This window comes from Burkholderia lata (genome assembly GCF_902499025.1).
Classification (GTDB): Bacteria; Pseudomonadota; Gammaproteobacteria; order Burkholderiales; family Burkholderiaceae; genus Burkholderia; species Burkholderia lata_C.
The window spans coordinates 113945-218909 of sequence record NZ_CABVPW010000010.1 but is presented as its reverse complement, the minus strand read 5'-3'; the positions used below and the strand labels follow the sequence as shown (position 1 = coordinate 218909).

The following is a 104965-nucleotide window of genomic DNA, read 5'->3' as shown; positions in this document are numbered from 1 at the left end:
CCGCCGCCGAGGGCGCCGCCGATGATCGCGCCGGTGCGCTCGCGACGGTTCGACGTCACCGCGCCACCCGCGCCGCCGCCGATGGCGCCGCCGATCACCGAGCCCGTGCTGCCGCCGAGCGCACCGCCGACCGCTGCGCCGGCTACCCCGCCGAGCGCGCCGCCAAGCGCGTTGTTCATGTCACCTGCCATGGCCGGCAGTGCAGTCGCGCCGGTCAGCGCGGCGACGACGAGAGCGGGGGCGATTTTCTTCCACATTCCCGTATTTCCTTGTTCGCAATCTGGTTATTGAAGGTCCGCTCGGTATGACGATCTGAATCGATCGACGTCGGGTCAGGCATTGTGCCGAACCGCGGACCAATTCATTTCAATGAGCTTGCGGCGAAGAATAGCACCGGTCCCACACCCTTGCCGTGGACATTCTGGTAACAAGTTGTTTACGAATAAGCGACCTCGAACGCACGCACCTGAATGCCCGCAAACCCGCGCCGGCATTGGCTCCGACGAGGGTCCGGCCCTGCGGAAAAACAGGCCGGCCATGCGCGGCGTCGCACGTTTGAGACACACGTGGCAACACATCGGGAACGAATCGTGGGCGGGGCCCGAAATGACGGCCGGGAAGAAATGAAGAGGGTCAGTACACGCCGGGCAGCAGACGCCAGGTTCGCGCGCAATACGCATCGTATTCGGCGCCGAATTGCGCACGCAGCAGCGCCTCTTCGGAGCGGATGCGCGCGATGAGCGGCACCATCGTCAGCACGACCAGCAGCAAGCCGACACTCGAGCGGAATGCCAGCGCCCAGCCGACCGAATTGACGACCAGGCCGAGATAGCTCGGATTGCGGATGCGGCTGTAGATGCCGTCGGTCACGAGCGTATGGCCCGGCTGGATCGCGACGAGCCCGCTGAAGCGCTTGCCGAGCACGAATACGGGCCAGATGCGCAGCACGCCGCCCGCGATGTACAGCACGACGCCGATCCAGCGCACCGCATCGCCGCCGAAGGTCCAGAAATCGAGCCGGTCGGTCAGCGCCGGCAGGTACGCGAGCAGGAACCCGCTTACCCCGAACGCCGCGAGCACCCAGCGGTTGTCGCGGTTCTCGCGCTCGCCGCTGCTCAGGTTGCCTTCGGTGAACATCGCGACGACGGCCATCGCGAGCGTCGCGACGACGACGACGGTCAGTGGCGGATGCGAGAAGAAGGCCGCGAACCCGCCGCTGCCGAGCACCGCGAGCCCGAGATAGACGAGCGTGGAGACGCCCGACACGACTGCGACCTTGCGTGTGACTGTCATGACTGCCTCGCCGGAGTGCGCTTTCCTGTGAAGTATAGGAACCGCGCGCACGCCGCGCAGCGCACCGCCGTCAGGCGATACGCGAATCCGCGCGAGTCATCCGGCGCAACGCGGTGGCGCTGACCTGCGCGGCCAGCATCCGCGCCCGGTGCCGGATCAGCGGATGCGGAAGTTGCCGCCGATCCCGACGCTGACGGGCGGCGCGTAATACGCCGGCGCATAGCCGTAGTAGGCCGGCGCGGGCGCGTAGCCGTACGGCGGCGCAACGTAGCAGCCGGACAGGCCGCCGATCAGGGCAAGCGTGATGAGAAGTCTGGTCATGGCTCGATTCCCGGCGCGAAAGACGAATGGCACCTCGCGAAAGCCGCGCCGCCGCGGGGGGGCGGCGGACGGCACGAAGAGGCGATCCGCCCTTCCTGTCGCTCGATGAAGCAATGCGCGGAGTCTAGCGCCGGGTGGGCCGGGCCGAGTTTCGCCGGCGGTTACACGTGTTACCTCGCATGACCGCTGAAACAGGCGATGGCGCGGCGGCCGGCCAGCGGGCCGTGCCGTGCCACGCCGGGTGCAATCGATGTGTTACACGAAACGCGCACGAATGCGCTGCGCGAGCGCTTCGAGCGTCGCCGCGTCGGCAATCTCGCGCGCATGCATCCGCAGCTCGGCGCCTTCCCAGCGCGGAATCACGTGGAAGTGCACATGCGGCACCGTCTGGCCGGCTGCCGCGCCGTTGAACTGGCCGATGAACACGCCGTCCGGCTCGAGCGCCGCGCGCACCGCCGCCGCGACGCGCTGCGTCATGCGGATGCCGGCCGCGGCTGCATCGCCGGACAACTCGAAGATCTGCGCGGCCGGCTCCTTCGGGATCACGAGCACGTGGCCGTCGGCCTGCGGCATCAGATCCATGATCGCGAGGGTCGCGTCGTCTTCCGCGACTTTCACGCACGGCAATTCACCGCGCAGGATTTTGGCGAACGGGTTGTTGTTGTCATAGGACATGGCGTTTTCCGATAACGGTTGGACTGGGAAAGTGGGAAAGCAATGCCGGACGATTATCGGCCGATGGCGGGTCGGATTTCAACTTGTCAGGCTGCGTTGCCGTTACGGCGAACAATGACCGCCGGCGCGCATGCAACCGGCGTAACGGACTGGAATATCCGGCCGTCGCCATCCGTTTATTTCAAGCGCGTGTTCGCGCGGCAACAGCACGATCGCGAACCCGCGCCGGACACCCGTCGGCTGCGCAGGCCGGCAGCCGGGATGACTGCTCGCGATCATCAACCGGAGTCATGCCATGGACCCTCTCCCCTCCTGTCGTTCCCCCGCCGCGCCCGTCCTTGCGGTTGATCCGCCGGTCGTCGCGCGCGTCCGACGCACGCTCGCGCACTCGCTACGCCGCGCGGCTTGCGGCGCCGGGCTGCTCGCGTTGTCGTCGGCTTTCGCATGGGCCGGCGGCAACGACATCATCTTGCCGATTCCCTCGTTCACGGCATCGACCGTGCCCGCCAACGGCGATCTCAATCCGTACGGCATCGCGTTCGTGCCGCGCGGCGTGCCGAGCTGGAGCACGCTGAAACCCGGTGACGTCGTCGTGTCGAACTTCAACGCGGCGTCGAACGCGCAAGGCACCGGCACGACGATCGTGAAGCTGACACCCGGCAAGACGCCGGCGACGACCTTCTTCCAGGGCACCAATCTCGGCCTGACGACCGCGCTCGTGGTGCTGCGCAGCGGCTTCGTGCTGGTCGGCAACGTCCCGACGCCGGACGGCAAGACCATCGAGCCGCCGGGTTCGCTGCTCGTCATCGGTCCACAAGGCAATCTCGTCACGCAACTCAGCAGCGCGGCGCTGCTCGACGGGCCGTGGGACATGACCGTGATCGATCGCGGCCAGCGCGTGACCGCGTTCGTGTCGAACGTGCTGAACGGGACGGTCTCGCGCATCGAACTCGCGATCGGCGACAACGGCGTCACGATGCTGCCGGGCTCGCGCGTCATCGCGTCGGGCTACGTGAATCGACCCGATCCGAATGCACTCGTCGTCGGCCCGACCGGCCTCGCGTACGACCCGAACATCGACGTGCTTTACGTTGCCTCCACCGGCGACAACGCGGTGTTCGCGATCCAGAACGCCGCGTCGACGAATCGCAACGGCGGCGTCGGACGGATGATCTACTTCGACGCGGCGCACCTGCACGGCCCGCTCGCGCTGGCGCTCGCACCGAACGGCCATCTCGTGACCGCGAACGGCGACGCGGTCAACGTCGATCCGCTGCAGTCGAGCGAGATCGTCGAATTCACGGTGGACGGGCGCTTCGTCGCGCAGATGCAGGTCGACACCGTTGCGGGGGCGGCATTCGGCCTGGCGTTCGGGCGCGGCAGCAAAGGCCAGCTGGAATTCGCAGCCGTCGACGACAACACGAATACCGCGACGGTCTGGACCCTGCGGTCCGACAACAACAACAACGCGCAGTAACGCGCGACCTGGACGGGCCGCACGCGGCCCGTTCGACCCGAGCGATCGACACACACGCGTCACACACGCCGGGCACCTTGCGCGCTGCCGACGCCGCCCGGTGTCGCGCGCACCCGCGATTGCCACCGCCGGCCCGAACCTGCGACACTGCCGGTTCATGTTCTGCCTGCAGACAACCGAGGATGCTCGCGCATGACGATCCCCTTCAAGAAGCTGATCCTGCGCGGCGTCGCGCTCGCGGTCGTCGCCGCGGTCGGCTACACGGGCTACATGCTGTCCCGGCTCGCGCCGATCGCGACCGGCTATGCGGCGAAGGCGCTGTGTTCCGGCGTGTACGTATCGGGCCGCCCGGCCGCGTCCGTGATCGACGTCGACATCATGGCCGGCGTGCATCCGCTGCTGAAACTGGTGCACCCGTCGATCGATCCCGACCATCATCGCGCGACGGCGACCTTCGCCGGCTTCGCCGAACGCGAAGCGGACTTCCGGCCCGGGCTCGGCTGCACGCTCGCGATCGGGCCGTCGCCCGGCGCGTTGCCGGCCGCGCTGCCGCCCCTCCCCGATCCGCCGCCCGCCCAACCGGTACCGGCCACGCTGCCGGCCGGCATCGACGCGCAGAAGCTGCAGACCGCGCTCGACCGCGCGTTCGACGAGCCCGATCCGGCACGGCCGCGGCGCACACGCGCGGTCGTCGTGATGTGGCGTGGCCAGGTGATCGCCGAACGCTATGCGTCCGGCTTCACGGCCGACACGCCGCTGCCCGGCTGGTCGATGACGAAGACCGTGACGGCCGCGCTGGTCGGCATGCTCGTCGCGCGGCACAAGCTGTCGCCCGATACGTCGGCGCTGCTGCCCGAATGGCGCGGCAGCGGCGATCCGCGCGCGGCCATCACGCTCGACGAGCTGCTGCGGATGACAAGCGGCCTGCAGTTCAACGAGGACTACGACGATCCGCTGTCCGACGTCGCATTGATGCTGTACGCGCAGCCCGATACCGCGCGGTTCGCGTCGGCGAAGCCGCTCGCCGCGACACCCGGCACGCGGTGGTCCTACTCGAGCGGCACGAGCGCGATCGTCGCGCGCGTGATGCGCGAAGCGCTGGGCGGCAGCGAGGACGACTACCTCGCGTATCCGCGCCGCGCGCTGTTCGCGCCGCTCGGAATGCGCAGCGCGGTGTTCGAGCCCGATGCGTCCGGCACGCTCGTCAGCCCGTCGTACATGTATGCAAGCGCACGCGACTGGGCTCGCTTCGGGCAGCTGCTGTTGCAGGACGGCGTATGGGACGGGCAGCGGCTGCTGCCGGAAGGCTGGGTGCGCTACCTGACGCGCACGACGCCGCAGTCGGAGCGCCAGGAGTACGGCGCGCAGCTGTGGGTCAAGGTGCCGGAGCCGTTCAACGATCGCGATCCGCATGCGGTCGCGATGCCGGCCGACGCGTTTCATGCGGTCGGCCATGAAGGCCAGTTCGTGAGCGTGGTGCCGAGCCGGCAACTGGTGGTCGTGCGGCTCGGGCTGTCGCGGCCGGAATCCGCGTGGAATCACGAGGCGTTTCTCGCGCGCGTGCTCGACGCGGTGCCGGCGCCCGGCGCATGAAAACGGGCCCGCGGGCCCGTGCATACCGGTCGTGACGCGAGCGCGGCGGCGCTTGCAATGCCGCCGCGCCGCGCGCTACCCGCGTGGCATCACGGGTTCGCGCTGCCCGCGTACTTCTGGAAGCCTTCGCGCGTCGCGAGACGTTCGATATAGCGCGACACCGCCGGGAAATCCGGATGCTCGAACGGCGTGCCGAACCAGCGGTTCACCGACAGGCCGATCGGAATGTCCGCGAGCGTGAAGCCGTTGCCGGCCACGTACGCGCCGGTCGCTTCGAGCTGCGCGTTCAGCACCTGCATGTGCTTCGTCCAGCCCGCGATCGACTGCGCGATGCCGGCCGGATCCTGGTGATCGGGCGATTTGCGCACGAGGCCGAGGAACGCGCCGACCCACGAGCGGTTCAGGTCGGCGCCCTGCCAGTCGATCCATTGATCGACCCGCGCGCGCGCCTGCGGCTCGGCCGGATACAGCGCGTCGCCGCCGTAGCGGTTCGCGAGGTAGCGGACGATCGTGTTCGATTCCCAGAGCACGAAATCGTCGTCCTTGATGACGGGCACGAGACCGTTCGGATTCAGCGCGAGATAGGCCGGATCGTTGGTCGTGCGGAAGCCCGCGCCCCAGTCTTCCTGTTCGAACGGCAGGTTCAACTCGGTGCACAGCCACAGCACCTTGCGGACGTTGATGGACGGGATCTTGCCGAGGATGTGCAGCATGCAGTCTCCTTGTGAGGTCGGATGCGGAGCGCCCGGGACGCAGGACACGTCCCGAGCGCGTTCACGCCGAATTTATACACGACCGCGGGGCAAACGACAGGCCGTCCGCGGAAAATCCGCATGCGGACGATTCGTCAGGTCACGCAGCGCATGCTCGGCCGTCGGGAACCGGAACATGAATCCGTCCTGATGCAGACGCGCCGGCATCACGCGCTGGCCGTCCAGCAGCAGCTCGGCCATCTCGCCCATCGCGATGCGCAACGGCGCGGCCGGCACGTGCAGCCAGGCCGGGCGGTGCAGCACCTTCGACACGGCCTGCACGAACTCGCGCTGAGTCAACGGCGCGGGTGCGACCGCGTTGTAGACGCCGTGCATGCCCGGGTTCGCCATCGCACGCGCGACGATCCGCAGCACGTCGTCCCGGTGGATCCAGCTCATTACCTGCGCGCCGTCGCCGAATCGTCCGCCCATCCCGAAGTAATGCGGCAGCAGCATCGGGCGCAGCGCGCCGCCGGGGCCGAACACGACGCCCAGCCGCAGCACCACCGAGCGCACGCCGTGGCGCTCGAGCGGCTGCGCGGACTGCTCCCACTGCCGGCACAGTTCGGACATGAAGCCGGTGCCGGCGCTGCTGCCCTCGTCGAGCCGCTCGTCCGAAGGACGCACGCCGTAGTAACCGATCGCCGATGCCTGGATCCACGTGCGCGGCTTGACCTCGGCGGCCTCGACCCAGCGCATCAGCGATTCCGTCACGCCGACGCGGCTGGCGAGCAGCACCGCCTGCCGGCGCTTGCTCCAGCGCGCGCCCAGCACCGGCGCCCCCGCGAGATTGATGACCGTGTCGAAACGCTCGTGCGGCTGCAACTGTTCGACGGACGTCACGCTGCGCACGCGGCCGTGAAACAGGTAGGCCGCGCGCAGCGGATCGCGTGCCAGCAACGTGACCGCATGCCCTGCGTCGAGCAACTGGTTCACGAGGGTTTCGCCGATGAAGCCGGTCCCGCCGGTGACGAGCACGTTCCCCGGCGGCTGCCCTGCGAACGGATTGGCGACCGGCTCGCGTCGCGCGATGCGGCAGGCCGCGATTCCGTCGCGGATTCCCGATATCGTCACGCCGACGGCAAACAGGCTCAGCACCCAGCCTCGCCAGCCGAGATCGATTGACTGCAGCGCGGTCGGCTCGTGCACCCACGCGGCCAGCTGCATCGCGATCATCCCGAACAGCGCGCCGCCGTTGACGGCCAGCAGCGTGTGCAGCACGCGCTCGGTCGCAGGCAGCTTGCGGCTCTGGTCCTCGACGACGAAATCCCACAACGTCAGCACCACCTCGACGACCACCACCGCCGCGAGGGCCGCGACCCACGCGCCGTGAAAGGCGACGTTCGCGATCGATGCGAACACGAGACCGTAAAGCACCGAACGCACCGCATGAATTCCGAGCTCGAGCCGCGCGCGCGGGCTGTGCGGGAGATCCTGCGTGAGTTCATGGTGATAGAGCGTATCGAATGCACCCATCGCGCCCTGCACGATCAGCAGGTTGAGCGCCCAGTCGTAAGCAGGCAAGGTGTTCATACTGCGTCCCTCCTCCAAAGCCAGACAAGCGGCGGCACCATCGCGACGAGTGCCGCCGCGTCGATCGCCACGTGGCCCGATACATGGGCCTGCAATGAAAACAGCATGTCCTGCGGGGCCCAGATCAACAGGCCGGCCAGCAGCCAACCCCACACTTCCCGTTTCTGCAAGCGGTTGCCGAGGTGGACGAGCGCCAGCATCCAGACCGACGCGCATTGCACCGTCGCGCCGATCAGCGACATCCACCAGATCTGCTGCGCACGCGCCGGGTCGGGCGCCGCTCCCGCCCAGAAATGCAGCTCGATGACGCGGTGATATGCGTCGAGCCATGGCGCGCCGGCAACCCACGGCACGGCAATGCCGACGAGCAGGTGTGCGATCGCCGCGCCATACACCCAGGTCACCACGAGACGGCGAACGTTGTCGCGCGCCGGACGATCCGGCGGGTGTTCAGCGGCACGTTCGCCACCGCTACCGCACGCCGCCCCATCGCAAGGCGCTTCGGTGCAATAGCCGAGCCAGCGCGATACCGCATGCCGGTTGCGCGCGAAGCGGCGATACAGCGGCGCCAGCGCACGGCGCACGGCCGGCACGCGAAGCAGCCGGACGAGCCGGCGGCGCCCGGTCAGCGCATGGGCGGCCAGGAGGCTGTCCACGCCGGTCAGCATGCGTCCGTCGGGCAGACGCGCGTGCAATTCGCGATTCAGCGCGGGCAGGTCGACGCCCAGCGGCGCGGGATCGAAGCCCGGCGCGGCGATATCGACGAAGGCCAGCCGGCGTCGCGCGTCACGGGCCCCGAGACGCTTGATCTCCGCCACGCATAACGGACATCGTCCGTCGAAGTACAGCACCAGTTCACTTGAGTACATGATTCGCATTCCTTCTTTTTGTCTGTCGCATGCTTCATGAATCGATCGACTGCTTTCCGCTATGCCGCATCACCGCTCCCGTGCGGCGGCGGCGCACTTACATCGGCTTGAGCACCATCAGGAAGTAGACGGTCAGCATCGCGAAGAACGCCGGATAGCCGAGCAGTTCCCAGCGCTTCGCATAGCGCCAGTAGCGTTCCGGCAGCGCGGCATCGCCGCTCGCATGAGCGAGCTTCGCCATCGCGGCCAGCTCGACCTGCAGCCACACGACCGGCAGCCAGCACACGCCGGCGATCGCATACAGCACGATCGACGCGACGAGCCACGGCGTATCCCACGGCCAGCCGGCCGTGTGCGCGAGCCAGAGCCCCGATGCCGGCTGGAAGATCACGGCCGGCGTCGTGAACCACCAGTCCGCGCGCACCACGAGGCGCGACACGGCCGCGATCGCGGGCACCGAGCGCGTGCGGTTCGCGAAGAACAGGTAGAACGCGGTGCCGAACCCCGTGCCGACCAGCAGCACCGAGGACAGGATGTGAAGCGCCTTGATGACGAGATAGGTATTCATGCTTGTTCTTCTTCTGAAAAAAGGATCAACAGGATGGCGAGAATCGGTACGTTCTTGAGCACGGGGCCGAACGGTTCGGCGAGAAGGCCCGGCATCGTGACCGCGATGACCGCCGAATACGCGACGATCAGCGCGGCTTGCGCGACCCACAGGCGGCGCGACGGCGCGACGACCGTTGCGATACCGAACGCGAAGTCCAGCGCGCTGGCCGCATAGAGCGCGATCAGCGCGGGCAGCCCCGTCAGATGCGCATGTGCGAGCAGCGCGAGGCTCGCGTGCAGCGGATGGATGAACGCGCTGGCGATGGCCGTCCAGATCCACACGATCGCAAGCGCGCCGCGCAGCAGCGGAAGGCGCCACATCGCGAGCGCGTCGCGACGCAGCGCGGCCGCTTCCGCGCCGATAAAGCCGTCGATCCCGCGCGGCGGCCGGCCGAGCAGCGCCGTGGCGGCTGCCGGATCGCCGGTGTTCCCGCCGCGCAGCATCGTCCACGTGTCGCGCGTGAACAGCGCGCCCGGCAGCATGCCGAACAACGTGGCGGCCGCGCCGGCCAGCGGGCCCGGCAATGCAACGCGTGCGGCCGGCGAAAACCCCAGCGCCGCGCGGTAGCGGGCCAGCATCTCGCGGTATTCGACTTCGTCGCTGCCGACCACGTCGATCACCGGGCGGCCGTCCGCCGGCGCCTCAACGCACCGCGCGACGACTTCGGCGAGATCGTCGACGTGTACGGGGCGCAGCCGCTGATGGCCGCCCGCCGGCAGCACCTGCACGGGCAGGCTCGCGAGCATCCGGAAGAACCGCGCGGACGCACCGTCCGTGCCGTAGACGAGCGCGGGACGCACGATCCGGAAGTCGATCGGCAGCGTCTGCAGGAAGCGGTCGGCTGCGTATTTGCTCGCGAAGTAGCGCGTATCGCCCCGCTCGACGCCGAGCGCCGAGATCTGGATCACGCGCCGCACGCCGGCGCGGCAGCACGCAGTGAAGAGCGCGCACGGCGCGGCGCGATGCACGGCGTCGAGCGTCGCGCCGCGTCGATCGGCGAGGATGCCGACCGCGTTGATCACCACGTCGACGTCTTCCAGCCGCGCGAGCCACACGTCGGGGTCGACGTCCTTCGCGAAATCGATTGCGATGTCGCACGGGCCGGCCACCTGGCGCACACCGCGCAGCACGCGATGGCCACCGGCTTCGAGTTGCGCACACAGTGCCCGCCCGATGAAGCCGTTCGCACCGCACACGAGGACGGTCATGCTGCGCGCCCCGGTGCGGCCATGCGGGCGGGTCGACGGCAGGACAGTGTTCATTTTCATCCTCTATTTACAGTTATTTCTGTACAAACAGAAATAACAGCCCCAAAAAAAGCGGGCTGGCTGCCCGCACTGCGCTTACCGCTTACTTCGACGGCTTGCGCCTGACCGTCTGGCTGATCTTCGCGCCGATGCCGAGCGCCTTCATCAACGTATCGGGCTTGAGCCGCAGCATCTCGTCCGACCAGGTCGTGAGCGTCTCGACGAACTGCAGCGTGTCGCGGATGCGCTGCTCGGTCTCGCGACTCTCGTTCGCGATCTCGGGATTCGTCAGGCAGTCGCGCAGCACCGTGAGCGTCGGTTCGATCTCGCGCTGCCGCCGCCCTTCGACGATCAGCTTGAACAGTTCCCAGATGTCGGTCGACGTCTCGAAGTGGTCGCGGCGGTCGCCCAGCACATGCACGACCTTCGCAAGCCGCCACGCCTGCAGTTCCTTCAGGCTCGTGCTGACGTTGGAGCGCGCCACGTTCAGCGTCTCGGCGATCTCGTCGGCCGCGATCGGCCGGCCGGCCAGATAGAGCAGCGCGTGGATCTGCGAGACGGTGCGGTTGACGCCCCACCGCGAGCCCATTTCGCCCCAGTGGAGAATGAATCGTTCGGCAATCGGTGTGAGTTCCATGACGTGAAATTTAGACATTTCAGTTATTTCTGTCAAGAGAGAAATAACCGGTCGATCCGCCAGGTTCCGGCGGCGCCCGCCCGCGATCTGCCGCATCCTTTACAATGCGCGGGATTTTCCCGAATTCAGGCCGTTTCCGCCTTTCTGACTAGAGGTTTCCATGATCATCAAACCGCGCGTGCGTGGCTTCATCTGCGTGACGACTCATCCGGTCGGCTGCGAAGCCAACGTCAAGGAACAGATCGACTACGTGACTTCGCACGGCCCGATCGCCAACGGCCCGAAAAAGGTGCTCGTGATCGGCGCGTCGACCGGCTACGGCCTCGCCGCCCGGATCTCGGCCGCCTTCGGCTCCGACGCGGACACGCTCGGCGTGTTCTTCGAGCGCGCCGGCAGCGAAACGAAGCCGGGCACGGCCGGCTGGTACAACAGCGCCGCGTTCGAGAAATTCGCCGCCGAAAAGGGGCGCTATGCGCGCAGCATCAACGGCGACGCATTCTCCGACAAGGTCAAGCAGGTCACGATCGACACCATCAAGCAGGATCTCGGCAAGGTCGATCTCGTCGTCTACAGCCTCGCGGCACCGCGCCGCACGCATCCGAAGACGGGCGAGACCATCAGCTCGACGCTCAAGCCGATCGGCAAGACGGTCACGTTCCGCGGCCTCGACACCGACAAGGAAGTGATCCGCGACGTCACGCTGGAACCGGCGACGCAGGAAGAGATCGACGGTACCGTCGCCGTGATGGGCGGCGAGGACTGGCAGATGTGGATCGACGCGCTCGATGAAGCCGGCGTGCTGGCCGATGGCGCGAAGACCACCGCGTTCACGTATCTCGGCGAACAGATCACGCACGACATCTACTGGAACGGCTCGATCGGCGAAGCGAAGAAGGATCTCGACAAGAAGGTGCTGTCGATCCGCGACAAGCTGGCCGCGCACGGCGGCGACGCGCGCGTGTCGGTGCTGAAGGCCGTCGTCACGCAGGCGAGCTCGGCGATCCCGATGATGCCGCTGTACCTGTCGCTGCTGTTCAAGACGATGAAGGAAACCGGCACGCACGAAGGCTGCATCGAGCAGGTGTACGGCCTGTTCAAGGACAGCCTGTACGGCGCGACGCCGCACGTCGACGAAGAAGGCCGCCTGCGCGCGGACTACAAGGAGCTCGATCCGCAGGTGCAGGCGAAGGTCGTCGCGCAGTGGAACCACGTGACGAACGACAACCTGTACGAACTGACCGACTTCACCGGCTACAAGACCGAGTTCCTGCGTTTGTTCGGCTTCGAGATCGCCGGCGTCGACTACGACGCGGACGTGAACCCGGACGTGAAGATCCCGGGCATCATCGACACCACCGTCTGACGGTACGGCCCGCCGCCCATGCCGCCCATGCCGCCCGCTCTGCGCGAGCAGCGCGGGCGGCGGGTGCGGAATTCCGGCGGCGTCAACGCGGCGCCGGTTCTTCCAGATAGACGCCCGACGACAGCGCGGCCTTCACCTGCCGCGTGAACTCGTCGGTCGACACTTCCTCCTCCCCCGCTTCGATCGCTTCGTACGCCTGGCGCACGACATCGGCCGGCGTCGCCTTCGGCACGTCGAGGCCGGCCGTCAGGTCGGTATCGATGAAGCCGGCATGCAGCCCGACGACCTGCGTGTGCTGCTCGCGCAGCGAATGCCGCAGCCCGTTGGTCAGCGCCCATGCGGCCGATTTCGACACGCCGTAGCCCGCCAGGATCGGCCGGTTCACCCAGCTCGCGACCGACAGGATGTTCAGGATCGCGCCGCCGCCATGGCCGGCGAGAATGCCCGCGAACGCGCGCGACATCGCCAGCATCCCGAACACGTTGGTTTCGAAGTGATCGCGCAACGCGTCGGGCGCGCCGTCGTCCGTCAGGCTGCCGAGCCGCGCGATACCCGCGTTGTTGATCAGCAGCGTGACGTCGCGTGCGGCATCGGCCGCCGCGGCGACAGCCGCGGGATCGGTCACGTCGAGCTTCACCGGCACGACACCCGGCAGCGTCACGGTGGCCGGATCGCGTGCCGCCGCATAAACCTTGCGCGCCCCTCTGGCGAGCGCCTGCTTCGCAAACTCGAGCCCGAGCCCGCGGTTTGCGCCCGTGATGAAAACGACTGCACCTTCGATCTTCATGTTCGTTCCTTTCGCATGATGAATCGCATGCGCGCCGGCTCGCCGCGCGTGAGATCCGGTGGAAAACCAGCCTGCCATCGCTTGTCGAACCGTTGCGCCGCCAGGTGGCAGACGGTGAGCCTTCCGCTGCCCTTCCTGCCCCTGCGGCGCCAAAGACTCCGACCGATTGCCATCCGGTGTCCCGGCAGCGGCTTTGCTCCATCCGCCAAGTCGGCTACACTCGATGTCAATGTCGATCACCATTGTCTTTGCGGTGCATTGTGTTCGTGCAACTCGGGCATGTCAATGGTGATCGCCATTGTGTTTTCCAATCGGCGCGATCGATAAAATCAGGGAGGGATCGATGGGTGTGTCAAGACAGCAGGCTGCCGAGAACCGGAGCGCGATCGTCGCGGCCGCCGAGCGGCTGTTCCGCGTGCGCGGCGTCGACGCGGTCGGGCTCACGGAATTGATGAAGGAAGCGGGCTTCACGCAGGGCGGCTTCTACAACCACTTCAAGTCGAAGGACGCGCTGGTCGCCGAGGTGATGGACAAGGCGATGCAGGACCGCGCGGATTCGCCGAACGCCGGCAGCCTCGACGCGCAGGTGGCGCTGTATCTGTCGGCCGCGCATCGCGACAACGTCGAGGCCGGATGCCCGCTGTCCGGTTTCGCGGGCGATGCACCGCGACTGACCGATGCGGCGCGCGCGTGCTATGCGCACGGCCTCGCCACGTATCTCGATCGGCTGGAACGGATGGTGGCCGCGGAAGGCGCGACGCCGGCACAGACGCGTCGCGATGCGGTCGCGGTCTTCAGCCAGATGGTCGGCGCGCTCGTGCTGTCGCGCGCGATCGCCGGTACGGATCCGGCGCTCGCGGACGAAATCCTTGCGGCAGGGCGGGACACGCTCACCGTTGGGCGGGACGATCCGGGTGCACCGGCGTAGTCGCGCAAAACGTCATGGCGCGTCGGCCGGTGCGGTGAATTGGCGTGCCGACGTGCGCAGCGGTATTTCAGCGTCCTGCCGCGCTATTCGACCGCGCGCGCGGCATCCCACAGCGGCTGCGCACCGCGCGCCGCATTCCAGGCGGCAAAACGCGTGCGCCACGCTTCGAACGGCTCCGCCAGCGGATGGCGCGGATCGTCGCTGAGCGAATACGCCATGCCTTCGATCAGCCAGCGCGGCTTGGTCGCGACGGCCAGGTTGCCGAGCACTTCCGCCTGGCGGTGATGGATCAGCTCGTGCGCGAGAAAGTAGGTCTGCCAGCCGCGCGGCGCGACGACCACGCCGAAATTCCCGAGCGTCAGCGCCGCGCGTTGGCCGACGCCGAATGCATCGGCGCACGCGCGCGTCGAACAGAACACCACGCGCGGCGCCTCCTGAAATGCACCGACGGCTGCCGCCGCGCGCGCATAGCCGTCGCGATAGAGCTGCCGCGCATCGCCGAGCTTCGCGGCATCGTCCGTGCAGATATCCGCGCTCGGGCACGACACGCCCGGGACCAGCGCGGGCGCGACGACACGCAGCGGCTTGACGAGCGCATACGCGGCAATCGGCAGCGCGACGAGCAGGCCCGTGAGGGCGAAAGCGACATGGGAGCGTTTCATCGAGGCGGTGGTTCCGGGGTGTTCTGCTGAAGTTTTCCTGCGTGAATATATCGGACTGGAGGCGTCTCCGGCCCTGCTTCATTCCCGGACGAAGCCCGGCCGCCAGCCTGCGCTCGCCGCGACCGGGGAGATATGCCGGCGCTGACCATTGCGACCTGCCGCTTCGTCCAAATAAAGACTTTTTACGACCTAATAGCGCCTGAATAATATATTGGACGCATTACCGGTCGCACCGCATCCTTGCTCCCTACCGGCTCGCCACGGCCGCACGACAAGGACGGCACATGAACCGAAACGAACAGCTCGCCGGCATCGGCTACGGATTGCTCGCGGCGCTCATCTGGGGCGGTTTTCCGGTCGTCACGCGCCTCGGCGTCACGCACTCGGCCCTCGACGCGTACGACATCGCGTTCATCCGCTTCGTCGTCTCCGGCACGCTGCTGCTGCCCGTCCTGCTGCGCCGCGGCCTCGGCACGCTGCGGCCGGCGTCGGTCGCGCTGATGGTGACCGGTGCCGGCGCGCCCTACATCCTGACTGTCGCGGCGGCGTTGAGCCGCGCGCCGGTCGGCTACTTCGCGCTGACGCCGGGCAGCATGATCGCGTTCACCGCGATCCTCGGCTCGCAGGTCGCGCACGAGCGGCTAAGCGCCGCGCAAGTGGCGGGCATCGTCGCGATCCTGGCCGGCATCGCGCTGGCTGCGTCGGATGCGCGGCGCGGCGCGATCGGGCTGCCGGCCCTCGTGCTGTTCATGCTCGGCGGCCTGCTGTGGGCCGTCTATAACGTCACGACGAAACGCGCCGCCGCCGGCGCGCTGCACGCGACGGCCATCGTGTCGGTCGGCTCCGCGGTGCTGTACTGCCCGCTCTATCTGGCCGTGCGCGGCGGCGCGGTGCTGCATGCGCCGGTCGCGGCCATCGCGACGCAGGCGATCTACCAGGGCGTGCTGATGTCGGTACTGGCGCTCTACTGCTTCAGCCGGGCCGTCGTCGCGCTCGGCCCGGCGGTCGGTGCGACCTTCGCCGCGCTGATGCCGCTGCTCGCCACGCTCGAGGCCATGCTGCTGCTCGGCGAACGCCCGCACGCGCCGGCGCTGGCCGGCATCGCGATCGTCACGGCCGGCATGGCCCTGAGTCTCGCGAGCCGATGGCGAACGGGAAATGCGCCGGCCGGCCAGCGGCCGAACGCCGCCGCAAACGGCTGAACCGAGCCCTGCTCGTCAGGCGACGTGCCCCGCGCTCGCGCCGCCGGCCCCCGTCGCCCGGCGGCTCCAGCGAATGCCCAGCAACAGGAGCGCGACACTGGACACGAACAGGATCGCCTCGATCAACACCGTATCGACATGCCAGTACCGCGTCGCCAGCACGACGACGAGGTCGAACATGAAATGGAGCGCAATCGCATACGCCAGCCAGCGTTTCGTCCCGCGCACGAACGTCTGCAGCACGATCAACGACAGCCCCACATGCGCGGCCATCGCGCTTGCGCGCTCGAGCAGCGCGAGAAACGGCGACGCGAGCGTCATGCCCGCGAACTGCGACCCGATCAGCGACTGCACACCCTCGGGCACCACGACACCCGCGTGCGCGAGCAGATAGCCCGTGCCGAGCGCGAGAAACCCGACGCCGACCAGCAGCATCGCCTCCAGCCCGCCGTGCCCGAGCCCGAGCATCACGGCCGTCGGCGTGTCATGCCGCTTCGGCAGCAGATACCGGAAGGCGACCCAGCGCCCGCACTCCTCGAAGAGCCCGGCCGTCAGCGCCGCGAACACGAGCATCGGCACGTGCCAGCGCGGATCGTGCGCGAGCCAGCGGAACAGCGGAATCTGCCACGACATGCGCAATACCGGCTGGAACACGAAGAAGGTCAGCATGCCGTAGAAAAACACGCGAAGCGGCACCTGCGTGCGGCGTCGCCACACGGTGGCCAGCCACGCAGGCGCGAGCAGCGCGACGAGACCGGCCGCAAGCGTGACGAACACGAGCGCCGGGGCGACCGGATGCATGGCGCGCCCCGTTACGCGAGCTGCTTGTGGAAATACGTCGTCGCGCAGAGCGTGCCGTCAGGCATCAGCGCATAGTTCGGCACGACGCCGACGCGCTGCCAGCCGGCCCGCTCGTACAGCCGCTCGGCGTCGCTGCCCGTCACGGTGTCGAGCACGAGCACGGTCTTGCCGGCATCGCGCGCGGCGACGTCGGCCGCTGCCATCAGCCGGGCGGCGATGCCCTGCCGGCGCGCATGCCGCGACACCAGCATCTTCGAGATATCCGCGCGATGCGGCTGGTTCTCGGGCTGCGCGGTCACGACCTGCACGGTGCCGACGATCCGGCCGGCCGTGTCCTCGGCAACGAGCAGGATGCGCTCGCCGTTCGCGACGCCGTCGGCGACATTGGTCCAGAACGCGACGGCGGTCGGCCGCGCGATCGGCAACATGAAGCTGACGGACGCGCCGCCCTCGACGCAATCGATCAGCACGTCGGCCAGCGCTTCAACACGGCTCGTCGCTTCGTCCGCGTCGACGCGGCGGACGGTAACGGATTCGGTCATGCCCACTCCGGTAGTCAGTTGGGTCGCACGCGCGGGTTCGGCGTGCATCCGGATCGGAAGGAACACCGGCCGGCCGTCGCGGCTCGCGCAACGGCGGCAGGCGCACGGCAACGCCGCACCCGGTCGGCACGCGTTACCGCCCCATCATCCTACGCGACGAAAAATTCCGTTGCATCGCCGTTCGTCTCCCCTATACTTAGCCACATGGCTAACTTTAAACCCGGCATCAGCGACGTCTTCCACGCCCTCGCCGATCCGACGCGCTGCGCGATCGTCAGTGCGCTCGGCCGCGGCGAGCGGACCGTCTCCGCGCTGGCCGCGCCGTTCGACATGGCGCTGCCGTCGTTCATGAAGCACGTCGCGGTGCTCGAGCGCAGCGGCCTCGTGCAGACGCGGAAAGCCGGCCGCTCGCGCACCTGCACGCTGGTCGGCAGCCGGCTGACCGAAGCCGAGGCATGGCTCGCCGAGCAGCGCGCGCTGTGGGAAGCACGATCCGATCGTCTCGTCGAATTCGTCGAACGCCGTCACCAGGAGGAACAAGATGTCAGCAAGCCCCGTCGAACCCGTTGAAACCCACGATCTCGTCATCACGCGCACGCTGCGTGCGCCGCGCCACGCGCTGTGGCGGGCATGGACCGACCCCGAACTGCTGAAGGAATGGTGGTGCCCGAAGCCGTGGACCACCGAGGTGCGCGCATTCGACCTGCGCCCGGGCGGCGCCTTCCACACGCTCATGCGCGGCCCCGACGGCGGCAGCAGCGACAATCCCGGCTGCTTCCTCGAAATCGTGCCGGAATCGCGCATCGCGTTCACGTCGATGCTCGCGGGCGGCTGGCGGCCGCAGGCGCCGTGGATGGGCTTCACGGCGATCATCACGATGGCCGACGACGATGCGGGCAGCCGCTACGAGGCGCGCGTGATGCATCCCGACGCCGCCACGCGCGAGCGCCACGAAGCGCTCGGCTTCTTCGAGGGCTGGAACACCTGCATCACGCAGCTCGACGCCTTCGCGGCCGCGCTGCGCTAAGCGCGGCCGGCCGTGTGCGCGGTCGTTGCATGCCGCCTCTCGCGCGCCTAGGATTCCTGAAGGAAGCATGACGACACGCCGGCCTCCGGCGTGCACCGTCGCGCGCGCTCCGCGGGAGGCAACATGTTGCACACGCACACGCATTCGACCCGGGTCAGCCGGCACCTGAACGCCCCGCGCGGGCGCGTCTACCGCGCGCTGCTCGATCCGCACGCGGTCGAGCAATGGAAAGTGCCCGACGGCATGACCTGCCGCGTGCATGCATACGACGCGCGCGAAGGCGGCGCGCTGCGCGTGTCGCTGAGCTACGACGCGCCGTCGGCCGGCACCGGCAAGACCACCGCGCGCACCGATACCTATCACGGCCGCTTCGTCACGCTCGTGCCGGACGAGCAGATCGTCGAGATCGACGTGTTCGAAACCGACGATCCGATGCTGCGCGGCGCGATGACGATCACGATCACGCTGTCCGACGAAGCGGGCGGCACGCGCGTGGATGCCGTGCACGACGGGGTACCGCCCGGCGTGCCGGCCGCCGACAACGAGACCGGCTGGCAAATGGCACTGGCGCGGCTGGCGGCGCTGGTGGAGGCCGGGTAAGCAAACGCCGGGCCCGTCGCGGCGCGCGTCAGCCGAGCCGGTAGGCGCGCGTGACCGTGCCGCGGAACAGCGCATCGCGCTCGTCCGGGCTCGCCTGCGCGGTCAGCCGCTTGAATGCATTCCAGCCGTTCACGAACGAATACGAACCCTTGTCGACCGGGAAATTGCTCTCGAACATGCAGCGCTCGGGCCCGAACGCGTCGATGCAGGTCATCATCCACGGCTTCCACGTGTCCGCGAGCTGCACGGACGACGGCGGCCGTTCGCCCTTCTCGAAATCGAAACCGTTGATGCGCATCCCGAGGCCGCCGACCTTCACGTACACGTTCGGCAGTTGCGCGAGCCTGCGCATCGACGCCGACCAGCGCTCGAACACCTCCGGCCGCTTGTCTGCATAACTGGCGATCCGCACGACACCGCCGCAGTGATTGACGATAACGCGCGTATCGGGGTTCGCCTTCGCGAGCTCGAACAATTCGGGCAGTTGCGGAAAAAACAGCCACGCATCATACGAAAGCCCGAGCGGCGCGAGCTGCGCGACGCCTGCGCGGTACGCGGGATCGAGCAGCAGCCCGCGCGGCACCGCCGACAGCGGATTGGCGAGTGTCGGATCGGCATCCCATGTCGTCAGGTGACGAACCCCGCGGAAGCGCCCGCGACCGGCTTCGAGGTGCGTTTCGAGCACCTCGCGCACGCGTTCGCCGAGACGCAGGTCCGCGTGGCCGACGATGCCTTTCGCGACCGCCACCGGGCCGTGCTGCAGCGGCTCGGTCACGCCCGCGACGTAGGCCGTCTCGCCCACCGGTTTCAGTTCGGCCGGGCCCGATTCGCGATAGCGCGTCTGCGCCTGCATGTAGACGGACGCCTGGATGTTGTGGCCCGAGCGCGCATCCTGCAGATAGTCGTCGAGCATGTAGATCCAGCCCGGCCGTTCATAGAAATGATGATGCGCGTCGACGATCGGCAGGTCGGGCTCGAGCGCGGGTTCGAGTGCCGACGCGAGCCAGTCGGGGCGGACCGCGAGATAGTTGCTTTGCGTCGTCATGCGGGAAACTCCTTCCTGGGTCGCCGCGCGCGTCCCGGTGAACGCGGGCAGCGCGAGCGATGCGGCGGCCGCGCCGAGCAGCCGGCGTCGCTTGATCGAAATCGTCGTGTCCATGTCACTCGCTCCGGTCGAACGCATACAGCGACAGCGTGAGCAGCGTCGTGATCGCGAGCACGATCGCGAGGCCGAGCATGCCGGCGGTAAAGGTGCCGAAGCTGTCCTTCAGGTAGCCGACGAGATAAGGGCCCGCGAAGCCGCCGAGCGCGCCGATCGAGTTGATCAGCGCGAGCCCGCCGGCCGCGGCCTGGCCGGACAGGAAGCGCGAGGGCAGCGTGTAGAAGATCGTGCGGCCGGCGATCGTGCCGATCAGCGCGAGCGTGATGCCGACGAGTGCCGGCCCGAGCGTCAGGAAGTGCGTCGACACGCCGAGCGCCACCGCACCGATGAACAGCCCGATCGCCAGGTTCGCGACCGGGCCGCCGCGCCGGTCCACGCGCTTCGCCCACCACAGCAGCGCGACGGTCGCGAAGAAGTACGGCACCGCGGACAGCCAGCCCGTCTGCATCGTCGACATGCCGTGCGCCTTCAGCATCTGCGGCAGCCAGATGCCGATCCCGTAGGACCCCATCGTGAAGCCGAACGAGATCAGCGCGAGCACATACACGCGCACGTCGCGCAGCGCGACACCGAAGCGCTTCTTGCGGCCGGCGGCCGCGCCGTCGCGCTCGAACGCACGCTGCAGCGCCGCACGCTCATCGTCCGACAGCCACGCGGCATGCGCAGGCGAATCGGACAGCAGCTTCAGCACGAAAAAGCCGAGCGCGCACGCCGGCAGCCCTTCGACGATGAACATCCACTTCCAGCCGGCGAGCCCGAGCACACCGTCGAGCTGCAGCAGCCACGTCGACAACGGACCGCCGATCAACGACGACAGCGGCGTCGACACGGTGAACCACGCGAGCACACGCGTGCGGTAGCTCGCCGGAAACCACACCGCGAGGAAGAAGATCACGCCCGGAAAGAATCCGGCCTCGCCGATGCCGAGCAGCAGCCGGATCGCGTAGAAACTCGTCGGCCCGGTCGCGAGCGCGGTCGCGGCCGCCATCACGCCCCACGTGATCATGATGCGGGCGAGCCAGCGGCGCGCGCCGAAGCGGTACAGCGCGAGATTGCTCGGCACCTCGAACACGCAGTAGCCGGCGAACATGATTCCCGCGCCCCAGCCGAACTGCGTTGCGGTCAGCCCGAGATCGCGGTTCATCGTGAGCGCCGCGAACCCGACGCTCGTGCGGTCCAGGTAGTTGAAGAAGTACGCGAGCGCGAGCAGCGGGATGAAGCGCCACGCGGCCTTGCGCACGGCCCGTTGCTCGATCGACGCGTCGGTCTCGCGATCGGCGGCCAGTGCCGGGGAAGCGGATGTCATGGTTGTCTCCGTGGATGGGGCGGTCCGCGCCCGCGCGTGGCACGGCCGGGCCGCCTTTGTTCGTTCGATGAATCCCGGCCGCGCTACGCGCTCGCCAGTTCGTTCGGCGACGGCGCGCCGCCCGGTGCCGCGTCGTCCGCGCCATGCTGCCCCGCGACGACACCGGCTTCGATCAGCGCACGCGCATCGTCCGGCGTGTAGCCGAGCTCGCCGAGCAGCGCGCGCGTGTCCTGGCCGAGTGCGGGGGGTGCCGTGCGCAGCCGCAGACGTTCACCGGCAAGCGTCAGCGGCAGCAGCGCGGTGCGTGTGTCGACCGGCCGCCCGGCGCTACTCGCATCGGCCGGCAGCGTCACGGCCTCGAGACCGCCCGTGGCGAGCAGGTGCGGGTCGTCGAACAGGTCCTGCGGTTTCGTGATCGGCGCGTACGGCAGGCCGTTCGATTCGAAGATCGCGCCGATCTCCGCGGCCGAATGCGGCGCGAGCCGCGCGCGCAACTCGGGCAGCAGCCAGTCGCGCGCCTGCACGCGCAGGTTGTTGGTCGCGAGGCGCGGATCGTCCTTCAGCGCAGTCAGGCCGAATGCATCGCAGAACAGCGCCCACTGCGTGTCCGACACGACCGCGAGAAAAATCTGCTCGCCATCCCTGACGGCAAACACGTCGTAGACGGCCCACGCGGAAATCCGGCTCGGCATCGGCGACGCGGCGTGCCCCGTCACTGCGAACTGCATCATGTGCTGCGCGACGAGGAACACGTTGTTCTCGAACAGCGAACTCTGTACCTGCTGGCCGCGGCCGGTGCGCTCGCGCTGCGCGAGCGCGGCCATCGCGCCGATCGCGCCGAACATGCCGCCCATGATGTCGTTCACGCTCGCGCCCGCGCGCAGCGGCCGCCCTTCCGGGCCCGTCATGTACGCGAGGCCGCCCATCATCTGCACGACTTCGTCGAGCGCGGTGCGATGCTCGTACGGCCCCGGCAGGAAGCCCTTGTGCGACACGTACACGAGGCTCGGATTCAGCGAATTCAGCGCCGGATAGCCGAGGCCGAGCCGATCCATCGTGCCGCTCTTGAAGTTCTCGCTGAAGACATCCGCCGTCGCGACGAGCCGCAGCACGATCTCCAGCCCGCGCGGATCTTTCACGTCGACGGCAAGGCTCCTCTTGTTGCGATTGAACATCCCGAAGAAGCCCGCGCCCGAACCGCGCAGCGCACGCGTGCTGTCGCCCGCGATCGGTTCGATCTTGATGACGTCCGCGCCGAGATCGGCGAGCAGCATCCCGCAGGTCGGGCCCATCACCATGTGCGTCATCTCGATCACGCGCGTGCCTGCGTACGGCAGCGCCGAAGCCGGTTGGTGTTCGTTCATTGCGCGACTCCCGTCAGGCATCCTTCCGGTTGCGCCGCGGTCGGAGAACGGCCGTCCGCGTAACGGAAGCCCTTCGGCAACCCGGCGTCCGGCACGTGGCCGTACAACGCCTCGGCCGGCAGCACCGCGTGCAGGATCGCGCGCGCGGCAAGCAGCGCGTCGACGTCGATACCCGTGTCGAATCCCATCGACTCGAGCAGGAACACGAGATCCTCGGTGACGATGTTGCCGGTCGCACCCGGCGCATAGGGACAACCGCCGAGGCCGCCCTGGCTCGCGTCGATCGTCGTCACGCCCGCGTCGAGCGCCGCGACGACGTTCGCGAGCCCCTGCCCGCGCGTATTGTGGAAATGCGCGCCGCCCGCCTTGTCGCCGACTTCGCGGTGCAGCCGGGCGAACAGCCGGCGCACCTGCGCCGGGTTCGCATAACCGCTCGTGTCGGACAGCCCGATCTCGTCGACACCGCATTCGGCCATCGCCACCGCCATCGCGATCGTCTCGTCGTCGCTGACGGCGCCCGCGATCGTGCAGCCGAATGCGACCGACACGCCCGCCTCGATCTGCACCGACGGAAACCGCGCATCGCGCAGCGCGACGATCGCGCGCACCTCGTCGATCATCTGCGCGGGCGTCTTGCGGATGTTCGCCAGCGAATGCGCCTCCGTCACCGATACCGGCAGCGTCAGCTTGTGCACGCCTGCCTCGAATGCGCCCTCGGCGCCGCGCAGGTTCGGCGCGAGCGCGGCGACGTGCAGCCCGGGAATCGCCAGCGCGTGCGCGACGACTTCTCGCACATCGGCCATCTGCGGCAACAGCCTGGCCGGCACGAACGACCCGACCTCGATCTCGCGCAGGCCGGCCGCGGCCAGCGCGGTAATCCAGCTCAGCTTGCCGGCCGTCGGCATCACGGCCTTGATGCTCTGCAGGCCGTCGCGCGGCCCGACCTCGCTGACCAGCACCTTCGGGTATTCGGAAACGCTCATTTGACACTCCATCGTTCTATCTGAAAGAACATCGTTCTGTTTGATAGAACTCTAAGCGTGCGTCGAATGGGCGGTAAGCGGGGTATACCCGTGAAATTGCGATTTTCTGGAACTTGAGTTCTGTCAGGCAGAACGATATAGTCGACCGATCATCCTCAGAAGGAAGCAGGCAGTGGCCAAGACTCAAACCGATCACGCCGGCAGCGAGCCCGATTCGCCGGCCGAAGAAGCATCCAGCGGCGTCGCTGTTCTCGATCGCGCGTTCGCGATCCTCCGTGCGTTCGGGCAAAGCGACGACCGGCTGTCGCTCGCGGAGCTGTCGCGCCGCACCGGGCTGTACAAGAGCACGATCCTGCGCCTGCTCGCGGCGCTCGAACATGGCGGCTTCATGCGCAAGCTCGATGACGGCCAGTACGCGATCGGGCACGAGCCGCTGCGGCTCGCCGCGCTGTATCAGCGTTCGTTCCGGGTGGGCCCGGTGGTCGAGCCGCTACTCGAGACGCTGAGCCGCGAACTTGGCGAAACGGCGTCGTTCTATGTGCGCCAGGGCGACATGCGCTCGGTGCTGTACCGGGTCGAGCCCGCCCGTGCGGTGCGCGTGTCGATTCGTGTCGGTGAGGAATTTCCGGTTCGCCAGGGCGCGTCCGGGAAGGTGCTGCTGGCCTTCACCGACATGCAGGATGCGCAATGGAACGATGTGCGCGAACAGCTCTGGGCCGCGTCGTACGGCGAGCGCGACCCGGAGACGGCTTCGGCATCCGCGCCCGTGTTCGGTGCAGCCGGCGAGTGTGTCGGCGCGCTGACCGTATCGGGCCCGAAATCGCGGCTCGCCGACGCGCCGGCCATGGCGGCGGCGCTCGCGATGCTGTTGCCGCTCGCGCAGAAGGCGACCGTGGCGCTCGGCGGCACAGGCGCACGCTACGACGCAGTGGCCGTGCGTGACAGCCTCGCGCGGCTCGCGTCGGCAGCGGGCCACGGCGACGCAGCGTCATAAGCGGTCGTAAGCGCCGGTCACAAGCGGCTGCGCACCCCTGGCCACGCAACAGCGCAAAAGGCGGCCGCGTGCGACACTGGCCGCCGATGCACGTATCGCGCCGCCTGCGGGCGTGCCGCGCGTGCCACCGCCAACCGGACACGCTTGAGGGCAGCCACCATGAACGCCGCGCGCACCGCCACCTGGTATTTCGATTTCGTTTCGCCGTTCGCCTACCTGCAGCAGGAACAATTCGACCGGTTGCCGGCCGCCGCCGCGTTCGAGCCGCGGCCCATCGTGCTCGGCGCACTGCTCGCGCACTGGGGCCAGAAAGCGCCGGCCGAGATCGCGGCGAAACGCGTCTTCACCTATCGCCACGCGCAATATCGCGCGGACAAGCTCGGCATCCCGTTCCGGATGCCGCCCGCACACCCGTTCAATCCGATCAAGCCGCTGCGCCTCGCGATCGCGATGGGCAATTCGCTCGACGCGATCCAGCGGATCTTCCGGCATATCTGGCGCGACGGCCAGGACGTGTCGACGCCGGAAGGCTTCGCCGCGCTGTGCGAAGCGGTCGGCTTTCCGGAAGGCGTGACCGCCGTCGAAGCCCAGCCGGTGAAGGACGCGCTGCGCGCGAACACCGACGATGCGATCGCGCACGGCGTATTCGGCGTGCCGACCTTCGCACTCGACGGCGACCTGTTCTGGGGCGAGGATGCGACCGACATGTTCGCCGACTGCGCGACGTCGCGTGCGTGGCTCGATTCGCCGGAGGTACGCCGCATCAGCGCGCTGCCCGAAGGAATCCGGCGCGGCTGAAGCCGCTGCGGCCGCCCGCCGCCCTCCGCTCGCGGCCCATCCCGTATTCCGCGTCAGGCTTCGCGCCCTTCGACGAGCCCCGGCACGGCCTCGCGCATCATCGCGGCGAACCGCACGAGCCGCGACGGATAGAACTGCGCATGCGGGTAGGTCAGGTAGACGGGCAACGGCGCGGCCTGCCACTCGGGCGCGAGATGGACGAGTTCGCCGCGCGCGAGGTGGTCGGCCAGCATCCATGACGAACCGACACACGCACCCACCCCCAGCAGCGCCGCGCTGCGCAGCGCGTACAGGTTCGCGGTCGTGATGCGCGGGCGGATCGCAATGCGCCGCGTTTCGCCCGTGACCGAATGCGTGAGCGCCAGCTCGGTACGGTAGTACGTGCGCAGCGCGAGCCACGGCAACGCGGCGAGCGCGTCGGGGTCGGCCGGCACCTCCGCGCCGTTCAGCACGGACGGTGCGGCGACCACGAAGCGCGGTACCTTCGAGAGCCGGATCGCGACCACGGCCGGATCGGTCGGCTCACCCACCTGGATCGCGCAATCGATGCCGCTGCCGACGAAATCCCGCACTTCGTCCTGCAGCAGCCACTCGACCGACACGCGCGGATAGTCGCGCAGGAACCGCGCGAGCGGCTCGACGAAACGCTCCTGCCCGAACGCGTGCGGCACCGCGACCCGCAGCAGCCCGTCGGGCTCCTCCTGCGCACCGCGCAGATCGGCTTCGAACGCCGCCCAGTTCGCGAGCAGTTCCTTCGCGCGCTTGAAGCAGCGCTCGCCGTCGACGGTCAGCCGCATCGTGTGCGTGGTCCGCTGCAGCAGGCGCATGCCGAGCGAGCGTTCGAGCGCCTGCAGCCGCCGGCTGATCGTCGGCTGTGTCGTATGCAGTTGCGCGGCCGCGGCCGACAGGCTGCCGGCCTCGACTATGCGCACGAAGGTTTCCATCAGCTCGAAACGATAGCCGGCACCGTCCACCGGCACGGCCTGAATGCGCGCAGACCCGCCAGCAGCGGGAGAGAAAGGAGATTTTTCGGTCATTCGTGGAGCGTATAACAAATCTGCGCAGAGCGGCACTACCGTGGCCGACCGCGTGCCGCCACACTCGCGTCCATTCCTTCATCGCACCCAGGATGCACGCCATGTCCACCCCGTCCCGTCTCGACGCCGCACCCCGCGCAGCGCACGCCCCGGCCCATCCGGCCGCCCATTCGATGCCCGATCGCCGGCTCGTGCTGCTGCTCGCCGCCGCCGCCGGCCTCGGCGTCGCCCCGCTCTACTATTCGCAGCCGATGCTCGGCGCGCTCGGGCCCGATCTCGGCGCGTCGGCACGCGCGATCGGCTTCGTGCCGACGCTCACGCAGCTCGGCTATGCGCTCGGCATCCTGCTGCTCGCGCCGCTCGGCGACCGCTTCGACCGCCGCCGCGTGATCGTGACCAAGGCCGCGACGCTGGTCGTCGCGCTGCTGCTCGCCGCCATCGCACCGTCGCTCGGGCTGCTGCTCGCGGCAAGCTTCGCGATCGGCCTCGCCGCGACGATGGCGCAGGACGTCGTGCCGGCCGCCGCGACGCTCGCGCACGACGCGCATCGCGGCCGCATCGTCGGCACGGTGATGACGGGGCTGCTGCTCGGCATCCTGCTGTCGCGGGTCGTGGCCGGGTTCGTCGCCGAGACGGCCGGCTGGCGCGCGATGTTCGCGCTCGCGGCCGCCAGCGTTGCTGCGATCGGCGTCGTGGCCGCGCGCGGGTTGCCGCACTTCGAGCCGACCACGCGCCTGCCGTATCGCGCGCTGATCGGGTCGCTCGGCGCGCTGTGGCGCCAGCATCCGGCGCTGCGCCGCGCCGCGCTCGCGCAGGGGCTGCTGGCCATCGGATTCAGCGCGTTCTGGTCGACGCTCGCGGTGATGCTGCACGGCGCACCGTTCCACCTCGGCAGCGCAGCCGCGGGCGCGTTCGGCCTCGCAGGTGCGGCCGGTGCGCTCGCCGCGCCGATCGCCGGGCGTCTGGCCGACCATCACGGCCCCGAGCGCGTCACGCGCATCGGCATCGGCATCGCGACGGTGTCGTTCGCGTCGATGGCCGCCGCACCGCTGATGTCGCCGCATGCGCAACTCGTGCTGCTCGCGATCGCGACGATCGGCTTCGATCTCGGCGTGCAGGCCACGCTGATCGCGCACCAGGCGATCGTCTACCGGATCGACCCCGCGTCGCGCAGTCGCCTCAACGCCGTGCTGTTCGTCGGCATGTTCATCGGGATGGCGGCCGGTGCCGCGATCGGCAGTTTGTTGCTCGCGCAACTGGGCTGGAATGCGGTGACCGCGCTGGCCGTCGTGACGTCGCTGGCCGCGCTCGCCGTGCGGATCTGGCGCAACTGAATGCCGCATCGCACCCGCAAGGCGGGCAGGCCCACAGGGCTTGCCCGCCTTTTCTTTTATTTTCGACCGGCGCACGCATGACGCTGCGCGGCCTGGCAGATTCGTGCGCATTCGGCACGAAAAGCGTCCATTCCGTGCAAGGTCCGCACCGGCTCGAACGAATGTCCAGTTCAACCAATTATTTTTCCGGCGGCCGTGCGCGTCGATGCAAAACGTCGGACAAATCGGAGGCAGCCCGCCACGCGGCGCTCGCCCATCCGGCCCCACCGCCCGGACCCGTTTTATCAGGGGATTCCCGGTATTTTTTCGCATTTTCTTCGAAATAACGGGTGACATACTTGCCCCCCGTTGCGCTCCGGTACGAGCGCGCTTTCCGATCCTGCCGGCCGCATGTCATGCGCTGAGCGTCCGCCCGGGTCGCACAGAACATGAACGATTTCGACACTACGATCCAGCTCTTCCTCACCCACATCACGTTCGCTCCGCTGATGAATCACGCGATTCGCGTAATCGCCGGCCTGTATACGTTCAAGGGCTTCGTGCTCATTCCCGTGCTGTGCTGGCTGTGGTTCCAGCCAGGCCCGAACCGCGACCGGCAGCGCGAACTGGTCGTCGCGACGATCGCGAGCGGGCTCATCGCACTCGCGTTCGGCCGGCTGCTCGCCCAGGTGCTGCCGTTCCGCGTGCGGCCGATCTACAACCCCGACCTGCACCTGCACTTCCCGTCGGCAGGACTGCGCGCGGCCACGCTGCAGTCATGGAGTTCGTTTCCGAGCGATCACGCGATGCTGTGGATGGCGATCGCCACCGGCATCTTCATCATCGCGCGCCGCGTCGGCGTGTTCGCGCTGCTGTATGCAGTGGTGTTCATCTGCCTGCCGCGCGCGTATCTCGGCTTTCACTACCCGACCGACCTGATCGCGGGCGCCGCGATCGGCATCGCGATCGCGTGGCTGCTGACACGCGACGCGATCCGCTCGCGCTTCGCGCCGCAGGTGCTCGCAATGATCAGGCGTTTCCCTGCGCCAGCCTATACGTTCGCGTTCCTGCTGTGCTTCGAGTTGATCACGCAGTTCGACGAATTGCTGACGCTCGCGCAGTCGGCCACCCACACGATGTAACGGAGAGACGCCGCGATGCTGCCGCTGCTTACGTTCCGCCGCCCCGGCTCACGCTGCCGGCCATGCGCGGCAACGTCGCGCCGCGCGACGGCCGCGCCGATCAGTCGCGATCAGGCGCGCCCAGCGGAAAGAACGGGCGATACGGCCGCGCCTCGTCGACCGCGCGCGCAAACGACGGCCGCGCCAGCAGACGCTGGCGGTATGCAACCACGTTCGCGAACGACGGATCGATCCGGTGCGTCCAGTCCGCGTAGAACAGGAACGGCGCCGCGCCGCAGTCGGCGAGGCTGAAGCGGTCGCCGGCCGCCCATTCGCGATCGGCCATCTTCTTGTCCAGCCACGCATACGACGTCTCCAGCATCGCCCGTGCATCGGCGACACCGCGCGCATCGCGCTCGGCCTCCGGCCGCAGCGCGTCGAACACGACCTTCTGCTGCGGCGTCGACACGTAGTTGTCGAAGAAGCGATCCATCGTCCGCACCTCGAGCGCCGCGTGCGGATCGTCCGGCAGCAATCGCACCGGGCCCGGATGGTTCAGGCCGAGATACTCGATGATGATCGACGCCTCGATCACCGTGCGGCCCGCATCGACGAGTACCGGAAAGCGCTTCAGCGGCCACAGTGCGGCCAGCTCCTGCATCGGCTTCGGATCGTCGTGCGCGAGCACGCGATACGCGAACGGCGTGCCGTTCTCGTACAGCGCGGTCAGCACCTTCTGGCAGTAAGACGAAAAGGGATGGGCGTATAGCGTCGGCATCATCGTGCGGTCTCTCAGGGTTTCGGCACCGCGTGATGCGGCGCCACGTGATCGGATACCTTGACGACGAACGGCTCGCGGCCGTTTCGACAGCGATCCGGAAATTTTTTTGTACTGCGGTTCCGCCCGTTACGACCGGCCGTCCATCACGACGCGCCCTTCGGCACGCCAGCGCAGCATCCCGCCGCCGAGATTCGCCACCGTGTCGAAGCCGGCCTTCAGCAGGATCACGGTTGCCTGCGCGGATCGCCCGCCGGCCCGGCACACGGTCACGACCGGCCGGTCGCGCGCGATCTCGCCGGCGCGCGCGGCCAGTTCGCCGAGCGGAATCGGCGTCGCGCCGGGCAGGTGGCCGAGCGGGCCGGTGAATTCGTCAGGCTCGCGCACGTCGACGACCTGCACCGCCGGCAGATGATCCTCGAGCCACTGCGGATCGATTTCCCAGAACCCGGCGAACGTATAGACGAGCGGCGCCCAGTCGGGCGCGGCCTGCACATCGGGCGCGTTCGCGGCGACGCCGCACTGCAGGTTCGCCGGCACCGCGACGTCGATCTGGCGCGGATGCGCGAGCCCGAGGTTGCGCATGTAGCCCGCGAAATCGTCTTCGCTCAGGTCGCCGCCGAGACGTGGATTGAAGCGCCGCTCCTCGCCGACGCTCGTCACCGTGAGCCCGCGATAGTCGTGCGCCGGATACAGCAGGCACGCGGCCGGCAGCGTGAAGAGCCGGCCGTGCACCGCGCGATACAGCGCGCGCGGGTCGCCCTGCTGGAAGTCGGTGCGGCCCGTGCCGCGGATCAGCAGGCAATCGCCGGTGAACGCCATCGATTCGTCGTCGAGCACGAGGCTGATGCAGCCGCTCGTGTGGCCGGGCGTCGCGCGCACGGTCAGGTAGCGCGCGCCGAACGCGCAGCGATCGCCGTCGTTCAGGTAGCGGTCGGCGCCCTGCGCACCGCTCGCGGCCGAGATCGCGATCGTGCTGCCCGTGCGCTGCTTCAGCAGCCACGCGCCCGTCACATGATCGGCGTGCACGTGCGTGTCGACGGTCGCGACGAGCCGCAGCCCGAGCTCGTCGAGCAGCGCCGCGTCGCGACGCACCTGCTCGAACACGGGATCGATCAGCACCGCTTCGCGCGACGCGCGGTCGGCGAGCAGGTATGTATACGTCGACGATTGCGGGTCGAAGAGTTGCCGGAAGATCATCGCGAAGTCGCTCCGTCGGTGGTTGATGCATGTTCGATGCGTGTTGTCCGGCCCGCGCAGTTGCTGCCGCGCGGGCCGCCCCGTCGTGGTCCTGCATGGCCGGCATCCAGCCGGCACGGTGTGTCAGCCGGGCTGCGTCACGTAGCGCAGGTACGGTTTCAGCGTCCGGAAGCCGTCCGGATACTTCTGCTTCGCCGCATCGTCCGACACCGACGTCGGAATGATGACATCGTCGCCGGGTTTCCAGTTCACAGGTGTCGCCACCGTATGCTTCGCGTTGAGCTGCAGCGCGTCGAGCAAGCGCAGCACCTCGTCGAAGTTGCGCCCTGCGCTCATCGGATACACGAGCATCGCCTTGACCTTCTTGTCCGGCCCGATGATGAATACCGAGCGCACGGTCGCGTTGTCGACCGCCGTGCGCGGGCCGCCGCTCGCATTCGGATGAATCATGTCGTACAGCTTCGCGACCTTCAGTTCGTCGTCGCCGATCAGCGGATAGTTGACCGCGTGCCCCTGTGTTTCAGCGATATCCGCCACCCACTTCTGGTGATCGCTGACCGGATCGATCGACAGCCCGATGATCCTCGTATTGCGCTTGTCGAATTCCGGCTTGAGCCCGGCCATGTAGCCGAGTTCGGTCGTGCATACCGGCGTGAAATCCTTCGGATGGGAAAACAGGATCGCCCAGTGGTCGCCGATCCATTCATGAAAGCGGATCGTTCCCTCGGTGGTCTCCGCGGTGAAATCGGGCGCGTCCTCGCCCAGTCGAATCGACATGTTCGTCTCCGTCAAAGGGGAATCGTCACGACGCCCGCGCCGCGGCTTGCGCGCGACGCGCGATCGTCCGCGCGCGACACGCCGGCATGGCACATGCCGGGTTCCGCGCGTTCATATAGCGTAGTTCAAAATGCGCGCGCCACCGGCATGCGACGTGCGGTATGCATGCGTGCCGTCATCGATTCGGACGACGAATGCGGCGCGCCGGAACGCTGCGCCGCGCCCGGCTGCTGGCGCGCACTGCCTTACACTACCGGCTGTTCTCGTCTTACGTTCACAGGAATTCCACCGACATGTCGATGACGATCGATCCGAAGCAGGCCGCCGCGCTGCTGGCCGTCGCCGACACGGGCAGCTTCGAGCAGGCGGCCGTGCGCCTGCACGTGACCGCATCCGCCGTCACGCAGCGGGTCCGCGCGCTGGAGGCGAGCCTCGGCACGCCGCTCGTGCTGCGCACGCGGCCGTGCCGCCCGACGGTGGCCGGGCAGCGCGTGCTGCAGCACCTGCGCCGCGTCGCGCTGCTGCAGGCCGACCTGCAAAGCACGCTCGCGACCGAGCGCGAATCGCCGATCTCGGTCACGATCGCGCTCAATTCCGACAGCCTCGGTACGTGGTTTCTGCCGGCGCTGACGTCCGTGCTCGCGGGCGAGCGCATCCTGTTCGAGCTGATCGTCGAAGATCAGGACCATACGTTCGCGCTGCTCGAAAGCGGGATGGCGGTCGGCTGTGTAACGACCGAGCCGAAGCCGATGCGCGGCTGCCTCGCGACGCCGCTCGGCACGATGCGCTACCGGCTGCTCGCGGCCGCCGCGTTCGCGGTGCGCTGGTTTCCGCGCGGGCTGAACCGCACGAGCGCGCGCAAGGCGCCCGTCGTCGCGTATTCGCGGCGCGATACGCTGCAGTCGTCGTTCCTGAAGGAGAAGTTCGGGTTGCCCGAAGGCGCGTACCCGTGCCACTACGTGCCGGGCACCCATTCGCACTTCGCGGCGGTGCGGCACGGGCTCGGCTATGCGATGGTGCCGGAGCCGCTGATCGGCAGTGCGCCGCTCGACACGCAGGGGCTCGTCGATCTTGCGCCCGCGCATCCGACCGACATCACGCTGTACTGGCACGCGTGGACCGTGCAGTCGCCGACGATGGCGTCATTGTCCGAGCGGGTGGTCGAAGCGGCGCGCCGGCTGCTCGCGCCGCTGCCGTGATGCGCGTTTGAGCGGTGCGGCCGCCGCGGTGTGCGGCGTGCGGCGCACCTGACGACGAGAATCCCCGCCGCGCCGCCTATACTTTTTCCATCGGCCTCGCGCATGCGCCGCGCGGCCGACCACCCACATCCGGCCGTTCCCTTTCTCGTCAGGAGAACATCATGTCTCGCCGCTACATCGATTGCCGCGAGTTTCCCAGCGCGATGAATTGCTCGGTCGCGATTTCTGCCGACTCCGACAACGAACTGCTGGAGGCCGCCGTGCAACATGCGGTCCTGGTGCACCAGCACACCGACAGCGCCGAACTGCGCACGCAACTGCAAGCGCTGTTCCGCGACGGCACACCGCCCGCCGACGCACCCCGGCAAGCGTAATCCGCCGGCTCGCCCGATATCGACAGACGGGTTGCCACATCGCCCCCGTCGCCTCTCCGCCTCCTGCTTCGCGCCACCTCGCGCCGGCGGCCACGCCGGCCGGCGCATTCCCCTTACGCGCGGCGCTGCGCGAAATACGCACCGACCGCGTCGATAAACGTATCGATGTCCGCGCGCGACACGTCGCAGTGCGTGACGAAGCGCGACGCGTACAGCATCTGCGTGAGGATCCCGCGCGCCTTGAGCCACGCCTCGAGCGGCGCGCAGTCGGCTTCGGGGAATTGCGCGAACACCATGTTCGTCGCGTGCGACAGCACCTTCACGGAATCGATGCGCGCGAGACCTTCGGCGAGATGCGCGGCATTCGCGTGATCGTCCGCGAGCCGCTCGACATTGTGGTCGAGCGCATACAGGCAGGCTGCGGCGAGAATGCCCGACTGCCGCATCCCGCCGCCGAGCACCTTGCGCCAGCGCTGCGCGCGCTCGATCAGCGCGCGATTGCCGACCAGCACCGAGCCGACCGGTGCGCCGAGCCCTTTCGAGAAACAGATCGACACGCTGTCGAACGGCGCCGACAGCTCGGCGATGAAACGACCCGACGCGACGGCCGCATTGCATACGCGCGCGCCGTCGAGGTGCAGGGACAACCCGCGGCTGCGCGCGAATTCGGTGGCTTCCTGCACATAGCCTTCCGGCAAGACCTGGCCGCCGATCGTGTTTTCGAGCGCGAGCAGGCGTGTGCGGGCGAAGTGATTGTCGATCGGCTTGATCGCCGCGGCGATCTTCGCGAGCGGCAGCGTGCCGTCCGGCGCGTTCTCGATCGGCTGCGGCTGGATGCTGCCCAGCACGGCCGCGCCGCCGCCTTCGTACTTGTAGGTGTGCGCGAGCTGGCCGACGATGTATTCGTCACCGCGTTCGCAATGGGCCATCAGCGCGGCCAGGTTGCTCTGCGTGCCGCTCGGGAAGAACAGGCCGGCTTCCTTGCCGGCCCGCTCGGCCGTCACCGCCTGCAGGCGCAGCACGGTCGGGTCGTCACCCCATACGTCGTCGCCGGTTTCGGCGGCAGTCATCGCGGCCAGCATTGCCTGGCTCGGACGTGTCACGGTATCGCTGCGTAAATCGATCATCGCTGAGTCCTGGGTAAACGCGGACCGGAACCGATGCGCCCGGCCCTGCCGAAACGAGACTCAGAGTGTACGCAATTCACGCAGCGCGTGTGCACCGCCGGTCGATGCGCGCACGGGGCACGGCGCACGTGCCCGCCACGCCGCACGGCGGCGACGAGGCTGCCGTCAGTAGCGCGGCGGCGGCGGCTGGACGCCCGCCGGCGGCATCGGCGGCGCCGCGCGCGGTGCACCGCCATATCCGCCACCGCCACCACCGCTCATCCCGCCGGGCACCGGCACGCGGTTGCCGGTCGCGTACATGCATTGCAGGTAGCCGTAGTCGTAGCGGCGCTGGATGTCGTAGGCCGAGCCTTGCGCCGCACCGGCGCCCACCACGCTGCCCGCGAGCAGCCCCGCACCTGCGCCGACGGCCGCACCCGTGCCGCCGTTGAACGCCGCGCCGGCCGCCGCACCCAGTGCGGTGCCGACGGCCGCGCTGCCGACCGCGCTCGCGGTCGACGCCTGGCCCGCGCTCACGCCGCCCGATTGCTCGAACGCGTATTGACGGCAGTTCGCATCGTCGGCGCGGAACTGGTCGAACGACTTGCCTGTGCCGGGCAGCGCCATCACGCTCGGCCCGGTCGGCATGTACGCGCATGCGCCGAGCAGGCCGGCCAGCGCCAGCGCAGCCGGCACGCGCAGGGATCGAAACAGGGATTTCATCGTCGCGCCTCCGTCACTGCGGCCGCGCCGGCACCGATCGCCAGCCCGACTTGCAGGTCTTCACATACGGGTAGTAATGCTTCGACGCGTCGCAGTAGTACCAGAGGTTCGCGTCGCCTTCGTCCTGCGGCTGGCCCTTCTCGACGTACTCGGGCGGCGGACCCGGATCGACGGGCACTGCGACGACAGGCGGCGGGTAGTAGTAAGGCGCGGGAACGACGGGGTAGTAATACGGGTAGCCGGGGCCGATATAGACCCCGACCCGGGCGGCATGCGCCACGCCGCCCGTCACGATCGCCACCGTGGCCACCGCGCCCAGCGCGAGCTTCAATCCATTCACGTCACGTTCTCCGGCTGGCGGTTCGTCGATGCGAACCCGACATACCGAACGCTACGCCGCACGCGATCCGTCATCCATTACGGGCGCACGCGCCAATGTTGCGCGGCGTTACCAATGTGACAGACCCCATCGGCCGCGCCCGCCGGCGCGACCGGGTGCGTTACGCGATAACGCCTCGCAACGGTTCGGCCGCGCGCGGGCGTCGCGCCGCGTCGTGTCACGCGGCGTTTGCGTCCACGTCAAACCGTTCCGATGACGCGACGCGCCATATTGACGCACGTGCGTCAGACCGCCACGCCACGGCCGCGCGCGCCGCAAGCAGCCTTATTGATACGAATCAACGATTTACCCCGGAAATGCGGGCGACGGGCTGGACATCTGCGACGAGTTGGCGCATTTCGCGGTGCAACATCGCGGCACATACTCCAGCCAACCCCGACGCCCGTCCGCCGGGGTCCGCCGGCACCCGCCGGCGGGTATCGTCAGCCTCGGTCAACTGGTATGGACACCGCTCTTTCGGCCCTCGATCTGGCCCGCCTGCAATTCGCGTTCACCGTCTCCTTTCACATCGTCTTTCCGGCGCTGAGCATCGGCCTCGCCAGCTTCATCGCCGTGCTCGAATATCGCTGGCTGAAAACCGGCAAGCAGTACTACAAAACCCTCTGCCTGTTCTGGTCGAAGATCTTCGCGGTCGCGTTCGGGATGGGCGTCGTCTCCGGCGTCGTGATGAGCTACCAGTTCGGCACGAACTGGTCGGGCTTCTCGAGCTTTGCCGGCGCCGTCACCGGGCCGCTGCTGATGTACGAGGTCATGACCGCGTTCTTCCTCGAGGCCGGCTTCCTCGGCATCATGCTGTTCGGCTGGAACCGCGTGAGCCCGCGCGCGCACTTCGGCGCGACGCTGATGGTCGCGATCGGCACGCTGATCTCGACGTTCTGGATCCTCGCGTCGAACAGCTGGATGCAGACGCCGCAGGGCTTCGAGATCGTCGACGGCCGCGTCGTGCCGACCGACTGGTTCGCGATCATCTTCAACCCGTCGTTCCCGTACCGCCTGTTCCACATGGCGATCGCCGCATTCATCGTCGCCGCGCTGGTGGTGGCCGCGACGGGCGCCTGGCACCTGCTGAAGGGCCGCCGCGACAAGGGCGTGAAGAAGATGTTCTCGATGGCGCTGTGGCTGCTGCTCGTGCTCGCACCGCTGCAGGCCGTGATCGGCGACCAGCACGGCATCAACACGCTGAAGCACCAGCCGGCGAAGATTGCCGCGATCGAAGGGCTGTGGGAAACCGAGAAGGGCGGCACGCCGCTGAACCTGTTCGGCATTCCGGACATGAAGGCGGAAACGACCCGCTACGCGGTGAAGGTGCCGCACCTCGGCAGCCTGATCCTCACGCACAGCTGGGACGGCGAGATCCGTGGCCTGAAGGAATTTCCGCCGGAAGACCGTCCGAACTCGACCGTCGTGTTCTGGAGCTTCCGGATCATGGTCGGCCTCGGCTTCGCGATGATCGGCCTCGCCGCGCTCGCGTGGTTCCTGCGCCGCCGCGGCCGCCTGTATGAATCGAAGTGGTTCCAGCGCTTCGCGCTCGTGATGGGCCCGACCGGCTTCGTGTCGCTGCTCGCGGGCTGGGTGACGACCGAAGCGGGCCGCCAGCCGTGGGTCGTGTATGGCGTGATGCGCACCGCGCAGGCCGTGTCGCCGCTGTCGGTGCAGCAGGTCAGCCTGTCGATGATGACGTTCGTGATCGTGTACTTCCTCGTGTTCGGCACCGGCGTGTACTACATGCTGAAGCTGATGAAGGCCGGCCCCGCGCTGCCCGACGTGAAGCACGACGACATGCCCGACACGCGCCCCGACCACACCGCGCGCCGCCCGATGTCGGCCGTCGACGAGCCGCTCGAGACCGTCTGAGCCCCACCCTTTCCGCACACGAGAAAACCTATGGACGTCACCGTAATCTGGGCCGCGATCATCGCATTGGGGCTCTTCATGTACGTCGTGCTCGACGGCTTCGACCTCGGCATCGGCATCGTCTTCCCGTTCTTCCCGGACGAGAAGGAACGCGACCTGATGATGAACACCGTCGCACCCGTGTGGGACGGCAACGAGACGTGGCTCGTGCTCGGCGGCGCCGGGCTGTTCGCGGTGTTCCCGATCGTCTATTCGACCGTGCTGTCGGCGCTGTACCTGCCGCTGATCTTCATGCTGGTGTGCCTGATCTTCCGCGGCGTGTCGTTCGAGATCCGCGCGAAGGCGCGGCGCACGAAGCAGCTGTGGGATCTCGCGTTCATCGGCGGCTCGGCCGGCGCGACGTTCTTCCAGGGGATCGCGCTCGGTGCGTTCCTGCAGGGCATCAACGTGAAGGACGGCGTGTTCGCGGGCGACGCCTTCGACTGGCTCACGCCGTTCAGCCTGCTGACCGGCCTCGGCCTGATCGTGACCTATGCGCTGCTCGGCTGCTGCTGGCTCGTCGCGAAGACGGAAGGCGACCTGCAGCGGCGCCTGCATCGCGTCGTGTGGCCGCTGACGGTCGTGCTGCTCGGCTTCATCGCGGTAATCAGCCTGTGGACGCCGCTGCAGGATCCGGCCATCGCGCAGCGCTGGTTCGATTCGGGGCTGTTCTGGCGCCTGCTGCCGGTGCCGTTCCTGGTCGCCGGGTGCGCGGTGTGGATGCGCCGTGCCGTGCGCGACCGGCATGACATGACCCCGTTCGTGCTCGCGCTGGCGCTCGTGCTGCTCGGCTACGTCGGCCTGCTCGTCACGCTGTTCCCGTATGCGATTCCTCAGACGATGACGATCTGGGAAGCCGCGGCGCCGCGTTCCAGCCAGACCTTCACGCTGGTCGGCGCAGCGGTTATCCTCCCGATCATCATCGCCTACACGACGATGGGTTACTGGGTATTCCGAGGCAAGGTGCGCCATGAAGACCAGCATTACTACCACCACTGATTCCGCCGATCGCCAGCCCGATGCGCCGAAGCCGCGCATGCGCGGCTGGATGTGGTTCATCGTCCTGTGGGCGGGCGGCGTGATCGGCGCCGTCACGCTCGGCTATGCGTTCAAGATCTTCATGAACCTGACGCTGTTTGCGGTGAAGTAGGCGAAGCGGCTGCCGGGTCGAGCGACGATCCGGGCAGCCGTTTTCTTGTCGACCGCTCGAGCTTCGGCCGGAGGTACCGGGCGCTGCGCCGGCATCCGCGCCCATTCTCCGACCGGCGGCAGCGCGCCTTCCGTTCCCCGTTCCTCCTTTACGCCCCCGGCGCCGGCACGTGCGCGGCGCTCACCGCTCGCACTTCGTCGTGCACATCGCCTTGTCCACTTCCGTGAAGAACGCCTGGTAGTACTCGGGCTCCATCACGGTCTTGGTACGCGAATCGCCGGCGCTGTCCCAAACCGTGCGATCGAATCGCGCACGCACGATCGCGACATGCGCGTCTGCGACATGCGCCTGCTGCCCCGCCCGAACCGTCACGATCGCGGCCACGCGTTCATGATCGGGCTTCACCGGCAGCATCCCGATGCGGGCCTTCAGCGCACCGCGCAACAGCTGACGCCACTTCGGGATCAGCGTCTCGCTGCGCCCCGCTTCCACCAACCCCGAATCGCGATCGACCGTCACCGGCGCATAACCCTGCGCACGCAGCACGCCGGCCACCGCGTCGAGCGCGCGTGCCTGCGTCGCATCCGCATAGCGGCGGTCGCTGAGCATGCGCAGCGTCTGCTGCTCGGTATCGGTCAGGTCGACTTCGGTCTGGCTCGAGCTGTAGCGCACCAGCGATCCGCCGTTGCCGATCTGCCGTTCGTTCTCGGGTTTCGTCGCGCATCCGGTCAGCGCCGCGAACAGTCCTGCGCAGGCGAGCGCCAGCGCGCCGCGACGGCGCACCGGCGGCATCGCGGCCGGGCGGCGCGTCGCACGCCGCGCCTCGCGCCTAAGGCGAAGACGGTGGCGAATTCCGGTTGCCCGGGCGTCGGGTGGCGATATGATCGTCATCGGGGCGTTTTCTCCTGTCGGCGCCATGATAGGGAGGCGCCCCGGCCGCCACAAACGACATTTTTTGACCCACTGTGTAGCTTTTCTTCGCGATCTCACGATGCGCCGATTGCCGCCCCTGAACGCGCTGCGCAGCTTCGAAGCTGCCGGCCGCCTGCAGAGCCTCACCCTCGCCGCCGACGAGCTGAACGTGACCCAGAGCGCGGTCGCGCAGCAGATCCGCGTGCTCGAATCGTTCTTCGGGCAGAAGCTGTTCGAGCGCGACGGACGCTCGATGCGGCTCACGCCGCGCGCGCGGCATTATCTCGTCGACGTCGCGAGTTGCCTCGGCCGGCTCGCGCAGGCGACGGGGCAGATGTTCGAACCCGGCGGCGGCCATCCGGTGCGGATCAACACGTCCGTATCGTTCGCGCACGGATGGTTGCTGACGCAACTGGCTGCGTTCCAGGCCGAACATCCGGACATCGACGTGCAACTCGTCACGACGCCCGACAACGAGCGCGACCAGTTCGACGAAACCTGCGACATCGTGGTCCGCCGCTATACACCGGAGTTGCGCCGCAAGGGGTTCGTGTCGCGGCCGTTGCTCGCGACCGTCGCGGTGCCGGTGTGCGCGCCCGGCCACCCGGTGCTCGACCAGGCGCGCACGCCGGCCGACCTGCGCAACGCGCCGCTGCTGCATTACGCGGGTTTGCCGCAGGCATGGCAATACTGGTTCCACCAGGCAGGCTCGGTCGTCACCGAAACGCTGCGCGGGCCGTTCTATCGCGAGTTCTTCCTGATGACCAAGGCCGCCGCGAGCGGGCTCGGCGTGTGCCTCGCGCCGCGCGCGGTCGTGCGCGACGATCTCGAGCAAGGGCGGCTCGTCGCGCTGTTTCCGGAAGTCCACCTGGAAGCGCCGCCGTTTCATTGCCTGTATCGCGACGACGACGATCCGTCGCTGCGCACGTTCGTCGACTGGCTGTTCGCGCGGGCGGAGGCGCTGGAGGGGGCGGTGCCGGGGTGACGCGCAGCGCGGCGCAATGCGGATGTGAAGTGAAATGAAGCGAAGCCGCGCGCGGCTGTGCGCCTGCCGGGCCGCCCTCGACGGGCAGGCCGCCGGAACGGCCGGTACCCCGGCCGATCGGATCCGTCCGCGGCAGGCCGCGAATGCTTTCGTCAGCGCCGTTCGCCCAGCGCCGCCTCGATCTTGCGATCCGTCTTGTACTGGCTCAGTGCATAGACCGACCAGATCGCGGCCGGGATCCAGCCGATCAGCGTGATTTGCAGGATCAGGCAGATCAGCCCGGCGAACGGGCGGCCGATCGTGAAGAACTGCAGCCACGGCAGCAGCAGGGCGAGAATCAGGCGCATGGGCATTCCTCTTCGTGCGTCGTTGAATGATGATGCCCGACCAATATGGCGTGTTGCGCCGCGGAATTCAAGCCTGTCCGCCCACATCGCAATGCCGGGCTCGCCGCTTTCCCGCCTCGACAAAAAAGCCCGGCGCCCGCTTCACACGGGCGCCGGGCCGAATTCGCCGGAGCACGGTTGTCCGATCAGAACGTATGCCGCATCCCGATGCGCACGAGCGTCTGCGTGTCGCCGGCCGACGAGATGCCGTTGCCGACGTCGCCGACCGACGCCGTCGCGTCGACCACGTTGCCGAATGCGTCGAGCGTCTTGCCGCTCGCCTTCTGGTAGCCGACGAGACCGTACAGCGCGGTCCGCTTCGACAGGTTGTAGTACGACGCGAGGTTCAGCTGGTGGTACTTCGGCGCGGACTGGCCGCCGATCGAGCTGCCGCGCGTGAAGTCGTAGCCGGCCGCGACGCGCAGCGCCGGCGACGCCTGCCACGACACCGTGCCGCCCGCCGAGTTGTAGTTCGCCGTGCCGCGAAACGTCGAGAACGCGCCCGCGCGGTACTGCGTATTGCTGTACGACACGCCGAGCGTGACCGCGCCGATCTGGTAGGTCGACGCCGCGGCGACGATCTGCATGCTCTTCGACGACGCGAAGCCTTCGTTGATCGACGATGCGAACGTGCCGTCATACGAACCCGTCCATGCGCCGGCGTTCGCGCCGAACGCATTGGTCGCATACAGATAGGCCGCGCCGAGCGCGAACGGGCCGTTCACGTACTGGCCGCCGACGCTCCACGTATTCTGGTTCTTCACGCTGCCGGCCTGGTTGCCGAAGCCGTATAGCGCGCCGAACGTGAAGCCGCCGAATTTCGGGCTGACGTACTTGACCGAGTTGTTCTCGCGCGCCTGGTTGTCGATGTTGTCGAGATCGCCCGGATGCGCGCCCATGCCGGTCAGGAACGAGCCAGGCCCGATCGTGCCGACGAAATCGACGATCGGATCGTACTGGCGGCCCATCGTCAGCGTGCCGAAGCGCGTGCTCGACAGCCCCATCCACGCCTGCCGTCCGAACATCCGGCCGCCCTGGCCGAGCTGCCCGTTGCCGATGTTGAAGCCGTTCTCGAGCTGGAAGACCGCGGCGAGCCCGTCGCCGAGGTCTTCCTTGCCCTTCAGGCCCCAGCGGCTGCCGGACCACGTGCCGCTCGCGAAGCTGTAGCTCGACGCGCCGCGATATGCGACCGGCGTGCCGAGCGAGCCTTTGTTCGTCGCGACGCGCTGGTTGCTCGTATAGCCCAGCCCCGCGTCGACGATCCCGTATAGCGTGACGGTGCCTTGCGCGTGAGCGGTCGCGGACACGCACCCCGCCGCGCACAAGATCATGGTTAACTTCTTCATGTATAGGATTCCTATTTATACAGATGACATCAGGCGATACCGCACATCTCCAGACCTACGCCGAATCGGAGAGCCACCGCGCGACACGCGCGACGAGCGGATCCGTTTCGTCGAAGCACTCGACGCCCGCCACCGGCGGTGCGTCGCGAATCGTGAACACCGGCTTGCCCCATTGCAGCCCGAGCGCGATCTCGGACAGCGTGCCGAGCCCGCCGCCCACCGCGATCAGGCACAGCGACGCGCGTGCGATCAGCGCATTGCGCGTGATGCCGAGCCCCGTCGGCAGCGCGACGGTCAGGTACGGGTTCGCATCGCGCGCATCTTCTTCGGGCAGCAGCCCGATCGCGCACCCGCCGGCCGCATGCGCACCGCGCGCGGCCGCCTCCATCACGCCCTGCTTGCCGCCGCCGACGATCGCGACGCCCGCCGCCGCGAGCGCATGCGCGATCCGCTCGGCGACCTGCATCTGCTCACCGGTCGCGTCGCGCGGACCGATCACGCCGACCGGCATGCGATGCCGCCGCTCGCCGCGCTGCCGCCGCGCGAGTTGCGCGAGCGCGGCGCGCGTCGCTTCCGACCACTCAATGACGTCGTTGCCGTACAAGGCCTTCCCCCAATGCAAGAACGCAGGTGCAGATCGCCGTCAGCACGATCGACAGCACGGCCGCCTGCGAGAAATCGGTTTGCCCGTCCGACAGCTTCAGATACATCAGCAGCGGCAGGATGTTGATCTGCGTACCGGCCAGCGCGAGCGCCGTGCCGTAGGTGCCGAGCGCGATCGCCGTGACGAGGCACCACGCGGACGCGACCGACGGCCACAGTTCGCGCCACGCGACGTCGAGCCACGCACGCCACGGCCGCGCGCCGAGCGTCAGTGCCGCCTCGAGCGGCCGCCGGTCGAGGTTCGCGAGCGCCGGGTAGATCATCAGCGCGACCCGCGGGATCAGGTAATACGCATACGCAACCGCCAGCCCCGGCATCGTGTAGATCGCGCCGCCGAGCACGTTCGGGTCCGCGCCCAGCGACGCCGCCAGCGTGGTGACGAAGCCGGCGCGGCCGAACGCGAGGATGAAGCCATAGGCGATCACCAGCCCGGAGAACGCGAGCGGCACGCCGAGCAGCGCGAGCGACCAGTGGCGGCGGGCGGGCGACTGCCCGGCCAGCGCGAACGCGACCGGCACGCCGACGCCGACCGACAGCGTGCCGGCGCCGACCGCCAGCACCAGCGAGCGCGCGATCGCATCGGCGACGAGCGGATCGCGCAGTACCGCGGCGAACGCGCGGCCGCCGTCCGTGAAGGCCGAGCCGACGAGCGCAGCGAGCGGCAGCACGAAGCACACCGCCAGCAATACTGCCGCCGGGGCCGCGCCGAAGCGGCGCAGCGCGCCGCGTTCCGCGAGGGAGGTCTGCATCGCGCGCCCCTTAGTTGCCGAGCGTTGCCTGCGACCAGAGCTGGTCGACCTCGGCCTTGCGCGTCGCCGCCTTCGCCACGTCGAGCGGGCGCACCTGCGGCGCCTTCGGCAGCTTCGCCGCGACGTCCGGCGCGACCGGCGTGCCGGGCACGGCCGGCCGCACGAAGCCCTGCGCGAACAGCGCCTGCCCGACATCGCTCATCACGAGGTTGAGCCACAGCTGCGCGGCGGACGGGTTCGGGCCGTTCTTCACGAGGCTCATCGCATACGGTGCCGACACGCTGCCGTCCTGCGGAATCACGACGTCGGCCGCGTCACCCATGCCGTCGACGTACTTCGCCTTCAGGCCGTCGTTCTCGTAGCCGATCAGGATCGGAATCTCACCCTTCACGAACTTCGCATACGGCGTCGTGCCCTCGACGCGCAGCACGTTGCCCGCATTCTTCAGCTTGCCGAAGAATTCCGCGCCCGGCTTCGGATTCTCGACGCTCCCGCCGTTCGCATACGCGGCCGCGAACACGGCAACCTGCCCCTGCCCGGTCGAACGCGGGTCGAGGTAGACGACCGCGTTGCGATATTCCGGCTTCAGCAGGTCGGACCAGCGCTGCGGCACGTTCTTCACGAGCTTGCGGTTGACGAGGAACGCGATGTTCAGCGAATGCACCGCGAACCAGCGGCCGTCCGCCGAGCGGAACACGTTCGGCAGCTTGTCGAAGTTGACCGGCTTGAACGGCGCGACGACATCCTTGCTCTCCGCGTCGAGCGCCGACGCGGCGAAGTAGTACGCGGTATCGGCCTGCGGACGGCGGCGCGACTTGTCGAGCGCGACCACGGTCGCGGCCGAGCCGATGTCGTTGTAGGTGATCTCGACCTTCGGATAGCGCTTGCGGAATTCGGCGAACAGCGCCTTCCAGTTCGCCCATTCGGGGCCCGTGTCGAACGACACGACGAGCCCTTCGTCGGCGGCCTTCGCATACAGCGCGTCCTCGCCCGGATACAGCGGTGCGGCGTGCGCCGGTGCGGCAGCCAGCGCGGCGAGTGCGCACAGCGCCAGCATGCCGGCGCGCAGGGTTTTCACAAGGGGTTGGCCTGCAAGCATCGGGGATCTCCGTTGAATGAAAGGGGTCATTGCGCGGCCGGCGACGCCGGCAGCACGAGCAGATGGCGCGGTTCGATCGCGATGCAGCGCGTGGCCGTCACGCGGCCTTCGCACAGCAGCGGGTCGGCCGAACCGGCGGGAATGAAGTCGTAGCGCTGCGTCGCGCCGAAGTAGCGCACGTCGCCCGGGCGGCCGTCGATACGGTTCACGCCGGGCCCCGGTGGATCGGCTTCGACGTGCTCGGGCCGCACCAGCACCTCGATCTCGGCGCCCGGCCGGTGCGCGCCCGTCTCGACGCGCAGCGTCGCGAAACGCACGTCGACCGTGTCGTGCGCGATCACGCGACCGCGCAGCAGCGTCGAATGCCCGACGAAGCGCGCGACCTGCGCGGAAGCCGGCCGCTCGTACAGGTCGCGCGGCGTACCGACCTGCAGCACGCGCCCGCCGTCGACGATCGCGACGCGGTCGGCCATGCTCAGCGCCTCGTCCTGGTCGTGCGTGACGAGCAGCGTCGTCGCGCCGCACGCGCGCTGCAGCGCGCGGATTTCGTCGCGCAGTTGATGGCGGATGCCGGCATCGAGCGCCGCCAGCGGCTCGTCGAGCAGCAGCAGCTTCGGTTCGATCACGAGCGCGCGCGCCAGCGCGACGCGCTGCTGCTGCCCGCCGGACAGCATCGCGATGCCGCGCTCCGCATGCGCCGACAGGCCGACGCGGTCGAGCATCTCTGTCGCACGCCGCCGCCTCGCGTCGGCCGCGACGCCGCGCATCCGCAGCCCGTACGCGACGTTGTCGGCCACCGACAGGTTCGGAAACAGCGCGTAGTGCTGGAACACCATGCCCACCTCGCGCCGCCACACGGGCACGCCCGCCATGTCGTCGCCGCCGATCGCGATGCGGCCGCTGCCGCCGTCGAGCAGGCCGGCCGCGAGCCGCAGCAGCGTGGACTTGCCGGACCCGCTGCGCCCCATCACCGCGAGCAGCTCGCCTTGCGCCGCGGACAGCGTGACGTCGTCGACGCCGTGACGCGCACCGGGATACTGGAAACTGACGTGTTCGAATTCGAGACTCATGACGGACTCACTTCATGCGTTGTACGGTGCCGACCGACACGAGCGTCGCGAGCACGGCGAGGACGAGCAGCACGACCGTAGCCGCGCATGCCATCCCCGACGCGCCGTAGAACGCCTGCAGCAGCACGATCGGATAGTTGCGGTAGCGAAAGCCGGCGATCAGGTTCGAGATCTGGAATTCGCCGATCGACAGCGCGGCCACCATCACGAGACCCGAAAACAGGCTGTGCCGCAGGTTCGGCAGCACGATCGTGAAGAACTGGCGCAGCGGCGTCGCGCCGAGCGTCGCCGCGCAGGCCTCGAGGCGCGCGAGGCCGAGGTGGCGCAGATCGCTCAGCAGCGTCTGCAGCAGGTAGGGCAGCGTCAGCACCGCGTGGGCCCCGATCATCAGCGGCAGCGTGCCGAGCCACGGCAGCGTGTCGCCGCTGAAGATCGCGATGTAGCCGAAGCCGAGCGTCAGCGCGGGCACGGCCACCGGCATCAGCATCACGATGCGCGTCGCCATGCCGCGCCCGGCCTGCGCGCGGTGATGCAGCGCATAGGCGAGCGGCAAGCCGACCACCGTGTTGAGCGCGCAGCACGCCAGCGCCACAGTCAGGCTCACGCCGAATGCGCGGGTGAAGCTGCGGTTCGCGGCCAGGTCGGCGAACCAGTGCCCGGTGAAGCCGGTCGGCAGCAGCGTGTTCGTCCACGACTGGCCCACCGAGCCGACCAGCAGCAGCGCGATCGGCAGCAGCAGGTAGAGCCCGAACACCGCGACGAGCGCGTTCAGCAGCAGGCGTCCGGCGCTCGGACGCACGGGCCTGTTACGCGGAATCGGAACACCATCGGCCAGTGCCGGGGCGGTAGACGCAGGCATGGAAACACTCGCGGGCAAGAGAGACAAAGACGCCGCGCAACGCCCGCCGGGCGGGGCTGTCACGCGTTTTCGGGATGGCTGCAGTGTGCGGTTTCGACATGGCATCGTCATGAAAAAAACGTACAAAGCCCGCATCGATCTGTGCACGGAGGGAATAGCCGGCGATGAAGCACCTGTATCCGAACGTCGCGGAACTGCACGCGTTCGCGAGTTCTGCGAAGTACCTGAACTTCTCCTACGCGGCCCGCGAACTGGGGCTGACGCCGAGCGCGGTCAGCCGGCAGATCGCGAATCTCGAGGCGCTGTTCGGCGTGAAGCTGTTCGTGCGCGAAGGGCGCAGCCTCGTGCTCACGCGCGCCGGGCAGGTGTACCACGCACGCGTCGTCGGCCCGCTGCGCGAGATCGGCAACGCGTCGATCGAACTGCTGAGCGCACGCGAGAACAGCGACCTGCTGACGATCGCGAGCGTGCCGACGTTTACGACCAAGTGGCTCGTGCCGCGGCTCACGCGTTTTCTCGCCGTCGCGCCGAGCGTCACGCTGAGCTTTCGCCGCCATCTCGCGCACGGCGACATCTTTCCGTTCGGGCTCGACGCGGCGATCCGCTATGGCGACGGCGCATGGGAAGGAGTCCGAAGCGACTACCTGGACGGCCGGACCTTCGTGCCGGTCTGTTCGCGCGAGTTCGCGGAGCGGCACGCGTTGCGCACGCCCGCCGACGCCATGGCGGCGCCGCGACTCGTGCACGAGCAGGCGGAAATCGCGTGGTCCGCGTGGGCGGAACGCCATCGCGCCACGCAGATGAATGCGCTCGCCGGGCCGCGCTTCGAACAGTATTCGGTGCTGATCCAAGCCGCGCAGGCGGGGCTCGGGCTCGCGCTCGTGCCGCACTTCCTGATCGTCGACAATCTCGCGGCCGGCACGCTCGTCGAGCCGTTCGACGCGCCCGTCGACGTCGACGCGCAGGGGCACTACCTGTGCTACGCGCCGGAGCGCCTCGAGACGAGCGAGGCGTTGCGGCACTTCAGGGCATGGATGCTGGACGAATGCGGGACCGCATGAGCCGGACCCGCATCGTCATGTAGCAGGACGCGCACCGCCGCGCGTCCCGTGCCGGACACCGCCCGGCGGCGGCGTCCGGCAGGCGTCGTCAGTGGTCGATACCGAGACCCGGCAGCACGCGCGTGTTCTCGGCCACGACCGCATGCAGCAGGCGCGGGTTCGCACCGAGCAGCCCGAGGATCGTCGGCGCGACCTGCTTCGTGCCGACCGTGTCGGTCACCGTGCGCGCGCGATGGATGCCCGGATACGACACGAGCAGGCCGAGGTGGCTGTCGTCCGGCGCGTTGCCGCCGTGCTCCTCGTCCTTCTTCGTGCTCGACGTATAGATCACACCCGGATTCGGCTGGACGATGATGTCCGGCGTACGACCGTTGGCCGGATCGCCGAAGCGCTCGGCGAGCGCCGCGCCGTACAGGATGTACGCCTGCGAACCGTCCGCGCAGATCCCCGGTGCGTTGCAGCCGAGGTTCGCCTTCAGCGTCTGCACCACGGCCGTGCGCTGGTTGCGGTCGCGCAGCCAGATCAAGCCGACGTCGTCGGTCTGCACGAAGCCCGTGTCGACGAGGCCCGAACCGTCGTTCAGGTTGCCCGTCGTCGTGTTGTTCTGGCCGAAGTTGCCGTTCGGGTCGAGGTAGTTGTTCGTTTCGAGCAGCTTCGTCAGCGTGTCGCCGTTCTTCACGAGCTTGGTGCGATCGGTCGGCGACTGGCCATGCTTCGACGTGACGATCACGGCCGTCGACGAATACAGGTTCGCCTGCTTCAGCGCCGCGACGACATGGCCGATCGAGTTGTCGACATACGTGATCGCGTTCGCGACCTGCCCGTTCGGCGTGAAGTTCGCGTCCATGTAGCCGCCGCCCTTCGTCACCACCGCCTTCTGCGCGACGCTCAGCGTCTGGAAGTCGGCGCCGAACAGCGTCGGCACCGGCGCGCTCTTCGTGCCCGTCGAGTCATGGCCGTTGATCTGGTTGATCAGCGCCTGCACGTGCAGGTTGTCGAATTGTGCGGTGTGCGAATAGACGTCCGTGTAGTCCGTTTGCGTCGTCGCGTCGATCGAGTTGATCTCGGTGCGCATCATGTCGTCGACGCCGGTGCCCGACGGGCCGTTCAGCCAGTCGTAGCCCCACGCATGCTTGTCGGCCCACGCGGTGTGCGCATTCGGCACGCCGGCCTTCACGGCTTCGAACACCGTGTTGGTCTTCACGTAGTTGTGCGGATAGACCGGCACGCACTGGCCGTTGACCTTCGCATGCGGGATCGCCTGCGGGTTGAATCCGCCACCGCCGTCGAGATGCACGAGCTTGCCGCCGTTGAACGCGTCGATGCCGGTCGTTTCGTCGAACACGACGTTCCAGCCCGGCTTGCCCGAGCACGTCGTGTCGCCCGGCGCATACAGGCTGCGGTCATACGACACGTCGTAGAACAGGCCGGCCGTCTTCGGCGAGCCGCCCGTCACGAGCGCCGCGAGGCCCGGGAACGAATCCGACAGGCCCGGCGTGTACGCGTTCGTGTAAGTCACGCCGTGCTGCGCGAGCACCGCGATGTTCGGACACGTGTTCGCGCCGATGCAGCGCGCGAGATCCTGCTCGTGCAGGCCGTCGACGCTGATCAGCAGCACGTGCTTCACGACACGGTGGCCATGGCCGCCGTCCTCGCCCTGACTGTCGCCGTCCTGCTGCGCCGCATAGGCACCCGCGCTTGCGAGCGCCAGCGCGCCTGCCACCATCGCCACCAACTTCCGCTGCTTACCAAGGAAAGACTTCATCACCCCACCTCATCGATTGACGTTGAACTGCGTGACTTGCCATCAAGCGCGCAAAATATCGCCGGATCGTGGGGCGCTCGCATGAAGCGCGGCTTACTGTTTTCTATCAAACGTAACCAATCGCAAGCGACACGAAGCCGTCGCAATGCAAGGTGACCTGGCGCACATTGCGACGTGCGCGCTTGCCCGCCGGCACTGCTCCGGTGCATCGGTCAAAACGTACGTACGGCGCCGCCGGCCACGCGATTTTTTTCCGCGTGGCGCACGACTTATTGGCGTGTGATAAAGGGTTTTCCCTGACCCGGAGCACGAGTATGTCGACCCTGGAAGCCCTCCGGTTCGTGCTGGACGATGCACGCACCCCCGAGATCATTCGCCACCACGTCGTCGATGCGTTGCAGTACGCGTTGCGCAACTACGGACAGGTGTTCACCGCGAAGGAAGTCGAATGGCTGGCGCAGTGGGACGACGCGCGTCTGCCGCTGGCTGCAAAGAAAGAACTGGGCAAGCGCGAAGAACCGGCGATCGCCGCGCGCTGAAGGAAACGCGCCGCCGCGCCCGAACGGATGAACGGACGCGGCGGCGGATGGCCCGCTTACTGCAGGCCGAAGTCGACGCGGGTCGTTGCGCCCTTGTCCTCGATGCCCTTCGCATCGAGCTTCGGTGCGACGATGAACACGCGACTCGAATCGATCTTCCCGTCGAGGTACTGGCGCACGGCCTGCGCGCGCTGCTGCGCGAGCGCACGCAGCGCGTTGTCGTCGGCCGGCGCATGGTCGGCGAGCGCCTTCTTCATGTCGGCGTCGGGCAGCGTCTTCTGCAGGCCGATCAGGTTGCGCGGCTTCTTGAAGTCGGCGGCCTTGTACGCACGCGCCAGGTACTTGCTGTACTCGGCCGGCTCGACCTTCACCGACATCGGGTCGATGCTCTCGCCCTGCCCGACCACGTCCTTCAGCTTCTGCTGGCGCACGAGCCGATCGACGTACGCATCGCCGAGGCCCGACGTGTCCTTCGCCGGATCGACGCGGCCGATCAGGTCGAGGCGGATCGACGACTTCTCGGTCAGCATCTTCACGACCGTGTCGAGCTTCTTCTGCTGCGCGTCGTCGAGCTGGTACGAGCCCGGCGCGAATTCGACGTAGCCGAGATCCTCGCCGCCGCTGCCGAACGCATGCGCGAGCAGCGAGAACGGCGACGTGACGGCCTTCGCGATCAGGTTCAGCACCGCGCGCCAGATCAGCCCGCCGACGCTGAACTCCGGATTCGACAGCGAGCCCGACACCGGCAGGTTCACGTCGATCTGGCCGCGGGTGTTCTTCAGCAGCGAGATCGCGAGCTTTACCGGCAGCTTGGTCGCCGTGTCGTTGTCGACGTGATCGCCGAACGTGAGCTGGTCGATGAAGATGTGGTTGTTCGCCTTCAGCTGGTCGTTCTCGAGCGCGTAATGCAGGTCGACGTTGAGCTTGCCCTTCGTGATCGGGTAGCCCGCGTACTTCGCCGAGTACGGCGTCAGGTTGGTCAGCTCGATGTCGTGCGCGGTCGCGGTGAGGTCGAGCGCCGGCTTCTCGATCAGCGGGTTCACCGAACCCTTGATCGAGATCGGCCCGTTGCCCGCGAGGTTCGCGGCGACGTCGACCGGCGCGGACGTCGTCGAATCCGTACCGAACGCGCCGACCGTGCCCTTGATCGCGACGAGGTTCGCCGTGTAGTTCGGCTTGATGAAGTTGTCGGTGTACGTGACACGGCCGTTCTGCAGCAGCAACTCGCCGAAATGCATCCGCACCGGGTTCTGCGGCGGCGTCGCGGCCTTCACGACGACCGTCGCCGATGCGGCGGCCGGCGCGGATGCCTGCTGCGCGACAGCCGGCGCCGAGGCAGCCTGCGGCGACAGCGGCACCGGCTCGCCCTTGCTCGCATCACGCGTGAGCGATTGCGCGGGGCCCGATTCCTTCGCGACCACGTCCTTCAGGTTCAGGCGCCCCTGCGCGTCGAGCAGCACGCGGCCGTAGAAGTTCGAGAACGTCACGCGCGACGCGTCGACATCGGTACCCTTCTCGTCGTAGTTCGCCTTCAGGTTCGTCAGCGCGAGCGAGCGCCAGCCCGCGAACGGGTCGGAGGTCGCCTTGTCGAGCATCCGCACGTCGACGAGCGCGACGTCGCCGCGATAGGTCGCGCGCGGCGCGTCCTTCACCTGCGCGAACGTCAGGTTGCCCTGCGCGTTGAGCAGCGCACTGGCGATCGTCGCGTTCAGCGCGCTGCCGAAGTACGGCTCGAACGCGGCCGCGTCGAGGCGGTTGCCGTTGATCTTCAGGCCGAGCTTCAGCGGCTGCGCGGTCACGTCGCCCGTCACATTCAGCGAACCCTTGCGGTTCAGCGTCGCCTTCAGCTGCACGGGCAGCGGCTTGGTCATGTCGTCGCTGATCTTCTGCACCGACAGGTCCAGCGGCTTGATCGCCAGCTTCACCGGGCGTGGCGTCGACAGGTCGGTGAAGTTCGCGGACGAATCCTTCACGTTCAGCGCGTCGATCCGGTAATGCCACGACGGTGCGGCGGCCTCGGCCTTGCGCGCGACCGTGCGCTTCGGCACCGATGCCTGCGCCGGCTCGGCCAGCGCCGCGAGGTCGATCTTGCCGTCCTTCAGGCGCTGCACGTCGAGCGCAAGCCCGCTGGCGTCGACACTTGCGATCTCCGCGGTACGCGTGGCCACGTCGACCTTCGCGATCTTCGCGCTCGCGTCGGGCAGCACGATCGCGGGCGCCTTCGCATCGGGCGTCGCGATCTTCAGCGACTTCAGGCTGATCGTGCTGTCGGCGACCTGCGCGGCGAGCGGCGTCTTGCCCCAGTCGGCCTTCGCGTTGACGGTCGCGCCGAGCGTGCCGTCGAGCACGCGCGCACGCGTCGCCTCGCCGAGATACGGCTGCAGCGCCGGCAGCGCGAGCGCGGCGACCGTCAGCTTGCTCTCGGCCTGCTTCTCCGCGAGATTGAACGTGCCTTCGGCGGTCACGTCGCCGCCGCGCGACAGCGACGTCGACAGCGTGTATTTCGCGGGTGTCTTGCCCTGCATCGTGAAGCCGTCGAGCGTTGCGGCGAGCTTCGTGAGCGACAGCGCGGTCGGCGTCGCCGGCACGCGGTCGTCGACGTTGACCGTGCCGCCGTCGATCGCGAAATGACGGATCGTCAGGTCGAGCGGCGGCGCCTCCTTCGCGTCGGCGCCCGCTTCGGCCTTCGCGCCGCTGGCGGTGGCTTCGGCGGCGGCGGAAGCAGCCGCGGCGCCCGACGCCGCCGGCTTGCCTTCGGCGGCCTTCGATGCGGCGGCCGGCTGCGCGGCGAGCTTCTCGACGTTCAGCACGCCCTGCTTGTCGCGCGACAGGTCGACCACCGGCTGGTCGATCCGGATCTCGTCGAAGTGCATCGCGTTGCGCAGCGGCTCGAGGCTGGCCGCCGCGACGTGCACGCCGTGCGCGGCGAACAGCGGCGCGGACGCGTGGTCCGTCACCTTCGCGTCCTTCAGGTCGACGGTGCCCGACACGCGCAGCGCGGGCGTCTCGCCGCTCATCACGAAATTGACCTTGAGGTCGCTGCTCAGCAGGCCGCTCGTCACGGCCACCGGCAACTTCGCCGGCACGTACGAGATCAGCTTCGGCACGTCGAGGCCGTCGAATTTCAGTGCGATCTCCGATTCGCGCGACTGCGCGAACGGCTTGGTCTTGCCGTCGATCGCGATCGGGCTGCCGTCGAAACGCGCGCGCAGCTTCGGTTCGACGAAGATGTCGGTCTTCGATGCCAGCGTCGCGATATACGGAATGCCGAGGGTCCAGTTGTCGACGACGTGCTTTTCGTTCAGCAGACGGTCGTCAAAATCGATCCGGCCGTTGTTGACCTGAATGTTCGACACCGAGAACTGCGTCGGCTTGCTTTCGGGTTTCGGCGACGGCGTCGAGAATTTCTCGATCAGGTCGGTGAAGTTGAAGCGCTGCGCGTCGTAGCGGACGATATGAAAGCGCGGCGAATCGAGGCGGACTTCGTTGACGATCGGCGCACCGCGGAACAGCGACGACCACGACGGCCGCACGACGAGCTTCGCGATGTCGATGAAGTCGCCCTGCCCGCCTTTGTCGCCGAGATGGATGCCGTCGGCTTCGAGGTTCAGCGTGTACGGGTTCAGCGCGATGCGCCGGATCGTGGCGGGCCGGTCGAGCTGCTTGCTCAACTGCTGTTCGGCGATATGGCGGATCAGCGGCGGCGCCGCGAAGAACCCGAGCAGTCCGAATAAAACGAGGAAGATCAGCACGCCGATGCCGATGCGCCGGGTCCGGCGCGAGCGTGCAACGCCACCGAGGGCATGGAGGGTCGAGGATACGGTTTCTTTGTCTGCGCTTGCCATGCTTGAATGCCTCGGGATTGGATGCCGGGCCGCACCGGAGAACCGGGCGGCCGCGCACGCTATCCCGAAAGTATAGGCTCAGGAGGTGACGGTACGGGGTTCGGGCGCCGTCGCGCCCGCCGGTCGGACAACGCCGCCGGTCATCCGTTCATTTCCGGACGATGACGGGCGGCATCCACGACCCGTCGCTCGCCTGCGGCTTCGGCGCGTACAGGCGCAATGCGAGGGCGAAATCGGCGCGCGGCGCCGGCAGCCAGTTGCCCGCATGCGTGCCGCCCGGCGATGCCGACACGACGATGTCGATCGAGCCGTCGTGGTTGCGGCGCAGCCGGTCGCGATCGCCGAGCGAGCGGCGTGCCGACCCGACATCGGGCAGCGCGCCGTTCGTCGCATAGGGCGTCAGCGTCCAGAACGCCCGCACCGGCGGCAGCGCGCCCGGCGCGAAATGCAGCACGTAGCGGTTCGCACCGTTCAGCGGATGGCCGTCGCTGTCGACGCGGACGACCGCGAGCGTTTCGTCGTCGCGCGTCGCGGTGCCGAACTGCGTGTAGGCCGCGTACGCGCGCAGCGTGTAGTCCTGGCCGTACTTGCCGGCCGTGTCGCCGATCCAGCTCCAGCCGTTCGCGTTCAGCAGGTTCGACGGCGGCGTGGCAAGCCGCGCGCGTGCCTCGGCGACGCCGGCCGTCGCGGCCGTGAGGCGGTCGCCCGTCCACAGCACCGGGTAGCCGGCCGACACGCCGATGTCGCCGAGCAGTTCCTGTGCATGCGCGTCGTCGGCCGGTGCCGGGTTGTCCTGCAGCGCCTGCGCGAAGCGCGCGAAGAACGCCTTCGGGTCGAGCGCGGCTACCTGCTCGGCCGGCGTGCCGCCGCCCACCGCTTCGGACGGCGCGCTGCCCGCATGGACCGCGACCGACGCGCCGCGCGCCGCGCCGGTGTAGACAGACAGCGGCACCACGCGAATCGCGCGCTGCAGTTTCTTCACGTTCGTGAGGTCGCGCCCGCCGCTCGTCTGCAGCCGGACTTCGAGCCACGCGTTGGCCGACGGCACGTCGATCCGGACCGCGCCCTTCGGCAGCGTGCCCTGCCAGTCCTTCGCGGCGAAGGCAATCGTTTGCGATCGCGCGCCGCCGCGTGTGCCGCGTGCAGCCACACTTGACGACGACCACAGCACGTTCGTCCACATGTCGAGCGCACGCGCGTCCCAGTAGCGGCCGCGCGTGTCGGGCAACGTGACGATTACGGGTTCGGTCGCGACGTCGAGCCAGCCGGTCGAGTCGAGCGTGTCGACGCCCGGCAGCGGCGGATTCACCGCGCCGACGGGCGGTAGCGCCTGCGCGTGGCGCAGCGTGTTGAGCGGCGCCTGCCCCGGTTGCGCGCCGTCGCCGCCCGTCGCCGCTTCCTTCGCGACGTCCATCAGCACGAGCGGATACGCGTAGACATAGGAGTCGGCGACTTCCGCGCGCATCCAGCCGGTTTTCCGCTGGATCGCGTCCGGTTGCGACGCGCACCCCGCCAGCAGCAGCGCCATGGCCAGCGGCGCGCACGCGCGCCGCAAAGCAATGGATTCTCGTAGGTTTTCAATCATTGATTCTGGCCGAATATTCTTTCTTTTCAGTCAACGCCCGGTTCGGCTCGATAACGGCGAACCCGGGCACCTCAGCCCGCCCGGATGGCCGTTTCGTCACGTTTCGCTACGGTGGGCGCTGATGTCAGCGCCGGTATCATAGCGCCTAAGGGCATCCCCCAATATGCCGAATAACAGGCGGGGCTTAGCTGCGGCATGGGGGCGTCCCCGATATTTCGTCCGAGCGGCCCGATAAATCGGGGCGAGATTGAATCGATTTCAGCCTGCGCCGGACAGATCCGAACGCGAAGCGAACCGCCGCCTGGATTGACGGGTGGTGTCACTATTGACACCATCCGGTATGGCACGCGAATGGAAGATCCTCGAGCAAATGAGGTGCGAGCCCGCGAATGTGCGATCCAACGATCTGTTCAAGGTTTGCGAGGCGCACTTCGGACCGGCCCGCCAATCCGGTTCAAGCCATGCGATTTTCAAGACACCGTGGCAAGGTGACCCCCGAGTGAATATCCGGAACGATCGACGGAAAGCAACGGCTTATCAGGTGCGGCAGGTTCTCGACGCGATCGATCGACTGAAGGAACAGAAATCATGAACCAAGACCACTTTACGTACCGCGTAACGTGGTCCCCGGAGGACGGGGAGCACGTCGGCCTGTGCGCGGAATTCCTCGCTCTTTCGTGGCTCGACGGAACGCCGGAAGGCGCGCTGGCCGGCATTCGCCAACTCGTCGCCGAGGTCGTGCGCGACATGGCGAGAAAGTGCCCGAGCCGATCGCCGACCGAACCTACAGCGGTGAATTCAAGGTCCGCATCCCGCCGCAGGCGCACCGCGCGCTGGTGATCCAGGCCGCCGAACAAGGCGTCAGCCTGAATCGTCTCGCAAGCGCCAAGCTCTGCGCCTGACCGCGCCACTACTCTCGCCAATATGACTTGCCCGGCGCTCCGCGTGGAGGCCGGGCATCTGCTTTTTCGGGACCGTGGCACCCTGTGTGCATCGACAACCTCGAACCGACCCGCCGACCTGCGTCACATTGTCATTGCCGCTTGACCTTACCATCATGGGAATGTTGATACTGGAATCATTGGCGGCATGAGCCGCGCATTCAGGGAATCCGACATGACTGAACCACTTGCCTCCGTAGCGCTGCATACGATCGAGCTGAGCGTCGACGGCATGCATTGCGGCGGCTGCACAGGCCGTGTGCAACGGGCGCTGGCCGCGGTGCCGGGCGTCGTCGACGCGACGGTCGACCTCGACGCACACACGGCGACGGTAACTGCGCAGGAAACGGTCGACGCCGCACAACTCGTCGAGACCGTCGGCGCAGCCGGCTACCGCGCCGCCGTGCGCGAACCGGTACGCGAAACCGCCGCAGCGCCGCATGCACCACCTGCCGAAGTGCCGCCAGCGGCAATGGCCGCAGCCACTTCCACTACCAGTTGCCCGCTTCCGGCCGGCAACACCATCGAACTCGACATCGACGGGATGACCTGCGCGTCGTGCGTGTCGCGCGTCGAGAAGGCGCTGGCGAAGGTGCCCGGCGTCTCGCGCGCGTCGGTCAATCTCGCGACTGAACGGGCCACCGTCGATGCCGCGGCGAACGTTTCCGCCGCGCAACTGGTGGCCACCGTGAAACAGGCCGGCTACGGCGCGACGCCGACCGTAACGGATGCCGGCGCCGCCGCGTTCGCGCCTGCGGCGCCTGCCGCGCCCGCCAGCATCGAACTCGACATCGACGGGATGACTTGCGCGTCGTGCGTGTCGCGCGTCGAGAAAGCGCTGGCGAAGGTGCCGGGCGTCACGCGTGCATCAGTCAACCTCGCGACCGAGCGCGCCACCGTCGACGCCGCGCCCGAAGTGACCGCCGCACGGCTCGCCGACGCCGTGAAACAGGCCGGCTACGGCGCGACGCCGGTTGCCGGCGTGCCGATCCCGCCGGCAGTCTCCACCGCCCCTGCCGATCTCGAACTCGACATCGGCGGGATGACCTGCGCGTCCTGCGCCGGCCGCGTCGAAAAGGCGCTGGCCGCCGTGCCGGGCGTCGCGCGCGCTACCGTCAACCTCGCGACCGAGCGCGCATCGGTGCATGGCGCCGGCGCCCTCGACGCCGCCACGCTGATCGCGGCCGTCACCACGGCCGGCTACCGCGCGTCGCTGACCGCCGCATCCTCAGCCGGTGCTGCGGCCGACGCCGCCGCACATCCCGCCAGCGCTGAGCAGGACCCCGACGCCCGCAAACGACGCGAAGCGATTCGCGAACGCGATCTGGTGATCTGGTCTGCCGTGCTGAGCGCGCCGCTTGTCGCACCGATGCTCGTCGCGCCGTTCGGCATCGACCTGATGCTGCCCGGCTGGCTCCAGCTCATGCTCGCATCGATCGTCCAGTTCGGCTACGGCGCGCGCTTCTATCGCGCGGCCTGGCATGCGGTGAAGGCGCGCACCGGCAACATGGACCTGCTCGTCGCGCTCGGCACGTCGGCCGCGTACGGGCTGAGCCTGTGGATGCTACTGCGCGCCCCCCTGCATCCCGGCCACCTGTATTTCGAGGCATCGGCCGTGATCGTCACGCTGGTGCGCTTCGGCAAATGGCTCGAATCGCGCGCGAAGCGCCAGACCACCGACGCGATCCGCGCGCTGAACGCGCTGCGGCCCGACCGGGCGCGCGTCGTCGAGCACGGCATCGAGCGCGACGTGCCGCTGGCGCAGGTGCGCGTCGGCACGCGTGTCAGCATCCGTCCCGGCGAGCGCGTGCCCGTCGACGGCCGGATCGTGTCGGGCCGCTCGCACATCGACGAATCGCTGATCACCGGCGAAAGCCTGCCGGTGCCGAAGGACGACGGCGACGCCGTCACGGCCGGCTCGATCAACGGCGAAGGCGCGCTCGTCGTCGAAACCACCGCGATCGGCGCGGAGACGACGCTCGCGCGCATCATCCGCCTCGTCGAATCCGCGCAGGCCGAGAAGGCGCCGATCCAGCGGCTCGTCGATCGCGTGAGCGAGGTGTTCGTGCCGGCGATCCTCGGCATCGCGTTGCTGACGCTGGTCGGCTGGCTGATCGCCGGCGCCGGGACGGAAACCGCCATCCTCAACGCGGTCGCGGTGCTCGTCATCGCGTGCCCGTGCGCGCTCGGCCTCGCGACGCCCGCCGCGATCATGGCCGGCACGGGCGTCGCGGCCCGGCACGGCGTGCTGATCAAGGATGCGCAGGCGCTCGAACTCGCGCAGCGCACGACCGTGATCGCGTTCGACAAGACCGGCACGCTGACCGAAGGCAAGCCGTCCGTGACGGCGTTCGAGGCCGTCGACGTGCCGCACGACGAAGCGCTCGCGCTCGCCGCGGCGGTGCAGCGCCAGAGCGACCATCCGCTCGCTCGCGCCGTGGTCGCCGCGCACGACGCCGACGTGGCCGCGCACGACGCCGACGTGGCCGCGCACGACGCCGACGTGGCCGCGCGCGGCAATGTACAGCCGTCAGCCATCGCGGCCGATGCGCGCGCGGTGGCCGGACGCGGCGTGGAAGCGCGCGTCGACGGGCAGTTGCTCGCGCTCGGCAGCACGCGCTGGCGCGACGAGCTCGGCATCGCGGTGCCGCCTGCGCTCGACATCCGCGCGGCGGAACTCGAACGCGCGGGCAACACGATCTCGTGGCTGATGCGCGCCGATGCGCCGCGCGCGTTGCTCGCGCTGATCGCCTTCGGCGACACCGTGAAGCCGGGCGCCCGCGACGCGATCGCGGCACTGTCGGCACGCGGCATCGCGAGCGTGCTCGTGACCGGTGACAACCGTGGCAGCGCGGCAGCCGTTGCGGCGTCGCTCGGCATTGGCGAGGTGCATGCGCAGGTGCTGCCCGACGACAAGGCGCGCGTCGTCGCCGAATTGAAGCGCACGCACGGCGGAATCGTCGCGATGGTCGGCGACGGGATCAACGACGCGCCCGCGCTCGCCGCAGCCGATGTCGGCATCGCGATGGCGACCGGCACCGACGTCGCGATGCATACGGCCGGCATCACGCTGATGCGCGGCGATCCGGCGCTCGTCGCCGACGCGATCGACATCTCGAAGCGCACGTACCGGAAGATCCAGCAGAACCTGTTCTGGGCGTTCGTCTACAACCTGGTCGGCGTGCCGCTGGCGGCGCTCGGCTGGCTGAACCCGGTGATCGCAGGCGCGGCGATGGCGTTTTCCAGCGTCAGCGTCGTGACCAACGCGTTGCTGTTGCGGAGATGGAAGGGGCGCGCGCGGTGACGTGTGCAGGTGGCGTGTGCCGAACGGCCTGATGGCCGTTCGGCGCTTTCGGCAGGCGTAAGAAGTAGGAGAGTTGGCCGGCGTTGGCCGATCGCGGCGCCCCGAATCGCCAGCGCATGACGACGCGGTGCCAGCCTGTGGCTTCAGTCAGAAATGACCGGCTTGATCAAGGTCGTCGTGATCGGCGCGAAGCCGCACGCACGATAGAGCGCACGGGCCGCCGTGTTGTGATTGAACACCGACAGCCCGATCTCGGTCACGCCGTACTGGCGTGCCTCGGCATCGAGCGCCTCGAGCGCGCGCGTGGCCCAGCCCTGGCGGCGCCGGGACGAGGCGATGTCGAGGTCGTAGATGAACAGCGTGCGGTTCGGCCCTTCGGGCACGATCGCATACCAGAGGTCGCCCACCGCGTCGCCGCTGGCGCCGTCGATGAGTACGACGAGAGTCTGGCCGGAGGTACGCAGGCCGTCCGGCAACAGCGTGTCGAAACAGGCACGCGCCCGGCTGGCCGCGTCTTCGACAGCATTTTGTCCGGATGAAACGAGATCGCGCGCGTAGCCGTCGATGGCTCGCGTGCGGTACGCGTGGAATTCGCTGGCCGTCATCGGCCGCATCTGCAGCATGGCCCGGTCACCGTGAACGGAATCGGACTTCCAGTGTAGCGGGACGGTCGCGCCGGCGCGCGATGCGGCGGCGGAAAGCGGGCGGGCCGGTGCGGTGGGCGCCGCGCTGACAGCGAATCAGCGAATCAGCGAATCAGCGAATCAGCGAATCAGCGAATCAGCGACGGTACAGGACGATCGGCACGAGGTGCGCACGGCGCACGCGCTCGGCTTCGGCACGACGCGCAGCGTACGAGTATTCGGCGTCGAGCGGCAGGTGCGGGGACACGAAAAGGTCGTCGATCTTTTGCAGCAGGGCGAGGATGAAGCTCATGTGAGACTCCTGACAGATATTTCTAGGGTTTTCCCTTAGATGGACTCCATTCTAAGGGTTTTCCCTGAACTCTGCCAGCGCGCCGCATCAGTTTGCCGCATGCGCGCAACGGCCGATCGCCGATGCAGAACGGCGATCCTTGCTCCGTCGGGCTCCCAGGATAGGGTCGAAACGATTAACGCGTGCGACGAGCACGCTTCGCGACGGCCGCCTCGCGATTCGCGTTGCGCTGAAGCCGATCGACTTGCGACAACAGCGCTTCGTGATGCTCCTCGAGCGTCATCAGCGTTGCCTGCTGCGTCGACAGATCGGCCGTGAGGCGATCGATCCGCTGCTGCTTCGTGGCCACGTCCTGCTTCAGGTGCGCGATCTGCCGCGTCTGCATCACCAGTGCGACGAGCCCGGCCAGCACGACGACAGCCAGCGCCAGCAGCAGGCGGTTGACGCGGCGCATCTCGCGATCGGCCGTGCGCGTCAGGCCGTCCACGTCAGCCTGCAGGGCGGCGAGCCGGTCGGTCAGCGGGCGCAGGTGCGTATCCGGATCGAACGCCGGCGCGGCCGGTTGCGCGCGTTCCACCGACGGCTTCGTGACAAAGGAGGCAGCGGAAGCCATCGGCTGCGTGACCGGGGATACGGTGGCGCCGGCCTGCGGTGCGGCGTCGTGGACCTTCGCGGTGTTCGCGGTGTTCGCGGTGTTCGCGGTGTTCGCGGGGTTCGCGGGGTTCGCGGCAATTGCCGGCTTGGCCGGTTGCGCCGACGCCTGTGGCGCGGCCATCGACACCGCGTCCAGCGCCGCACTCACCGCGGCCACTTCCGCCACCGTGTCGACGCTCGTCGCGACCGGCGCGGATTGCTCCGCTGTCGCGTCGCTTGCGCCGGCAGCCGCCCGGCGCTTGCCGCCCGACGACGCACGACGCTCCTTCACGGCATCGCCGGAAGATCGCCCTTCGCGGGATTTGACGGCGGCGGCAACGACAACAGCGTTCTCGATTTCACCGTCAGCCGCTTGCGATTCGGTCGCCTTCGTCGCAGCGCCATCGCCCGCAGGCACGTCGGCAGCGTTCGTTACAACGCCATCGGCCAGAGCAACATCGACTGCCGTGATTGCAACGCCGCCGGAAGCCGGCACGACGTCGACGTTTGCGACATCCCCACCTGGCGCCGAAACATCGTGTGCCGCCTTCGCGACGTCCTGCGTCACAGCGCCTTCTTCTGCGTCCGCGTGCCCTGCCGCGGTCGCCCCCTCCGATACGCTGAACCCATCCAGCGCTGCCTGGCGCCCGGAGGCTACATCGTCCGCGAGATCGACTGCCGCAACGGCGTCCGCACCCGCTTCGTCGCGAGCGGCGACCGGCGCGAGCTCACCCGGCTCGAGCACCGGATCGCCGAACAGGTCGAGCGTCCGTTCGTCCCGCGACGCGTCGCCGGCCTGCGTACTGCCGGCCCGCGCCGTCGCCCTCGCGGACGTACCGCCCGCGGCAGCAGCCGGGCGCTGACGCGATCGGGCCGACGAACGATTGGAACGGGAGCGAAGAGAGGAAACGGGTTCGGTCATGTCTGCCAAATTATCGTCCAAGAACATCTATCGAAGTCGAACTATCTTTCAACAAATCAATAACTTGCGTCATCAATCTGTCGATTTTACTCCGACACCATCCAGCCCTGTCCGGTGATTCCTGATGGGCTATGTGATGGGCCAGAAAAGCCGATGCTAACCGACAAACAAACCAAAGCGCTCAAACCAGCCGACAAACCCGCCTTCGACGAAAAGGTGACCGGACTACTGCGATCACCGGACGAGCCTGCTAGAACAACGACGACCGCTGATGGAAGCGTGGCCAGTACATGTCTGCTCTGGCTGACACGATCGATTGAACGAAGGAAGGCCCTTCCGTGTTCCCGACAATCGATGAGACGCGGCGCCTCCTTCAAGACCTGCCCGGAAGTTACGCGGTCGAAGTCAGCGCTGGTTTGATCCCGGCCAGCCGGAGGGTCGAGCGAAGCTCATCAAAGCGCAGATCGCATTGCGAAACAACGATGGTGGAGGGTTGGTTATCGGGTTCGACGATAAGACGATGCAACCTGTTCATACGGGCCGCCCGCAGGACATTCGTGCTGTCTTTGCGCAAGACGGGATACAGGCACTCCGTGAGCCGTGTCGCGTCGGAAGGTTTCGAGATCGCAATCCAGTATGCGGGTGAATGGCTGTGAGTTCCCGGCCGTCTGCGTGCCGACGGGATTATCTGCCGAGACGTTAAAGCAGATCCAGATCAAGATTCAATTCAACCCTATGCCGCTCCGCCTCGCTGAACAACCAATCCAGTTGGCCGTCCATTACCACCAAGAAGTTATCAAATACCTCTTCGGCCTCTTTTCGATCTAGCGCCATTTTCTTTCCCTATCAACCTGGGCCAAGGCAGATCCTCACATACACTTGTAAAGCTTGCTTCAGCATCAGCGACGTCTCATCTCTTTCGTGCATCTCATGCCGATAGCGCCCTTGGCCAAATTTTCCAAGCTCCTCAGGGCCAACGATATGCGAATCTATTAAGGCATCACGGGAGATTGTGAGGATTCTCGAATACTTCCCACTGTGTCCCGTCGTATCTGGCAAGCCTGCGAGACGCTAGCACCCATAAAACACCGTCCTTCGCATCCACGGTTGCAACACTGTCCAGGGAGAACTTGTCGCTAACCATCAACCTCTGCGGACCATTTTCATCGAGCTCATAGATCCCGTCGCCGGCACCGATGAAGAGCCGGTCGTTGAACAACGCCATCGAATAAAAGTCGGTACTGAGGCTCTCGCGCGCCACAGCACTAAATCCAGCCTGGAAGTTACCTTTTAGCAAGGTCCCTTTGCTTCCGGCGACCCAGACGCTGTCGGCCGAGACTGGCAGCACGCAATTGAGGTGAGCCGCTGTTGGTTTTGGTAATTTTATCCAGCTCGCCCCATCGAAAAATGCGATGTATCCATCATTACCGACGACGTAGATAGATTTCTCATCAAGGCCATTGATGTCGACGAGACCGATTGTCTCGTCGGTGGATTGAATCAATGCCGCAAGTAACTCGTTTGGATCTTCGATGCTGCCAATGCCAGCTTTTTTCTGGAGGAGCTGAGCATCAACATGTATCCAGCCGGCTGTGTCACGCTTATAGACTTGGCCACCATATCCACAAACATAAAGGTGGCTACCGATTTCTCGAATACGCGTAACGTATCCGTAGTTGGCTAACGTAGCCCCGAGACCAGCATCGGATATTTTCTCGATGACCGAACCTTCCCGACTGTAACAGTCAACGTCACCCTGCTCGCTCAGTGCGTAAATCTTTCGAACGCTATCGGGTTCGGGTTCGGGTTCGGGTTCGGGTTCGGGGTAGCAGGCGGATACAACTCGCCATGCCGGAAGATCATGGTAAAACCACTTTTCAGCCGTTTGACCCTGATAAAGCACCATCCGCGAAACTCGATTGCCTTCCGTCGACTCCAGCTCATCCAGAGTGCCAGACAGGTAAAACATATCCCGGTTGATCGCACACCCAGTACCGAACGTCAATTGCATGTTTCGCATAGGAACCACTTCACCGCAATCATCCTTCTGACGTCGCCACTGCGTTAATCGGAAGCGTGGATACATCTACGCGCCAATAGAACCTGCTATTGCGCGCCCCATCGCCTCCGATCCCAACCTGGTCAGGCCTCAAGCGACAATATCGAGAGTGTCTCCCACTTCATCTGGGCCATTAAGAAATGAGACAACTCCGACAAGGAGGCACCGTGCAGCAACCTAGCGCCAATCGATTGCAGGACCTTCTCCGAGATATTTCGCGATCCAGATCTCACGGCGCTCCGTTGCCCGCCCAAAATCCGAAATGTCATCGTAGGTCAGCTCAATTGAAAATTCGCCGTCCTCTGCCAAGATAAAAGTCGCACCCGTCCAAGGCTCTCGGCCAGATTTCTTAAATAAATTGCGAAGCTCTGCGAACTTCTCCTCAACACCATCCAGTCCAACATTCAAATACTGAAACCGACCATTCGGCTTCTTGTAGAACATCCCGCAAGAGGAGACATCGTCTATCATCTCCACACGCACCCATGCGATGCTAAATTCGTTCGGAATTGCGTCAAAAATCAGTTGCCCAAGCTGCGGGTAAATATCATCCGCACCAGGAATAATTTCTTGATTCATACGTCCTCAATTCTCAATTTAGTTTTCCACCAATGGTATTGCCGAACTTGATAGGGTCAGACGGAACGCCATCAATCCACTGCCGGACTGTGATCGCGCTCGGCCGCAAGGACTCCCCAGCATACGTGGGCGTGATCTCTACTTCAACAGATTTCCCTTGCTCTATCGAGCGTTGCCAGGAATTTTCAAGGGATTTGTAAGCCCCGTTGTTGAAGTTGCCGTTTTGCGCAAAATGATTGAAATCATCCGTTGGCCCATCAAATCGGCGTCCAATATAGTGGCCGCCCTGATCATCTGCCAACCGGTCGGTACCGCCGGCTTCGCGTTGCGCCTTCGCGTTACGCCCTTGCGTCTTATTGAGTTTGAGCTTCCCTTCCACCTTCGATACGCGCCCTTGCGCATCAAATTCGTACGAATAGCCGTTGCGCAGTATCTTGGCGCCATCTCCGGCGGCTTTACCGGCACCCGCCTCCTCCGCCGCCTTGGTCGCCTTGCCAGCATTCGCCGTCGCATCCGCAGTCTTGGTGCCCTCTGCGATAGTCCCCTCGGTCTGAAGCACTTTCCCGGTGGCTGCAGCAGTCTTACTCAGCTCAGCACCTTCAGTCGCGCCTACCTTACCTAAGGCGGCTACACCTCTAATCCCGCCTTTGACTATCCCTGCACCTCCGGCAACAAGCGACACGGCCGTCGCGATCTTGTCGCCGCCGGCCTGAGCAGCATTGCTCATCTTGAACTTAGGTAGCTCGATGGAGCCGGCGCTTGCCTTAACTTCCTGTGCCGCTTGCGACAATGCTTCGGCAGACTGCGTCTGCCCAAACGCACTTTGCATGGCGGCAGCCTGCTCCATTTCACCGGCGGATTGGAGCGTACTGCCTTTGATCAGCAGTTCACCAATATCGGACGGTATGTTGGCGATCCCTTTGACCGCCCCTTTTGTCGCCTCCCATGGATGATCTGCGGCCTCACTCAGCTCATGCTTCGTATTGCCCCACCATTTGGAGAGCCAGCCTTCCTCCTCCGGTGTTTGCGCCTGCACCGGCGGATTGGCTGACGACGCTGGAGCATTCGACATGGCCGCCTGACCGTACAGTCTGCCGACAGTATTGCCCTTATCACCCACGATGCGCTCCCCGACTTATTTCCGGCTCATCTGCTCTCGGACCTTCGCCGGCGGATCGGGGGGGAATTTCGCCCCTTTCTCGATCATCAGCGTGCGCAGGTGCTCGAATTTTTCCAACAATTCATGCCCTTCCGGTGTAGTGCCTTGGCCCGGCTGCGCCTGGGTCGTCACGACCGGCTTACCGCCTTGATCGAGCGTGACGGCAGTCGTGCTCGCAGACTTGCCATTCGGCTGTAGGTGATCAATCTCCCATTGCACCGAGTAGGCCACGCTCACACCGTTGGTCGTATGCGCATTCACGTCGGCCCCGTGCTCAACCAGATAGATGGCAAGGTCGGGCTTCGAAACATCAATGGCCTTATCCAGCGCGGCACTACCGATCGAGTCTCGAAGATTGACGTTTGCCCCACGCTCCACAAGCAATCGCACATGGTCCGGCGCTTTCTCACCTTCCAGCGCGCGTTGAAGCAACGTGGTGCCGTCCGCATCCTGGTAGTTCGGCGACAGCCCACCCTCCAGCATGGCCTGTAGAACGTGCGAATCATCGTTCGTCAACGCGACATGGAGCGCACTTCCAAGACCCTCCACGACCTGCTTGTCCGGTTCAGCACCATGCGCGACCAGCTCGCGAATGGCGTCGTAGTTCTTCTGCAGGATCGCGTACCAAAGCAACGTCATATCGTCGCGTCCCGCCGCATTGACGTTGAGGCCCGTAAGCGACTCCTTCAGCCTGGCAGTGTCGTGGTCATTGATCGCCTTTGCTGCATTCAGGTACTGCCCCTCGAAGAACTTGCCAGGAGAATTCGCGCTCATGTTGCATCCAGTGGTGACGAGTGCCCATGCGACAAAAGATGCGCCTGCCAGCTGGCGCAATGATTTTTGGCCGAAACGCACGAGTCGTTGCAGAGAAATGGTTGTATCCGTCATCGCGATGATGATCGACTGTTTGAAAGCACGGTTGTGTTCATCCGCCAATTGCCTTGAGGATCGTTGTCTGGTCTTCCGTCTTTTGCTGCTCGATTCCGTCGATCACCTTGTCCATACCGTGCTTCGCGATCGAGCCACCTTGGCCCGGCAAGATATGCGGCTCGCCCACTGCAGTAGGCATGAGCCCGTGACTCTTTTCCTGAGCCGCCGTCAGAACCTCGCCTTCGACGCGATATGCCTGAATATCCGAGGCAACCGGTGTTCCGCCATAGCGAGCGACTGTCAAGGGATTCAGGCCAGCAGAATTGAACGTGGTGGCAGCAAGCCCGCTCGTCCGTGATGCAGCAGACGCCATCCCGCCACCCAACGAGTGACCAACGATGTCGACATCCGCTCCGCTCTTCGCAAGCGCCTTGCCTATCGAGACGGCACGGCTGTAATACGCCGAGTCTTTGTTCATGCCCTGCATGAGGTTGTTTTTCCAGTCGGACAGTTTGTACTTATCCGTGCCCTGAAACACCACCTGAGGCTTGAAATCGCTCCCGAACACGTCCTTGTCCGGCTCATACACCTGCGCACGAAAGTTCGTTCCCGGAATAGAAAAATCGCCCGATTTCAGTTTGTACTGTGCGAGCTTCGCCGGATCGCCGCTGACGTTGTTCCAGCCTTCCGGCGTATCGAGCTTAGGGTTATAAACGTTCTGCGCCAGCTTGGCCTGCTCGACGACGGAATTGTTCTTTTCGAAGCGATTCGCAGCGGCCTGCAATTTGTCGCGCTCCGCACCTGGCGGCAAAGAACCCACCTTTTCCTTCGCCTCCGCGATTTGGGCCTTCCGACCTCGCCAGCGGGCGGCCTTTGCTTCCTTTCCAACATAATTGCCGTTCATCCAGAACTGGTCGCTGTGGCGCACGACCATCTTGCTTTCGACCCGGACGGTCTTGCTATGGTCGATCGGCCAGCACTTGGCACCAACGGTTCCGCTTTCGACGCCATCCGCCACGCCGGCCTGATCGCCGATCGTATCCGGTGCGAAACTGGAATCGAATCGCACGATCGGATTCCCGTTGGCAAACACTGTCTTCGACGTCATCTGGCTATCGCCAAGACTCGCCGTGACAGGATAAGGTACGGGTGGCGTGCTGCCCCCCATCGGGGTTTTACACACGTCGGGCATCATCGACACGATGGTCCACTGGCCATCCTTGCGGGCCATTACGTTGTCTGCCACGTGTCCTCCGGTTCGCTCGTTGTTTTCAGCGCCGCCATTCGCAGCAGAGGTGCATGCCGATCGAGTTCGAAACGCGCCTCGCACACGCGCACTGCCGGTTCCAACGGAAAAACCGCTCGCCATGTCGCCGATACGCGCATTTCCTCAGTATCGATCAGCAGCGTGTCGAGCTTCATCTCGAGCGGCACGATGGCTCCGCTCTCAAAGCGGAGTGCCACAAGCGCACGATGCCCGGGAAGGCGCGCACGCAGAAATCCTGCGCGCGTGTGCTCCGGCAACGCGAGATTTGCCAGCTCGAAGGCTGGCCCAGGTGCCGGCCACGCAATCTGTTGGTCTGCCGGTGCACCATTCCAGTAATGAAAGTCATGATCGACGGGGTGATACGGCCACCTCGTCTTTCTCCACGTCTCATCGTAGGTCCCGGCGAACTGAAGACGCGGCGTCCAAGCGCGGCCGACGACACCCAGACCGACAGGCGTTGCCGCATACCCTGATGCGACCTCTTTCATCTGCTTGGTGTCCAGAGCGGACGCCGAATGCTCGACAACGTCGAGACCGGCAATCGGCATGTCCCATGCCTCGACCTGCGGCGCGGGGATTTCGGCAATCTTCGGTAGCGGCCTAAGGGCGAATGCCGCGCAAGGCGAGGCCACAACGGATTGATGCGTTGCCCGATCGAGAAAACGCTTCTCTACCCATCCGCGTCCGAGAGGGTTAGTGAAGCAGACCTCGTTCAACTGGCGTTCCGCACTGGTCTCCGTTGATCCGGGTGCGAGCGTGACGCGACTCGCGCCTCCGTATGCCTGCTCCCAACGTACCGGCACTGCCGTCGCAGGTTCGGGGTCGCCGAGCTTCCATCCACGCCAGCCTTTGGTGAATGAACGCGTTCCCGTCACTCGAAGTCCTTTGTCGACAACCATATTGCCGTCGTCGAAAACTCGCACGCGAACAGGCCACGAAGCGGCTGGAGTGCCATGCGGTGCGTAAGCCGTTGCGCGAACCAGAACGTCGCACTTCGGCTTGAACGGCGCGAGATCGCTTTCCCATTTCACGCTGCTCGTGCCCGTTTCACCCTCGTACTCGTCGGCCATCGCCAATGACACCGCGTTGTCGCCACTCAGCAACACGCAGCGATGCGTATCGCCGGCAGAGTCATGCGATTGCGCTGGCTCCAGCCGGTACGCGGCCTTCAGCGCAACGACGTGAATCTCGTTGCCAGGCACGTCGACGGCGTTGTACGCCATCGCATGCAACGGCGTAAGGTTGCGAAACTCCATCGTCATCGCGCTCAGTTCAAGTCGACGGTCTTGCCGTCCACCTTCACGGCATCCGAACCGAGGATGTCGATGTCCGTGCCACTGATCGTAATGTGACCGCTGCTTTCGAGAACGATCGATGCCTTGCCGGTTCGCAATTCGATGCGATCGCCAGCCGTCACCGTATACGTCTTGCCGACCATCGTCGTTTTCGACAGGCCAACCTCTTCGGCACTCGCCAGGCCGGCTGCCGTGTTGATGGCACCCGCTACCGTCACCGTATATGCACCACCGACCGTCAAGGCTTTTGCGAGCCCAACCGTTTCTGTGGACGTCAACGCGATCAAGAGGTTTTCCATCCCCTGGATCGTCTCGTTCCGATTGCCGCCGACCGTCAGCGTTTCGTTATTGCCGACGGTTTCCGTCCGATCCACGCCGATGTGAATGGTCTCGTTGTTGTCGACCGTCTCGGTTCGATCGTGGCCGACGTGCACTGTTTCGTCATGGTCGATGTTCTTGCTGCGATCGTTGCCGACCCAGTGCGACTCATCGTGCTCGACCTCGATGCGCTGATCCTTCTCTGCGTGCAGCCACACCTCTTCCGCGCCCTTCTTGTCCTCGAAGCGAATTGCATTGGCGGTGTTGACGTTACCCGTCTTGGTTGAACGCGTGAGAATCCCGCTTTGCGTCGCATTGGCCGGCAGTTCCCACGGGGGCATGTTCTGCGCGTTGTAGACGCGCGACGTGACCAGGGGCCGGTCCGGATTTCCGTCAAGAAAACTCACGACCACTTCGTCACCGATTCGCGGAATCTGAACCATCCCGAACCCGCTACCCGCCCAAGGCTGACTCACGCGTACCCAGCATGAGCTGCCTTGATCGCGCTTGCCGAGGCGATCCCAATGGAACTGAACCTTCACGCGGCCGAGACTATCGGTATAAATCTCCTCGCCCTTCGGGCCGACGATAATCGCCGTCTGCGGCCCGACGATCGACGGACGCTCGCCGTCGAACGCAGGACGGTAGGGAATCTTCTTTCGAATGCAGGTGAAGCTGCACGAGTAGGCCGAACTTCCCTCGCCGGGCTCATAGTTGTTCGTGCCGGTGTGCGAAACAGTCAGCAGCAAAAACTGTCGGTCTTCCTGTTTGGTACTCGCATGATCGTAGTGGTCGTCCAGCTCGAAGTATCGGCATGGCATCATCCGCCGACCGGTCGTAACCCCGACGAAAGTCTTGCTGTGCGCCGCAAGCGCCTCGGTCCGGAAGCGCGTGAGCTCTTCACCGCGATCGCTGTCCGCAAAGCCATGTTCGCCGAGATAGTCGTAGATCTCGTACGAGGGCACTTCGCCCTGGTTCACTTCGGTTCCGCCCGAAACGAATCGGCGCGCCTGGGGAATTTTGTAGTCGAAGGTCTTCAGTCCGACCGTACTGGGCGCAAGATGACGTTGCGCCTGAAACGACGTGATGACGGCCAGGTTATCGAGTGGTTCATCCTGGTTGTACTGCAACGCCGGACTGCGCCCGTCGATCGGCTTGGCCGTCACCGAGTTGTCCGCGATGATCAGCTTGTGCCCATCCTTCGCGTGCTCGAAGTAGTAGAACAAGCCGTCTTCTCGCATCAGCCGTTCAACAAACGCCAGATCCGTCTCTCGGTACTGCGTGCAATAGCTGCGGTTCTTCGTTCCCTTTGAAAGACGGAACTCGAATGACGCGAGCTTGCCATATTCTCGAAATACACGTGAGAGGATGGCCTCTGTGTTCTCTTCCTGGAAGATTCGGATGTCTTGCCGACGTGAGAGCATCCAGAGCCACGGCAGAATCGTCGCGCTGTAGATCGCGAATCCGCCATCCGTATCGAGATGCGAGAACGCTGCAATATATCCGTGGAAATAACGCTCTTCCGAACTGGCGAGTGCGTCAGACAATTGCAAGGTAATTGTCACCGGCTGTCCGATGAGTTTCTTGAGCTCGATGTTCTTGTCTTGAGACGCGAGTCGAACATGGATCTCGAAATTCTGAGACAACCCCTCGGTACAATGGAAATCGACGAGCACCAAATCCGATCGACCTTTCAATGGCGTTTCGATCGTAAACAGGCGATTGCTCTGGAGCTGGAAGAAGCTCGCAATTTCTGACATTTGCATATGTAGCCTCGGAATCTCTCAGCGGAGGGGCGATTTTTTGTCGGCGGAGCCATTCTAATATGGCTGAGTGTCGTTTGAACCAGATCTCGACTCCGGAAAATCAGGGCCGGATTATTATGGATTATTGAACATTCGTCGCAAATGGACCATCTGCTGTCACATTACGAACGAGAAATCGGGATCCTGGTCCGCCATCTGGCGGAATTTGCTCAGCGCTTTCCCAAGATCGCAGCGCGCCTCGGTATCGCCGGCGCTCACGTGGAGGACCTGCATGTCGATCGAATGATGCAGACGTTCGCACTGCTGGCTGCACGCGTTGACGCGAAGCTCGACGACGACTATCCGCAATTCACCGAGGCCCTTCTCGAAGTTGCCTATCCGCAGTACTTGCGCACCATTCCGTCATGCGCGCTCGCCTCGTTCGATCCGTCGACCATGTTTGGCCAGTTGACCGAGCCGATGACCATCACACGCGGCACGATGCTTGATGCCAACGCAGCGCCCTGTCGATTTCGTACCTTGTATGACGTCAACTTGTCGCCGTTGCGCATTCATTCAGCGCGCTATTCGCCGGCGACACTCGCCCCCGCATCGGCACGCGTCCCCGCAGAAGTGACCGGCATCATTTCGATTAGCTTTGCTAGCGAGGCTGCATCCCGGATCTTCGACGGCACAATCCCGTCTGAGCCCATTCGCCTACACCTGGCCGGAGACAGGCCATTGGTCGTCGCACTTACCGATGCATTGCTGCTTCGGGCGTCGAGCGCGTATGTGGAAGTCGACGACAGCGGGCACTGGATCGGCTTGTCGAAAGTCCCGATCGAAGCAGTTGGCTTCGGTGATGACGAGCATCTATTGCCCGATGAAGAGCCAACCAGTTCACAGTCTTTCCGGAGCCTGATCGAGTATTTCGCCTATCCGGAAAAATTCGATTTCGTCGACGTCGATCTGGATCGCATCCGCCGCGCTGCACGCGCCGCCGGAGCGCGGCACCTAACCCTTCACGTTGCCGTGCGGGGTACGCCCAACGATTCTGCTGCTGCCCAGATCCTCGCGCCGCTGGGCACGGGCGCGTTCCGGCTGTTCTGCACTCCCGTCGTCAATCTGTTCGAGCGCACGGCAACCCCGATCCAGCTCACGAGCGGCGATGCGGCCTATCCCATCGTCCCGATCCCGTTGGCGACTGGAGTCCGCCTCAGCGTCTATTCGATCAAGGGTGTGTACTTGGGTGACCGTACCGAATCGGATAAGGACAAGGACCCTGCTGTCGTGCACCCAACGTCCAGAACTCAAGTATTGCCGTATCGAGCATTTAGCCACACTCAGCCCCCAGAAGCTTCCGCCGTGTACTGGGTCGCCGGCCGAGATCCGGACGCTGCACCAAGTGCCGCCCTGACAACGCCGTTACTGACCTTGCTGAATTCAAACGGTCATCCCGCGAGTCCGCGACATCCCCAGGTCGACGTCGACGTGCTGGCAACAAACGGGGAGCTGCCGTCGCGCTTGCCGATCGGCGCGCCAGATAGCGATCTTCTGTACGAGGGCTCGGCGCTCGCATGCCCCATTACCCTGCTTTCAAGGCCGACTTTGCCGGCCTCACTGCCGCGAGAACATGGAGCGCTATGGCGCGTCCTGTCAGCCTTGGCACCTCACCCGCTTGATTTGACGCGATCCGGATTGCCTGCCTTGAAGGATTTTCTCCGTCAGCACGCGCCACGATCCAGCGTAATGGCTCAACGTTGCATCGACGCTATCGTGGGTCTCGACTACAAACCGGCCATCAGGTGGATGTCCCTCGACAGTCAATTCCCGTCGTTCGTCCGTGGCGTCGAGATCCTGCTGTCATTTACGGAATCAGCAACGAGAGACGTGAGCCTGCACCGATTTGCGACTGTCATGGACCAATTCTTCAGTCCCTATGCGCAATCAAGCAGCTACATCCAACTTGTCTTGCTATCAGCTGAAACCGGCAAGGAGATTCTGCGATGCGCGCCCCGTTCGGGAGCGAAACCCCTGATTTAGGTCAGTGGACGTATCCGGCGAGGATGCCGGCCCCACCCCCAAAACCCTTGCCGCCCGGGTTCAGGCCGGCATTGACACCCATCATGATCAAAAGCGCCTTCGCCCGTTGGATCACCCATTCGAAGAGCATGGGATTGATCGTAAGCTGACTGATAGCAAGTGAAAGCAATGCCGGGTTGATCCCAAGCAACATGACCGACCCACTGCCACCCGCGAGGATGAGTTCAGCACTTCCATCCAGATAAACGGCACCACCCTGCAAGTCGGAACGATCGAGCTCCGTCCCGGAAAATGCCGATGTCATGTAGATCCAGCCGATACTAGGAAACGCCTCTGCCGAACCACTGCCGCTGATGGATTTCCCTTTGATCGCGAACTTCGGCAATCGAACTTTCGGAATCTTGACGCCGACCCCGAAGCCAACGCCCAGCCCACCGTACCAGAAGCGCTGGAACTGTCCCGAAGGATTCTTCAACAAAATCTCACCACCTGAGCCCATGACGAATTCGATGCTCGCACCGAATGTCGAGCCTGTCTGGTACTCCCATTGACTACGTCGCAAGAAAGACATGGATTTATTCCAGCAGATCAGGGTCGAGGGAAACTGAAGAAACCACCTAACACCGCACTAATACCAAAGAAACCCAAGAAGATAGGCACGGTCCAGATCGCCAAAAAACGATCCAGAGTTGCAGACGCTTTGGGCGACGATGCAAGATAGCGAACCTGCACCGCATCACCCACTTTCATACCGAACACGAGTCCGCCTTGAGCGTATGACACATGCTCGCCTGTGGACGTCACGAATGCAATTTCCGGATGACTGCCGCCGGCATTCAACGCGACGACCTGTCCATTCGCGACCTCAGCCGCTTTAAGAAAGGAGCGCGTATCAACGATCGAATAGATCATACCCGCCAGCAAGACCAAACCAAGCAGGCAAAAAAACATCGCTTTCAACGTATCGGCTGACTTCGTCATGTTCGTGTATTCGCCTCGATTCATGGCAAACGGCCCACCTAACGGATGGCCGATTTTACAGTCTGTGTTTATCGGAACACACAATCGTTGGCCCGACAAATGTAACCCTGCCCCCGCTCCTCTGCTTCCAGCTATGCCCGCGACGGCAAATTCATGATCCCGCACACGATCGCGACCACGCCTATGGAGGTAAAAACAATCGTCGAATCCCAGATCGCGGCAAAAACGTTCATCGTTGCGCTGCCGTCGGGGTCATCCGCCTGGTATCGCACTTCGACTCGTTGGCCCAGTTCAACTTTCGTGACAATTCCGCCCTGCCGATACGAAATTTGCTGTCCTGTCCGGGTGGTAAATTGAATCTCCGGATGGTATCCGCCGGCATCGAGCTTAACAACGAAGCCCGGCACCAAGATCGACGTTTTAAGGAATTCTCTAGTCGACTGCGCGTTTATTGCAGAAGCGATAAGAAGGCTCACCCCAATCGCAATGGCACTGATACCCTTGAACATCGCGCCATTTATTACATTTCTTTCATTCATTCGGGCGCCTCATCATGCTGATCGTATCAGCCAGCCAAATTCGAAAGCATCCCTGACCGGCCCTCGCGTCACCGACCGGCGGGCGTATCGATCGGGCCTTGACGGGCAGATGGTGACGTTTGCGGATGAAAATCGGATGGCGAGGCCCGCTGGCGCGGGGCCGGATGTCGAACGGAATCCGGTCGGCCTTTCTTGCATGCCCCGTCGCCGATTCAGCCTATTCGTCGCCCGACAGCCCGTTCCCCTCTTCGAAGCGGGTCACGCCCTTCAGCCCGCGCAGCTTGTCGCAGATTGCCTGGTATTCGAGTTCCGACACGCGCGCGAGCGCGATGCGCACCTCGTCGTGTTCACCCGTGCCGTCGGCGCGCTGCACGATGAACTGCTTCACGCGCGCACTGTCCGCGCCGAGCGCCGCGTGCAGCGAATCGAAGTTCAACGTGCCGCTCACGACCGTCAGCGCAAGCTGGCGCCGCTGGCGCACCGTGAAGTAGCGCCGCTCCAGCGGCTTGATGCCGGCGAGGATGATCAGGATGATGATCGTCGCCGAAATCGACGCGACGTAGAGCCCGCCGCCCACCGCGAGGCCGATCGCGGCGACCGACCACAGGCTCGCGGCCGTCGTCAGCCCGCGCACGATCTCGCCGCGCAGCAGGATCGAGCCTGCGCCAAGGAAGCCGATGCCCGACACGACCTGCGCGGCGATCCGTGACGGATCGAGCACGATGTGGTCGCTGCTGCCGAGTACATCGGCAAACCCGAACGCCGACACGATCATGATCAGCGTCGAACCGACACAGACGAGCATGTGCGTACGCAGGCCAGCCGCCCACGACAGGCGCTCGCGCTCGAAGCCGATGACGCTGCCCAGCGCCGCCGCGAGAACGAGCCGCATCACGAGTTCCAGGTTGCTCAGCATGCGATTTATCTCCTTTTTTGGTGCCGGCCGTACGGAATGTTTTATCCTTGGCCCCGGCCGCGCCGATCTTCCGGGCCGCGCCGACACGTTTCGAACCCAGCGCTCAACCCCGTCATGTCCGTTTCCGACTCCGCTTCCGCCCAGGCCGCCCAGTTGCGCCACCATTTCGCGCACGTCGTCTTGCCGATCTGGCGGGGTTCAGGGTTCGACCAGACATTACAGTTGCCGTTCGAAGCCGTCGATCCGGCCACCCACGCGCCGCTGCCCGTGACCCGTTATCGCGCCATGGCCTGCGCACGGCAACTGTTCGTGTTCGCGCAGGCCGGCGACACCGCGCACGCGGCCACGCTGTTCGACGCGCTGGGCCGGCGCTTTCGCGACCCGCGCCACGGCGGCTGGATCTACAGCGTCGACGCGCAGGGCGCGCCGCTCGACACCACCAAGGATCTCTATACGCACGCGTTCATCGTATTCGCGTGTGCGGCGTGGTATGCGGCGTCGGGCGACGCCGCCGCGCGCCAGGCAGCCGAGGAGACTGCCGCGCTGATTCAGGACCGTTTCGCGCCGCACCGCGGCGACGCGCTGCTCGACGCGGCGCGTCACGCTGATTTCTCGTCATCCGGCAGCGGTGCGCTGCAGAATCCGCTGATGCACCTGACCGAAGCCTGGCTCGCGGCGGCCGATGCGTTCGGCGACACGGTGTTCGACGACGCGCTCGCGCACACCGCGCAGGCCGTCGAGCGCACGTTCGTCGACGCAGCGACCGGCTGCGTGGCCGAGCTGCCGCTGGGCGCGGCCGACAACCGTTTCGAGCCCGGCCATCAGTTCGAGTGGTTCTATCTGGTCGACGCGGCCGGCGCGCGGCTCGCCCAGACCGGGCTCCCCGGCGCGCTGGCGCGCGCGTTCGTGTTCGCGGAGCAATACGGCGTCGATCCGCAGACGGGCGGCGTCTGTGCGGCGCTCGACGCGCAAGGCGCGTGCATCGACGGCACGCAGCGGATCTGGGCGCAGACCGAATACCTGCGCGCACTCGCGACGCACGGCGGCACGCCGGCCTCCGCGCCGCTCGCGCGGCAGATCGAGCGCTTCGCCGCGCGCTTCCTGCATCCGCGCGGCTGGTTCGAGTGCAAGACGGCGGACGGGCAGGTGGCGCGCGCCGACATGCCGTCGACGACGCCCTACCACCTCGAGACCGCTTACGCGGCGCTGCCAGCCGACGCGTAACCCGTATCGGCGAACGACGGCGCCGCGCGTTCGCCGCGTGCGGCGCGGCCATCGCCGAGTTCGAACACCGACACCGCCTGCATCAGGTGCGCGGTCTGGTCGTTCAGCGACGCGGCCGCCGCCGCGACCTCCTCCACCAGCGCCGCGTTCTGCTGCGTGAGCTGATCCATCTGCGTGACGGCCTGGTTCACCTGCTCGATCCCGACGCTCTGCTCGACCGACGCCGCCGTGATCTCGGACATCGTCTGCACGACGCGCGTGATCGACGCCGACACCGTCCGCATCGCGTCGCCGGCGCGCTCGACGAGCTCCGCGCCACCGTTGATCTGCGCGACCGAATCCTCGATCAGCGCCTTGATCTCCTTTGCCGATTGCGCGCTGCGCTGCGCGAGCGAGCGCACTTCGCCCGCGACGACCGCGAAGCCGCGCCCCTGTTCGCCTGCGCGTGCGGCTTCCACCGCCGCGTTCAGCGCAAGGATGTTGGTCTGGAACGCAATGCCGTCGATCACCGAGATGATCTCCGCGATCCGCCCCGAGCTCTGCGCGATGCCCCGCATCCGGTCGATCACGCTGTCGACCACGCCGCCGCCGTGGCTCGTCGCCTCGAGTGCCGCATCGGCCAGCGCACTCGCCGCGCGCGCGCTGTCGGTGTTCTGCCGAACCGTCGCCGTCAGTTCCTCCATGCTCGCGGCCGTTTCCTCCAGCGACGCGGCCTGCGTGCCGGTGCGCGCCGACAGGTCGGCGTTGCCGCCCGCAATTTCGCCTGCGCCGAGGTGGATCGCGTCGGACGCGTGGCGCACCGTGCGCACGGTGCCCGCGATGCTCGTCTGCATCGTCGCGAGGCCGCGCAGCATCCGGTCGATCTCGAACACGCCGCCCGCCCGCACGACTTCATCGAGCCGGCCCTGCGCGATCCGCTCGAAATGGCGGCCGGCTTCTTCCAGCGGCGCGACGACCGCGCGCCGCGCGGCCGCGTAGATCGCCGCGCTCGCCACGAGCATCGCCACCAGCAGCACGATGCCGACCGACTTGAACCAGAGCATGCCGCCGTCGATCGTGTCGAGCGCCGTGCGGCTCGATGCGCCGCCATAGTCGGTGAAGCGGCGCAGCTCGGCGATATAGGCGTCCTGGATGCTCTGCGTCGGCTGGTCGAGGAAGGCCTGGATGTTGTCGGCGTCGAGGAACTGCACGAGCTCGCCCAGCGCGCCGCGCAGCGCGCGATAGCGCTCGGCCAGCGCCGCGACGCGCGCGCGGTTGGTATCGTCGACCGGCTCCGCAGCCGTCAGCGCGGCGAACGCCTTGTCCGCCTCCGCGAGCGACGCGCCGGCATGGCGGATGATGTCCTCCGGCTTCGGGCCGCCGCGCACCATCCGCGTGCCGGCACGCGACAGGTTGATGCGCGCGTCGAGCAGTTGCTGGGTCGCCTGGCTGGCCGCGTCGACCTGCGAGATCGCGATGTTCGACAGATCGTCGACACCGCTGCGCGTCGATTTGAGCGCCCAGAAGCCGAGCGCCTCGATCGCGAACAGGAACAGGCAGAACACGGTCAACACGCCGAGCAGACCCGACGCGAGCTTGATTTTTCCGAACATGGGGGAGATTCCTGGAAAGCGGACGATGAGGCAATGCCCCGGCATTAGCGGCATTTCTTCGTCGGACTTTAGGAACGGACGGCGGCAAAGTTCGCGTTGCCCGCGCATTCCCGCGGAATCGCCCGCAAACAGGGAAATCTACGGCAATCGACGCAATAATCGCGTCACCTCGCGCCGGAATTTGCACGAAATGCGGACGAATTTCCTTGCTTATCCGCATCCCCCTTCCTAGAGTTCAGCGCAAGCGGGCACTCATTTCGAGGAAAGTCGATGACCGACATCACGGACCACGCGCGCGGCGCATTGCGTGCGCAACCGTTCAGCATGCTGCTGGGCACGGAGCTGATGCATATCGGCGACAACGAAGTGTCGCTGTGCCTGCCCGTGCGCGAAGAACTGCGGCAGCAGCACGGTTTCGTGCACGGCGGCGTCATCAGCTACCTCGCGGACAACGCGCTGACGTTCGCCGGCGCGCTCGTGCTCGGCCCGCGCGTAATCACCGCCGAATACAAGATCAACTACCTGCGGCCGGCCGTGAACGGCACGCTCGTCGCCCGCGCGAAGCTCGTCTATGCGGGCCGGCACCAGGCGACCTGTCAGTGTCATGTGTTCGTCATCGACGGCGATCACGAGCGGCTCGTCGCGATCGCCCAGGGCACGATCAACCGCGTCGGCGACGGCAAGATGCCGGATGCGCCGGAGGAAACAGCGTGAGCGGCCGGCATCCGGTTTCGCGCTAACCCACCCCGTCCCCCGCCAACGGCAGAAACCGCGGCGCCACGCGCGCCCGCACGTTGCCATTGTCATCCGTCCGATAGATCCCGCGCGCCGCGTTGTGCGGATGCGCGGCCGCGTCGGCCACGCTCAGCACCGGCGCGAAACACGCGTCGGTGCCTTCGAGCAACGCACGCCAGTGCGCGGACGGCTGCTGCGCGAACACGTCGGCGAAACGCGCCTTCAGCGCGGGCCAGCGCGCGCGGTCGTACTGCGACGCCGGATCGACGTCGGTCAGCCCGAGCCGTTCGACCAGCAGCGCATAGAACGGCGGCTCGAGCGCGCCGATCGTCACGCATTCGCCATCCGCGCAGCGATACACGTCGTAGAACGGCGCATCGTGAAAAAGGCTCGGCTGCGCGCCGTCGAGCTGCCCGTTCGCGCGTGCCCACAGCGCGAGCGAGCCGAGCATCGCCACAATGTCGACGATCGCGCCGTCGACCACGCGCCCCGGCCCGCCGCCGCGCACGTCGAACAGCGCGCAGACGATCCCGAACGCGAGCCCGAGCGCGCCGCCCGCATCGCCGACGACGGTCGGCGGCAAGCCCGGCCGACCATCGCGCGGCGCGGACAGCGACAGCAGCCCCGTCAACGCGACGTAGTTCAGGTCGTGCCCGGCCGCAGCCGCCAGCGGGCCGTGCTGACCCCAGCCGGTCATCCGCCCGTACACGAGCTGCGGATTGCGACGCGCACAATCGTCGGGCCCGAGGCCGAGCCGCTCCATCACGCCGGGCCGCAGGCCCTCGATCAACGCATCGGCCTGCGCGATCAGGTCGAGCGCGGCCTCGCGGCCGGCCGGCGACTTCAGATCGAGTTCGACGATCGTCTTGCCTTCGCGCAGCAGGTCGCCGTCGCGGGCCTTCAACGCATCCGGCGCACTCGTGCGGCCGGACGGGCGTGCGATCAGCGTGATCCGCGCGCCCATCCCGGCGAGCATCCAGCCCGCAAGCGGGCCGGGGCCGAGCCCTTCGAATTCGACGATGTGGATGCCGGAAAGCGGCGCATCGAGCGGCATGCGATTCTCCTGTTTATGTCCGCGCGTCGCGGCACTCTCCGATGCCGTGCTCCTCGCATCGGATCGCGCCCGTCACGCGTGCGTCAACGCGACAAATAAAAAATCCCTGCGCCGCGGGGTCCGCTTCGCAGGGATCGGGTGAGCAGCGCTCATTCCGGCTGCGTTGCCGGAACCGGCAACGCTCAGAACGCGTCGCCCGGCACCCTCACCCAGCCTTCCATCAGCACGCGCGCGCTGCGGCTCATGATCGCCTTGGTGACGGTCCACTCGCCGTTCTCGAGCTGCGCTTCCGCGCCGACGCGCAGCGTGCCCGACGGATGGCCGAAGCGCACCGCATTGCGTTCGCCGCCGCCTGCCGCCAGGTTGACGAGCGTGCCCGGGATCGCCGCGGCCGTGCCGATCGCGACCGCCGCCGTGCCCATCATCGCGTGGTGCAGCTTGCCCATCGACATCGCGCGCACCAGCAGGTCGACGTCGCCCGCGTTCACACGTTTGCCGCTCGATGCGACGTAATCGGCCGGCTTCGCGACGAACGCGATCTTCGGCGTGTGCTGCCGCGTCGCGATTTCATCGAGCGTGTCGATCAGGCCCATGCGCAGCGCGCCATGCGCACGAATCGTCTCGAATTTCTCGAGCGCCTTCGCATCGCCGTTGATCGCGTCCTGCAGCTCGGTGCCCGTGTAGCCGATCGCTTCCGCTTCGACGAAGATCGTCGGGATCCCCGCGTTGATCATCGTCGCCTTCAACGTGCCGACGCCCGGCACCGCGAGATCGTCGACGAGGTTGCCGGTCGGGAACATCGAGCCGCCCGCGCCTTCTTCCTCGGCGGCCGGGTCCATGAATTCGAGCTGCACTTCGGCGGCCGGGAACGTGACGCCATCCAGCTCGAAGTCGCCCGTCTCCTGCACCGCGCCGTTCGTCACCGGCACATGCGCGACGATCGTCTTGCCGATGTTCGCCTGCCAGATCCGCACGGTCGCGACGCCGTCGCGCGGCACGCGCGCCGGATCGACCAGCCCGCCGCTGATCGCGAACGGGCCGACCGCCGCCGACAGGTTGCCGCAGTTGCCGGTCCAGTCGACGAAGGCCTTGTCGATCGAGACCTGCCCGAACAGGTAGTCGACGTCGTGGCCGGGCCGCGTGCTCTTCGACACGATCACCGTCTTGCTGGTGGACGACGTCGCGCCGCCCATCCCGTCGATCTGCTTGCCGTACGGATCGGGGCTGCCGATCACGCGCAGCAGCAGCGCATCGCGCGCGGCGCCCGGCGCCTGCGCGGCGTCCGGCAGGTCCTGCAGCCGGAAGAACACGCCTTTGCTGGTGCCGCCGCGAATGTAGGTCGCGGGAATCCTGATTTGAGGAGTGTGAGCCATGTGTGCGTTATCCCTGTGTGACGCGATCAAGCCGCCTGCGACGATTCGAGGAAGTCCTGCGCGAAGCGCTGCAGCACGCCGCCCGCTTCGTAGATCGACACTTCCTCGGCCGTATCGAGCCGGCACGTCATCGGCACCTCGACGCGCTCACCGTTCTTGCGGTGAATCACGAGTGTCAGGTCGGCGCGCGGCGTGCGCTCGCCGATCACGTCGAAGGTCTCGGTGCCGTCGATGCCGAGCGTCGTCCGGTTCGTGCCCGGCTTGAACTCGAGCGGCAGCACGCCCATCCCGATCAGATTCGTGCGGTGGATCCGCTCGAAGCCTTCGGCGGCGATCGCCTCGACACCCGCGAGCCGCACGCCCTTCGCGGCCCAGTCGCGCGACGAGCCCTGGCCGTAGTCGGCGCCGGCCACGACGATCAGCGGCTGCTTGCGATTCATGTACGTCTCGATCGCTTCCCACATCCGCATGACCTTGCCTTCCGGCTCGACGCGCGCGAGCGAGCCCTTCTTCACCGCGCCGTCGACGATCGCCATCTCGTTGATCAGCGTCGGGTTCGCGAAGGTCGCGCGCTGCGCGGTCAGGTGGTCTCCCCGGTGCGTCGCGTACGAGTTGAAGTCTTCTTCCGGCAGGCCCATCTTCGCGAGGTATTCGCCGGCTGCGCTGTCCAGCAGGATCGCGTTCGACGGCGACAGGTGGTCGGTCGTGATGTTGTCGCCGAGCACCGCGAGCGGGCGCATCCCCTGCAGCGTGCGTTCGCCGGCCAGCGCGCCTTCCCAGTACGGCGGACGGCGGATGTACGTGCTCTGCGCGCGCCATTCATACAGCGGCGCCGCACGCTCGCCCGCATCGGCGCTACGCGCGAACATCGGCTCGTAGACCTTGCGGAACTGCTCGGGCTTCACGCTCGACGCGACGATCGCATCGATCTCCTCGTCGGTCGGCCAGATGTCCTTCAGCGTGACCGGCTTGCCGTCCTGGTCGTGACCGAGCACGTCCTTCTCGATGTCGAAGCGGATCGTGCCGGCGATCGCATACGCAACGACCAGCGGCGGCGACGCGAGGAACGCCTGCTTCGCATACGGGTGGATGCGGCCGTCGAAGTTGCGGTTGCCGGACAGCACGGCCGTCGCGTACAGGTCGCGATCGACGATCTCCTGCTGGATCTTCGGGTCGAGCGCACCCGACATCCCGTTGCAGGTCGTGCACGCGAACGCGACGATGCCGAAGCCGAGCTTTTCCAGCTCCGGCAGCAGGTTCGCTTCTTCCAGGTACAGCTCGACCGCCTTCGAGCCGGGCGCGAGCGAGCTCTTCACCCACGGCTTGCGCGTGAGGCCGCGCGCATTCGCGTTGCGTGCGAGCAAGGCCGCTGCGATCACGTTGCGCGGGTTGCTGGTGTTCGTGCAGCTCGTGATCGCGGCGATGATTACCGCGCCGTCGGGCATCTCGCCCGCCTTCTCTTCCCACTGGCCGGCGATCCCGCGCGCGGCGAGATCGGACGTCGGCAGCCGCTTGTGCGGGTTCGACGGGCCGGCCATGTTGCGCACGACGCTCGACAGGTCGAACGTCAGCGTGCGCTCGTACTGCGCGTTGCTCAGCGTATCGGCCCACAGGCCCGCCGCCTTCGCGTAGGTCTCGACGAGCTTCACCTGCTCGTCGCTGCGGCCGGTGAGGCGCAGGTAGTCGGTCGTCTGGCCGTCGATGAAGAACATCGCGGCCGTCGCGCCGTATTCGGGCGCCATGTTCGAGATCGTCGCGCGATCGCCGAGCGTGAGGCTCGCCGCGCCTTCACCGCGGAACTCCAGGTACGCGCCGACCACCTTTTCCTTGCGCAGGAATTCGGTCAGTGCGAGCACGACGTCGGTCGCGGTGATGCCGGGCTGGCGCTTGCCGGTCAGCTCGACGCCGACGATGTCGGGCAGGCGCATCCACGATGCGCGGCCGAGCATCACGTTTTCCGCTTCGAGGCCGCCGACGCCGATCGCGATCACGCCGAGCGCGTCGACGTGCGGCGTGTGGCTGTCGGTGCCGACGCAGGTGTCCGGATACGCGACGCCGTCGTGCGCCTGGATCACCGGCGACATTTTCTCGAGGTTGATCTGGTGCATGATGCCGTTGCCCGGCGGGATCACGTCGACGTTCTCGAACGCCTTCTTCGTCCACTCGATGAAGTGGAAGCGATCCTCGTTGCGGCGATCCTCGATCGCGCGGTTCTTCGCGAACGCGTCCGGATCGAAGCCGCCGCATTCGACGGCGAGCGAGTGGTCGACGATCAGCTGCACGGGCACGACCGGGTTCACCTTGGCCGGGTCGCCACCGCCGTCGGCGATCGCGTCGCGCAGGCCGGCGAGATCGACGAGTGCCGTCTGCCCGAGGATGTCGTGGCACACGACGCGCGCGGGGAACCACGGGAAATCACGTTCGCGCTTGCGCTCGATGATCTGCTTCAGCGAATCGGCAAGGATCGCCGGATCGCAGCGGCGCACGAGGTTTTCGGCGAGCACGCGCGACGTGTACGGCAGCGTGTCGTAGGCGCCGGGCGCGATCGCTTCGACCGCGGCGCGCGCGTCGAAATAGTCCAGCGACGTGCCGGGCAGGGGTTTGCGGTTGGCGGTATTCATGGTGTGGGGCGGGAATCTGGGTATGACATCCCGCGCGCACCGGCCGCCCGCATCACGGGCGCCGGCGCGCGCGGCGGACGATCAACGCTTCTCGATCGGCACGAACTGCAGGTCTTCCGGGCCCGTGTAGTTCGCGCTCGGGCGGATGATCTTGTTGTCGATGCGCTGCTCCATGATGTGCGCGCTCCAGCCGGACGTGCGCGAGATCACGAACAGCGGCGTGAACATCGCGGTCGGCACGCCCATCATGTGATACGACACCGCGCTGAACCAGTCGAGGTTCGGGAACATCTTCTTCGCGTCCCACATCACCGATTCGAGGCGCTCGGCGATGTTGAACAGCTTCAGGTCGCCCGCTTCCTTCGACAACTTGTTCGCGACGCCCTTGATCACCTTGTTGCGCGGATCGGAGATCGTGTAGACCGGGTGGCCGAAGCCGATCACGACTTCCTTGTTCTCGACGCGGCGGCGGATGTCCGCTTCGGCATCGTCCGGCGAGCTGTAGCGGCTCTGGATCTCATACGCGACTTCGTTCGCGCCGCCGTGCTTCGGCCCGCGCAGCGCGCCGATCGCGCCGGTGATCGCCGAGTAGATGTCCGAGCCCGTGCCCGCGATCACGCGGCCGGTGAACGTCGACGCGTTGAATTCGTGCTCCGCATACAGGATCAGCGACGTGTGCATCGCCTCGACCCACGACTTCGACGGCGTCTTGCCGTGCAGCAGGTGCAGGAAGTGGCCGCCGATCGAGTCGTCGTCGGTTTCGGTCTCGATGCGCTTGCCGTTGTGCGAGAAGTGATACCAGTACAGCAGCATCGAGCCGAGCGATGCCATCAGGCGGTCGGCGATGTCGCGCGCGCCCGGCAGGTTGTGGTCGTCCTTCTCCGGCAGCACGGTGCCGAGCACCGACACGCCCGTGCGCATCACGTCCATCGGGTGCGCGGATGCCGGGATCTGTTCGAGCGCCGTCTTCAGCGCGCTCGGCAGGCCGCGCAGCGCGCGCAGCTTGGTCTTATATGCGGCCAGCTCGGTCAGGTTCGGCAGCGTGCCGTGCACGAGCAGGTGCGCAATTTCCTCGAATTCGCACGACTCGGCGACGTCGAGAATGTCGTAGCCGCGGTAATGCAGGTCGTTGCCGGTCTTGCCGACCGTGCACAGCGCCGTATTGCCGGCCGTCACGCCCGACAGCGCCACCGACTTCTTCGGCTTGAATGCGCCTGCGGCGGCCGGTGCTGCTGCGTCTTTCGTCTCGCTCATGTTTCTGCTCTCCAATGTGTATCGGGGGTATCGGTGGTCGGTTGAACCGGCGCCGCGGCGCCAGGCCCGACCGATGCAAAGCTGCCGGCCGGACCTGGTGCTTCAGCGCCTGGTGCGGCCCCACACAAAGCTGTCGGCCGGACTTGGCGCTTTAGCGCCCGGTGCGGCCCCATGCAAAGCTGTCGGCCGGACTTGGCGCTTTAGCGCTTGGTGCGGCCCCATGCAACGCTGTCGGCCGGACTTGGCGCTTTAGCGCTTAGTGCGGCCCCATGCAAAGCTGTCGGCCGGACTTGGCGCTTTAGCGCTTAGTGCGGCCCCATGCAAAGCGCTCCGGAATCGAGTCCCGGCGCGTGGGCGCTTACTTCTTGCCCTGCGCGAACAACTCGTCGAGCTTGCGCTCGTATTCGTGATAGCCGAGGAAGTCGTACAGCTCGGCGCGCGTCTGCATCGTCGGCACGGCTGCCTTCTGCGTGCCGTCGCGGCGCAGCGTCTCGTAGAAGTTCAGCGCGGCCTTGTTCATCGCGCGATACGCGCCGCAGCAATACAGCGCGATGTCGACGTTCGCCTCGCGCAGCTCGTCGAGCGTGAACAGCGGCGTCGAGCCGAATTCGGTCAGGTTCGCGAGGATCGGCACCTTCACGGCTGCCTTGAAGCGGCGGTAGTCGTCGAGCGACTTCATCGCTTCCGGGAAGATCATGTCCGCGCCGGCTTCGACATAGGCCACCGCGCGCTCGATCGCCGAGTCGATCCCTTCGGCGGCGGCGGCGTCGGTGCGCGCCATGATCACGAACTGGTCGTCGGTACGCGCATCGACCGCGGCCTTGACGCGATCGACCATTTCTTCGACCGGCACGACTTCCTTGCCCGGACGATGGCCGCAGCGCTTCTGGCCGACCTGGTCTTCCAGGTGCACGGCCGCGACGCCGGCCTTGATGAACGAGCGCACCGTGCGCGCGATGTTGAACGCACCGCCCCAGCCCGTATCGATGTCGACCAGCAGCGGCAGGTCGGTTGCGTTGGTGATCCGGTTCGCGTCGATCAGCACGTCTTCCATCGTGCTGATGCCGAGGTCGGGGATCCCGAGCGAGTTCGCGGCGACGCCGCCACCCGACAAATACACGGCCTTGAAGCCGACGGCCTGCGCCATCTTGGCCGCGTACGCGGTGATCGCGCCGACCACCTGCAGCGGCTGCTCTGCCGCGACTGCCGCGCGGAATTTCGCGCCGGCGCTCTGAAGATGCGTATTGCTCATGAACGGCCTCCTGAAGGAACGACCATTAACAGCAAGGACCGGGCCAGCTCGCGCAACGCCGCTAACCCACTGATTCTTAAGCAACTGGCACGGGCGACGGAATGCCCGGCGATTTCGATTCGGCAATTTCATGTTTCAAAAATGAAATCGCACGCGCATAATCGACCGTCATGGACCTCTCCTCGACCAAGCCCGTCGGCCCGGCCGATCGCGCGGCGCGCCCGCGCATCTGGGCGATGGGCATCAGCCGCCTGCGCGAACTGTTTCGCGAGATCGCCGGCGAATTCGACGAACGCGCCGACGTGCGCATCGTGACGCGCGCCTATGAGGATGCGCTCAGCGCGATCGCCGAGGCCGGCGCCGCGCGGCCCGACGTGATCGTCGCGGCCGGCTCGAACGGCGCCTTCCTGAAGACGCGTGCGCAGGTGCCGGTGGTGGTCGTGTCGCCGACCGGTTTCGACGTGATGCAGGCGCTCGCGCGCGCCCGGCGAGATGCGTCGCGGATCGCGCTCGTCAGCGCCGGGGAAACGCCGCCCGAAGTGCGCCGCTTCGTCGCCGCGTACGGCCTCGACGTGCAGTTTGCGTCATATCAGTCCGCACAGGAAGCGGAAGCCTGCGTGCACGAGCTGCGCGACCGCGGCATCGAGACGATCGTCGGGCCCGGCCTCGTCACCGATCTCGCGGCCAGCGCCGGCATGGGCGCGGTGTTCCTGTATTCGCACGCATCGGTCCGCAAGGCCGTCGATACCGCGCTCGAAGTCGCGTATGCGACGCACGCCGAGGCGTTTCGCCGCCAGCGGCTCGACAACCTGCTCCAGCATCTGCGCGACGGCGTGGTCGCGCTCGACGCGCGCGGTCGCGTGGAAGCGATCAACGAGCGGCTTGCGTCGGCGCTCGGGGTCGAACCCGCGGCGGCCGTCGGCCGCGCACTCGTCGACCTGCGCCCCGAGCTGCGCACGCTGCGCGGCGAGGACGGCGACGCGCTCGCGACCGTGCGCGGCGTGCGCTACGTCGTGCATCGCGGGCCGCTCGTCGATCGCGGCGTCACGTCGGGCAGCGTGCTGACGTTCCAGGAGTCGCGCGCGGTCGAGCGGCTCGACCGCGCGCTGCGTTCGCAGCCCACCACGCAGCAGTTCGCGGCACGCTACGCGCTCGACGACGTGGTCGGCGCATCGGCGCCGATGGCGCGCGTGCGCGATCTCGTGCGCCGCTACGCGAAATCCGACGCGACCGTACTCGTGCTCGGCGAAAGCGGCACCGGCAAGGAAATGATCGCGCAAAGCCTGCACGCGCTGTCCGCGCGGCGCAGCTACCCGTTCGTCGCGGTCAACTGCGGCGCGTTTCCGGAAGCGCTGCTCGAGAGCGAGCTGTTCGGCTATGAGGAAGGCGCGTTCACCGGTGCGCGGCGCGGCGGCAAGACCGGCCTGTTCGAAGCCGCCCACCGCGGCACGCTGTTTCTCGACGAGATCGGCGAGATGCCGCCGTCGCTGCAGAGCCGGCTGCTGCGCGTGCTGCAGGAGCGCGAGGTGATCCGCCTCGGTTCGACCGAGCCGATCCGCATCGACGTGCGCGTGATCGCCGCGACGCACCGTCCGCTGCTCGCCGCCGTCGAGGCCGGCACGTTCCGCGCGGATCTCTATTACCGGCTCAACATCCTGAACGTCGGGCTGCCGCCGCTGCGCGAGCGCGCCGCCGACATCCCGGCGCTCGCGGCCACGCTGCTCGTGCAGGCCGCACGACGCGAGGCACGCCTCGCCGAACGCCTGCGCGATGCCGACGACGCCGCGCGCGTGCTCGGCGCGACGCAGGCCGCACTCGCACGCTACCGGTGGCCCGGCAACGTGCGCGAACTGCAGAACGTGATCGAGCGGATCGCGGTGGAGCTGGCCGAGGAAGCCGACGAAAACGATCCCGCCGCCGCCTGCGGCGCGCTCGATCCCGACGCGCTGCAGGCGATCGCGCCCGAGCTGTTCGCGGCGTCACCCGACACGGCCGACAGCGACGATGCGCAGACACTGCAAGCGCGCCGCCGTCGCGCGGAAGCCGACGAGATCCGCGCGGTACTCGACGCATGCGGCGGCGACCGCGACCGCGCGTGCGCGATGCTCGGCATCAGCAAGACGACGCTGTGGCGAAAATTGTCGGCGAAATAGGGACGGCCGCCGCGCCGTGAACGAACCGGCCGTCAGTCGGCCTTGTGATAGTGGCGGTACGCCTTCGCGCGATTGCCGCACGACGACATCGAACACCAGCGGCGGCTGCCGTTCTTGCTGTCGTCGATGAACAGCCACTGGCAGGCGTCGTTCGCGCAACGCTTGACCTTCGCTAGCCGCGCACCGCCGAGCAGGTCGATCGCCGACCACAGCACCGGGCTCAGCAGCCCGGCCAGCGTTGCACGCCCCTCCCCGATCCGCCACGCATAGCCGCCATCGATGCGCGCCAGCGCGACGCGCGGCGCGGCTTCCGCCAGGAAGCCGCCGAGCAGCGCGAGATCGTCGGCGAGCGGCTCGCGCTGCTCGGCCTGCGCATGAAAGAGCCGGTACAGCGCCTCGCGCAATGCGAGCGCGCGCGCCAGCATCGCCGGCTCCCCCTCCTCTTCGCCGCGCGCGCGGCACGCTTGCGCGAGGCCGGCCGGCACGCCGGCCTGCTCGCGACACCATGCCAGCAGGTCGTCCATCGTGCCGAAGGTTTCCGTCGGCGGGTCGCTGCCGCGCCAGTACAGCGTGTTCGCGAAATCGATGCTCAGGGTTTCGGGCGGTGCCGGAATCAGGCAGTCCATCGTGACGGAAGGTTGCGTTTTGCTCATGACGCGATCGTATCTAACCATCATGCCGGTTGACAAGCATCCGGGTGCTTTCTAACATAACCAGCATGGTAGTTATAAAAAGGTTTGCTGCACTGACACCCACCTCAGTTCAAGGAGCCACAGATGATCGATCGCCTTTTGTCCGGCGTTATCCACAACAACCGAGGCCGCGCGTTCTACGACAGCACACTCGGCCCACTCCGCTACAAGCGGCTGGCATGGTGGTTATAAGCAGGTTTGCCGCACTGACGTCCCTCTTCAGTCCAAGGAGCCACACATGATCGATCACCTTTCGTTCGGCGTTGCACACATCGGCCGCAGCCGGGCGTTCTACGACAGCACGCTCGGCGCGCTCGGCTACAAGCGGCTGTATAGCGACGATGACTCCATCGGGTACGGCGCGACCGAGCCGCAGCTGTGGTTGCAGCACGCGGCTCACCCCGTTGCCGCCGATCCCGACTCGGGGATGCACCTGTCATTCAAGGCCGCTTCGCCCGTCGAGGTCGACGCGTTCTATCGCGCCGCACTCGAGCACGGCGGCCAGGACAACGGCGGGCCCGGCAAGCGCGAACACTACGGCCCCGGCTACTACGCAGCGTTCGTCGTCGATCCCGACGGGTATCGGCTGGAAGCGCATTGCGAACTCGACAACGTCGTGTGATCGCGCACGCGTAACAACGCCAAGGGCCCGATTCCGCGCAATGCGGAATCGGGCCCTTGTCTTTGAATCATCGATATCCGGCGATCGTTCGACGGGATCGCCGGATGCGCGCTTATCGCGCGTCGCGCGTGCGCTGCATCTGCTCGCCAAGCCCTTCGACACCGAGGCGTATCGTCTGGCCGGCCTTGAGGAATACCGGCGACGGCTTGATGCCCATGCCGACGCCCGGCGGCGTGCCGGTCGTGATCACGTCGCCCGGCTGCAGCGTCATGCAGCTCGACAGATACGCGATCAGCTGCGCGACGGTGAACACCATCGTGCGCGTGTTGCCGTTCTGATAACGGTGGCCGTCGATTTCGAGCCACAGGTCGAGACGCTGAGGATCGGGTACTTCGTCGCGCGTGACGAGCCACGGACCGATCGGGCCGAACGTGTCGAAGCCCTTGCCCTTGTCCCACTGGCCGCCGCGCTCGATCTGCCATTCACGCTCGGACACGTCGTTGACGACGCAGTAGCCCGCGACGTAATCGAGCGCGCGCGCTTCGTCGACGTCCTTGCAGGTCGCACCGATCACGACGCCCAGCTCGACTTCCCAGTCGGTCTTGACCGAGCCCTTCGGAATGTCGATGCCGTCGTTCGGGCCGCAGATCGAGCTCGTCCACTTGCCGAACACGACCGGCTCCTTCGGCACCGGCATGCCGGCTTCGGCCGCGTGATCGGCGTAGTTCAGGCCGATGCCGATGAACTTGCCGACCTGGCCGACGCACGCGCCGATGCGCGGCTCGCCTGACACGAGTGGCAGCGTGGCCGGATCGATCGCGCGCAGCCGCGCGAGACCCGCGTCGGACAGCACGTCGCCGGACAGATCCGGCACATGCGCGGACAGGTCGCGAATCCGGCCGTCCGCGTCGAGAATACCGGGCTTTTCCTGGCCGGACGGGCCATAGCGAAGCAGTTTCATCGTGGTCAACCTCTGTTGTCGAATGGGACAGGATACCGGCCGACTCGGCCTTCAGTGGCCGCGCACCGGACTGATTGTCGATCGTCGATTGCGCGCGTCGGCGCCGCATCCGGCATGCCGTCGACGCGCGAGGGTCGCGCGGGCGCAGCGATCGTGGCGCCGCACGGAAGTACGGCGCGCATCGAACGGGCGGCCGCCGGTCTGCGCATCGGCGACGACGGCCCGGCACCCGCGACATGGTCCGGCCCGTACCGGCCGGCTTCACGCGCGGCCGCACCGTCGTTGGCCCGCCAGCCTTTGTACCATCGGCCGCGCACCGTGAAATGACGCGCGACGGATACCGACTATTGGTGCGCCCGCGGACGCTGCGGCGCAGCATCGCGGGCGCCGCAGCCGCCTGATTTCCTTTCGAACACCTTGAACCGGTGCCACCTGTCATGAATAACGGGTATTCGGGGCTTCCCTGTCATCCCGAAACGGAATCGATCCGTTCTTGTCCGGTAACGATCGGTAAAAAGACGCTGCATTGCACACTAAATGTTTGTTGTTAAGCTCAAACGGATGGCGTTCGTCGCCACACGCGGACTCGACACAAGCATGTTGCAGAATCGGTCAGCGTGCGTCGCCAATCGATCGAAAGTAATCCCCCCAACTTCACACCGACAATGCAAACAACCAACGACCTGCTTCCCGGCTGCGACGCACGGGAATCGATGGGCGCAATCGACCGCTATCGCGCACCCGCGCTCGACAAGGGTCTCGACATTCTCGAACTCCTGTCGGAGCAGAAAGAAGGCCTCACCCGCACCGAAATCACGAAGGAACTCGGTCGCAACGCGAGCGAGATCTACCGGATGCTCGAACGCCTCGTCGCGCGCCGCTACGTGATGCGCTCGACCGGCGGCGACCGCTACACGCTCAGCCTCAAGCTGTTCTCGCTCGCGCACCGCCATCCGCCGATGAGCCGGCTGATCGCCGAGGCCTTGCCGCCGATGCAGCGTTTCGCCGATTCCTCCGAGCAATCGTGTCACCTGTCGGTCTACGATCGCGGCAACCTGCTCGTGATCGCGCAGGTCGACGGGCCCGGCCCGTGGGGCGTGTCGGTCCGGCTCGGCTCGCGCGTCGGGCTCGCCGATACGGCATCGGGGCGCGCGATGCTGGCGTTCCAGGGCGCCGAGCAGCGCGCGCACATGCTCGCCGAGCACCGCAAGGTCAAGGGCGAGGCGCCGCTGAACGAGCAGGAACTCGCGTATGCATGCCAGTCCGTCCGGCAGGACGGCTACCTGCGCCAGGACAGCCGCCAGGCGTACGGCGTGACTGACCTGACCGCACCGATCCTTGGGCCGTCCGGCCATGCGATCGCGGTACTGACCTGCCCGTACATGCGCCGGATCGATGCGCATATGGCGCCGCCCGTCGACACGGTCGTCGAAGGGTTGCGCGAGACGGCCGCCCATCTGTCGATGTACCGCGACGAGACCTGCTGACGCGCAGGCTCGGCGGAGCGCACCGGGCGCGGCGCAATCGCGTCGGCCCCGGTCGCTCGCCACATCTCTGCGGAGCGCGACGCACGGTGCCAGATCGTGCGTCCACGGCGCTACGCTAAAATAGCGGCCCTCTCAAAAACTACGGCGGCCGGTTGTCGCGGCCGTCGTGTCCGATGGATGTCATGGCCAAACTTCTGAACGATCAAGAATTCCAGCGTTTCTCCGAACTTCAGCAGAAGCAGGCAAGCTTCACGATCACGCCCGAAGAGGCGGACGAGCTGCGCGATATCGTCGCGCGCGCGCAGAAGAAGCGCGACGATCGTGCCACCGCAATGCAGGCGATCGAGAACTACATCGAGCAGTTCGACATCACGCCCGACGAACTCTTCTCGCCCGAGCAGATCGGCGACGCGGCCCGCACCTACGGGCTCATCACGGCGACCAAGAAGGAACGCACGCTGCCGCCGTCGATCACGTTCAACGGCAAGCCGTACCAGTGGACCAAGACACTTCCGGACGACGTGCGCGGCGCGCTGTTCGAAGCGTTCACGTCCGGTGAATCGGTCAAGCGCTTCATCGCGATGCCCAAGGACACCGCGCGCTGTGCACTGACGATCGCCCGCCTCGAGCGCGAAACCGGCGCCGTCTATGCCGATCCGCACCTCGAGGAACTCGCGATTTCGCGCGATCAGGTGAACGACGCGGCGTCGAAACTCGCTGCCTGAAAGTAATCGCGGGCACGGTTCATGCGTGCCCGCCCCCTGCGTAACGCCGGCCCGGGCCGGCACTGCGCTTGCGGGAGCCGTGCATCCGGACGCTCCCGAAAAGCCTCACCTTTGCGTCCCGCAAGCGCTCACCCAAGCCTCCCGAAAAAGCTCACCCAAGCTCCTGAATACTCTCACCCAAGTCTCCCGGATGTCCTCACCGACACGTCCCGCAGACCCTCACCGATGCGCCCCGGAAAGGCTCACCGGCGCCTCCCGCAGGTACTCACCGGCCACTCCCGGGAAGGCTCACCGAGAGCTCCCGTATCGGCTCACCAAGCGCTCCCGTATCAGCTCACCCCAACCTTCCCGGAGAAGCTCACCAGCGGCTCCCGAAAAGTCTCACCTTTTGGGCAAGTTCGAATTTTCGAGCGTGGAATACGGCGGTAAATGCGTGCGGACACCCCGCCGGAAACAGCGGTGCGGGACAGGTATCGCAGCAAGCGGCACGCTCAAGCGGTACGCTTCTCGGGTGCCAAATGAGCGTCGATATTTCCGTTGCAAACAGGCGCCGGCTCGTTCGAGGTTGCTTCGCTCAGGCGGCCGCCTCGAATGCTCTGCATTCCTGATTTTAAACAGCTGCAATGCACCGGGAGGCCGGAGACATCGGCTGCGCGCAACGTCTCCGTGCGTCAGGCCGCCGGCACACGCTACGGCTGCAGCTTCATCCTGAAGCCCACGACGCCGGGCTCCTCCGTCGTCGACACCGCAAAACCACACGCCTTCGCAAGCGAGATCATCGCCGAGTTCTCGCGCAGCGCCTCGCCGATCATCCATGCGGTTCCGCGCGAACGCGCGTAATCGATGATCCGCGCCATCATCAGCCGGCCGAGCCCCTTGCCTTTCTGATCGGGTCGTACCGCGATCGCGAACTCGGCTGTCTCGTTGTCGGGATCGGCCACTGCGCGCGCCACCGCGAGCGTGTGGTCGCGCCCCGACACATCGGTGAACGACACGATGAAGGCCATCTCACGGTCGTAATCGATCTGCGTCATGCGCGCCACCTGAGAATGATCGAAGCTGCGCACCGCGCCGAAGAAGCGCATCCGCAGATCGTCCGGCGTCATCGCGCCGAGCAGTTCGTTGTGCGCGGCCTCGTCTTCCGGACGGATCGGACGGATCGTCACCGTCTCGCCACGCCACTCGAGCGTCTGCTCGAGGTGGCGCGGATACGGCATGATCGCGAGCCGGCTGCGCCCCGCGGCCAGCGTGATGCGCGGCGCGATCACGTGTGCTCGGTCGGGCAGCACGCGCAGCGTGACCGACATCGCGACGACTTCGCGCACGTCGCAGACGACCTGCGACAGTGCCGTCAACGCGTCGAGCGTCGGCTCGATGGGCGTGCTGCGCGCATACGGCGAGCGCTCCATCACCGCGCGGGCGAGCACGGAGTTCAGCGGCGGCAGGCCATAGACGACGAACGGCGCCGATACGCCGTCCGCAGGCGGCACGGCATAGCGAAACACCGGGCCGAAGTTCGAATCGTCGTACATGTCGACCGTGACATCGACGACTTTCTTCCCGGCCGGCTCGGCGGCCGGCTCGCCCTGCAGGCCGAAATGGGACAGCCAGCGCAGCGCGGCCTCGCCGGCCAGCTCATGCTCGCCGGCTTCGACCATCCGGCGTGCGTCGGCCTGTGCGGATGCAACGCACTCGGCCGGCTGCGGCGGCGTACCCTCGGGCGTTTGCATCAGCAGTTGCCGCCCGAGGTTGTAGTCGACGAGACGCGCATACGCGCGCGCGAGCCGTTGCGGCGTAGTGTGAACAGGGATGCCGTTCGCGTGCAGTGCATCGCGCGTCGCCGCGTCGACCGCGCCGAAGAAACACGCGAGGATGCCGCGATGCGCGTACTGCCGCGATTCGATCAGCGTGTGCGCAACCGCATCGGCCGGCGCGCTGTGGGAAGTCGAATGGACGACGAACAGCGTGCCCGTTTGCGGGAACGGCGCGAGCGCCTTGATCGCCGCGGCGAAATGCTCGGGACGCGCATCGTCGCCCAGCGTGAGCGGATTGCCGGGTGACACGAGATGCGGCAGCGCGGCCGACACGGCCGACGTGGCCGCGGGTGACCAGTCGGCCAGCACGTCGCGCACCTCGGCCACCGCATCGACCGCGAGCTTCGCGACGCCCGCATCGCTCGTCACGAGCGTGGCCGCACCGCGTGCGGTGACGCGGCCGACGCCGAGCGTCTCGATTTCGTCGAGCAGATCGTCGAGCGCATCGACACGCACCATCCCCGCGCGCTGGAACGCCGCCGTATAGAGCGCGTCGCCCGGATCGGCGCGGCCGGTGCGCAAGGCGAGCACCGGCTTGTTGCGTGCGGCCGCGCGCGCGGCCGACATGAACTTGCGCGCTGCGCGCACGGTATCGAGTTCGAGCAGGATCGCGCGCGTGCCGGGATCGCTCGCGAGATAGTCGAGCACGTCGCCCGCATCGACGTCGGACTCGCTGCCAAGCGCCACGACATGTGAAAAGCCGAGGCCCCGCGCATCGGCCCAGCCGAGCACCGCGTTCGTCAGCGCATTCGATTGCGACACCCATGCAACGCCGCCCGATCGCGCCGTATAGGCCGGCGCACCGAAATGTGCATGCCGTGCAGGCGACAGCACGCCGAGGCTGCCGGGCCCGACGATACGGAGCACGAACGGCTTCGCCGCCTTCAGCGTGCGATCGAGCGCGGCGCGATCAGCATCCGTGCGCGCCTCGCCGACGATCACCGCGACGCGCGTGCCGAGCTCGCCGAGCTTGCGCACGATGCCGGCCCAGGTCGCTGGCGGTGTGCAGATCACGGCAACCGACGGCGGCGCGGGCAACCGGTCGACATCGGAAACGACCGCATGCCCGTGCAGGTCACGGTACTTCGGATTGACGGGCCACACGGGCCCCTGGAATGCACCGTCGAGCACGCGCGACCACACCATCGCGCCGATACTGCCCGCGCGCGACGACGCGCCGACAACCGCAACGGACTTGGGCTGGAACAACGCATCGAGATGGCGAACGGTCACATCGGCTCCCTGCGGTAACGAAAGACGACCCGATCGGCATGCGGCACGGAGAGGCCATACGCCGATCGACGCGAACCCAAAGCATAGGCGAAGCGCATGCGGCTGCCTATATGCCGAGCGGCCGACTATGCGACACACGTCAACGCTCGCACCATGGGTCTGCAACACGAACCAGGAAGCCTCTGCCGCACGCCGGCCGAGCACGTTCGCTCGGCACGCGCGGTGCAGGCATGCGGCGCGACGCTGCGTCCGCTTCCTCAAAGGTGAGGATTTACAGGAACCATGGTGAGACTCTTCGGGAATTGCACGGCGCCCCGCGCCAACACGCGAAAGGTGATCGGAATGCGCGGCACGCGTGCACCGCGAGAATGGCGCAGGCCCATGCGCATATGCTGCGCAATTGCACGGCTGTTTACCGGAATTCGCCGCGATATGCGGTCGAATCGCAGCGAATTCGCAAAACGGGATCCGTTCATTGCGCGGCGTCGCAGTTCAATACGCCATCGGGAATCGCGCCGGGAATGCACAAAAACAAAACGGTGCGACAGCCGCATGGCCGTTCGCACCGTCAGTCAGCACGCGAAAGGTGAGATTTTTCGGGAGTCAGTCTTTAATCAGGAAACGCGCGCGATTCTTGCCGAGCCAGGTTGGCGACCGCCCGCGGCCACTCCAGGTTTCGCCCGTCTTCGGGTTCAGGTATTTCGGCGGCGACGGTCGCTTCGGTTTTGCGGCGGCAGCGGCCGCCCCGACCGGACGAAACCCAAGCTCTTCCGGCGTAATGTCGTATTCCTCGATTTTCGCGCGGATATCGGCAATCGCATCGGCAATCGCCTTTTCACGTTCCTTGTCGATCTTTTGCTGAAGCCGTTCGAGCTGCGCGGACAGTTGCCTGTAGGTCGCCATATGGATGGGACTCCGTGAGTGTTATTCGTGAAAAATAGATGACTCTCAGCCAACAGAAAAACGCTTCGCCCGATCGTGGTCTCCTCAGCCGGCTATCTCGGGATCAATAACCGCTCTTCTTCTTGCATGCGAAGAGAAGATTTCGCGTGGCGTCATCACTCGATTGCTGAAGCACTTCGAAATCCCCGTTGCAGATCGCCCGGGCGTTGTCCGTGCAATTGCTCCAGTCGCTGCCGGTGCATTGCACCTGGGTAGTCGGACGCCCGTCCGAAGTGAACAGCGGCGCGCTGCCGCCACACCCGCCAAGCCCTGCAACCAGAGCCAACACAACGGCCGCCCGAGGCCACCGATAGACCGACGCAAGCATGTGTTTCATTGTTCTTCCCGTCAACCTTTTTTTGAATGTCGCGAGTATGCCATGCGCGGCGCTTCGGCCGTCAGTTCGGCGTGCGGCCGGGTTGCCCGCGCGCCTTGTACGGCAAGCTCTTGCGCGGATCGTCGGTGATGCGAACGAACACCTGCTCGACGTCCGGAAGCGCCTCGAGTTCACGTTGCAACGCCTGCCGATCGAACGCCGTCTCCGCACATCCTTCGACGTAAATGAAACGTCGCTGCACGGTGATCCACAGGCTCGTGCCATGCAGCCGATCGGAACCGGCAAAGTGCGCCTTCACCGCGTCGGCGATCGGCGTGTCATACATATAAGAGTTCGGCTTCGTGCAGCGGTGCGCGAGCCAGCAAGTGGTGCCGCGTTCGGCGCGGTAATGCGCGTCGTCCGTCATTTCGGCCCGGGTCATCCAGGGGCCGAGCGGCAACGGGCATTCGGCCACGTCCTGCGACAGCGCGATGAACGGATCGTTGTACCAGTTGCGCCGCGCCTCGGGCGCGTCGGCGTCGCCGAGCTGCGCGAGCGCCGAAGTCGCCAGCAACAGGGTCAGCCACCCAGCGATGCCGATCCGTTTCATCGTGATCTCCTGTTCGATGCATCACGTCCGAGCGCGTCGGCTTTGCCGATCGGCTTACCGGTCGATGCCGAGCGCCGCCAGTTTCTTGTACAGCGTCGCGCGGCCGATCCCGATGCGCACGGCCGCTTCCACCACCTTCCCGTCGCAGGCCGCCAGCGCGTCGGTCAGGAACTGGCGCTCCCATGCCGCCAATGCATCGGCATACGAAGCGGCCGGCGCAGCAGGCATATCCCCCGCGCGCCGTTCGACCGGCGACACGGCCAGCGGCTGCGCCGGCGCTGCACTGTCCGTCGATACGCGCACCGGTCCAAGGAACGGCGCGAGCGCACGCGCATCGATCACCGACCGGTCCGACAGCATCAGCGCGCGTTCGAGCGTATTGCGCAACTCGCGCACGTTGCCCGGCCACGGATACGCGCACAGCATCCGCAGCGCGTCGTCGGTCAGCTCGCAATGGGCGGCGCGCCCGTGCTGCGCCGCCAGCTCCTCGAGCGTCGCGTAGACGAGCGCCGCGATGTCGGACGCACGCTCGCGCAGCGGCGGCGCGTGGATCGTCAGCACGTTCAGCCGGTAATAGAGATCCGCGCGAAAACGCCCGACCGCAACCAGTGCCGGCAGGTCGGCGCTCGTAGCCGCGATGATCCGGACGTCCGCGCGCACGATCCGGTTCGAGCCGACCGGCTCGAATTCCTTGTCCTGCAGCACGCGCAGCAGCTTGCCCTGCAGCGGCAGCGGCATGTCGCCGATCTCGTCGAGAAACAGCGTGCCGCGATCGGCCAGCTCGAACTTGCCGACACGCCCCTTGCGATCGGCGCCCGTGTACGCACCGGGCGCCGCGCCGAAGAATTCGGTTTCGAGCAGCGTGTCGGGAATCGCGGCGACGTTGACGGTCACGAGCGGCTGGAGTGCACGCGCCGACGCCGCATGGATCGCATGCGCGAGGAGTTCCTTGCCGGTGCCCGTCTCGCCGAGCAGCAACACCGGCGAATCGACCTGCGCGGCGCGGCGCGCCTGGCGCTTGGTTTCGAGGCTCGCGGCGCTCGTGCCGACGAAGCTCGCGAACGTGTATTTCGCGCGGCGCGCCTGCGCGAGCGAGCGCTGCGTCGCGATCAGTTGCTGCTGAAGCTGTGCGTAGCGGGAAAAGATCGGCGTGAGCGTCTTCAACTGGTCGAACAGCGCGAAGCCGATTGCGCCGACCGTCTCGCCGGCCTCGTTCTTCAGCGGCAGGCGCGTGACGACGAGCGGCTCGCGGCCCGTCTCCATGATGTCGAGCAGGATCGGCTGCCCGGTCGACACGACCTCGCGCATCAGGCTGTTCGGGATCACGGCCTCGCAGTCGAGGCCGACGGCCTGCTGCGGATCGGCGAAACCGAAGCGCGCCGCGTACCGCTCGTTCATCCACACCACACGCGCATCGCGATCGACGACCACCGTGCCCGCGCTCGAATCCTCGAAAGTGCGGAACAGCGACTCGGCGGCGCGCCGCAGCACGTCGCCGTAGTTGACGGGCAGGCGGGCCCAGTCATTCATCATCGTGTCTTCGTCTCCGTGTATTTTCGACCGGTTGTCTCCGGAACGAGACGGATTATCTCACTCTGGAGACACGCCGCAATGCGTTGTCCGGGAAAGCCCTGCCCGATTCCACGGGCTGGCCGGACGGCCATTTCGTCTCTGGATCGAGACGTTTTATGTAGAATCCTCAGACAACGACCGGCGCGGGCCCGCCGGTCTCCGGCGGACCCATGTCCGGCGGCGCAATCCGGCCGATGGCACGAAACCTGCACGAACCTGAGCCGGTCCGCGGCGCGTCGCGCGATCGAACAACAACCAAAGCCATTAGGAGACTCCCTTGTCTTTCGTGATCGTCCTCGCCGCGCTGGCGTTCCTGATGTTCGCCGCGTATCGCGGCTACAGCGTGATCCTGTTCGCGCCGATCGCCGCGCTCGGCGCGGTGCTCCTGACCGAACCCGCCGCCGTCGCACCGGTCTTCTCCGGCATCTTCATGGAGAAGATGGTCGGCTTCGTCAAACTGTATTTCCCGGTGTTCATGCTCGGTGCGGTGTTCGGCAAGGTGATCGAACTGTCCGGCTTCTCCGAGTCGATCGTCCACGCGGCGATCCGGTACATCGGCCGCTCGCGCGCGAATGCGGTGATCGTCGCGGTGTGCGCGCTGCTCACCTATGGCGGCGTATCGCTGTTCGTCGTGGTGTTCGCGGTCTACCCGTTCGCGGCCGAACTCTATCGCCAGAGCAACATCCCGAAACGACTGATGCCCGGCGCGATCGCACTCGGCGCGTTCTCGTTCACGATGGATTCGCTGCCCGGCACGCCGCAGATCCAGAACATCATCCCGACCACGTTCTTCAAGACGACCGCGTGGGCCGCACCGGCGCTCGGCACGATCGGCTCGCTGTTCATCATCGTCGTCGGCCTCAGCTACCTGGAATGGCGCCGCCGCTCGGCGATGGCGAAGGGCGAAGGCTACGGCACGTCGCTCGTCAACGAGCCGGAGCGCGTCGAGACGACGTCGCTGCCGAATCCCGCACTCGCGATCCTGCCGCTGATCCTCGTCGGCGTGTCGAACTTCGCGTTCACGAAGCTGATCCCGCAGTGGTACGGCGCCGCGTCGTACACGGTCGCGCCGGACGTGCTCCCGGGCGTGCATGCACCGGTCACGGCGTCGATCAAGACGGTCGTTGCGATCTGGTCGGTCGAGGCCGCGCTGCTGCTCGGCATCGTGCTGGTGGTGCTGACCGCGTTCAAGCGCGTCAGCGATCGCTTCGCCGCCGGCTCGAAGGCCGCCGTCGGCGGCGCGCTGCTCGCCGCGATGAACACCGCGTCGGAATACGGCTTCGGTGGCGTGATCGCCGCACTGCCGGGCTTCCTGGTCGTGGGCGATGCACTGAAGAGCATTCCGAACCCGCTCGTCAACGCGGCCGTGTCGGTCAGCTCGCTCGCCGGTATCACGGGCTCGGCGTCGGGCGGCATGAGCATCGCGCTCGCCGCGATGTCGGACCTGTTCATCAAGGGTGCGCAGGCCGCCAATATCCCGCTGGACGTGCTGCACCGGGTCGTCGCGATGGCGAGCGGCGGCATGGACACGCTGCCGCACAACGGCGCGGTGATCACGCTGCTCGCAGTCACGGGCCTCACGCACCGCGAGTCGTATCGCGACATCTTCGCGGTCACGATCATCAAGACGCTCGCCGTGTTCTTCGTGATCGCCGTGTACTACTCGACGGGGCTCGTGTAACTGACCTGCCTCGATTGCATGGTCGCCCCGATGCTAGACCTTCGCTCAAGATTTCAGGGAAGTCATACCTTGGCGATCACGAGCTACGTCAGTGTGTATGAGGTCGACTGCGAGGCAATGAGCTTCGGAGGGGGGGAGCATTTGCAGATGCAAAGGTCGTCGCTTAGAGCGGCCTCGCGCGCATCAGGCCCGGTCATCGAGTGGCGCGGGCCTTCGCACTTGATCACCCCGACTGAGCCACAAGCGGGACACAGGACCGGATCGTTCTCGTAGGCTTGTTCTCGACCGTGCAGGAGGTCGCCGGAGGCGCCCCCCTGCACCACACCGCCTGCAGTTGTGGTGTCTCCCTTGACGATATCGAAGCGTTTCATGGTCGGGTCCTAATCACTTCGGTCCGCGATAGTGGAAACTTGCAAGCACCGCGTCCCATGCTTGAATGGCTTGCGCCCGGTCGACGGGAGACGTCGCCTCGGAGGCGGGCGTTCCTTCGTCGGGCGCCGCACCGAAAAGTAGTTGCACACTGAGGTTTGGCTTGGACGGATCACCTGGAACGCCTGGCGAATACAGGTAAAAGTGATAGGCCTGGATGCCATCGTCTTGGATATGCACCGCGAACTCTGCGGCTTTCATGCCGGCCACTTCGTGAGTCCCTTTGCGAAGTACATCCATATTTCCAGCGTATTGTTTGAGGGTAGCGTCGGCTTTCGATAGGTTATCCAGGGGGGAGTTTTTGCTATCTCCCTCGACAGATTCCCGCATTGTCACAATAAGGTTGGATGGCCGCCCTTGGACCAGGCGTGCGGCGATCGAAGCGTCGAAGCCGGGCATCGGTCTTCCGCCAATCGCTCCTCCTCGGAAACAGAACGCACCGTCGGAAGGAACGTCCCAATCCGATCTCGGATGGATGTTCCGCAGAATCTCGGAGGCATTCGAGATTGCCGACTGATCGTACGTCGCGCCAAATCGGTTCTTCAAGACGAAGAGGGTGCCGTTCGATTCAGCATAGCCCTCAACGTCATAGACGAGATCTTCCGGCTTGTCGTCGTAGCGACCGTAAACAAAGAGTCGCGACGCTGCACTCGGCTCGACGGTTTGATGGAGCCACGGGCTCTTCGTCGGCGCGAATGCCTTGTGCGGATCTTCACGCATTGAGGTACGTAGTTCTTGCTCGCGCGCGCTGACGCGCGACACGAACTCAGACTGGCTGACGTTGGGGACGGGCTCGATGGCATAGCCCATGTACTTGTAGTCCTGAACGTACACGTCGGTCGCGTGAGGAAGATCAACCGCAAATCGACCAATACACCAAGAGCGAGTGTCGATCATAACCGGTTGAGACATAGAGGACTCCGATGGTTTCTGCTGTGTACAGGCAACCGCGCCGAGCGCTGCGATTGCCAACGGAAGAATGCTGCGATGAACTTGACGTATCAAATTTCCCATGCTCAGGTTTCTATCGATTTCACGATCTTCACTACGCTGTATAAAGTTGCCCATCGAGCCCAAGGGTGGGTGAAACAGCCTTGATGATCGAAACCGCGTTGCTCGAAGGCGACTTGTACCTGTTGACCAGCTTCGTTTGTCGCTTAACCTTAACGATGCGCGCTTATGCGCGAGCATCTGCGACCCAGTTGTCCCTAGAAGTGGCTGGCGCGATGTCAATCAACGTTAGTGTGAACGCTATTGGAACAATAGTTCGGCAAGTCCGCGCCTTAACGGCACCACCTGTGAAGAAGGTGCCCAAGTCCGCTCGGCCGCTTTTGATAGGTGTATGCGGCCTGGCGTTACTTCACCCGACATCAAGGATATGGCTGTCTGCGAATGTGATCGGCATTCTCGACAAAACAGCGAGTGTCGCTGCAACAATGATGCCAATTCTTGCCTCGCTGCAAGAGGACCACGTCGACGCGCGTGACACCAGTAGCGCTGTACTTGCCGAACTTCAGAACGAACTGACAACGCGGTATCTAGCGGATGTCAATTTGACGACGCGGGGTTCAGACGAAAAACTAGCGTGAAACCAGGCTCGCTTCTACTTGCCTCCAATCAACCTGGAGCAAGGCTCAATGTCAGATGTGACCACACAGAGATACGGTCAATTCTAAGCAAGATGTGGCAACCCGCTCAAAAACCCGGTGCTCGGATGCAATGTGCTCGAAGGTTCGTGCAGACAGCGGCACCGCGTACAAACTTCAAGCGCGCGGCCCTTTGCGCGAACAGTCGCGACACCCTCTTCCGAGCTTAGTTCTCTTAGCAAGGCGAAGCTTTGTTTGGGCGATGAAGACCTCTCGAATTTTTCCGCATTTCGTACAGAGCACCTCGTAGGTCTCGTACTTCAGGGTGCCGTCCGTTTGCCTAATGGAAGTACCCTTCCACTTTTGGCCTTCTACCAGCCTCATGCCATGCTTCTGTAGGAGCGTATCAAACTCATTCAGTCGCGCCAATCGATCAAGCCCAATCTTCGCCGCGGTCTTCGCATCTGCTTCCCCTAGCAACCAATCAAACTCTGCGTCTATTCAAACTTAAATTAGACCGTTGTCAGCACTCCGGGCCGCCGCCCGCCGGCCGCGTCGATGCGGCCGGCTTCGCCTCCGCTCCTCCCCTTTTAGCCGCGCGCCGCCCAGGCGCTCTCGCCGGCTCACTCATTGTTGTCTGCAGCAGAACACTACGTTGGGCGTAGCGGCATTTTTCGCGCGTCGGGCGAGGCCTACACTGCTTTCGACGGTCACCGTATGCGATCGGCACCGTCGAAACCCTGGAGGTATCCGCTCATGAACCCGCTGCTCCGCACCATCGCCCTCGCGGCCGCCATCGCCGCTCCCGTCGCCGCGTACGCGCAATCCAACCCGCCGCTCACGCGCGCCGAAGTCCATTCTGAAGTGGTTGCGCTGAGAAAAGCCGGCTTCCAGCCGAGCGACTGGTTCTACCCCGCCAGCATTCAAGCCGCCGAGGCGAAGATCGCCCGGCAGCAGGGCGCGCCGCGGGCCGCGGGCGCCGGCTACGGCAATCGCGGCGCGTACGCCCCGGGCCAATAGTCCGGTTTCGGATACGCCGGCTGCGCGCGCGTCATCGCCCCGCTCCCGG

The 104965-nt window shown here is 66.4% G+C and carries 96 protein-coding genes and 2 pseudogenes; 33 read left to right on the top strand and 65 right to left on the bottom strand.

The features are described 5' to 3' along the window. The 4 genes and pseudogenes from BDI24065_RS12890 to BDI24065_RS12875 all read right to left on the bottom strand — a co-directional run. A pseudogene (locus BDI24065_RS12890) lies at positions 1-257 on the bottom strand (hypothetical protein); the annotation flags it as partial. Between the two features lie 376 nt (positions 258-633). Beyond that, the gene (locus BDI24065_RS12885) at positions 634-1293 is read right to left on the bottom strand and encodes a methyltransferase family protein (protein ID WP_175031583.1); all 660 of its coding nucleotides are present in this window, start codon (positions 1291-1293) and stop codon (positions 634-636) included. A gap of 156 nt (positions 1294-1449) precedes the next feature. Next, positions 1450-1614 carry a hypothetical protein gene (locus tag BDI24065_RS12880; RefSeq protein WP_011353821.1) on the bottom strand — a complete coding sequence of 55 codons (165 nt, stop codon included), beginning with the start codon at positions 1612-1614 and terminating at the stop codon, positions 1450-1452. Positions 1615-1869: 255 nt separating this feature from the next. Next, a complete protein-coding gene (locus BDI24065_RS12875; protein ID WP_043181059.1) occupies positions 1870-2289 on the bottom strand; it encodes an HIT family protein in 420 nt (139 codons plus the stop codon). Between the two features lie 295 nt (positions 2290-2584). Between BDI24065_RS12875 and BDI24065_RS12870 the strand changes: the two genes are divergently transcribed. Further along, the gene (locus BDI24065_RS12870; RefSeq protein ID WP_175031582.1) at positions 2585-3766 is read left to right on the top strand and encodes a hypothetical protein; all 1182 of its coding nucleotides are present in this window, start codon (positions 2585-2587) and stop codon (positions 3764-3766) included. A 192-nt stretch (positions 3767-3958) separates the two neighbouring features. Further along, positions 3959-5359: a serine hydrolase domain-containing protein gene (locus BDI24065_RS12865; RefSeq protein WP_175031581.1), complete on the top strand. Its 1401-nt coding sequence runs from the start codon at positions 3959-3961 to the stop codon at positions 5357-5359. Positions 5360-5448: 89 nt separating this feature from the next. On the opposite strand, the gene BDI24065_RS12860 is transcribed toward BDI24065_RS12865, so the two are convergent. The 6 genes from BDI24065_RS12860 to BDI24065_RS12835 all read right to left on the bottom strand — a co-directional run bounded on the left by BDI24065_RS12860 (position 5449) and on the right by BDI24065_RS12835 (position 11007). Continuing rightward, positions 5449-6072 (bottom strand): glutathione S-transferase family protein, encoded by a 624-nt coding sequence (locus tag BDI24065_RS12860; protein ID WP_175031580.1) that lies wholly within the window; start codon positions 6070-6072, stop codon positions 5449-5451. A gap of 72 nt (positions 6073-6144) precedes the next feature. After that, positions 6145-7644 (bottom strand): TIGR01777 family oxidoreductase, encoded by a 1500-nt coding sequence (locus BDI24065_RS12855; protein WP_175031579.1) that lies wholly within the window; start codon positions 7642-7644, stop codon positions 6145-6147. After that, positions 7641-8513: a thiol-disulfide oxidoreductase DCC family protein gene (locus BDI24065_RS12850; protein WP_175031578.1), complete on the bottom strand. Its 873-nt coding sequence runs from the start codon at positions 8511-8513 to the stop codon at positions 7641-7643. Before BDI24065_RS12850 ends, BDI24065_RS12855 begins: the two co-directional genes overlap by 4 nt. A gap of 97 nt (positions 8514-8610) precedes the next feature. After that, entirely contained in the window at positions 8611-9081 is a 471-nt protein-coding gene (locus BDI24065_RS12845; protein ID WP_175031577.1) for a DUF2269 family protein, read from the bottom strand. Then, complete coding sequence (locus tag BDI24065_RS12840; RefSeq protein WP_175031576.1) at positions 9078-10385, bottom strand: SDR family oxidoreductase; 1308 nt, start codon at positions 10383-10385, stop codon at positions 9078-9080. Before BDI24065_RS12840 ends, BDI24065_RS12845 begins: the two co-directional genes overlap by 4 nt. 88 nt (positions 10386-10473) lie before the next feature. Then, a complete protein-coding gene (locus BDI24065_RS12835) occupies positions 10474-11007 on the bottom strand; it encodes a GbsR/MarR family transcriptional regulator (RefSeq protein WP_011353812.1) in 534 nt (177 codons plus the stop codon). A 160-nt stretch (positions 11008-11167) separates the two neighbouring features. Between BDI24065_RS12835 and fabV the strand changes: the two genes are divergently transcribed. After that, positions 11168-12370: an enoyl-ACP reductase FabV gene (gene fabV, locus BDI24065_RS12830; RefSeq protein WP_175031575.1), complete on the top strand. Its 1203-nt coding sequence runs from the start codon at positions 11168-11170 to the stop codon at positions 12368-12370. Positions 12371-12452: 82 nt separating this feature from the next. On the opposite strand, the gene BDI24065_RS12825 is transcribed toward fabV, so the two are convergent. Beyond that, entirely contained in the window at positions 12453-13157 is a 705-nt protein-coding gene (locus BDI24065_RS12825) for an SDR family oxidoreductase (protein ID WP_175031574.1), read from the bottom strand. Positions 13158-13500: 343 nt separating this feature from the next. Between BDI24065_RS12825 and BDI24065_RS12820 the strand changes: the two genes are divergently transcribed. Beyond that, on the top strand, positions 13501-14085 hold the full coding sequence (locus BDI24065_RS12820) for a TetR/AcrR family transcriptional regulator (RefSeq protein ID WP_175031573.1): 585 nt from the start codon (positions 13501-13503) through the stop codon (positions 14083-14085). Between the two features lie 83 nt (positions 14086-14168). Here BDI24065_RS12820 and BDI24065_RS12815 read toward each other — a convergent pair whose 3' ends face one another. Next, the gene (locus BDI24065_RS12815; protein WP_175031572.1) at positions 14169-14747 is read right to left on the bottom strand and encodes a hypothetical protein; all 579 of its coding nucleotides are present in this window, start codon (positions 14745-14747) and stop codon (positions 14169-14171) included. 284 nt (positions 14748-15031) lie between these two features. Between BDI24065_RS12815 and BDI24065_RS12810 the strand changes: the two genes are divergently transcribed. Next, positions 15032-15949, top strand: coding sequence for a DMT family transporter (locus tag BDI24065_RS12810; RefSeq protein ID WP_175031571.1), 918 nt, complete (start codon positions 15032-15034; stop codon positions 15947-15949). Positions 15950-15964: 15 nt separating this feature from the next. On the opposite strand, the gene BDI24065_RS12805 is transcribed toward BDI24065_RS12810, so the two are convergent. Both BDI24065_RS12805 and BDI24065_RS12800 read right to left on the bottom strand, forming a co-directional pair. Continuing rightward, positions 15965-16750 carry a YhfC family intramembrane metalloprotease gene (locus BDI24065_RS12805; RefSeq protein WP_175031570.1) on the bottom strand — a complete coding sequence of 262 codons (786 nt, stop codon included), beginning with the start codon at positions 16748-16750 and terminating at the stop codon, positions 15965-15967. Positions 16751-16761: 11 nt separating this feature from the next. Continuing rightward, positions 16762-17292 (bottom strand): GNAT family N-acetyltransferase, encoded by a 531-nt coding sequence (locus BDI24065_RS12800; RefSeq protein ID WP_175031569.1) that lies wholly within the window; start codon positions 17290-17292, stop codon positions 16762-16764. 204 nt (positions 17293-17496) lie between these two features. Here BDI24065_RS12800 and BDI24065_RS12795 point away from each other — a divergent pair, with 204 nt between their 5' ends. From BDI24065_RS12795 to BDI24065_RS12785, 3 genes are all read left to right on the top strand, one after another. Beyond that, positions 17497-17862 carry an ArsR/SmtB family transcription factor gene (locus tag BDI24065_RS12795; protein ID WP_175031568.1) on the top strand — a complete coding sequence of 122 codons (366 nt, stop codon included), beginning with the start codon at positions 17497-17499 and terminating at the stop codon, positions 17860-17862. Further along, positions 17834-18319 carry an SRPBCC family protein gene (locus BDI24065_RS12790; protein WP_175031567.1) on the top strand — a complete coding sequence of 162 codons (486 nt, stop codon included), beginning with the start codon at positions 17834-17836 and terminating at the stop codon, positions 18317-18319. Before BDI24065_RS12795 ends, BDI24065_RS12790 begins: the two co-directional genes overlap by 29 nt. A gap of 123 nt (positions 18320-18442) precedes the next feature. Continuing rightward, positions 18443-18919 carry an SRPBCC family protein gene (locus BDI24065_RS12785; RefSeq protein WP_059487757.1) on the top strand — a complete coding sequence of 159 codons (477 nt, stop codon included), beginning with the start codon at positions 18443-18445 and terminating at the stop codon, positions 18917-18919. 28 nt (positions 18920-18947) lie between these two features. Here the strand turns inward: BDI24065_RS12785 and BDI24065_RS12780 are convergent, their stop codons facing one another. The 4 genes from BDI24065_RS12780 to BDI24065_RS12765 form a co-directional block, all read right to left on the bottom strand. Then, the gene (locus BDI24065_RS12780; RefSeq protein ID WP_175031566.1) at positions 18948-20078 is read right to left on the bottom strand and encodes an amidohydrolase family protein; all 1131 of its coding nucleotides are present in this window, start codon (positions 20076-20078) and stop codon (positions 18948-18950) included. A 1-nt stretch (position 20079) separates the two neighbouring features. Then, a complete protein-coding gene (locus BDI24065_RS12775; protein ID WP_175031565.1) occupies positions 20080-21387 on the bottom strand; it encodes an MFS transporter in 1308 nt (435 codons plus the stop codon). Positions 21388-21470: 83 nt separating this feature from the next. Then, positions 21471-22751 (bottom strand): CaiB/BaiF CoA transferase family protein, encoded by a 1281-nt coding sequence (locus BDI24065_RS12770; RefSeq protein WP_175031564.1) that lies wholly within the window; start codon positions 22749-22751, stop codon positions 21471-21473. Beyond that, on the bottom strand, positions 22748-23734 hold the full coding sequence (locus BDI24065_RS12765) for a hydroxymethylglutaryl-CoA lyase (protein WP_175031563.1): 987 nt from the start codon (positions 23732-23734) through the stop codon (positions 22748-22750). Before BDI24065_RS12765 ends, BDI24065_RS12770 begins: the two co-directional genes overlap by 4 nt. 172 nt (positions 23735-23906) lie before the next feature. Here BDI24065_RS12765 and BDI24065_RS12760 point away from each other — a divergent pair, with 172 nt between their 5' ends. Together BDI24065_RS12760 and BDI24065_RS12755 are read left to right on the top strand one after the other, a co-directional pair. After that, positions 23907-24728 (top strand): IclR family transcriptional regulator, encoded by an 822-nt coding sequence (locus BDI24065_RS12760; RefSeq protein ID WP_175031562.1) that lies wholly within the window; start codon positions 23907-23909, stop codon positions 24726-24728. A 159-nt stretch (positions 24729-24887) separates the two neighbouring features. After that, positions 24888-25526: a 2-hydroxychromene-2-carboxylate isomerase gene (locus BDI24065_RS12755; protein WP_175031561.1), complete on the top strand. Its 639-nt coding sequence runs from the start codon at positions 24888-24890 to the stop codon at positions 25524-25526. Positions 25527-25579: 53 nt separating this feature from the next. On the opposite strand, the gene BDI24065_RS12750 is transcribed toward BDI24065_RS12755, so the two are convergent. Beyond that, entirely contained in the window at positions 25580-26563 is a 984-nt protein-coding gene (locus tag BDI24065_RS12750; RefSeq protein ID WP_175031560.1) for a LysR family transcriptional regulator, read from the bottom strand. A gap of 101 nt (positions 26564-26664) precedes the next feature. Between BDI24065_RS12750 and BDI24065_RS12745 the strand changes: the two genes are divergently transcribed. Then, on the top strand, positions 26665-27897 hold the full coding sequence (locus tag BDI24065_RS12745) for an MFS transporter (protein WP_175031559.1): 1233 nt from the start codon (positions 26665-26667) through the stop codon (positions 27895-27897). Between the two features lie 428 nt (positions 27898-28325). Continuing rightward, on the top strand, positions 28326-29018 hold the full coding sequence (locus BDI24065_RS12740; protein WP_175031558.1) for a phosphatase PAP2 family protein: 693 nt from the start codon (positions 28326-28328) through the stop codon (positions 29016-29018). A gap of 100 nt (positions 29019-29118) precedes the next feature. Here the strand turns inward: BDI24065_RS12740 and BDI24065_RS12735 are convergent, their stop codons facing one another. From BDI24065_RS12735 to BDI24065_RS12725, 3 genes are all read right to left on the bottom strand, one after another. Next, a complete protein-coding gene (locus tag BDI24065_RS12735) occupies positions 29119-29778 on the bottom strand; it encodes a glutathione S-transferase family protein (RefSeq protein ID WP_175031557.1) in 660 nt (219 codons plus the stop codon). Positions 29779-29904: 126 nt separating this feature from the next. Then, positions 29905-30975, bottom strand: a complete 1071-nt coding sequence (locus BDI24065_RS12730) for an MBL fold metallo-hydrolase (RefSeq protein ID WP_011353796.1) — start codon at positions 30973-30975, stop codon at positions 29905-29907. 123 nt (positions 30976-31098) lie between these two features. Then, positions 31099-31752, bottom strand: coding sequence for a peroxiredoxin (locus BDI24065_RS12725; protein ID WP_175031556.1), 654 nt, complete (start codon positions 31750-31752; stop codon positions 31099-31101). 293 nt (positions 31753-32045) lie between these two features. Here BDI24065_RS12725 and BDI24065_RS12720 point away from each other — a divergent pair, with 293 nt between their 5' ends. Together BDI24065_RS12720 and BDI24065_RS12715 are read left to right on the top strand one after the other, a co-directional pair. Then, the gene (locus BDI24065_RS12720) at positions 32046-32951 is read left to right on the top strand and encodes an HTH-type transcriptional regulator ArgP (RefSeq protein ID WP_175031555.1); all 906 of its coding nucleotides are present in this window, start codon (positions 32046-32048) and stop codon (positions 32949-32951) included. Positions 32952-33112: 161 nt separating this feature from the next. Next, on the top strand, positions 33113-33325 hold the full coding sequence (locus tag BDI24065_RS12715) for a DUF1059 domain-containing protein (protein ID WP_011353793.1): 213 nt from the start codon (positions 33113-33115) through the stop codon (positions 33323-33325). A 113-nt stretch (positions 33326-33438) separates the two neighbouring features. Here BDI24065_RS12715 and ltaE read toward each other — a convergent pair whose 3' ends face one another. From ltaE to BDI24065_RS12700, 3 genes are all read right to left on the bottom strand, one after another. Next, positions 33439-34452 carry a low-specificity L-threonine aldolase gene (ltaE, locus tag BDI24065_RS12710; protein WP_175031554.1) on the bottom strand — a complete coding sequence of 338 codons (1014 nt, stop codon included), beginning with the start codon at positions 34450-34452 and terminating at the stop codon, positions 33439-33441. Between the two features lie 165 nt (positions 34453-34617). Next, positions 34618-35154, bottom strand: coding sequence for a YMGG-like glycine zipper-containing protein (locus BDI24065_RS12705; RefSeq protein ID WP_175031553.1), 537 nt, complete (start codon positions 35152-35154; stop codon positions 34618-34620). A gap of 13 nt (positions 35155-35167) precedes the next feature. Further along, a complete protein-coding gene (locus BDI24065_RS12700; protein WP_175031552.1) occupies positions 35168-35494 on the bottom strand; it encodes a hypothetical protein in 327 nt (108 codons plus the stop codon). A 501-nt stretch (positions 35495-35995) separates the two neighbouring features. On the opposite strand from BDI24065_RS12700, the gene BDI24065_RS12695 reads away from it, so the two are divergent. The 3 genes from BDI24065_RS12695 to BDI24065_RS12685 are packed head-to-tail and all read left to right on the top strand — an operon-like array spanning position 35996 to position 38597. Then, entirely contained in the window at positions 35996-37408 is a 1413-nt protein-coding gene (locus BDI24065_RS12695) for a cytochrome ubiquinol oxidase subunit I (protein ID WP_175031551.1), read from the top strand. 30 nt (positions 37409-37438) lie between these two features. After that, entirely contained in the window at positions 37439-38446 is a 1008-nt protein-coding gene (cydB, locus tag BDI24065_RS12690) for a cytochrome d ubiquinol oxidase subunit II (RefSeq protein WP_175031550.1), read from the top strand. Next, the gene (locus BDI24065_RS12685) at positions 38418-38597 is read left to right on the top strand and encodes a hypothetical protein (RefSeq protein WP_175031549.1); all 180 of its coding nucleotides are present in this window, start codon (positions 38418-38420) and stop codon (positions 38595-38597) included. The genes cydB and BDI24065_RS12685 overlap by 29 nt, the downstream gene beginning before the upstream one ends. 180 nt (positions 38598-38777) lie before the next feature. Here BDI24065_RS12685 and BDI24065_RS12680 read toward each other — a convergent pair whose 3' ends face one another. Further along, positions 38778-39488: a hypothetical protein gene (locus tag BDI24065_RS12680; RefSeq protein ID WP_175031548.1), complete on the bottom strand. Its 711-nt coding sequence runs from the start codon at positions 39486-39488 to the stop codon at positions 38778-38780. Positions 39489-39588: 100 nt separating this feature from the next. Between BDI24065_RS12680 and BDI24065_RS12675 the strand changes: the two genes are divergently transcribed. Then, on the top strand, positions 39589-40494 hold the full coding sequence (locus BDI24065_RS12675) for a LysR substrate-binding domain-containing protein (protein ID WP_254609746.1): 906 nt from the start codon (positions 39589-39591) through the stop codon (positions 40492-40494). 152 nt (positions 40495-40646) lie between these two features. On the opposite strand, the gene BDI24065_RS12670 is transcribed toward BDI24065_RS12675, so the two are convergent. From BDI24065_RS12670 to BDI24065_RS12640, 7 genes are all read right to left on the bottom strand, one after another. After that, the gene (locus tag BDI24065_RS12670; protein ID WP_175031546.1) at positions 40647-40841 is read right to left on the bottom strand and encodes a YqaE/Pmp3 family membrane protein; all 195 of its coding nucleotides are present in this window, start codon (positions 40839-40841) and stop codon (positions 40647-40649) included. 185 nt (positions 40842-41026) lie between these two features. Further along, the gene (locus tag BDI24065_RS12665) at positions 41027-42226 is read right to left on the bottom strand and encodes a porin (protein WP_122948205.1); all 1200 of its coding nucleotides are present in this window, start codon (positions 42224-42226) and stop codon (positions 41027-41029) included. A 55-nt stretch (positions 42227-42281) separates the two neighbouring features. After that, positions 42282-42737, bottom strand: coding sequence for a TIGR00725 family protein (locus BDI24065_RS12660; RefSeq protein ID WP_175031591.1), 456 nt, complete (start codon positions 42735-42737; stop codon positions 42282-42284). A 70-nt stretch (positions 42738-42807) separates the two neighbouring features. Further along, complete coding sequence (locus BDI24065_RS12655) at positions 42808-43638, bottom strand: ABC transporter permease (protein ID WP_175031545.1); 831 nt, start codon at positions 43636-43638, stop codon at positions 42808-42810. Between the two features lie 10 nt (positions 43639-43648). Further along, positions 43649-44737, bottom strand: a complete 1089-nt coding sequence (locus BDI24065_RS12650; protein ID WP_122948207.1) for an extracellular solute-binding protein — start codon at positions 44735-44737, stop codon at positions 43649-43651. A gap of 26 nt (positions 44738-44763) precedes the next feature. Next, positions 44764-45807: an ABC transporter ATP-binding protein gene (locus BDI24065_RS12645; RefSeq protein WP_175031544.1), complete on the bottom strand. Its 1044-nt coding sequence runs from the start codon at positions 45805-45807 to the stop codon at positions 44764-44766. A gap of 7 nt (positions 45808-45814) precedes the next feature. After that, complete coding sequence (locus BDI24065_RS12640; protein ID WP_175031543.1) at positions 45815-46666, bottom strand: ABC transporter permease; 852 nt, start codon at positions 46664-46666, stop codon at positions 45815-45817. Between the two features lie 164 nt (positions 46667-46830). Here BDI24065_RS12640 and BDI24065_RS12635 point away from each other — a divergent pair, with 164 nt between their 5' ends. Next, positions 46831-47727: a LysR substrate-binding domain-containing protein gene (locus tag BDI24065_RS12635; RefSeq protein WP_175031542.1), complete on the top strand. Its 897-nt coding sequence runs from the start codon at positions 46831-46833 to the stop codon at positions 47725-47727. An 88-nt stretch (positions 47728-47815) separates the two neighbouring features. On the opposite strand, the gene BDI24065_RS12630 is transcribed toward BDI24065_RS12635, so the two are convergent. Next, complete coding sequence (locus tag BDI24065_RS12630) at positions 47816-49492, bottom strand: alkaline phosphatase family protein (protein ID WP_175031541.1); 1677 nt, start codon at positions 49490-49492, stop codon at positions 47816-47818. A gap of 314 nt (positions 49493-49806) precedes the next feature. Between BDI24065_RS12630 and BDI24065_RS12625 the strand changes: the two genes are divergently transcribed. Then, positions 49807-50031, top strand: coding sequence for a hypothetical protein (locus tag BDI24065_RS12625; protein ID WP_027790361.1), 225 nt, complete (start codon positions 49807-49809; stop codon positions 50029-50031). A gap of 56 nt (positions 50032-50087) precedes the next feature. Here BDI24065_RS12625 and BDI24065_RS12620 read toward each other — a convergent pair whose 3' ends face one another. After that, positions 50088-53876, bottom strand: a complete 3789-nt coding sequence (locus tag BDI24065_RS12620) for a DUF748 domain-containing protein (RefSeq protein WP_175031540.1) — start codon at positions 53874-53876, stop codon at positions 50088-50090. 148 nt (positions 53877-54024) lie between these two features. Continuing rightward, the gene (locus BDI24065_RS12615) at positions 54025-55461 is read right to left on the bottom strand and encodes a DUF1254 domain-containing protein (protein ID WP_175031539.1); all 1437 of its coding nucleotides are present in this window, start codon (positions 55459-55461) and stop codon (positions 54025-54027) included. Between the two features lie 340 nt (positions 55462-55801). Between BDI24065_RS12615 and BDI24065_RS12610 the strand changes: the two genes are divergently transcribed. From BDI24065_RS12610 to BDI24065_RS12600, 3 genes and pseudogenes are all read left to right on the top strand, one after another. Then, the gene (locus tag BDI24065_RS12610; RefSeq protein WP_175031538.1) at positions 55802-56053 is read left to right on the top strand and encodes a toxin HicA; all 252 of its coding nucleotides are present in this window, start codon (positions 55802-55804) and stop codon (positions 56051-56053) included. Beyond that, positions 56050-56363: pseudogene (locus BDI24065_RS12605) on the top strand (type II toxin-antitoxin system HicB family antitoxin). The gene BDI24065_RS12610 and the pseudogene BDI24065_RS12605 overlap by 4 nt, the downstream one beginning before the upstream one ends. Before the next feature lie 214 nt (positions 56364-56577). Then, positions 56578-59706, top strand: coding sequence for a heavy metal translocating P-type ATPase (locus BDI24065_RS12600; protein WP_175031537.1), 3129 nt, complete (start codon positions 56578-56580; stop codon positions 59704-59706). Positions 59707-59849: 143 nt separating this feature from the next. Here the strand turns inward: BDI24065_RS12600 and BDI24065_RS12595 are convergent, their stop codons facing one another. The 10 genes from BDI24065_RS12595 to BDI24065_RS12550 form a co-directional block, all read right to left on the bottom strand. Further along, the gene (locus tag BDI24065_RS12595; RefSeq protein ID WP_175031536.1) at positions 59850-60329 is read right to left on the bottom strand and encodes a GNAT family N-acetyltransferase; all 480 of its coding nucleotides are present in this window, start codon (positions 60327-60329) and stop codon (positions 59850-59852) included. A gap of 157 nt (positions 60330-60486) precedes the next feature. Beyond that, positions 60487-60642: a hypothetical protein gene (locus tag BDI24065_RS12590; protein ID WP_006481665.1), complete on the bottom strand. Its 156-nt coding sequence runs from the start codon at positions 60640-60642 to the stop codon at positions 60487-60489. A 175-nt stretch (positions 60643-60817) separates the two neighbouring features. After that, entirely contained in the window at positions 60818-62197 is a 1380-nt protein-coding gene (locus tag BDI24065_RS12585; RefSeq protein WP_175031535.1) for a flagellar hook-length control protein FliK, read from the bottom strand. Positions 62198-63197: 1000 nt separating this feature from the next. Further along, positions 63198-64208, bottom strand: a complete 1011-nt coding sequence (locus BDI24065_RS12580; RefSeq protein ID WP_175031534.1) for a hypothetical protein — start codon at positions 64206-64208, stop codon at positions 63198-63200. Between the two features lie 225 nt (positions 64209-64433). Further along, complete coding sequence (locus BDI24065_RS12575; protein ID WP_175031533.1) at positions 64434-64835, bottom strand: immunity protein YezG family protein; 402 nt, start codon at positions 64833-64835, stop codon at positions 64434-64436. Between the two features lie 13 nt (positions 64836-64848). Further along, positions 64849-65955, bottom strand: a complete 1107-nt coding sequence (locus BDI24065_RS12570) for a DNA/RNA non-specific endonuclease (RefSeq protein WP_175031532.1) — start codon at positions 65953-65955, stop codon at positions 64849-64851. A gap of 15 nt (positions 65956-65970) precedes the next feature. Beyond that, entirely contained in the window at positions 65971-66930 is a 960-nt protein-coding gene (locus BDI24065_RS12565) for an ankyrin repeat domain-containing protein (RefSeq protein WP_254609745.1), read from the bottom strand. Continuing rightward, positions 66920-68110 carry a PAAR-like domain-containing protein gene (locus BDI24065_RS12560; RefSeq protein ID WP_175031531.1) on the bottom strand — a complete coding sequence of 397 codons (1191 nt, stop codon included), beginning with the start codon at positions 68108-68110 and terminating at the stop codon, positions 66920-66922. Before BDI24065_RS12560 ends, BDI24065_RS12565 begins: the two co-directional genes overlap by 11 nt. Further along, complete coding sequence (locus BDI24065_RS12555; RefSeq protein ID WP_175031530.1) at positions 68095-69393, bottom strand: DUF2169 family type VI secretion system accessory protein; 1299 nt, start codon at positions 69391-69393, stop codon at positions 68095-68097. Before BDI24065_RS12555 ends, BDI24065_RS12560 begins: the two co-directional genes overlap by 16 nt. A gap of 5 nt (positions 69394-69398) precedes the next feature. Then, positions 69399-71510: a type VI secretion system Vgr family protein gene (locus BDI24065_RS12550; protein ID WP_175031529.1), complete on the bottom strand. Its 2112-nt coding sequence runs from the start codon at positions 71508-71510 to the stop codon at positions 69399-69401. Positions 71511-71651: 141 nt separating this feature from the next. Between BDI24065_RS12550 and tssF the strand changes: the two genes are divergently transcribed. Then, positions 71652-73532 carry a type VI secretion system baseplate subunit TssF gene (gene tssF / locus BDI24065_RS12545; protein WP_175031528.1) on the top strand — a complete coding sequence of 627 codons (1881 nt, stop codon included), beginning with the start codon at positions 71652-71654 and terminating at the stop codon, positions 73530-73532. 1 nt (position 73533) lies between these two features. Here tssF and BDI24065_RS12540 read toward each other — a convergent pair whose 3' ends face one another. The 4 genes from BDI24065_RS12540 to BDI24065_RS12525 all read right to left on the bottom strand — a co-directional run bounded on the left by BDI24065_RS12540 (position 73534) and on the right by BDI24065_RS12525 (position 75968). Beyond that, positions 73534-74103, bottom strand: a complete 570-nt coding sequence (locus tag BDI24065_RS12540) for a hypothetical protein (RefSeq protein WP_175031527.1) — start codon at positions 74101-74103, stop codon at positions 73534-73536. Between the two features lie 17 nt (positions 74104-74120). Continuing rightward, entirely contained in the window at positions 74121-74513 is a 393-nt protein-coding gene (locus BDI24065_RS12535; protein ID WP_254609744.1) for a DUF3592 domain-containing protein, read from the bottom strand. A gap of 131 nt (positions 74514-74644) precedes the next feature. Then, positions 74645-75052, bottom strand: a complete 408-nt coding sequence (locus tag BDI24065_RS12530) for a DUF3592 domain-containing protein (protein ID WP_254609743.1) — start codon at positions 75050-75052, stop codon at positions 74645-74647. Between the two features lie 217 nt (positions 75053-75269). Further along, positions 75270-75968, bottom strand: coding sequence for an MgtC/SapB family protein (locus BDI24065_RS12525; protein WP_175031526.1), 699 nt, complete (start codon positions 75966-75968; stop codon positions 75270-75272). 114 nt (positions 75969-76082) lie between these two features. On the opposite strand from BDI24065_RS12525, the gene BDI24065_RS12520 reads away from it, so the two are divergent. Beyond that, the gene (locus BDI24065_RS12520; protein ID WP_175031525.1) at positions 76083-77192 is read left to right on the top strand and encodes an AGE family epimerase/isomerase; all 1110 of its coding nucleotides are present in this window, start codon (positions 76083-76085) and stop codon (positions 77190-77192) included. On the opposite strand, the gene BDI24065_RS12515 is transcribed toward BDI24065_RS12520, so the two are convergent. Continuing rightward, positions 77165-78784, bottom strand: a complete 1620-nt coding sequence (locus tag BDI24065_RS12515; RefSeq protein WP_175031524.1) for a methyl-accepting chemotaxis protein — start codon at positions 78782-78784, stop codon at positions 77165-77167. The two genes, BDI24065_RS12520 and BDI24065_RS12515, sit on opposite strands and share 28 nt — an antisense overlap. A gap of 270 nt (positions 78785-79054) precedes the next feature. Here BDI24065_RS12515 and BDI24065_RS12510 point away from each other — a divergent pair, with 270 nt between their 5' ends. Then, positions 79055-79498, top strand: coding sequence for a PaaI family thioesterase (locus tag BDI24065_RS12510; RefSeq protein WP_011353771.1), 444 nt, complete (start codon positions 79055-79057; stop codon positions 79496-79498). A gap of 22 nt (positions 79499-79520) precedes the next feature. Here the strand turns inward: BDI24065_RS12510 and BDI24065_RS12505 are convergent, their stop codons facing one another. The 5 genes from BDI24065_RS12505 to prpB form a co-directional block, all read right to left on the bottom strand. Continuing rightward, entirely contained in the window at positions 79521-80573 is a 1053-nt protein-coding gene (locus tag BDI24065_RS12505; RefSeq protein WP_175031523.1) for a CaiB/BaiF CoA transferase family protein, read from the bottom strand. Positions 80574-80755: 182 nt separating this feature from the next. Beyond that, positions 80756-81946: a 2-methylaconitate cis-trans isomerase PrpF gene (gene prpF / locus BDI24065_RS12500; protein WP_011353759.1), complete on the bottom strand. Its 1191-nt coding sequence runs from the start codon at positions 81944-81946 to the stop codon at positions 80756-80758. 26 nt (positions 81947-81972) lie between these two features. After that, positions 81973-84567 (bottom strand): Fe/S-dependent 2-methylisocitrate dehydratase AcnD, encoded by a 2595-nt coding sequence (gene acnD, locus BDI24065_RS12495; protein WP_175031522.1) that lies wholly within the window; start codon positions 84565-84567, stop codon positions 81973-81975. Positions 84568-84648: 81 nt separating this feature from the next. Further along, the gene (gene prpC / locus BDI24065_RS12490; protein ID WP_175031521.1) at positions 84649-85821 is read right to left on the bottom strand and encodes a bifunctional 2-methylcitrate synthase/citrate synthase; all 1173 of its coding nucleotides are present in this window, start codon (positions 85819-85821) and stop codon (positions 84649-84651) included. Positions 85822-86179: 358 nt separating this feature from the next. Then, on the bottom strand, positions 86180-87073 hold the full coding sequence (gene prpB, locus BDI24065_RS12485) for a methylisocitrate lyase (RefSeq protein WP_011353756.1): 894 nt from the start codon (positions 87071-87073) through the stop codon (positions 86180-86182). A 170-nt stretch (positions 87074-87243) separates the two neighbouring features. Here prpB and prpR point away from each other — a divergent pair, with 170 nt between their 5' ends. Continuing rightward, the gene (prpR, locus tag BDI24065_RS12480; protein ID WP_175031520.1) at positions 87244-89226 is read left to right on the top strand and encodes a propionate catabolism operon regulatory protein PrpR; all 1983 of its coding nucleotides are present in this window, start codon (positions 87244-87246) and stop codon (positions 89224-89226) included. A gap of 32 nt (positions 89227-89258) precedes the next feature. Here the strand turns inward: prpR and BDI24065_RS12475 are convergent, their stop codons facing one another. Next, complete coding sequence (locus tag BDI24065_RS12475; RefSeq protein ID WP_175031519.1) at positions 89259-89903, bottom strand: CGNR zinc finger domain-containing protein; 645 nt, start codon at positions 89901-89903, stop codon at positions 89259-89261. A gap of 253 nt (positions 89904-90156) precedes the next feature. Between BDI24065_RS12475 and BDI24065_RS12470 the strand changes: the two genes are divergently transcribed. After that, on the top strand, positions 90157-90540 hold the full coding sequence (locus BDI24065_RS12470; protein WP_175031518.1) for a VOC family protein: 384 nt from the start codon (positions 90157-90159) through the stop codon (positions 90538-90540). Positions 90541-90652: 112 nt separating this feature from the next. Here BDI24065_RS12470 and BDI24065_RS12465 read toward each other — a convergent pair whose 3' ends face one another. Next, positions 90653-91501, bottom strand: a complete 849-nt coding sequence (locus tag BDI24065_RS12465; RefSeq protein ID WP_175031517.1) for an ureidoglycolate lyase — start codon at positions 91499-91501, stop codon at positions 90653-90655. 665 nt (positions 91502-92166) lie between these two features. Here BDI24065_RS12465 and BDI24065_RS12460 point away from each other — a divergent pair. Beyond that, positions 92167-92988: an IclR family transcriptional regulator gene (locus tag BDI24065_RS12460; protein ID WP_175031516.1), complete on the top strand. Its 822-nt coding sequence runs from the start codon at positions 92167-92169 to the stop codon at positions 92986-92988. A gap of 173 nt (positions 92989-93161) precedes the next feature. Continuing rightward, positions 93162-93713 (top strand): hypothetical protein, encoded by a 552-nt coding sequence (locus BDI24065_RS12455; protein WP_085038080.1) that lies wholly within the window; start codon positions 93162-93164, stop codon positions 93711-93713. A gap of 689 nt (positions 93714-94402) precedes the next feature. On the opposite strand, the gene BDI24065_RS12450 is transcribed toward BDI24065_RS12455, so the two are convergent. The 5 genes from BDI24065_RS12450 to BDI24065_RS12430 form a co-directional block, all read right to left on the bottom strand. Next, a complete protein-coding gene (locus tag BDI24065_RS12450) occupies positions 94403-96760 on the bottom strand; it encodes a bifunctional acetate--CoA ligase family protein/GNAT family N-acetyltransferase (protein ID WP_175031515.1) in 2358 nt (785 codons plus the stop codon). Positions 96761-97363: 603 nt separating this feature from the next. Next, entirely contained in the window at positions 97364-97663 is a 300-nt protein-coding gene (locus BDI24065_RS12445; RefSeq protein ID WP_175031514.1) for an H-NS histone family protein, read from the bottom strand. Between the two features lie 103 nt (positions 97664-97766). Beyond that, positions 97767-98039: a hypothetical protein gene (locus BDI24065_RS12440; protein ID WP_175031513.1), complete on the bottom strand. Its 273-nt coding sequence runs from the start codon at positions 98037-98039 to the stop codon at positions 97767-97769. A 61-nt stretch (positions 98040-98100) separates the two neighbouring features. Beyond that, positions 98101-98628, bottom strand: a complete 528-nt coding sequence (locus BDI24065_RS12435) for a BON domain-containing protein (protein ID WP_175031512.1) — start codon at positions 98626-98628, stop codon at positions 98101-98103. Positions 98629-98682: 54 nt separating this feature from the next. Then, positions 98683-100161 carry a sigma-54 interaction domain-containing protein gene (locus BDI24065_RS12430; protein ID WP_175031511.1) on the bottom strand — a complete coding sequence of 493 codons (1479 nt, stop codon included), beginning with the start codon at positions 100159-100161 and terminating at the stop codon, positions 98683-98685. Between the two features lie 316 nt (positions 100162-100477). On the opposite strand from BDI24065_RS12430, the gene BDI24065_RS12425 reads away from it, so the two are divergent. Beyond that, entirely contained in the window at positions 100478-101881 is a 1404-nt protein-coding gene (locus tag BDI24065_RS12425) for a GntP family permease (RefSeq protein WP_175031510.1), read from the top strand. Between the two features lie 83 nt (positions 101882-101964). On the opposite strand, the gene BDI24065_RS12420 is transcribed toward BDI24065_RS12425, so the two are convergent. Then, a complete protein-coding gene (locus BDI24065_RS12420) occupies positions 101965-102252 on the bottom strand; it encodes a PAAR domain-containing protein (protein WP_175031509.1) in 288 nt (95 codons plus the stop codon). Positions 102253-102265: 13 nt separating this feature from the next. Beyond that, positions 102266-103222 carry a T6SS immunity protein Tli4 family protein gene (locus BDI24065_RS12415; RefSeq protein WP_175031508.1) on the bottom strand — a complete coding sequence of 319 codons (957 nt, stop codon included), beginning with the start codon at positions 103220-103222 and terminating at the stop codon, positions 102266-102268. A 182-nt stretch (positions 103223-103404) separates the two neighbouring features. On the opposite strand from BDI24065_RS12415, the gene BDI24065_RS12410 reads away from it, so the two are divergent. Both BDI24065_RS12410 and BDI24065_RS12405 read left to right on the top strand, forming a co-directional pair. Then, positions 103405-103899, top strand: a complete 495-nt coding sequence (locus tag BDI24065_RS12410) for a hypothetical protein (protein ID WP_175031507.1) — start codon at positions 103405-103407, stop codon at positions 103897-103899. Positions 103900-104652: 753 nt separating this feature from the next. After that, on the top strand, positions 104653-104916 hold the full coding sequence (locus tag BDI24065_RS12405) for a DUF4148 domain-containing protein (RefSeq protein WP_175031506.1): 264 nt from the start codon (positions 104653-104655) through the stop codon (positions 104914-104916). Positions 104917-104965 lie beyond the last annotated feature (49 nt).

What these genes read in the sequence shown, in the direction of transcription:
- BDI24065_RS12885 (WP_175031583.1), bottom strand. Translation starts at nt 1,293, where the DNA reads ATGACAGTCACACGCAAGGTCGCAGTCGTGTCGGGCGTCTCCACGCTC.
- BDI24065_RS12880 (WP_011353821.1), bottom strand. Translation starts at nt 1,614, where the DNA reads ATGACCAGACTTCTCATCACGCTTGCCCTGATCGGCGGCCTGTCCGGC.
- BDI24065_RS12875 (WP_043181059.1), bottom strand. Translation starts at nt 2,289, where the DNA reads ATGTCCTATGACAACAACAACCCGTTCGCCAAAATCCTGCGCGGTGAA.
- BDI24065_RS12870 (WP_175031582.1), top strand. Translation starts at nt 2,585, where the DNA reads ATGGACCCTCTCCCCTCCTGTCGTTCCCCCGCCGCGCCCGTCCTTGCG.
- BDI24065_RS12865 (WP_175031581.1), top strand. Translation starts at nt 3,959, where the DNA reads ATGACGATCCCCTTCAAGAAGCTGATCCTGCGCGGCGTCGCGCTCGCG.
- BDI24065_RS12860 (WP_175031580.1), bottom strand. Translation starts at nt 6,072, where the DNA reads ATGCTGCACATCCTCGGCAAGATCCCGTCCATCAACGTCCGCAAGGTG.
- BDI24065_RS12855 (WP_175031579.1), bottom strand. Translation starts at nt 7,644, where the DNA reads ATGAACACCTTGCCTGCTTACGACTGGGCGCTCAACCTGCTGATCGTG.
- BDI24065_RS12850 (WP_175031578.1), bottom strand. Translation starts at nt 8,513, where the DNA reads ATGTACTCAAGTGAACTGGTGCTGTACTTCGACGGACGATGTCCGTTA.
- BDI24065_RS12845 (WP_175031577.1), bottom strand. Translation starts at nt 9,081, where the DNA reads ATGAATACCTATCTCGTCATCAAGGCGCTTCACATCCTGTCCTCGGTG.
- BDI24065_RS12840 (WP_175031576.1), bottom strand. Translation starts at nt 10,385, where the DNA reads ATGAACACTGTCCTGCCGTCGACCCGCCCGCATGGCCGCACCGGGGCG.
- BDI24065_RS12835 (WP_011353812.1), bottom strand. Translation starts at nt 11,007, where the DNA reads ATGGAACTCACACCGATTGCCGAACGATTCATTCTCCACTGGGGCGAA.
- fabV (WP_175031575.1), top strand. Translation starts at nt 11,168, where the DNA reads ATGATCATCAAACCGCGCGTGCGTGGCTTCATCTGCGTGACGACTCAT.
- BDI24065_RS12825 (WP_175031574.1), bottom strand. Translation starts at nt 13,157, where the DNA reads ATGAAGATCGAAGGTGCAGTCGTTTTCATCACGGGCGCAAACCGCGGG.
- BDI24065_RS12820 (WP_175031573.1), top strand. Translation starts at nt 13,501, where the DNA reads ATGGGTGTGTCAAGACAGCAGGCTGCCGAGAACCGGAGCGCGATCGTC.
- BDI24065_RS12815 (WP_175031572.1), bottom strand. Translation starts at nt 14,747, where the DNA reads ATGAAACGCTCCCATGTCGCTTTCGCCCTCACGGGCCTGCTCGTCGCG.
- BDI24065_RS12810 (WP_175031571.1), top strand. Translation starts at nt 15,032, where the DNA reads ATGAACCGAAACGAACAGCTCGCCGGCATCGGCTACGGATTGCTCGCG.
- BDI24065_RS12805 (WP_175031570.1), bottom strand. Translation starts at nt 16,750, where the DNA reads ATGCATCCGGTCGCCCCGGCGCTCGTGTTCGTCACGCTTGCGGCCGGT.
- BDI24065_RS12800 (WP_175031569.1), bottom strand. Translation starts at nt 17,292, where the DNA reads ATGACCGAATCCGTTACCGTCCGCCGCGTCGACGCGGACGAAGCGACG.
- BDI24065_RS12795 (WP_175031568.1), top strand. Translation starts at nt 17,497, where the DNA reads ATGGCTAACTTTAAACCCGGCATCAGCGACGTCTTCCACGCCCTCGCC.
- BDI24065_RS12790 (WP_175031567.1), top strand. Translation starts at nt 17,834, where the DNA reads ATGTCAGCAAGCCCCGTCGAACCCGTTGAAACCCACGATCTCGTCATC.
- BDI24065_RS12785 (WP_059487757.1), top strand. Translation starts at nt 18,443, where the DNA reads ATGTTGCACACGCACACGCATTCGACCCGGGTCAGCCGGCACCTGAAC.
- BDI24065_RS12780 (WP_175031566.1), bottom strand. Translation starts at nt 20,078, where the DNA reads ATGGACACGACGATTTCGATCAAGCGACGCCGGCTGCTCGGCGCGGCC.
- BDI24065_RS12775 (WP_175031565.1), bottom strand. Translation starts at nt 21,387, where the DNA reads ATGACATCCGCTTCCCCGGCACTGGCCGCCGATCGCGAGACCGACGCG.
- BDI24065_RS12770 (WP_175031564.1), bottom strand. Translation starts at nt 22,751, where the DNA reads ATGAACGAACACCAACCGGCTTCGGCGCTGCCGTACGCAGGCACGCGC.
- BDI24065_RS12765 (WP_175031563.1), bottom strand. Translation starts at nt 23,734, where the DNA reads ATGAGCGTTTCCGAATACCCGAAGGTGCTGGTCAGCGAGGTCGGGCCG.
- BDI24065_RS12755 (WP_175031561.1), top strand. Translation starts at nt 24,888, where the DNA reads ATGAACGCCGCGCGCACCGCCACCTGGTATTTCGATTTCGTTTCGCCG.
- BDI24065_RS12750 (WP_175031560.1), bottom strand. Translation starts at nt 26,563, where the DNA reads ATGACCGAAAAATCTCCTTTCTCTCCCGCTGCTGGCGGGTCTGCGCGC.
- BDI24065_RS12745 (WP_175031559.1), top strand. Translation starts at nt 26,665, where the DNA reads ATGTCCACCCCGTCCCGTCTCGACGCCGCACCCCGCGCAGCGCACGCC.
- BDI24065_RS12740 (WP_175031558.1), top strand. Translation starts at nt 28,326, where the DNA reads ATGAACGATTTCGACACTACGATCCAGCTCTTCCTCACCCACATCACG.
- BDI24065_RS12735 (WP_175031557.1), bottom strand. Translation starts at nt 29,778, where the DNA reads ATGATGCCGACGCTATACGCCCATCCCTTTTCGTCTTACTGCCAGAAG.
- BDI24065_RS12730 (WP_011353796.1), bottom strand. Translation starts at nt 30,975, where the DNA reads ATGATCTTCCGGCAACTCTTCGACCCGCAATCGTCGACGTATACATAC.
- BDI24065_RS12725 (WP_175031556.1), bottom strand. Translation starts at nt 31,752, where the DNA reads ATGTCGATTCGACTGGGCGAGGACGCGCCCGATTTCACCGCGGAGACC.
- BDI24065_RS12720 (WP_175031555.1), top strand. Translation starts at nt 32,046, where the DNA reads ATGTCGATGACGATCGATCCGAAGCAGGCCGCCGCGCTGCTGGCCGTC.
- BDI24065_RS12715 (WP_011353793.1), top strand. Translation starts at nt 33,113, where the DNA reads ATGTCTCGCCGCTACATCGATTGCCGCGAGTTTCCCAGCGCGATGAAT.
- ltaE (WP_175031554.1), bottom strand. Translation starts at nt 34,452, where the DNA reads ATGATCGATTTACGCAGCGATACCGTGACACGTCCGAGCCAGGCAATG.
- BDI24065_RS12705 (WP_175031553.1), bottom strand. Translation starts at nt 35,154, where the DNA reads ATGAAATCCCTGTTTCGATCCCTGCGCGTGCCGGCTGCGCTGGCGCTG.
- BDI24065_RS12695 (WP_175031551.1), top strand. Translation starts at nt 35,996, where the DNA reads ATGGACACCGCTCTTTCGGCCCTCGATCTGGCCCGCCTGCAATTCGCG.
- cydB (WP_175031550.1), top strand. Translation starts at nt 37,439, where the DNA reads ATGGACGTCACCGTAATCTGGGCCGCGATCATCGCATTGGGGCTCTTC.
- BDI24065_RS12685 (WP_175031549.1), top strand. Translation starts at nt 38,418, where the DNA reads ATGAAGACCAGCATTACTACCACCACTGATTCCGCCGATCGCCAGCCC.
- BDI24065_RS12680 (WP_175031548.1), bottom strand. Translation starts at nt 39,488, where the DNA reads ATGACGATCATATCGCCACCCGACGCCCGGGCAACCGGAATTCGCCAC.
- BDI24065_RS12675 (WP_254609746.1), top strand. Translation starts at nt 39,589, where the DNA reads ATGCGCCGATTGCCGCCCCTGAACGCGCTGCGCAGCTTCGAAGCTGCC.
- BDI24065_RS12670 (WP_175031546.1), bottom strand. Translation starts at nt 40,841, where the DNA reads ATGCGCCTGATTCTCGCCCTGCTGCTGCCGTGGCTGCAGTTCTTCACG.
- BDI24065_RS12665 (WP_122948205.1), bottom strand. Translation starts at nt 42,226, where the DNA reads ATGAAGAAGTTAACCATGATCTTGTGCGCGGCGGGGTGCGTGTCCGCG.
- BDI24065_RS12660 (WP_175031591.1), bottom strand. Translation starts at nt 42,737, where the DNA reads ATGCCGGTCGGCGTGATCGGTCCGCGCGACGCGACCGGTGAGCAGATG.
- BDI24065_RS12655 (WP_175031545.1), bottom strand. Translation starts at nt 43,638, where the DNA reads ATGCAGACCTCCCTCGCGGAACGCGGCGCGCTGCGCCGCTTCGGCGCG.
- BDI24065_RS12650 (WP_122948207.1), bottom strand. Translation starts at nt 44,737, where the DNA reads ATGCTTGCAGGCCAACCCCTTGTGAAAACCCTGCGCGCCGGCATGCTG.
- BDI24065_RS12645 (WP_175031544.1), bottom strand. Translation starts at nt 45,807, where the DNA reads ATGAGTCTCGAATTCGAACACGTCAGTTTCCAGTATCCCGGTGCGCGT.
- BDI24065_RS12640 (WP_175031543.1), bottom strand. Translation starts at nt 46,666, where the DNA reads ATGCCTGCGTCTACCGCCCCGGCACTGGCCGATGGTGTTCCGATTCCG.
- BDI24065_RS12635 (WP_175031542.1), top strand. Translation starts at nt 46,831, where the DNA reads ATGAAGCACCTGTATCCGAACGTCGCGGAACTGCACGCGTTCGCGAGT.
- BDI24065_RS12630 (WP_175031541.1), bottom strand. Translation starts at nt 49,492, where the DNA reads ATGAAGTCTTTCCTTGGTAAGCAGCGGAAGTTGGTGGCGATGGTGGCA.
- BDI24065_RS12625 (WP_027790361.1), top strand. Translation starts at nt 49,807, where the DNA reads ATGTCGACCCTGGAAGCCCTCCGGTTCGTGCTGGACGATGCACGCACC.
- BDI24065_RS12620 (WP_175031540.1), bottom strand. Translation starts at nt 53,876, where the DNA reads ATGGCAAGCGCAGACAAAGAAACCGTATCCTCGACCCTCCATGCCCTC.
- BDI24065_RS12615 (WP_175031539.1), bottom strand. Translation starts at nt 55,461, where the DNA reads ATGATTGAAAACCTACGAGAATCCATTGCTTTGCGGCGCGCGTGCGCG.
- BDI24065_RS12610 (WP_175031538.1), top strand. Translation starts at nt 55,802, where the DNA reads ATGGCACGCGAATGGAAGATCCTCGAGCAAATGAGGTGCGAGCCCGCG.
- BDI24065_RS12600 (WP_175031537.1), top strand. Translation starts at nt 56,578, where the DNA reads ATGACTGAACCACTTGCCTCCGTAGCGCTGCATACGATCGAGCTGAGC.
- BDI24065_RS12595 (WP_175031536.1), bottom strand. Translation starts at nt 60,329, where the DNA reads ATGCTGCAGATGCGGCCGATGACGGCCAGCGAATTCCACGCGTACCGC.
- BDI24065_RS12590 (WP_006481665.1), bottom strand. Translation starts at nt 60,642, where the DNA reads ATGAGCTTCATCCTCGCCCTGCTGCAAAAGATCGACGACCTTTTCGTG.
- BDI24065_RS12585 (WP_175031535.1), bottom strand. Translation starts at nt 62,197, where the DNA reads ATGACCGAACCCGTTTCCTCTCTTCGCTCCCGTTCCAATCGTTCGTCG.
- BDI24065_RS12580 (WP_175031534.1), bottom strand. Translation starts at nt 64,208, where the DNA reads ATGCAATTGACGTTCGGTACTGGGTGTGCGATCAACCGGGATATGTTT.
- BDI24065_RS12575 (WP_175031533.1), bottom strand. Translation starts at nt 64,835, where the DNA reads ATGAATCAAGAAATTATTCCTGGTGCGGATGATATTTACCCGCAGCTT.
- BDI24065_RS12555 (WP_175031530.1), bottom strand. Translation starts at nt 69,393, where the DNA reads ATGACGATGGAGTTTCGCAACCTTACGCCGTTGCATGCGATGGCGTAC.
- BDI24065_RS12550 (WP_175031529.1), bottom strand. Translation starts at nt 71,510, where the DNA reads ATGCAAATGTCAGAAATTGCGAGCTTCTTCCAGCTCCAGAGCAATCGC.
- tssF (WP_175031528.1), top strand. Translation starts at nt 71,652, where the DNA reads ATGGACCATCTGCTGTCACATTACGAACGAGAAATCGGGATCCTGGTC.
- BDI24065_RS12540 (WP_175031527.1), bottom strand. Translation starts at nt 74,103, where the DNA reads ATGTCTTTCTTGCGACGTAGTCAATGGGAGTACCAGACAGGCTCGACA.
- BDI24065_RS12535 (WP_254609744.1), bottom strand. Translation starts at nt 74,513, where the DNA reads ATGACGAAGTCAGCCGATACGTTGAAAGCGATGTTTTTTTGCCTGCTT.
- BDI24065_RS12530 (WP_254609743.1), bottom strand. Translation starts at nt 75,052, where the DNA reads ATGAATGAAAGAAATGTAATAAATGGCGCGATGTTCAAGGGTATCAGT.
- BDI24065_RS12525 (WP_175031526.1), bottom strand. Translation starts at nt 75,968, where the DNA reads ATGCTGAGCAACCTGGAACTCGTGATGCGGCTCGTTCTCGCGGCGGCG.
- BDI24065_RS12520 (WP_175031525.1), top strand. Translation starts at nt 76,083, where the DNA reads ATGTCCGTTTCCGACTCCGCTTCCGCCCAGGCCGCCCAGTTGCGCCAC.
- BDI24065_RS12515 (WP_175031524.1), bottom strand. Translation starts at nt 78,784, where the DNA reads ATGTTCGGAAAAATCAAGCTCGCGTCGGGTCTGCTCGGCGTGTTGACC.
- BDI24065_RS12510 (WP_011353771.1), top strand. Translation starts at nt 79,055, where the DNA reads ATGACCGACATCACGGACCACGCGCGCGGCGCATTGCGTGCGCAACCG.
- BDI24065_RS12505 (WP_175031523.1), bottom strand. Translation starts at nt 80,573, where the DNA reads ATGCCGCTCGATGCGCCGCTTTCCGGCATCCACATCGTCGAATTCGAA.
- prpF (WP_011353759.1), bottom strand. Translation starts at nt 81,946, where the DNA reads ATGGCTCACACTCCTCAAATCAGGATTCCCGCGACCTACATTCGCGGC.
- acnD (WP_175031522.1), bottom strand. Translation starts at nt 84,567, where the DNA reads ATGAATACCGCCAACCGCAAACCCCTGCCCGGCACGTCGCTGGACTAT.
- prpC (WP_175031521.1), bottom strand. Translation starts at nt 85,821, where the DNA reads ATGAGCGAGACGAAAGACGCAGCAGCACCGGCCGCCGCAGGCGCATTC.
- prpB (WP_011353756.1), bottom strand. Translation starts at nt 87,073, where the DNA reads ATGAGCAATACGCATCTTCAGAGCGCCGGCGCGAAATTCCGCGCGGCA.
- prpR (WP_175031520.1), top strand. Translation starts at nt 87,244, where the DNA reads ATGGACCTCTCCTCGACCAAGCCCGTCGGCCCGGCCGATCGCGCGGCG.
- BDI24065_RS12475 (WP_175031519.1), bottom strand. Translation starts at nt 89,903, where the DNA reads ATGATGGTTAGATACGATCGCGTCATGAGCAAAACGCAACCTTCCGTC.
- BDI24065_RS12470 (WP_175031518.1), top strand. Translation starts at nt 90,157, where the DNA reads ATGATCGATCACCTTTCGTTCGGCGTTGCACACATCGGCCGCAGCCGG.
- BDI24065_RS12465 (WP_175031517.1), bottom strand. Translation starts at nt 91,501, where the DNA reads ATGAAACTGCTTCGCTATGGCCCGTCCGGCCAGGAAAAGCCCGGTATT.
- BDI24065_RS12460 (WP_175031516.1), top strand. Translation starts at nt 92,167, where the DNA reads ATGCAAACAACCAACGACCTGCTTCCCGGCTGCGACGCACGGGAATCG.
- BDI24065_RS12455 (WP_085038080.1), top strand. Translation starts at nt 93,162, where the DNA reads ATGGATGTCATGGCCAAACTTCTGAACGATCAAGAATTCCAGCGTTTC.
- BDI24065_RS12445 (WP_175031514.1), bottom strand. Translation starts at nt 97,663, where the DNA reads ATGGCGACCTACAGGCAACTGTCCGCGCAGCTCGAACGGCTTCAGCAA.
- BDI24065_RS12440 (WP_175031513.1), bottom strand. Translation starts at nt 98,039, where the DNA reads ATGAAACACATGCTTGCGTCGGTCTATCGGTGGCCTCGGGCGGCCGTT.
- BDI24065_RS12435 (WP_175031512.1), bottom strand. Translation starts at nt 98,628, where the DNA reads ATGAAACGGATCGGCATCGCTGGGTGGCTGACCCTGTTGCTGGCGACT.
- BDI24065_RS12430 (WP_175031511.1), bottom strand. Translation starts at nt 100,161, where the DNA reads ATGATGAATGACTGGGCCCGCCTGCCCGTCAACTACGGCGACGTGCTG.
- BDI24065_RS12420 (WP_175031509.1), bottom strand. Translation starts at nt 102,252, where the DNA reads ATGAAACGCTTCGATATCGTCAAGGGAGACACCACAACTGCAGGCGGT.
- BDI24065_RS12415 (WP_175031508.1), bottom strand. Translation starts at nt 103,222, where the DNA reads ATGTCTCAACCGGTTATGATCGACACTCGCTCTTGGTGTATTGGTCGA.
- BDI24065_RS12405 (WP_175031506.1), top strand. Translation starts at nt 104,653, where the DNA reads ATGAACCCGCTGCTCCGCACCATCGCCCTCGCGGCCGCCATCGCCGCT.